This is a genomic window from Deefgea salmonis, from assembly GCF_020531905.1.
Lineage (GTDB): Bacteria > Pseudomonadota > Gammaproteobacteria > Burkholderiales > Chitinibacteraceae > Deefgea > Deefgea salmonis.
Genome location: NZ_JAJAWG010000004.1, coordinates 1 through 115,343, shown reverse-complemented (window position 1 = coordinate 115,343; position 115,343 = coordinate 1). Strand labels below are relative to the sequence as shown.

105 protein-coding genes and 1 tRNA gene (1 of these 106 running past the window's edge) are annotated in these 115,343 nt (G+C 49.1%); 47 read left to right on the top strand and 59 right to left on the bottom strand.

Annotated features, from left to right (window positions below):
- Positions 1 to 75 carry the 5' end (the start) of a flagellar hook-length control protein FliK gene (locus LG219_RS08600; RefSeq protein WP_226764094.1) on the bottom strand. The gene continues 1,089 nt to the left of window position 1, outside the view, so the window shows 75 of its 1,164 coding nt (coding positions 1–75); its start codon is at positions 73 to 75; its stop codon lies off the left edge, out of view.
- Positions 76 to 156: 81 nt separating this feature from the next.
- Between LG219_RS08600 and flhB the strand changes: the two genes are divergently transcribed.
- The 14 genes from flhB (at position 157) to rpmG (ending at position 15,354) form a co-directional block, all read left to right on the top strand.
- A complete protein-coding gene (gene flhB / locus LG219_RS08595) occupies positions 157 to 1,302 on the top strand; it encodes a flagellar biosynthesis protein FlhB (RefSeq protein ID WP_226764093.1) in 1,146 nt (381 codons plus the stop codon).
- A gap of 55 nt (positions 1,303 to 1,357) precedes the next feature.
- Positions 1,358 to 3,427 (top strand): flagellar biosynthesis protein FlhA, encoded by a 2,070-nt coding sequence (flhA, locus tag LG219_RS08590; RefSeq protein WP_226764092.1) that lies wholly within the window; start codon positions 1,358 to 1,360, stop codon positions 3,425 to 3,427.
- A gap of 221 nt (positions 3,428 to 3,648) precedes the next feature.
- A complete protein-coding gene (gene flhF, locus LG219_RS08585; protein ID WP_226764091.1) occupies positions 3,649 to 5,232 on the top strand; it encodes a flagellar biosynthesis GTPase FlhF in 1,584 nt (527 codons plus the stop codon).
- A 36-nt stretch (positions 5,233 to 5,268) separates the two neighbouring features.
- Positions 5,269 to 6,168, top strand: a complete 900-nt coding sequence (locus LG219_RS08580; protein WP_226764090.1) for a MinD/ParA family ATP-binding protein — start codon at positions 5,269 to 5,271, stop codon at positions 6,166 to 6,168.
- On the top strand, positions 6,155 to 7,240 hold the full coding sequence (locus LG219_RS08575; protein WP_226764089.1) for an ABC transporter permease: 1,086 nt from the start codon (positions 6,155 to 6,157) through the stop codon (positions 7,238 to 7,240). The genes LG219_RS08580 and LG219_RS08575 overlap by 14 nt, the downstream gene beginning before the upstream one ends.
- Positions 7,241 to 7,242: 2 nt before the next feature.
- Complete coding sequence (locus tag LG219_RS08570) at positions 7,243 to 8,034, top strand: ABC transporter ATP-binding protein (RefSeq protein WP_226764088.1); 792 nt, start codon at positions 7,243 to 7,245, stop codon at positions 8,032 to 8,034.
- Between the two features lie 3 nt (positions 8,035 to 8,037).
- Complete coding sequence (locus LG219_RS08565) at positions 8,038 to 9,084, top strand: MlaD family protein (RefSeq protein WP_226764087.1); 1,047 nt, start codon at positions 8,038 to 8,040, stop codon at positions 9,082 to 9,084.
- A complete protein-coding gene (locus LG219_RS08560; RefSeq protein ID WP_226764086.1) occupies positions 9,081 to 9,686 on the top strand; it encodes an ABC-type transport auxiliary lipoprotein family protein in 606 nt (201 codons plus the stop codon). Before LG219_RS08565 ends, LG219_RS08560 begins: the two co-directional genes overlap by 4 nt.
- A gap of 38 nt (positions 9,687 to 9,724) precedes the next feature.
- Complete coding sequence (locus LG219_RS08555) at positions 9,725 to 10,465, top strand: RNA polymerase sigma factor FliA (protein ID WP_226764085.1); 741 nt, start codon at positions 9,725 to 9,727, stop codon at positions 10,463 to 10,465.
- Positions 10,465 to 11,208 (top strand): flagellar motor protein, encoded by a 744-nt coding sequence (locus LG219_RS08550; RefSeq protein WP_226764084.1) that lies wholly within the window; start codon positions 10,465 to 10,467, stop codon positions 11,206 to 11,208. Before LG219_RS08555 ends, LG219_RS08550 begins: the two co-directional genes overlap by 1 nt.
- Before the next feature lie 342 nt (positions 11,209 to 11,550).
- Positions 11,551 to 12,291: a lysophospholipid acyltransferase family protein gene (locus tag LG219_RS08545; protein ID WP_226764083.1), complete on the top strand. Its 741-nt coding sequence runs from the start codon at positions 11,551 to 11,553 to the stop codon at positions 12,289 to 12,291.
- Positions 12,292 to 12,396: 105 nt separating this feature from the next.
- Positions 12,397 to 14,796, top strand: coding sequence for a DNA translocase FtsK (locus tag LG219_RS08540; RefSeq protein WP_226764082.1), 2,400 nt, complete (start codon positions 12,397 to 12,399; stop codon positions 14,794 to 14,796).
- 151 nt (positions 14,797 to 14,947) lie between these two features.
- Complete coding sequence (rpmB, locus tag LG219_RS08535; protein WP_173532261.1) at positions 14,948 to 15,181, top strand: 50S ribosomal protein L28; 234 nt, start codon at positions 14,948 to 14,950, stop codon at positions 15,179 to 15,181.
- 17 nt (positions 15,182 to 15,198) lie between these two features.
- Positions 15,199 to 15,354, top strand: coding sequence for a 50S ribosomal protein L33 (gene rpmG / locus LG219_RS08530; protein WP_027469283.1), 156 nt, complete (start codon positions 15,199 to 15,201; stop codon positions 15,352 to 15,354).
- Between the two features lie 171 nt (positions 15,355 to 15,525).
- Here rpmG and LG219_RS08525 read toward each other — a convergent pair whose 3' ends face one another.
- The gene (locus tag LG219_RS08525) at positions 15,526 to 16,428 is read right to left on the bottom strand and encodes a LysR family transcriptional regulator (protein WP_226764081.1); all 903 of its coding nucleotides are present in this window, start codon (positions 16,426 to 16,428) and stop codon (positions 15,526 to 15,528) included.
- Between the two features lie 228 nt (positions 16,429 to 16,656).
- Between LG219_RS08525 and LG219_RS08520 the strand changes: the two genes are divergently transcribed.
- The 5 genes from LG219_RS08520 (at position 16,657) to acs (ending at position 23,424) form a co-directional block, all read left to right on the top strand.
- Entirely contained in the window at positions 16,657 to 16,965 is a 309-nt protein-coding gene (locus LG219_RS08520; protein WP_182075558.1) for a DUF485 domain-containing protein, read from the top strand.
- Positions 16,966 to 17,003: 38 nt separating this feature from the next.
- Positions 17,004 to 18,785 (top strand): cation acetate symporter, encoded by a 1,782-nt coding sequence (locus LG219_RS08515; protein WP_226764184.1) that lies wholly within the window; start codon positions 17,004 to 17,006, stop codon positions 18,783 to 18,785.
- Between the two features lie 67 nt (positions 18,786 to 18,852).
- Positions 18,853 to 20,655, top strand: a complete 1,803-nt coding sequence (locus LG219_RS08510; RefSeq protein ID WP_226764080.1) for a putative nucleotidyltransferase substrate binding domain-containing protein — start codon at positions 18,853 to 18,855, stop codon at positions 20,653 to 20,655.
- A complete protein-coding gene (locus tag LG219_RS08505) occupies positions 20,652 to 21,257 on the top strand; it encodes a 3'-5' exonuclease (RefSeq protein WP_226764079.1) in 606 nt (201 codons plus the stop codon). The genes LG219_RS08510 and LG219_RS08505 overlap by 4 nt, the downstream gene beginning before the upstream one ends.
- Before the next feature lie 196 nt (positions 21,258 to 21,453).
- Positions 21,454 to 23,424, top strand: coding sequence for an acetate--CoA ligase (acs, locus tag LG219_RS08500; protein WP_226764078.1), 1,971 nt, complete (start codon positions 21,454 to 21,456; stop codon positions 23,422 to 23,424).
- A gap of 186 nt (positions 23,425 to 23,610) precedes the next feature.
- Here acs and LG219_RS08495 read toward each other — a convergent pair whose 3' ends face one another.
- Positions 23,611 to 23,853 (bottom strand): PepSY domain-containing protein, encoded by a 243-nt coding sequence (locus LG219_RS08495; RefSeq protein ID WP_226764077.1) that lies wholly within the window; start codon positions 23,851 to 23,853, stop codon positions 23,611 to 23,613.
- A 236-nt stretch (positions 23,854 to 24,089) separates the two neighbouring features.
- On the opposite strand from LG219_RS08495, the gene uvrB reads away from it, so the two are divergent.
- Both uvrB and LG219_RS08485 read left to right on the top strand, forming a co-directional pair.
- The gene (gene uvrB / locus LG219_RS08490) at positions 24,090 to 26,108 is read left to right on the top strand and encodes an excinuclease ABC subunit UvrB (protein ID WP_226764076.1); all 2,019 of its coding nucleotides are present in this window, start codon (positions 24,090 to 24,092) and stop codon (positions 26,106 to 26,108) included.
- Between the two features lie 85 nt (positions 26,109 to 26,193).
- Complete coding sequence (locus tag LG219_RS08485) at positions 26,194 to 26,763, top strand: hypothetical protein (protein ID WP_226764075.1); 570 nt, start codon at positions 26,194 to 26,196, stop codon at positions 26,761 to 26,763.
- Here the strand turns inward: LG219_RS08485 and LG219_RS08480 are convergent.
- The 5 genes from LG219_RS08480 to LG219_RS08460 form a co-directional block, all read right to left on the bottom strand.
- Entirely contained in the window at positions 26,760 to 28,526 is a 1,767-nt protein-coding gene (locus LG219_RS08480) for a response regulator (protein ID WP_226764074.1), read from the bottom strand. The two genes, LG219_RS08485 and LG219_RS08480, sit on opposite strands and share 4 nt — an antisense overlap.
- A gap of 140 nt (positions 28,527 to 28,666) precedes the next feature.
- Positions 28,667 to 30,382: an arginine--tRNA ligase gene (gene argS / locus LG219_RS08475; protein WP_226764073.1), complete on the bottom strand. Its 1,716-nt coding sequence runs from the start codon at positions 30,380 to 30,382 to the stop codon at positions 28,667 to 28,669.
- 634 nt (positions 30,383 to 31,016) lie between these two features.
- A complete protein-coding gene (htpX, locus tag LG219_RS08470; protein ID WP_226764072.1) occupies positions 31,017 to 31,895 on the bottom strand; it encodes a protease HtpX in 879 nt (292 codons plus the stop codon).
- A 277-nt stretch (positions 31,896 to 32,172) separates the two neighbouring features.
- Positions 32,173 to 32,565, bottom strand: a complete 393-nt coding sequence (locus LG219_RS08465; RefSeq protein ID WP_226764071.1) for an HPF/RaiA family ribosome-associated protein — start codon at positions 32,563 to 32,565, stop codon at positions 32,173 to 32,175.
- A 272-nt stretch (positions 32,566 to 32,837) separates the two neighbouring features.
- Complete coding sequence (locus LG219_RS08460; protein WP_226764070.1) at positions 32,838 to 33,116, bottom strand: hypothetical protein; 279 nt, start codon at positions 33,114 to 33,116, stop codon at positions 32,838 to 32,840.
- Between the two features lie 106 nt (positions 33,117 to 33,222).
- On the opposite strand from LG219_RS08460, the gene LG219_RS08455 reads away from it, so the two are divergent.
- On the top strand, positions 33,223 to 34,095 hold the full coding sequence (locus LG219_RS08455; RefSeq protein WP_226764069.1) for a LysR family transcriptional regulator: 873 nt from the start codon (positions 33,223 to 33,225) through the stop codon (positions 34,093 to 34,095).
- 230 nt (positions 34,096 to 34,325) lie between these two features.
- Here the strand turns inward: LG219_RS08455 and LG219_RS08450 are convergent, their stop codons facing one another.
- Positions 34,326 to 34,682, bottom strand: a complete 357-nt coding sequence (locus LG219_RS08450; RefSeq protein WP_226764068.1) for a hypothetical protein — start codon at positions 34,680 to 34,682, stop codon at positions 34,326 to 34,328.
- Between the two features lie 905 nt (positions 34,683 to 35,587).
- On the opposite strand from LG219_RS08450, the gene LG219_RS08445 reads away from it, so the two are divergent.
- The 3 genes from LG219_RS08445 to LG219_RS08435 all read left to right on the top strand — a co-directional run bounded on the left by LG219_RS08445 (position 35,588) and on the right by LG219_RS08435 (position 41,856).
- Entirely contained in the window at positions 35,588 to 36,532 is a 945-nt protein-coding gene (locus LG219_RS08445) for a DegV family protein (RefSeq protein ID WP_226764067.1), read from the top strand.
- Positions 36,533 to 36,926: 394 nt separating this feature from the next.
- Entirely contained in the window at positions 36,927 to 38,564 is a 1,638-nt protein-coding gene (locus tag LG219_RS08440) for a methyl-accepting chemotaxis protein (protein WP_284691634.1), read from the top strand.
- Positions 38,565 to 39,219: 655 nt separating this feature from the next.
- Positions 39,220 to 41,856, top strand: a complete 2,637-nt coding sequence (locus LG219_RS08435; RefSeq protein WP_226764066.1) for a family 20 glycosylhydrolase — start codon at positions 39,220 to 39,222, stop codon at positions 41,854 to 41,856.
- A gap of 101 nt (positions 41,857 to 41,957) precedes the next feature.
- Here LG219_RS08435 and nagZ read toward each other — a convergent pair whose 3' ends face one another.
- From nagZ to mltF, 3 genes are all read right to left on the bottom strand, one after another.
- Positions 41,958 to 43,562 (bottom strand): beta-N-acetylhexosaminidase, encoded by a 1,605-nt coding sequence (nagZ, locus tag LG219_RS08430; RefSeq protein ID WP_226764065.1) that lies wholly within the window; start codon positions 43,560 to 43,562, stop codon positions 41,958 to 41,960.
- A 103-nt stretch (positions 43,563 to 43,665) separates the two neighbouring features.
- Positions 43,666 to 45,054, bottom strand: coding sequence for a glutamate--tRNA ligase (gltX, locus tag LG219_RS08425; RefSeq protein WP_226764064.1), 1,389 nt, complete (start codon positions 45,052 to 45,054; stop codon positions 43,666 to 43,668).
- Between the two features lie 130 nt (positions 45,055 to 45,184).
- Positions 45,185 to 46,657 carry a membrane-bound lytic murein transglycosylase MltF gene (gene mltF / locus LG219_RS08420; protein WP_226764182.1) on the bottom strand — a complete coding sequence of 491 codons (1,473 nt, stop codon included), beginning with the start codon at positions 46,655 to 46,657 and terminating at the stop codon, positions 45,185 to 45,187.
- Between the two features lie 391 nt (positions 46,658 to 47,048).
- Between mltF and LG219_RS08415 the strand changes: the two genes are divergently transcribed.
- A tRNA-Ser gene (locus LG219_RS08415) sits at positions 47,049 to 47,138 on the top strand.
- Between the two features lie 59 nt (positions 47,139 to 47,197).
- Here the strand turns inward: LG219_RS08415 and ulaA are convergent.
- Genes ulaA through LG219_RS08400 form a run of 3 tightly spaced genes read right to left on the bottom strand, consistent with a single transcriptional unit; the run spans position 47,198 to position 49,203 of the window.
- The gene (ulaA, locus tag LG219_RS08410) at positions 47,198 to 48,457 is read right to left on the bottom strand and encodes a PTS ascorbate transporter subunit IIC (RefSeq protein WP_226764063.1); all 1,260 of its coding nucleotides are present in this window, start codon (positions 48,455 to 48,457) and stop codon (positions 47,198 to 47,200) included.
- A 15-nt stretch (positions 48,458 to 48,472) separates the two neighbouring features.
- The gene (locus LG219_RS08405; protein WP_226764062.1) at positions 48,473 to 48,742 is read right to left on the bottom strand and encodes a PTS sugar transporter subunit IIB; all 270 of its coding nucleotides are present in this window, start codon (positions 48,740 to 48,742) and stop codon (positions 48,473 to 48,475) included.
- 11 nt (positions 48,743 to 48,753) lie between these two features.
- A complete protein-coding gene (locus tag LG219_RS08400) occupies positions 48,754 to 49,203 on the bottom strand; it encodes a PTS sugar transporter subunit IIA (protein ID WP_226764061.1) in 450 nt (149 codons plus the stop codon).
- A 305-nt stretch (positions 49,204 to 49,508) separates the two neighbouring features.
- On the opposite strand from LG219_RS08400, the gene LG219_RS08395 reads away from it, so the two are divergent.
- On the top strand, positions 49,509 to 50,543 hold the full coding sequence (locus LG219_RS08395) for a hypothetical protein (RefSeq protein WP_226764060.1): 1,035 nt from the start codon (positions 49,509 to 49,511) through the stop codon (positions 50,541 to 50,543).
- Between the two features lie 2 nt (positions 50,544 to 50,545).
- Here the strand turns inward: LG219_RS08395 and LG219_RS08390 are convergent, their stop codons facing one another.
- The 8 genes from LG219_RS08390 to LG219_RS08355 form a co-directional block, all read right to left on the bottom strand.
- Positions 50,546 to 51,754 (bottom strand): acetate/propionate family kinase, encoded by a 1,209-nt coding sequence (locus LG219_RS08390; protein ID WP_226764059.1) that lies wholly within the window; start codon positions 51,752 to 51,754, stop codon positions 50,546 to 50,548.
- Entirely contained in the window at positions 51,751 to 52,689 is a 939-nt protein-coding gene (locus LG219_RS08385; protein ID WP_226764058.1) for a phosphate acetyltransferase, read from the bottom strand. Before LG219_RS08385 ends, LG219_RS08390 begins: the two co-directional genes overlap by 4 nt.
- 79 nt (positions 52,690 to 52,768) lie before the next feature.
- On the bottom strand, positions 52,769 to 54,991 hold the full coding sequence (locus tag LG219_RS08380; protein WP_226764057.1) for a DUF3141 domain-containing protein: 2,223 nt from the start codon (positions 54,989 to 54,991) through the stop codon (positions 52,769 to 52,771).
- A 139-nt stretch (positions 54,992 to 55,130) separates the two neighbouring features.
- Positions 55,131 to 55,916: an enoyl-ACP reductase FabI gene (gene fabI / locus LG219_RS08375; RefSeq protein WP_226764056.1), complete on the bottom strand. Its 786-nt coding sequence runs from the start codon at positions 55,914 to 55,916 to the stop codon at positions 55,131 to 55,133.
- 344 nt (positions 55,917 to 56,260) lie between these two features.
- A complete protein-coding gene (locus LG219_RS08370; protein WP_226764055.1) occupies positions 56,261 to 56,563 on the bottom strand; it encodes a hypothetical protein in 303 nt (100 codons plus the stop codon).
- Positions 56,564 to 56,653: 90 nt separating this feature from the next.
- Positions 56,654 to 56,911 (bottom strand): hypothetical protein, encoded by a 258-nt coding sequence (locus tag LG219_RS08365; protein WP_226764054.1) that lies wholly within the window; start codon positions 56,909 to 56,911, stop codon positions 56,654 to 56,656.
- Positions 56,908 to 57,741: an aminodeoxychorismate lyase gene (pabC, locus tag LG219_RS08360; RefSeq protein WP_226764053.1), complete on the bottom strand. Its 834-nt coding sequence runs from the start codon at positions 57,739 to 57,741 to the stop codon at positions 56,908 to 56,910. Before pabC ends, LG219_RS08365 begins: the two co-directional genes overlap by 4 nt.
- Positions 57,742 to 57,766: 25 nt before the next feature.
- Entirely contained in the window at positions 57,767 to 59,080 is a 1,314-nt protein-coding gene (locus LG219_RS08355) for an aminodeoxychorismate synthase component I (RefSeq protein ID WP_226764052.1), read from the bottom strand.
- A 49-nt stretch (positions 59,081 to 59,129) separates the two neighbouring features.
- Between LG219_RS08355 and LG219_RS08350 the strand changes: the two genes are divergently transcribed.
- The gene (locus tag LG219_RS08350) at positions 59,130 to 59,654 is read left to right on the top strand and encodes a lipocalin family protein (RefSeq protein WP_226764051.1); all 525 of its coding nucleotides are present in this window, start codon (positions 59,130 to 59,132) and stop codon (positions 59,652 to 59,654) included.
- An 82-nt stretch (positions 59,655 to 59,736) separates the two neighbouring features.
- Here LG219_RS08350 and LG219_RS08345 read toward each other — a convergent pair whose 3' ends face one another.
- The 9 genes from LG219_RS08345 to LG219_RS08305 form a co-directional block, all read right to left on the bottom strand.
- Positions 59,737 to 60,048 carry a hypothetical protein gene (locus LG219_RS08345; RefSeq protein ID WP_226764050.1) on the bottom strand — a complete coding sequence of 104 codons (312 nt, stop codon included), beginning with the start codon at positions 60,046 to 60,048 and terminating at the stop codon, positions 59,737 to 59,739.
- Between the two features lie 211 nt (positions 60,049 to 60,259).
- A complete protein-coding gene (gene fabF / locus LG219_RS08340; protein WP_226764049.1) occupies positions 60,260 to 61,501 on the bottom strand; it encodes a beta-ketoacyl-ACP synthase II in 1,242 nt (413 codons plus the stop codon).
- Between the two features lie 182 nt (positions 61,502 to 61,683).
- Complete coding sequence (gene acpP / locus LG219_RS08335; protein ID WP_173532304.1) at positions 61,684 to 61,923, bottom strand: acyl carrier protein; 240 nt, start codon at positions 61,921 to 61,923, stop codon at positions 61,684 to 61,686.
- A 184-nt stretch (positions 61,924 to 62,107) separates the two neighbouring features.
- Positions 62,108 to 62,851, bottom strand: coding sequence for a 3-oxoacyl-ACP reductase FabG (gene fabG, locus LG219_RS08330; protein ID WP_226764048.1), 744 nt, complete (start codon positions 62,849 to 62,851; stop codon positions 62,108 to 62,110).
- 81 nt (positions 62,852 to 62,932) lie between these two features.
- A complete protein-coding gene (gene fabD, locus LG219_RS08325) occupies positions 62,933 to 63,859 on the bottom strand; it encodes an ACP S-malonyltransferase (protein ID WP_226764047.1) in 927 nt (308 codons plus the stop codon).
- 69 nt (positions 63,860 to 63,928) lie between these two features.
- Positions 63,929 to 64,885 (bottom strand): beta-ketoacyl-ACP synthase III, encoded by a 957-nt coding sequence (locus tag LG219_RS08320; RefSeq protein WP_226764046.1) that lies wholly within the window; start codon positions 64,883 to 64,885, stop codon positions 63,929 to 63,931.
- A gap of 18 nt (positions 64,886 to 64,903) precedes the next feature.
- A complete protein-coding gene (gene plsX / locus LG219_RS08315; protein ID WP_226764045.1) occupies positions 64,904 to 65,944 on the bottom strand; it encodes a phosphate acyltransferase PlsX in 1,041 nt (346 codons plus the stop codon).
- Between the two features lie 121 nt (positions 65,945 to 66,065).
- Entirely contained in the window at positions 66,066 to 66,245 is a 180-nt protein-coding gene (gene rpmF, locus LG219_RS08310) for a 50S ribosomal protein L32 (protein ID WP_173532309.1), read from the bottom strand.
- A 27-nt stretch (positions 66,246 to 66,272) separates the two neighbouring features.
- On the bottom strand, positions 66,273 to 66,770 hold the full coding sequence (locus LG219_RS08305; RefSeq protein WP_226764044.1) for a YceD family protein: 498 nt from the start codon (positions 66,768 to 66,770) through the stop codon (positions 66,273 to 66,275).
- A gap of 94 nt (positions 66,771 to 66,864) precedes the next feature.
- On the opposite strand from LG219_RS08305, the gene LG219_RS08300 reads away from it, so the two are divergent.
- Positions 66,865 to 67,470: a Maf family nucleotide pyrophosphatase gene (locus LG219_RS08300; RefSeq protein WP_226764043.1), complete on the top strand. Its 606-nt coding sequence runs from the start codon at positions 66,865 to 66,867 to the stop codon at positions 67,468 to 67,470.
- Positions 67,471 to 67,578: 108 nt separating this feature from the next.
- Entirely contained in the window at positions 67,579 to 68,286 is a 708-nt protein-coding gene (locus LG219_RS08295; RefSeq protein WP_226764042.1) for an SAM-dependent methyltransferase, read from the top strand.
- Positions 68,287 to 68,335: 49 nt separating this feature from the next.
- Here the strand turns inward: LG219_RS08295 and LG219_RS08290 are convergent, their stop codons facing one another.
- Positions 68,336 to 70,174 carry a diguanylate cyclase domain-containing protein gene (locus LG219_RS08290; RefSeq protein ID WP_226764041.1) on the bottom strand — a complete coding sequence of 613 codons (1,839 nt, stop codon included), beginning with the start codon at positions 70,172 to 70,174 and terminating at the stop codon, positions 68,336 to 68,338.
- A 339-nt stretch (positions 70,175 to 70,513) separates the two neighbouring features.
- Here LG219_RS08290 and LG219_RS08285 point away from each other — a divergent pair, with 339 nt between their 5' ends.
- Positions 70,514 to 71,128 (top strand): hypothetical protein, encoded by a 615-nt coding sequence (locus LG219_RS08285; RefSeq protein WP_226764040.1) that lies wholly within the window; start codon positions 70,514 to 70,516, stop codon positions 71,126 to 71,128.
- A 77-nt stretch (positions 71,129 to 71,205) separates the two neighbouring features.
- On the opposite strand, the gene LG219_RS08280 is transcribed toward LG219_RS08285, so the two are convergent.
- The 3 genes from LG219_RS08280 to LG219_RS08270 all read right to left on the bottom strand — a co-directional run bounded on the left by LG219_RS08280 (position 71,206) and on the right by LG219_RS08270 (position 77,025).
- A complete protein-coding gene (locus tag LG219_RS08280) occupies positions 71,206 to 74,256 on the bottom strand; it encodes an efflux RND transporter permease subunit (RefSeq protein WP_226764039.1) in 3,051 nt (1,016 codons plus the stop codon).
- A gap of 164 nt (positions 74,257 to 74,420) precedes the next feature.
- On the bottom strand, positions 74,421 to 75,545 hold the full coding sequence (locus LG219_RS08275) for an efflux RND transporter periplasmic adaptor subunit (RefSeq protein WP_226764038.1): 1,125 nt from the start codon (positions 75,543 to 75,545) through the stop codon (positions 74,421 to 74,423).
- A 58-nt stretch (positions 75,546 to 75,603) separates the two neighbouring features.
- Positions 75,604 to 77,025: an efflux transporter outer membrane subunit gene (locus LG219_RS08270; protein WP_226764037.1), complete on the bottom strand. Its 1,422-nt coding sequence runs from the start codon at positions 77,023 to 77,025 to the stop codon at positions 75,604 to 75,606.
- Positions 77,026 to 77,177: 152 nt separating this feature from the next.
- Between LG219_RS08270 and LG219_RS08265 the strand changes: the two genes are divergently transcribed.
- Positions 77,178 to 77,795: a TetR/AcrR family transcriptional regulator gene (locus LG219_RS08265; RefSeq protein ID WP_226764036.1), complete on the top strand. Its 618-nt coding sequence runs from the start codon at positions 77,178 to 77,180 to the stop codon at positions 77,793 to 77,795.
- On the opposite strand, the gene LG219_RS08260 is transcribed toward LG219_RS08265, so the two are convergent.
- On the bottom strand, positions 77,792 to 78,235 hold the full coding sequence (locus tag LG219_RS08260; protein WP_226764035.1) for a hypothetical protein: 444 nt from the start codon (positions 78,233 to 78,235) through the stop codon (positions 77,792 to 77,794). The two genes, LG219_RS08265 and LG219_RS08260, sit on opposite strands and share 4 nt — an antisense overlap.
- Before the next feature lie 153 nt (positions 78,236 to 78,388).
- On the opposite strand from LG219_RS08260, the gene LG219_RS08255 reads away from it, so the two are divergent.
- Complete coding sequence (locus LG219_RS08255; protein WP_226764034.1) at positions 78,389 to 79,987, top strand: NAD+ synthase; 1,599 nt, start codon at positions 78,389 to 78,391, stop codon at positions 79,985 to 79,987.
- Between the two features lie 43 nt (positions 79,988 to 80,030).
- Here LG219_RS08255 and tnpC read toward each other — a convergent pair whose 3' ends face one another.
- The 7 genes from tnpC to LG219_RS08220 form a co-directional block, all read right to left on the bottom strand.
- Positions 80,031 to 81,602, bottom strand: a complete 1,572-nt coding sequence (tnpC, locus tag LG219_RS08250; protein ID WP_226764033.1) for an IS66 family transposase — start codon at positions 81,600 to 81,602, stop codon at positions 80,031 to 80,033.
- Between the two features lie 94 nt (positions 81,603 to 81,696).
- Positions 81,697 to 82,038, bottom strand: coding sequence for an IS66 family insertion sequence element accessory protein TnpB (gene tnpB / locus LG219_RS08245; RefSeq protein WP_226764032.1), 342 nt, complete (start codon positions 82,036 to 82,038; stop codon positions 81,697 to 81,699).
- Positions 82,035 to 82,367: an IS66 family insertion sequence element accessory protein TnpA gene (gene tnpA, locus LG219_RS08240; RefSeq protein ID WP_226764031.1), complete on the bottom strand. Its 333-nt coding sequence runs from the start codon at positions 82,365 to 82,367 to the stop codon at positions 82,035 to 82,037. The genes tnpB and tnpA overlap by 4 nt, the downstream gene beginning before the upstream one ends.
- Positions 82,368 to 82,572: 205 nt before the next feature.
- Positions 82,573 to 83,565, bottom strand: a complete 993-nt coding sequence (lipA, locus tag LG219_RS08235; RefSeq protein WP_226764030.1) for a lipoyl synthase — start codon at positions 83,563 to 83,565, stop codon at positions 82,573 to 82,575.
- A 22-nt stretch (positions 83,566 to 83,587) separates the two neighbouring features.
- On the bottom strand, positions 83,588 to 84,223 hold the full coding sequence (lipB, locus tag LG219_RS08230) for a lipoyl(octanoyl) transferase LipB (protein WP_226764181.1): 636 nt from the start codon (positions 84,221 to 84,223) through the stop codon (positions 83,588 to 83,590).
- 9 nt (positions 84,224 to 84,232) lie between these two features.
- The gene (locus LG219_RS08225; protein WP_226764029.1) at positions 84,233 to 84,532 is read right to left on the bottom strand and encodes a YbeD family protein; all 300 of its coding nucleotides are present in this window, start codon (positions 84,530 to 84,532) and stop codon (positions 84,233 to 84,235) included.
- Between the two features lie 5 nt (positions 84,533 to 84,537).
- Entirely contained in the window at positions 84,538 to 85,413 is an 876-nt protein-coding gene (locus LG219_RS08220; protein WP_226764028.1) for a D-amino acid aminotransferase, read from the bottom strand.
- Positions 85,414 to 85,551: 138 nt separating this feature from the next.
- On the opposite strand from LG219_RS08220, the gene LG219_RS08215 reads away from it, so the two are divergent.
- Complete coding sequence (locus LG219_RS08215; RefSeq protein WP_226764027.1) at positions 85,552 to 85,818, top strand: acyl-CoA-binding protein; 267 nt, start codon at positions 85,552 to 85,554, stop codon at positions 85,816 to 85,818.
- 300 nt (positions 85,819 to 86,118) lie between these two features.
- Here the strand turns inward: LG219_RS08215 and LG219_RS08210 are convergent, their stop codons facing one another.
- The 8 genes from LG219_RS08210 to fur all read right to left on the bottom strand — a co-directional run bounded on the left by LG219_RS08210 (position 86,119) and on the right by fur (position 95,392).
- Positions 86,119 to 89,175 (bottom strand): EAL domain-containing protein, encoded by a 3,057-nt coding sequence (locus tag LG219_RS08210; RefSeq protein ID WP_226764026.1) that lies wholly within the window; start codon positions 89,173 to 89,175, stop codon positions 86,119 to 86,121.
- Between the two features lie 271 nt (positions 89,176 to 89,446).
- Complete coding sequence (ettA, locus tag LG219_RS08205; RefSeq protein WP_226764025.1) at positions 89,447 to 91,114, bottom strand: energy-dependent translational throttle protein EttA; 1,668 nt, start codon at positions 91,112 to 91,114, stop codon at positions 89,447 to 89,449.
- Between the two features lie 145 nt (positions 91,115 to 91,259).
- A complete protein-coding gene (locus LG219_RS08200) occupies positions 91,260 to 91,634 on the bottom strand; it encodes a hypothetical protein (protein ID WP_226764024.1) in 375 nt (124 codons plus the stop codon).
- 189 nt (positions 91,635 to 91,823) lie between these two features.
- Entirely contained in the window at positions 91,824 to 92,825 is a 1,002-nt protein-coding gene (locus LG219_RS08195; protein ID WP_226764023.1) for a nucleoid-associated protein, read from the bottom strand.
- Positions 92,826 to 92,873: 48 nt separating this feature from the next.
- Positions 92,874 to 93,374, bottom strand: a complete 501-nt coding sequence (locus tag LG219_RS08190; protein WP_226764022.1) for a hypothetical protein — start codon at positions 93,372 to 93,374, stop codon at positions 92,874 to 92,876.
- Positions 93,375 to 93,506: 132 nt separating this feature from the next.
- Positions 93,507 to 94,235, bottom strand: coding sequence for an arginyltransferase (locus LG219_RS08185; RefSeq protein ID WP_226764021.1), 729 nt, complete (start codon positions 94,233 to 94,235; stop codon positions 93,507 to 93,509).
- An 18-nt stretch (positions 94,236 to 94,253) separates the two neighbouring features.
- Positions 94,254 to 94,946 carry a leucyl/phenylalanyl-tRNA--protein transferase gene (aat, locus tag LG219_RS08180; protein ID WP_226764020.1) on the bottom strand — a complete coding sequence of 231 codons (693 nt, stop codon included), beginning with the start codon at positions 94,944 to 94,946 and terminating at the stop codon, positions 94,254 to 94,256.
- 20 nt (positions 94,947 to 94,966) lie between these two features.
- Positions 94,967 to 95,392 carry a ferric iron uptake transcriptional regulator gene (fur, locus tag LG219_RS08175; protein ID WP_226764019.1) on the bottom strand — a complete coding sequence of 142 codons (426 nt, stop codon included), beginning with the start codon at positions 95,390 to 95,392 and terminating at the stop codon, positions 94,967 to 94,969.
- Between the two features lie 107 nt (positions 95,393 to 95,499).
- Here fur and LG219_RS08170 point away from each other — a divergent pair, with 107 nt between their 5' ends.
- Both LG219_RS08170 and dapB read left to right on the top strand, forming a co-directional pair.
- Entirely contained in the window at positions 95,500 to 95,961 is a 462-nt protein-coding gene (locus tag LG219_RS08170) for an outer membrane protein assembly factor BamE (protein ID WP_226764018.1), read from the top strand.
- Positions 95,962 to 96,765 (top strand): 4-hydroxy-tetrahydrodipicolinate reductase, encoded by an 804-nt coding sequence (gene dapB / locus LG219_RS08165; RefSeq protein ID WP_226764180.1) that lies wholly within the window; start codon positions 95,962 to 95,964, stop codon positions 96,763 to 96,765.
- A gap of 824 nt (positions 96,766 to 97,589) precedes the next feature.
- On the opposite strand, the gene LG219_RS08160 is transcribed toward dapB, so the two are convergent.
- Positions 97,590 to 98,756 carry a BaiN/RdsA family NAD(P)/FAD-dependent oxidoreductase gene (locus LG219_RS08160; protein WP_226764017.1) on the bottom strand — a complete coding sequence of 389 codons (1,167 nt, stop codon included), beginning with the start codon at positions 98,754 to 98,756 and terminating at the stop codon, positions 97,590 to 97,592.
- A 149-nt stretch (positions 98,757 to 98,905) separates the two neighbouring features.
- On the opposite strand from LG219_RS08160, the gene LG219_RS08155 reads away from it, so the two are divergent.
- On the top strand, positions 98,906 to 99,703 hold the full coding sequence (locus tag LG219_RS08155) for a Cof-type HAD-IIB family hydrolase (protein ID WP_182076843.1): 798 nt from the start codon (positions 98,906 to 98,908) through the stop codon (positions 99,701 to 99,703).
- A 94-nt stretch (positions 99,704 to 99,797) separates the two neighbouring features.
- Here the strand turns inward: LG219_RS08155 and LG219_RS08150 are convergent, their stop codons facing one another.
- Positions 99,798 to 100,445 carry a carbonic anhydrase gene (locus LG219_RS08150; RefSeq protein ID WP_173531829.1) on the bottom strand — a complete coding sequence of 216 codons (648 nt, stop codon included), beginning with the start codon at positions 100,443 to 100,445 and terminating at the stop codon, positions 99,798 to 99,800.
- A gap of 257 nt (positions 100,446 to 100,702) precedes the next feature.
- Here LG219_RS08150 and LG219_RS08145 point away from each other — a divergent pair, with 257 nt between their 5' ends.
- The 5 genes from LG219_RS08145 to LG219_RS08125 all read left to right on the top strand — a co-directional run bounded on the left by LG219_RS08145 (position 100,703) and on the right by LG219_RS08125 (position 105,861).
- Positions 100,703 to 101,254 (top strand): cytochrome b, encoded by a 552-nt coding sequence (locus tag LG219_RS08145; protein ID WP_173531830.1) that lies wholly within the window; start codon positions 100,703 to 100,705, stop codon positions 101,252 to 101,254.
- 23 nt (positions 101,255 to 101,277) lie between these two features.
- A complete protein-coding gene (locus LG219_RS08140; protein ID WP_226764016.1) occupies positions 101,278 to 101,832 on the top strand; it encodes a YceI family protein in 555 nt (184 codons plus the stop codon).
- Between the two features lie 106 nt (positions 101,833 to 101,938).
- Entirely contained in the window at positions 101,939 to 102,502 is a 564-nt protein-coding gene (locus tag LG219_RS08135) for a YceI family protein (RefSeq protein WP_226764015.1), read from the top strand.
- Between the two features lie 294 nt (positions 102,503 to 102,796).
- Positions 102,797 to 104,269, top strand: a complete 1,473-nt coding sequence (locus tag LG219_RS08130; RefSeq protein ID WP_226764014.1) for a hypothetical protein — start codon at positions 102,797 to 102,799, stop codon at positions 104,267 to 104,269.
- Entirely contained in the window at positions 104,266 to 105,861 is a 1,596-nt protein-coding gene (locus tag LG219_RS08125; protein ID WP_173531834.1) for a GGDEF domain-containing protein, read from the top strand. Before LG219_RS08130 ends, LG219_RS08125 begins: the two co-directional genes overlap by 4 nt.
- A 23-nt stretch (positions 105,862 to 105,884) precedes the next feature.
- Here LG219_RS08125 and LG219_RS08120 read toward each other — a convergent pair whose 3' ends face one another.
- Positions 105,885 to 106,805, bottom strand: a complete 921-nt coding sequence (locus tag LG219_RS08120) for a LysR family transcriptional regulator (RefSeq protein ID WP_226764013.1) — start codon at positions 106,803 to 106,805, stop codon at positions 105,885 to 105,887.
- Positions 106,806 to 106,913: 108 nt separating this feature from the next.
- Between LG219_RS08120 and LG219_RS08115 the strand changes: the two genes are divergently transcribed.
- The gene (locus LG219_RS08115) at positions 106,914 to 107,612 is read left to right on the top strand and encodes a pirin family protein (RefSeq protein ID WP_226764012.1); all 699 of its coding nucleotides are present in this window, start codon (positions 106,914 to 106,916) and stop codon (positions 107,610 to 107,612) included.
- A 56-nt stretch (positions 107,613 to 107,668) separates the two neighbouring features.
- Here LG219_RS08115 and LG219_RS08110 read toward each other — a convergent pair whose 3' ends face one another.
- The 4 genes from LG219_RS08110 to LG219_RS08095 are packed head-to-tail and all read right to left on the bottom strand — an operon-like array spanning position 107,669 to position 112,003.
- Complete coding sequence (locus LG219_RS08110; protein ID WP_226764011.1) at positions 107,669 to 108,706, bottom strand: ABC transporter permease; 1,038 nt, start codon at positions 108,704 to 108,706, stop codon at positions 107,669 to 107,671.
- Complete coding sequence (locus LG219_RS08105) at positions 108,703 to 109,770, bottom strand: ABC transporter permease subunit (protein ID WP_226764010.1); 1,068 nt, start codon at positions 109,768 to 109,770, stop codon at positions 108,703 to 108,705. The genes LG219_RS08110 and LG219_RS08105 overlap by 4 nt, the downstream gene beginning before the upstream one ends.
- Positions 109,771 to 109,801: 31 nt before the next feature.
- Positions 109,802 to 110,179 carry a VOC family protein gene (locus LG219_RS08100; RefSeq protein ID WP_173531839.1) on the bottom strand — a complete coding sequence of 126 codons (378 nt, stop codon included), beginning with the start codon at positions 110,177 to 110,179 and terminating at the stop codon, positions 109,802 to 109,804.
- 36 nt (positions 110,180 to 110,215) lie between these two features.
- Entirely contained in the window at positions 110,216 to 112,003 is a 1,788-nt protein-coding gene (locus tag LG219_RS08095) for an extracellular solute-binding protein (RefSeq protein ID WP_226764009.1), read from the bottom strand.
- 95 nt (positions 112,004 to 112,098) lie between these two features.
- Between LG219_RS08095 and tsaB the strand changes: the two genes are divergently transcribed.
- The 4 genes from tsaB (at position 112,099) to LG219_RS08075 (ending at position 115,239) form a co-directional block, all read left to right on the top strand.
- Entirely contained in the window at positions 112,099 to 112,779 is a 681-nt protein-coding gene (tsaB, locus tag LG219_RS08090; RefSeq protein WP_226764008.1) for a tRNA (adenosine(37)-N6)-threonylcarbamoyltransferase complex dimerization subunit type 1 TsaB, read from the top strand.
- Positions 112,779 to 113,222, top strand: coding sequence for a ribosomal protein S18-alanine N-acetyltransferase (rimI, locus tag LG219_RS08085; protein ID WP_226764007.1), 444 nt, complete (start codon positions 112,779 to 112,781; stop codon positions 113,220 to 113,222). Before tsaB ends, rimI begins: the two co-directional genes overlap by 1 nt.
- On the top strand, positions 113,219 to 114,085 hold the full coding sequence (locus tag LG219_RS08080) for a uracil-DNA glycosylase (RefSeq protein ID WP_226764006.1): 867 nt from the start codon (positions 113,219 to 113,221) through the stop codon (positions 114,083 to 114,085). The genes rimI and LG219_RS08080 overlap by 4 nt, the downstream gene beginning before the upstream one ends.
- A gap of 116 nt (positions 114,086 to 114,201) precedes the next feature.
- Positions 114,202 to 115,239 (top strand): YeiH family protein, encoded by a 1,038-nt coding sequence (locus LG219_RS08075; protein WP_226764005.1) that lies wholly within the window; start codon positions 114,202 to 114,204, stop codon positions 115,237 to 115,239.
- The last annotated feature ends 104 nt before the right edge of the window (positions 115,240 to 115,343 follow it).

Genomic DNA, 115,343 nt, shown 5'->3' with positions numbered 1-115,343 from the left:
ACGCGCAGTGCGCGACTCAACGGCACGACTGACAGGCGCTTGAACTTGCACTGGCACAGCTGAAGTTGTTGCCATAATTACACCCAATAAGAAGACTTTGCCTAGTAATAAGCAAAGACAATGCCAGCCGCTTAAAACTGCAGGTAAACTGGCGCTATGGCAGAAGATTCAGACCTAGAAAAAACCGAACCGGCCTCCCCCAAGCGCATTGAAGATGCGCGAAAAAAAGGGCAAGTGCCGCGTTCACACGAGCTCACCACTTTTGCCACCCTCATGGCAGGATTGGTTGCGGTGTTTACGCTCGCGCCGGATATATTTCATTCCATTCGCGAAATCATGATCGACAACCTCAGCTTTGATCGCACTGATTTAGTTAGTGCTAAGCAAATGCCTGAGGCCTTAATGGCCGCAATGCGCATCGCGTTGCTTGCCTTACTGCCTATCTTTGCCGCCTGCGCTTTGGTCGCCATCATGGTGCCGATTGCCATTGGTGGCTGGGTTTTTAGCACCGAAGCGCTCGGCCCCAACTTTGAAAAACTCAGTCCAATCGCCGGTATTGGCCGGATATTTTCGGTGCGTACCATTATTGAAACGCTCAAAACGATTTTAAAGTCAGGATTAATCGGTGGCATTGCTGGCTGGATTTTATGGGACGAAAAAGAGCAATTTATGAGTTTGATTGCCATGCCACCGGATGTTGGTTTTTTTATGCTGTGGCAAATGCTCAAATACACCCTCTTGATGACGGTCAGCGGCATGGCGCTCATTGTGCTAATTGATGTGCCGTATCAGCTTTGGGATTATTACAAAGGCCTCAGAATGACCAAGGAGGACGTTCGCCAAGAAAGTAAAGAATCGGAAGGTGATCCACATGTCAAGGCGCGCATTCGCCAATTACAAAGAGAAGCGGCGCGCAAACGCATGATGGCCGAGATCCCCAAGGCTAATGTCGTAGTGACCAACCCCACGCACTATGCGGTGGCGATTCAATACGACGAAGCCATGCGCGCGCCCAAAGTGGTGGCCAAAGGCTCTTTTTTATTGGCTGAACGCATTATTGAATTGGCCAAGGAGCACAAAGTCACCGTTGTACGCACGCCACCTTTTGCCCGCGCGCTGTATCACCACGCCCAATTGGGCGAAGAAATTCCCGCTGCGTTGTATACTGCCGCTGCTGAGGTTTTAGCTTACATCTACCAGCTCAATCAATATCAAAAAGAAGGCGGCTTCGCGCCGACACTCAATACCAATTTACCCGTTCCTGCCGAACTCGACCCTGAAGCAGAAAATCAGGGTATATAACTGCAAGCAATATATTACATAATGTTCATTAAAATACATACACTAGGTATATTAGATGTGGCGTAGCAAACTTACTGCGTTGGCCATGCCAGCAATGGTGTTAATGGTGTTGGGCATGATGATTTTGCCCTTGCCGCCGGCGGTGCTCGACTTCTTTTTTACTTTTAATATTGCGCTATCGATCATCGTGTTGATGGTCAGCTTATATACCCATAAACCACTCGAATTCTCTAGCTTTCCGACCGTGCTCTTGATGACGACGCTACTGCGTTTGTCGCTCAATGTCGCATCGACCAAACTGGTACTCACCGAAGGTCATGCTGGCGGTGATGCCGCCGGTAAGGTTATTGAATCTTTTGGTCACGTACTGATTGGCGACAATATCGCCGTCGGGATTGTCGCCTTTGTGATACTGACGATTATTAACTTTGTCGTCATTACCAAAGGCGCTGGGCGAATTGCCGAGGTGTCAGCGCGCTTCACCTTAGATGCCATGCCCGGGAAACAAATGGCAATTGATGCCGATTTGAATGCCGGTTTGATTGGCGAAGAAGAAGCGCGCACGCGACGCGCGCAGATTTCTGATGAGGCCAATTTCTTCGGCTCGATGGATGGTGCCAGTAAGTTCGTCCGGGGTGACGCCGTCGCCGGTATTTTAGTGATGGTGATTAACCTGATTGGTGGCTTACTCGTTGGCATGTTGCAGCATGACATGCCGTTTGCCGATGCGGCCAAAACCTACACCCTACTCACCATCGGTGACGGTTTGGTAGCCCAAGTCCCTGCGCTGATTATTTCGGTGGCCGCCGGTATCGTCGTTTCTCGGGTCGGCACTGACCAAGACTTATCCGATCAAATTTTAGGCCAATTATTTGCTCGCCCGCAGGTGCTGTATGTCACTGCTGGGGTTTTGGGCATTCTGGGTATCATTCCGGGCATGCCGCATATTGCATTTTTAATGATGGCCGCACTGGCTGGTGGCTTAGCTTGGTTTGCCGAACAAAATATCCTCAAGGCCGCAACAGCCACCGCCACCGGCGGCGCACTGCCAGCAGGCGCAACCCCTCCGCCACCGACGGATGCGCCATTACAAGAAGTCAGCTGGAATGATGTGCAAACCGTCGATCCGGTTGGGCTCGAAGTCGGTTATCGGCTGATTCCTTTGGTCGATCGCAATCAAGATGGTGAGCTATTGCGCCGGATTCGCGGGATTAGAAAAAAAATCGCCCAAGAATTGGGATTTTTAGTACCGGCAGTGCATATTCGCGACAATCTCGAACTGCGCCCCAACCAATACCGAATTCAACTCAAAGGCGTCGACGTTGGCGCTGGCGAAGCGTTTGTTGGGCAATGGCTGGCGATTAATCCGGGCAATGCCGCTGGCACTTTGCCTGGCGCAGCCACCACCGATCCGACGTTTGGTCTGCCTGCCACTTGGGTGGACGCCAGCTTACGCGATCAAGCGCAAGCCATGGGCTACACCGTGGTCGATGCGTCGACCGTCATCGGCACGCATATCTCGAATATGTTGCAATCGAACGCCGCTGAATTACTCGGCCGTGAAGAAACCCAAGCGCTGGTCGATCACTTTGCCAAAGAATCGCCCAAGTTGATTGAAGAGCTGGTTCCCAAGGTGGTGCCGATTGGTACGTTGCAAAAAATATTGCAAGCGCTACTGGAGGACGGACTGCATATTCGCGATTTACGCACCATCATCGAAACGCTCAGCGAGCACATTGTACGAACCGCCGATATCGACGAATTAACCTCGGCAGTGCGGGTCGCATTAGGGCGCTCGATTGTTCATCAATTATTTGCTGGAGAACAAGAGCTCCAAGTTGTCGCATTAGAACCACAACTAGAAAGCATTTTACTCTCCGCCGCCAGTGGCAAATCGCAAGGTGGCCTCGAGCCCGGCCTTGCCGAGCGCTTACTGCAACAAGCCGCCGCTATGACCGAACAGCTGGAAATGCAAGGCATTAATCCCGTTTTAATCACCCCCGCCCAGTTAAGGCCGATGTTATCGCGGTTTTTACGCCGTTCAATTCCCGGATTACGCGTCATCGCGCATACCGAGATTCCAGATAACAAAACTTTACGCATCATTAATGTCTTAGGCGCTTAAAACGGCGGAGCATCCCCCGCATAATCGCCAACAATCCTTTGCCTTGATGACGCGATTCAATTGTGCAGAAGTACAGGAACAGTGATAATCATGACTCGATACCTTTCTGGCACACACTTAAGGCCCAATAAAACTGGGGCCATTCTGGGTTGTGAGTTGATCGTTTAAGGCTGATTTTATGGATGCAATTTAAAGCGGGAACGCGGTGATCATAGTTTTATATGCTGGTTAAAAAATTTTTTGGTGCGACCACCCGTGATGCGCTACGCCAAGTTCGTGATGAACTCGGGCCAGATGCATTGATTCTGTCCAACCGGCAAGTGGCCGGTGGCGGCATCGAAATCATGGCCGTTGCCGACGCGGACGTTGCGGCACTCACCAGCGTTCAGACCGTTGCAGCCGCGCCCAAACCGGCAACGCGTGCGGCGCAAAATGGCGCACGTTTAATGAGTTCCGCGCAGCAAACGCCCGTTGCTCCACATATTTCCAAAGCTTTAGCCCGCTCGTACGCCATTCCTGACGATGAGCAAGAGCCAACGCTCGACGATGTGCCTTATGAAATCCCCTCTGTATTGCGCAGTAATCGCGCGCCAAAAACCAGCGCCGCACTACGTGCCGAAACTAGCAATGAAGTCCCTTTCACCGATTACATCAACCGCCCTGAAGCCGCAGCTCAAGCCCCACAGCGACCTGAAACCAAGTCACGGCCACGCGAGTCCGAATTAAATACCGAAGCAGAACGTCGCCCGATACCACCGCGTCGCCCGGCGATGGCCGAAAAACCGCTGCCCACTTTTAGTTTTGATGATGCCAGCCCCAAAAACGCCGCCCCTGCTGTTGATCAAGCGGCGATGCAAGATATTGCGCGTGAGATTCGCATGCTTCGCGGCTTATTAGAGAGCCAAATGGCAGGCATGGCGTGGGGCGAATTATCCAAACACGCCCCTGAAAAGTTAGAAATTTTGCGCCAATTACTCGGCGCTGGCTTTTGCGCCGCACTTTCGCGTCAGCTCATTGATAAAATGCCAGCCGCGATGAGTTTAGATACCGGCATGAAATGGGTTAAAGCCGCGCTCACCCATAATTTACCCACCGTCAGCGCCAAAGACGACATCGTTGAACGTGGTGGGGTGTATGCCTTAATCGGCCCAACTGGCGTTGGCAAAACCACCACCGTTGCCAAGCTGGCGGCGCGTTGTGCGCTCACCTACGGGCCACAATCGGTCGCCTTATTGACCACCGACAGCTACCGAATTGGCGCGCACGATCAACTGCGAATTTATGGCCGAATTTTGGGCGTGCCGGTGCACGAAGTTAAAGATGAAACCGATTTACAACTCACGCTCGGCGAACTCACCGATCGACATTTAGTGCTGATCGACACCGTGGGCATGGGCCAGCGCGATCAACGCATCGGTGAGCAATTGGCGATGTTTGGGCACGATAATGTCGGCACGGTGTTGTTATTGTCAGCCAATGCCCAAGCCAGTACGCTCGATGATGTGGCTCGGCGCTATAAAAACAGCCATTTAGTCGGCTGCATTTTAACCAAGCTCGATGAAACCATGGCGCTCGGTGGCTGCCTGGACGTGGCGATTCGGCATAAATTGCCACTGCACTTTGTGACCAATGGCCAGCGTGTGCCGGAAGACCTGCATCGGGCGAATTTGGCCTATCTGGTGGATCGCGCCTTTCGCAATCAACAAGAAAATAGCGTCTTTCAATTGCATAAAGACGAATACCCACTGTTTATGAGCACGCAAGATATTCCAACCGATTTTAGCCTTGCCACTTCACCACGATGAGTGTGCTTTTAAGTCATTTCCCAGTAGGACCACATTGTGCCTAAACGCTGGCCAGACCAAGCCGCAGGGCTACGGCAACTGGTCGCTACGCCCAGCTGCCGAACCATTAGTTTATCGGGTGGCCGTGGCGATGCCGGCACCACCAGTTTGGTCATGAATTTAGCTGCTGCCTTGGCCGAAAGACAAAGGCAAGTCGTGGTATTGGATGAATTTACTGGCCTACACAATATGGCGCACCGCTTGCATTTAACGCCGGGCGTTGAGCTTGAGCAGGTATTACGCCGTGAAGCGCGCTTAATCGACACCTTAATCGAGAGCCAATATGGCTTTGCGATTTTACCGATTGCCGCGCCAGCGCACTTATTGGCTCAGCTCAACGACAACGAGCAACGCGGATTGGCGAATGAGTTTGCGCAACTGACCGAATCGCTGGATTATCTACTGCTCGACACGCGCCCAGCGGTGGCCCAAGGCGTGCCGAGTCTATCGCTCGCCGCGGATGATGTGGTCATCGTGCTATCGAATCGCGCCGAATCCCTCACCGATGCCTATGCCACCATTAAGCAATTGGCAACCGAATATGCGCGGCGTGATTTTCGAGTACTGGTCAATCGTGTCGCCAGTTTAGGTGAAGCCATGACTTTATTTGACCGGGTTCGCGCAGTAGCCCAGCAATATTTGGGGGAAGAAATTCAACTCAAATTGATTGGTTATGTGCCTGAAGATGAATGGCTCAACCGCGCCACGCGCCTTGGTCGGCCTGTGCTAGAGGCTTTTCCTGACGCGGAGGCCAGCGCGGCGATTCGCCAGTTGGCCGATGCCTTATTACGCTGGGCTCCGCCGCGCCAAGCGCAAGGCAATATGGCCAGCTTTATTTATCGTTTAATCGAATCATCGCGCTTACTCGCCAATCGAATCGATCATGCCGCTTACTGAAGCCCAATTACGCCCCACAACCGCCACTCACTTTGAGCTTGGCGGCGATTTAACCTTAGCGACCAGCAGCGCGCTATGGCTGCGCATTCAGCAACAGCAATGGGCAGAGACGGAGATTGACGCCAGTGCCGTGCAAAGTATCGATGGCGCGGGGGCGGCGTTATTATTTGAATTACAGCAGCGCGGCGCACGCATTTTAGCCCTACCCGCGCAAGGACAGCGGCTACTCAATGCGCTGTCTCCTGAGTTGCCATTATTAAAACCCACGCCCCAACCCGCCCAGCACCTGATCACCCGATTCGGTTCGCGCGTGCGCGCCGCCAATGCCAATTTTTATTTGCAAATTAGCTTTCTTGGCGCCATCTGCGCTGCGTTATGGCAGAGTCTGCACGCACTAAGGCGCTTTCGCTGGCGCGAATTTGGTTTGCAGTGCGAGCTCGTCGGCGCGAATGCCGTGCCGATTATTACTTTAATCTCTATCTTATTTGGCGTGATCCTCGCGTTTCAATCGGCGATTCCAATGCGGCAATTTGGCGCTGAACTGTATGTCGCCAATTTGCTCGGGCTGTCATTAATTCGTGAACTCGGGCCGTTAATTACTGCGATTTTATTGGCTGGCCGCACTGGCGCGGCTTTTGCCGCTGAACTGGGCACGATGAAGGTCAACGAAGAAATCAATGCGCTGGTCACTTTTGGTTTTGACCCCATTCGATTTTTAGTCTTGCCGCGGTTATTGGCCGGCGTATTAATGGCCCCACTACTGACCTTATTTGCCGAAGTCGTCGGTCTCTTTGGCGGCGCTTTAGTGATGAAAGGCTTTGGGATTCCGTTTGCCACCTATTATTCGCAAATCGCCGGGCAAGTGAACTTAATCGATTTGCTATCGGGCCTGAGTAAAGCGGCGATTTTTGGCTTTATTGTCGCCGCCGTCGGTTGCTATCGCGGCCTTGCCGCCGGCAATGGCGCAAGTGCCGTCGGCGCAGCAACCACCCAAGCGGTGGTACAAATCTTGGTGTTATTGGTCGTCGCCGATGGTTTATTTGCCGTGGTGGCTTACCACATGGGTTGGTAATAATGAGCGCCTTAATTGAAGTGCAAGGCTTAACGTGTGGTTATGGCAACAGAACTATTTTAAAAGACGTCTCCTTCAGCATTGAGCGCGGTGAAGTGGTGGCGATTTTAGGCGGATCAGGTTGTGGTAAATCCACCTTGCTCAAGCACCTGATCGGCCTTTATTCGCCACAAGCTGGCAGTATACGGATAGCAGGTAATGAGCTGGTGGGCACAATTGGCGAGGGCCGCGAGGCAATACTGCGTCATCTTGGCGCGATGTTTCAAGCTGGCGCTTTATTTGGCTCAATGAGCGTACTCGACAATGTGATGCTGCCTTTGCAAAGCTTTAGCCAACTTGACGCGCCAGCAATCGAAATCATTGCTCGTCTTAAATTACGCTTGGTTGGACTAGAAGCCTTTGCTGACTATGCCCCCGCCGAGCTTTCGGGTGGGATGCAAAAACGCGCTGCGATTGCGCGGGCGATGGCGCTGGAGCCGGAAATATTATTTTTAGACGAGCCTTCTGCTGGTTTAGATCCGCTCACCTCGGCCGAGTTGGATGCACTGATTCGCCGCATTGCCGAAACCCAGCACGTTACCTGTGTGTTAGTAAGCCATGAATTGGCCAGTATTCATGCCATTGCCGATCGCGCCATTATGTTAGATCGATCCACACAAGGCATTATCGCCATTGATACCCCACAGGCACTGGCACAATCGAGTGATGAACGCGTCAATCGCTTTTTTAACCGTGGCCAACTTCGTCTCGTGCCGCACAATTGCGCCGCCAGCGAGCCAACCTTGCAAGGCTAAACCATGGAACAAAGATCTAATTTTCGCTTAGGCTTATTTATTCTCGTCGCCATTACCCTCGCCGCCGGACTGATGATTGCACTCGGTAGCGGCAAATGGTTTCGCCAGCAATTCATGCTAGAGACCTACTTTAATGAGTCGGTACAAGGCTTAGATATTGGCTCTAAAGTACGCTATCGCGGCGTGGTCGTAGGAGAAATCAGCGCGATTACTTTTACTTACGCCCGCTACCAACAAGCACTGCCCAGCGCACAGCGCTATCAATACGTTTTAATCGAGTCGCGTTTAAATACCGAAATGATGAGTGGCAAAGGTTTTCCTGCGCCAACGCAAGCCACCCTTGACGCGGAGATCGCCAAGGGTTTACGCGTTAAAATCGCCCCGCAAGGCGTTACTGGCACCAGTTATTTAGAAATCGACTACATGGGTGCCAATGCCGGCCGGCCCTTGCCGATTGCTTGGACGCCAGAACAACTGTATATCCCGTCCAGCCCCAGCACCGTCAATCAAATCGTCACCGCTACACAAAACTTAATCGCCAAAATGCAGCATGTCGATATTGAACAAACCATGGCCAGACTCGATCAATTGCTGCTCACCGCAGAGCAAAAACTCGCACCACTGCCTTTACTGAGCATGAGCGAAAAAATGAATACCGTTTTAGATCACGTCGGCCAATTGCCGTTGGCCAGCATGGCCAAAGAAACCCAAGCCTTACTGCTTGAAGCACGGCAAACTAATCAAGCGTTACAAGAAATTCTAACGCAACCTGGTTGGCGCAGTGCGCCAGCCGATTTAGCCATTGCCGCCGAAAGCGCTAAAAAAATCGCCACCGACCCGCAAATTGCCAGCACATTGCAACGGATTGACCGGGTTAGCCAACGGCTCGATCGTCTGAGCAGCCATCGCGAAACCGATGTAGACGCCTTGATTGAACAACTCAGTAGCGCCAGTTTGAGCCTGCAACAATTACTCAACAAAGCCGAGCAACAGCCTAGCCAGTTGTTATTCTCTAACCCGCCGCCAGTCTATACGCCGCCAAAACCATGAAAACCATCCTGACTCTTTGCTGTATCAGCGTCTTATTATTCGGCTGCAGCAGCACCAAGCCGCCGCGTAAGGATTTTTTACTGTCGACTTTGCCAGCTAGCCAATCCAGCCCTGCGCGCTCAGCAACGCCGCATTTTAACGGCAGTTTGCAAGTTCAAGATTTGCGTGCGCCCTTGCCCTACCGCAGCACCTCGTTGATTTATCGTGAAAGCGCGCAGCGCTTTGTCCTTGACCCCTACAACGGTTTTCTCGCGCCGCCGGCCCAGCAAGTGAGCGACCTGAGCCGCGAAGCCTTGGCCGCCAGTGGCTTATTTACTGCCGTGTTACCAGCAGGCAGTAGCCTGATGCCAAACTGGCGCTTAGAGGGTGAATTACAAAAGATATATGTCGATGTAACCAACCCTGCGCAGCCCAGAGTGACCCTCAGCGTGCGTTATGCCTTAAGCCAAATCGAGCACAATACACCGCGTATTTTTGAGTTTACGCAAACCGAAGCCATCGTTGACGCCAGCCCCGAGCAAGCTGTGATTGGCTTTAATCGCGCTTTAAACACTATTTTATTGCAACTAGAATCGTCGCTGCTTACCGTAAACACACCGTAGTGAGCTACACTAAGCAAGACGCCACTTAATTGAATGCCATGTCAGCCCATCGCGCGCTCTCTCTTTATCGTCGCACCCAAAATAGCAGCGAAGATCTTCGTGTTGAAAAGCACGCGCCTTTGGTGCGCAAAATCGCCTATCACATGATGAGCCGGCTGCCGGCCAGCGTTGACGTTGACGATTTAATTCAAGTCGGTTTAATTGGCTTAATGGAAGCTGCGCGCAATTTTGACCCCGATGCGGGTGTGCAATTTGAAACCTTTGCCAGTCAACGCATTCGCGGCGCCATGCTCGATGAATTACGCAACGCCGATTGGTTACCACGCCAAGCGCGGCGCAATATGCGTGAAATCGAACGCGCGACCGTGCAATTAGAGCAAGTTTTAGGCCGCGCGGCCTTAGAGTCTGAAATCGCGCAAAAAATGAATCTGCCGCTCAGTGAATATCAAGACATGCTTGGCGACGCGCGCGGCCATCAGCTATTGCATTATGAAGATTTCGAACAAGATGGCGACAATGATCCGCTCGATCAATATGCCGCCGACACACACCAGAATCCAGCGCAAGTACTCACCGACGCTCATTTTCGCGCGCAACTCATTGCGGGTATTGGCTTGTTGCCGGAACGAGAAAAACTGTTGATGGCGCTGTATTACGACGAAGAACTCAATTTAAAAGAAATCGGCGCGGTACTCGGCGTTTCAGAATCACGCGTTTGCCAGCTGCATAGCCAGGCGATTGCCCGCCTGCGCGGCAAATTAAAGGATTGGCTGAGCTAATGGATAAAATCAGCGTATTTGGCGTTATTTTAGGGCTTGTTGCTATTATTCTGGGCCAATGGTTAGAGGGCGGCCATATCAGCTCATTACTGCAATTTACCGCCTTTTTGATTGTCATGGGCGGCACGGTGGGTGCGGTGATGCTGCAAACGCAAATGCGCCACTTTATTGCTGGCATTAAAATGTTGCGCTGGATTTTTTTCCCTCCGGCAATGGATTTCAAAAAACTACTCGCCACCCTAGTCAATTGGGCAACACAAGCGCGGCGCGGTGGTTTGCTGGCATTAGAAGCATTTTTTAATAGCGAAAAAGATCCCTTTGTGCGCCGTGGTTTACAAATGGTCGTCGATGGTGCCGAGCCCGAAACCATCCGCCGGGCGATGGAGCTTGATATTGACGCTTACGAAGATCAAGCGCGCGCCGCGGCTAAAATCTGGGAAGCGGCGGGTGGTTATTCTCCGACGTTTGGCATTTTAGGTGCCGTTTTGGGGCTGATTCATGTGATGGAAAATCTATCTGATCCGTCCAAATTAGGCGCCGGCATTGCAGTGGCTTTTGTGGCAACGATTTATGGCGTTGGCGCCGCCAATATGTTTTTCTTACCCGTGGCCAATAAATTAAAGCACTATATTTTGCTCGAAGTGCGACGCCGCGAAATGGTCGCCGAAGGGCTGGTCACCATCGCCAATGGTGAAAATCCCCGTTTGCTAGAGAATAAACTTGCTGGTTTCTTGCATCACTAAGCCACACATGACGAGGCTCTATTGACGTTTGGTTTGCCGAGAAAATCGATCTAGCGCGGCGCAAACCCAAACATTAGTAGACCCTAGGTATATCACTCCAAGCTTTAATAAAAAAGGGCCACATAGACATACCCATAGATACTAATGGTTTATGTGCCTACGGCATGAGTCATGTACTACGGCCATTCGTGACGAGCGCGGTATGCTATCCATACAAAATCTGAATATCACCCATCAATATCAGTCAGCAATTCAATATTGCACTGAGCCAAGCAGCGTTGTTTTTTCTTCTTACCTTACTATCGCCTATAGTTAAAACCGAATATTGACTTAAGGTATGCCATGCTTTGGCTGATTCGCGTCCTCATACGCAGCATTGCAGTATTGGATTTACTGCTGTTTACATTGCTGATGCTGTTGCTTGCCGCGTTACCACACGCCCTCATTCACGCCATTTATCCGCGTTTATTTCAAGCATGGTGCCGCTGCTTTGTTCGCGCCTTAGGTGTGCAATTGCGCTTACATCAGCACGCGCCCTTGCCAGCACAATATATTTTAATCGCCAATCATCCATCGGCACTCGAAGACGTGGGCATTCCGGCCTTATTTAAGGTGCGCAGCTTGGCCAAAATCGAAGTTCGTGATTGGTTTTTAGTGGGCAAAATTGCCATAGCGGCAGGTACTTTATTTGTACGCCGAGAAGACAAAGCCTCACGGCAAGCGGCTTTGGCTGAGCTGATTGCAGCCGTCAACGCCGGTGACAATATCGCGATCTTTCCCGAAGGCGGATGTCACGGCCGGCTATTGGCAGAGCGCTTTCAGTTTGGCGCTTTTGCAGTTGCCTTCGCCACCAACACGCCGATTGTGCCGGTGTTTTTACATCATGAAGCGCAAATCAGCTTTGAATGGCATGCTAATGAAAGCCTGTTGCAAAAAATATTCGCCATTTTTACCAGTCCCAATCCTGTCGTGCACTACCATGTTTTTCCGGCACTGTACCCTGCTGACTTTGAGAATAAAGAAATCTTTTGTGAAACCAGTTATCAACATTACCTAACTTGGCAGAAAAGATATTTAATTTAAATGTTTCAATTGTGATGATTGCCATCACAATGCGATTCATTTACACACCGCAAAGCGCAAGCTTGCCCTTATAATCGCCATAGATTCTCGTTCCTTGATATATATATGCCCTTATTTCGCAAGAAAAACGTCGCCAATGTCTCGACCCGTGCCGCCTTACCGCCAGGCATGGCGAATTTACTGCGCGAGTCATGGTGGTTAATTTTAGTCGTTTTACTCGCCTACTTAGTCCTCGTACTGTCGAGCTACCATCAAGCCGATCCAGGTTGGTCGCACAGCGCCACTGAAGCCAAAATTTATAATCGTGGCGGCAGTTTGGGCGCTTGGCTATCCGATGTGCTGCTGTATACCTTTGGTTTTTCGGCTTGGTGGTGGACGGTGTTTTGCTTGGCCGCCATTTTATGGGGCTATCGCCGTATTGATCGCGTCGCCGAATCGTCACGCCCCGTGGTTTTTTTAGCCTGCAGCGGTTTTTGCCTGATGCTCATCGCCAGTAGCGCTTTTGAAGCTTTGCGACTGCATTCTTTAAGCGCCCCGCTGCCTTATGTTCCCGGTGGCATGTTGGGCTTAACGGTAGCCAGTTGGATGACGCTTAGCCTTGGCTTTAGTGGTGCCACCTTATTTTTAATTACCCTCTTTGGTTTTGGCGTTTCATTATTTACTGGGCTGTCTTGGTTCAATGTGATGGAAAACATCGGCACGGTCGCTGAAAATAGTTTTTTCAACGCACTCAATGCCATCCAAGCCGCTAAAGATCGACGCATCGGCCGCGAAACAAAAAAAGCCCGTGATGAGCAAGTGGTTGCCGCCAAACAAAAGCAAGCCGGTAAAGAGCCGCTGATGATTGAACCCGCGCAACTAGATATCCCAATTGCACGCCAAGTCGAAAAGCGCATTGTGAGAGAAAAGAAAGAACAAGAAAAACAACAAGCCGAAGTGGCCAAGCAAGCTGCACAGCCTTTGTTATTTGCTGAAGATGATTTGCCGCCGGCCCCGATCAAACGCGCCAATGTCAGCAACAAAACCGATGAATCACTCCCCGCGCTGGGCTTACTCGCTCCCGCATTGCAATCGCAAGAAACCATTAGCAAAGAAACGCTGGAATTTACGTCGAGGCTGATTGAACGCAAATTGGCCGATTTTAATGTCGAGGTTAAAATTGTCGCCGCTTACCCTGGCCCAGTGATTACCCGCTATGAAATCGAGCCTGCCGTTGGCGTGAAAGGCTCGCAAATTGTGAATTTAATGAAAGATTTGGCGCGGGCACTGGGCTTGGTCTCCATTCGTGTAGTGGAAACCATTCCCGGCAAAACCTATATGGGCTTGGAACTCCCCAACCCGACGCGGCAAATGATTCGTCTTTCCGAGATTTTATCTAGCGAGCCGTATCACGATATGAGTAGCAAACTGACGATTGCGCTCGGTAAAGACATTACTGGCAAACCGATTGTCACCGATCTAGGTAAGGCGCCGCATATGTTGGTGGCAGGAACGACCGGCTCAGGGAAATCGGTCGGCGTGAATGCGATGATTTTGTCCTTGGTCTACAAAGCCACGCCAGACGAAGTGCGCTTTATTATGATCGACCCCAAAATGCTGGAGTTATCCATCTACGAAGGCATTCCGCATTTACTCGCGCCAGTCGTTACCGATATGAAGCTTGCCGCCAATGCACTCAATTGGTGTGTTGCGGAAATGGAAAAACGTTACCGCCTACTCAGCGCGATGGGCGTGCGTAATCTTGCGGGTTACAATCAAAAGATCAAAGACGCCGAAAAAGCCGGTAAACACCTCACCAATCCATTTAGCCTCACCCCGGACGATCCTGAGCGGCTAGAACATTTACCTTTTATTGTCGTTGTCGTTGATGAATTTGCCGATTTAATGATGGTCGCCGGTAAAAAAATTGAGGAACTCATCGCCCGCTTAGCGCAAAAAGCCCGTGCCGCAGGGATACATTTAATTTTGGCGACCCAGCGCCCGTCCGTCGACGTGATTACCGGTTTAATCAAGGCCAATATTCCAACGCGATTGGCGTTTCAAGTTTCAAGTAAAATCGATAGCCGAACCATTTTGGATCAAATGGGCGCCGAAGCCTTGCTCGGGCAAGGTGATATGTTATTTTTACCACCGGGCTCTGGCTATCCACTCCGAATTCACGGTGCATTTGTTGCCGATGATGAAGTCCATCATGTGGTTGATTACCTAAAATCTTTAGGTGAACCCAATTATATTGATGGCATTTTAAACGGCGGCTTTGATGCTGAATCCGCCGCAGGCAGTAGCGGGAATGCCGATGCTGGCGAAGCGGATGCGCTGTATGATGAGGCGGTGGCTTTTGTACTTAAAAGCCGCCGCGCATCGATTTCATCGGTACAGCGGCAACTGCGTATTGGTTACAATCGCGCAGCGCGCTTGATTGAGCAAATGGAAAGTGTCGGATTAGTCAGTTCTATGGAAACAAATGGCAACCGGACTGTACTTGCGCCACCAATCAGTGAATAATGTCGCCTGAGCATTTTCGCGATGCATTATGTTGTAAATCAGTCACTTCAGCGACTAAAGTCTGGAGTTTTTTTATTAATGGACTTGAATCGAATCTTCACTTTGTGATATAAACGTGGACTTTTCCAGTTCCGAACGTCAGGACAGAATCATGGCACGAGTATGTGTAGTCACGGGCAAAGGCCCAATGACAGGGAATAACGTTTCCCACGCCAATAACAGAACTAAACGCCGCTTCCTACCGAACCTGCAATCCCGCCGGTTTTGGGTTGAGAGCGAAAACTGCTTTATCCGCTTGCGCGTTTCGACCGCAGCTCTGCGCACCATTGATAAGAACGGCATCGATGTGGTTTTGGCAGATCTGCGCGCGCGCGGCGAACTGTAAGCTAAGGACTATAAATCATGCGTGATAAAATCAAGCTAGAATCTTCTGCTGGTACAGGTCATTTCTACACCACGACCAAGAACAAACGTACCATGCCAGAAAAAATGGAAATCAAGAAGTTCGATCCTGTTGTTCGTAAACATGTGATCTACAAAGAAACTAAACTGAAGTAATTCAGTGCAGTGACGCCATACTCGAGAACCCCGCTATCCTTAGCGGGGTTTTTGTTATTTTCCACATCAACAATCGCGCTCAACTCAGCCATGCCTATCGCCACAAACTAAAAACAACTCAAGGTATACGCTCAAAGAGCAATATTTACCTAGTTCACAGACCAATACCTACTATTGACCAAAACATTCTGATTCTTCCTGCCATGTCGTACGCAAGGCTTTAATCAGCATGTCGATCATCGGGTCGTTCTCTCGATCACTCGAATAAATAAACTGCAACAAAGCCCGCGTCGCCACTTCCCCATTACGCCACAATACAATCGAGCCATCAGCGGCATAACGATGCGCGGTGCGCTCAGCCAAAATCGCAATCCCTACCCCGGATTTAATCAATTCAAGCAGCGTAGCCTCTTCATCAAATTCACCGACTAATTTCGGGGCGATATTTTGACTGCGCCACAGCTCTTGGGAAATATCGGCCAGACTGGTAAATTGCGATAAACCCAACCACAAAGCCGAGCCTAAGGTTTTCCAATCTGCATCTTGTAAATACGCCATCGATGGCGGCAATGCCACACAAAAGCCAATCTCACTCAATGGCACAGTGTTGACATTTTGGTACGGGTTTCGACCCAAATAAAACCCAGCATCGAGCATTTTTTTGCGTACTTCGTTCAAGATACCCACCGAGATCCCATGCGTGGTTTGCACGGTCAATAAAGGATAGCTTTCACGCAATTGCGCCAACCAAGGGCCCAGTTTTAAACGCCCTGGTACGCCTATTGTGCCAATTCTGACTTTACCTTTGGGTTCATTTTGCAACGCTTTAGCCCGATAAAGCAGACTGCGGGCTTGAGATAAAATCTGCTGAGCATCCGGCAGAATTAATTTTCCCGCCTCTGTCAGTTGCACGCCGCCGGGATAACGCTCAAACAGTGCGACACCAAATTCTTCTTCCAACGCCTTAATCTGTGCCGTGACTGCCGGCTGGGATAAATGCAGCAATTCAGCGGCTTGCGTAAGATGCCCCTGCTGCGCCACGGTAACAAATGTGCGAAGTTGATAGATTTCCATCCGCCGATTATCACCTATTCCTTGCCTTTTTGTGAACTAAGAATGCTCGACATGTAGCTTTAAAATCAGCAATTACACACAAATTAGTAAGGTATACGCAATGCAACATAAGTCGAACTGATTTAGAGCATCAAAAAATGCAATTAGCTTAAATTGCCCACTCTCACATAAATTAGCGCCACAACACCCATCTGGGTTTGACGATTGATTTATCCGAGGAGGCAACGCATGCAAGATCATACGATTGAACGCATTCAGCAGAACCCCAAATTTCAAGAGTTGGTGCGAAAAAAGTCCAGCCTCTCTTGGCTACTGTCTTTTGTAATGCTGGCGATTTATTACGGCTTTATTCTGGTGGTGGCTTTTTCGCCCGCCACGCTAGGACAATCGCTCTCCGGCGGCGTAACCACGATTGGTATTCCCATTGGCGTGTTAATTATTTTATCGGCGTTTGTCATTACCGGTATTTATGTACGTCGAGCCAATACTGAATTCGACCAACTGACCCGCGAAGTCGTTGAGGACGCGAAAAAATGATCAAATCAAATTTACAACGCCTGTCTCTCGCTAGCTTGATGCTCGCCAACAGCCTACCGACTTGGGCCGCAGGTGCCATTGAAGGTGCAGTTGAAAAACGCCACGATCTCAACATCCCTGCGATTGTGATGTTCTTGATTTTCGTCGCCTTTACCCTCGCCATTACCTACTGGGCAGCACGGCGCACTAAATCGGCCAAAGACTTCTACGCTGCTGGCGGCGGGATTAGTGGCTTTCAAAATGGCCTAGCGATTGCCGGTGACTATATGTCAGCCGCGTCTTTCCTCGGTATTTCTGCGATGGTGTTTGGTGTTGGCTACGACGGTTTGATTTACTCCATCGGTTTTTTGGTCGGCTGGCCTTTAATTACCTTCCTGATTGCCGAGCGTCTACGCAACTTGGGTAAATACACCTTTGCCGACGTGGCTTCGTATCGGCTATCGCAAACGCCAGTGCGTATTTTTGCAGCAACGGGCACTTTGGTTGTGGTGGCACTGTATTTGATTGCACAAATGGTCGGCGCGGGTAAATTGATTCAAGTGTTGTTTGGCTTGGATTACACCTATGCGGTAGTTTTGGTTGGCGTGTTAATGATTATGTACGTGACGTTCGGCGGGATGTTAGCGACGACTTGGGTACAAATTATTAAGGCGATTTTGCTACTGTCTGGCGCATCGTTCATGGCTTTTATGGTGATGAAGCACGTCGGTTTCAGTTTTGAAAACCTATTTGCGCAGGCTGTTGCCGTCAAACACGCGGGCGCCGAAGCCTTAGCACTCAAAGCCAATGTGGCTGCTGAGGCCGCTAAAATTGCCATCGCCAGCAATGCACCGAATGCATCGGCCGCTGTCGCCAGCGCTGCTGCAGCCTCCAAAGCCGCAGTCACTGCGGCTCACGCCAACATCATGGCACCCGGTGGTTTGGTTTCAAATCCAATCGATGCGATTTCACTCGGTATGGCCTTAATGTTTGGTACTGCAGGTTTGCCACACATCTTGATGCGTTTCTTTACTGTATCGAACGCCAAAGAAGCGCGTAAATCGGTGTTTTATGCCACCGGCTTTATCGGCTACTTCTACATTTTGACCTTTATTATCGGCTTTGGTGCGATTGTGCTGTTGTCGGGCGATGCGGGGATGAAATTTAAAGAAGTCTCTGGCGCCTTGATTGGTGGCTCGAATATGGCAGCGATTCACTTGGCTGATGCGGTCGGTGGCGATTACTTCCTTGGCTTTATCTCAGCCGTGGCGTTTGCAACCATTCTGGCTGTGGTAGCCGGTTTGACCTTGTCGGGCGCATCTGCGGTATCGCATGATATTTACGCCTCGGTCATCAAAAAAGGCAAAGCCAATGAAGCCGATGAAATTCGCGTTTCAAAAATCACCACCATCGGTCTTGGCGTATTGGCGATGTTCTTGGGAATTGCCTTTGAAAAGCAAAACATCGCTTTCATGGTCGGTCTAGCGTTCTCGATTGCGGCATCGGCTAACTTCCCAGTGCTGTTCTTGTCGATGTTCTGGAAAAACTTGACCACACGTGGTGCTGTGGTCGGTGGTTTTGTTGGTTTGATTACGGCCTTAACGCTGATTATCCTCGGCCCATCGGTTTGGGTTGAAGTGCTAGGTCACGACAAAGGCAGCGAATGGTTCCCGTACAAAAATCCAACCATCTTCTCGATGACGCTGGCCTTCATCACGATCTGGCTGGTTTCTGTTCTCGATACCAGCAAGCAAGCGGCAGAAGAACGCGCTAAATTCTTGCCACAATTTATCCGCTCTATGACAGGTATTGGCGCAGAAGGCGCAACTGATAAGCATTAAGAGCAGATACATCGCAACACGCCCTACTCGCTTCGCGATGTAGGGCGTTTTTGATGCTAGGTACACTATGTCGACGCTATTTGAGTTTTCTGCACTCCCTTATCGCAGCCTAAAGCCCAGTGAACGCGAACGCTTTGAAAACGCGCTCGATCTTCAATACTTTGCCAGTGGCCACACCGTTATTGCGGCTGGCGCACCGCACCATGCGCTGCTGATTTTAAACAAAGGACTGATTGCTGAAGAAGAAAACGGTGAAGTTTTAACCGTCTACAGCGAACAAGAAACCATCAATAGTAAAGCCTTACTCAATGAAACAGCCCAACAGCAATGGGTGGCCATTGATGACAGCCTAGTATTTAGTATTCCACGCGAATTAATTTTAGAGCTGATCCGTAGCAACCCACAGTTTGGCGCGTATTTTTATCAAGATATTGCCGTACGAATGACCGCCTTAGCGCAGCAAACCCCCGAAGAAAATGAATTACAAGCCTTGCTACTGGCCCCGGTGACGGCCGCTTATATCCATCCAGTCCAATGGCTGAGTGCCGATGCCAGTATTCTGGATGCCGCCCAACGTATGCAAAGCGCGCACTGCACGGCGGTGCTGATTAAAAACGCCGAACAGATTGGCATCTTTACTCAACGTGATTTACGCGACTTTGTGATCCGCGAATTACCCGCACGCAGCACCGCCATCGCCAACTATGCCCACTATCGTTTGCATAGCGTGGCCGACGACGAGCCCATCCATGCTGCCATGCTGTTAATGGCCAAGCACACCATTAGTCGGGTGATTGTGCGCCGTGCAGATGGCGCACTTGGGATTTTAGAGCAAGTCGACTTGTTGGCTTTTCTCACGCAGCATTCACACTTAATTCAAAGTCAAATCGAGCGCGCAGTGTCGATGGATGAATTGGCACAAGCGTGGTCGCACGTCGATAAACTGATCCGCCAGCAACAGCGCCAAGGCGTCAAAGTCACACTGATTGCCGATACGCTGCGTGAACTGCACCGCAAATTACTGGCCAAAACATGGCAACTGCTCGCGCCAGCAGAAGTCAGCGCCAATGTTTGTTTGCTGTGCCTGGGTTCAGAAGGTCGTGGTGAGCAAATTTTACCCAACGATCAAGACAATGCTTTGATTATCGCCGACGGCTTTGAACACCCCGATTTAGCCGCGATTTGTGCCGCATTTAATCAAGCACTGATTCGCTTTGGCTACCCGGCCTGCCCAGGCAAAATCATGGTTAACAATCCATATTGGCGACGCACTGAAAGCGAATTTAAAATCTTACTGGATGAATGGCAGGTGCAAACGCATCGCGAAAACATGCTGCATCTGGCCATTTGGCTCGACGCCTATCCGGTGTATGGCAATAAAGCGTTGTTTGCTCGGCTGCGCGATTATTTTTATCAAGATCTGGTCGAAAACGACAGTTTATTAGCGCACTTTGCTTTGCCGATTGAACAATTTGATACGCCACTGGGGTTTTTCTCTCAGCTACGCAGTAAAGGCGGCTTACTCGATTTAAAAAAAGGCGGCATTTTCACTTTAGTGCACGGTATACGCAGCTTGGCCTTGAAAGCAAAGGTCTCCGAGCGCAATACCTACCGCAGAATTGAAATGCTCAAACAAAAAGACATCCTCTCGCCAACATTAGCCAGCGATCTTCGAGAATCGCTCGCCTATTTGCAAAGCCTGCAATTGAAATATGGCTTAATCAAAGCACAGCAAGGCAAATTACTCGACTACGGTATTGAACTAGCTCAACTCACTACACTCGAGCGCGACTTACTCAAAGACACGCTCGCGGTAGTGAAACGCTTTAAACAAAGCATTGCCCATCAATTTAAATTGAATACCTTATGATCCAAACATTTAAATCTTGGCAAGCACGGCGGCAACTACGCGATCCACAGTTTCAATTTTTATTTGCCAAACCCGCGCCCAATGAATGGGTCAGTATTGATTGTGAAACCACCAGCCTCAATCCGAAGCAGGCTGAAATTTTATCCATTGCAGCGGTGATTATTCGCGGCAATACGATTTTAAAGTCCAGCAGCCAGCAATGGCTCGTCAAACCCAGTGGCGCGATTGATCCCAAAACAATCCCAATTCATGGCTTGCGCGCGCAAGACGTAGCCCATGGTTTAACGCTGCACGATGCGCTCACGCAATTGCTGTATTTCATCGGTAGTCGCCCGATTGTGGGCTATTACCTTGAATTTGATTTGGCGGTTATCAATCGACAACTCAAGCCTTGGTTGGGCATCGCGCTACCCAATCGAGCGATTGAGGTTTCTGGTTTGTATTACGACAAAAAAGTCAGCGCCTACCGCCCTGATGTCGATTTAAGCTTAGACAGCATGCTGACTGAATTAGATATACCCCGTTTAGCGCGCCACGACCCACTCAACGACGCAATCACTGCGGCGCTGATGTTCTTAAAACTCAAAGGCCAACACAATTGACTCACTTTCCCGCTGCTGGATGCCAAGCTATTGGCGAAATCAGAGACGAAAAAACCAAGTAATTCAATTCATTGCCCTGCACATCAGCCTGACTGATTTGCTACATCAAAAAAGACAATTAGCTTTCAGTACTGTAATCCCATAAATTTGATTTCAGATTATTTTCAATTCAGTGTCTTGCCTAAGGGGTTCACTCATGAGTGGTATCGATTCAGTCTTAAAAGAAAACCGTTTATTCCAACCCTCTGATGAATTTCGCACCAATGCGACGGTCTCAGGAATCGAAGGCTACAACGCGTTGTGCGACAAAGCGACTGCCGACTATGAAGGCTTTTGGGCTGATTTAGCACGCAATCTACTGAGCTGGAAAAAACCTTTTACCCAAATTTTAAATCAAGACAATCCACCGTTTTTTAAATGGTTTGAAGATGGCTTGATGAATGTGTCGTACAACTGCCTTGATCGTCATTTAGAAAGCAAAGCCAATAAAGTGGCGATTATTTTTGAAGCCGACGATGGCTCGGTGACTCGCGTGACTTACCGCGAGCTATATCACCGTGTTTGCCAATTTGCCAACGGTCTAAAAAGCCTGGGCGTAGTCAAAGGTGATCGCGTTGTCATTTACATGCCGCATACCGTAGAGGCGATTATTGCCATGCAAGCTTGCGCCCGTATCGGCGCGATTCACTCGGTGGTATTTGGTGGATTTTCGGCTGGCGCATTGCGCGATCGTATTCAAGACGCAGAAGCCAAATTGGTCATTACTGCGAATGAATCCATCCGTGGCGGCAAACCAACGCCATTGAAATCAATGGTCGATGAGGCTCTGGGTCTCGGTGGCTGCGATACAGTGACTAAAGTTGTGGTATTCCAACGCACCAGCAATAAACCAGAACACTGGAATACCGAGCGCAATGTGTGGTGGCACAAACTGGTGCAAGACCAAGCCGATGTGTGCGAGCCAGAATGGGTTGAATCTGAACACCCACTGTTTATTCTTTACACCTCAGGCTCAACCGGTAAGCCAAAAGGCGTGCAGCACTCATCAGCGGGTTACCTGCTCGGCACGCAAGTGACGATGAAATGGGTGTTCGATTACAAAGAAACCGACGTTTACTGGTGCACGGCCGACGTGGGCTGGATTACGGGTCACAGCTATATCGCCTACGGCCCACTGGGCATTGGCGCAACACAAGTGGTGTTTGAAGGTGTACCGACTTATCCAGATGCATCACGCTTCTGGCAAATGATTGAAAAACACGAAGTCACCACCTTCTACACCGCGCCAACAGCGATTCGCTCATTGATTAAACTCGGTGGCGATTTGCCAAAACAATATGATCTTTCATCACTGCGTCTGTTGGGCACCGTCGGTGAGCCGATCAATCCCGATGCATGGATGTGGTACTTTGAGACCATCGGTGGTGGCCGTTGCCCTATCGTTGATACTTGGTGGCAAACCGAAACCGGCTGCAATATGATTGCACCGTTGCCAGGCGCAGTCGCAACCAAACCGGGCTCTTGCACCTTACCCATTCCAGGCATTATGGCCGATATCGTCGATGAATCGGGCGCACCAGTCACAGCAGGTAAAGGTGGCTTCTTGGTGATTAGTAAGCCATGGCCATCGATGGTACGTAATATTTGGGGTGATTCTGAGCGTTTTGCCAAAACGTATTTCCCCGAAGACTACAACGGTAAATTGTATCTCGCTGGCGATTCAGCGCATTACGACGAAAACGGCTATATCTGGATCATGGGCCGCATTGACGACGTGCTGAACGTTTCTGGTCACCGCCTTGGCACCATGGAAATTGAATCGGCACTCGCCGCCAATCCATTGGTCGCTGAAGCGGCCGTGGTGGGTAAACCGCACGATATTAAAGGCGAAGCCGTGGTGGCGTATGTGGTGCTCAAAGGTCAACGCCCAGAAGGCGACGACGCCAAACGCATCGCTAAAGAGCTACGTGAATGGGTAGCGCATGAAATCGGCAAGATCGCGCAACCGGACGAAATTCGTTTCGGCGACAATCTACCGAAAACCCGCTCAGGTAAAATCATGCGCCGTCTGTTGCGCGATATCGCCAAAGGCCAAGAAATTACTGCGGATACTTCAACCCTAGAAAACCCTGCGATTCTTGAGCAATTGCGTCAAAGCGCCATTTAATCCAACATTAATCGAAAATTAATCGATTCACTTGATGCGCGTAGATCACCCCGTCCTTGTGGCGGGGTTTTATTTTGCCCTCACATTGACTCTGCAAGCATCAATCAGCAAAAAAGTCGAAGCGATTGATTTCGCTTCGACTTTTGATGTCGTTATCATGCCGAATAATGCAGCCAGATTAGCCGATTAATGCACTGCGCCGCTGGCCTCATCGACAAAAACCGTCCGTACTTCACCGGAAGTGCTCAGCACTTTGACTCGCCAAACAGTTTTATCGCCCTCGATAAATTTCTCTGCTGACATCACTCGAGCACCATTGGCTTTTTTCTGCGCCGCAGCCGCAGCCTCATCACGGCTCACCGCCGCCAATACCGAAGTCGCCATCAGCAGGCTGGCCATACACAACACAAATTTAACGCGCTTTTTCATGATGGGTTCCTTTCACTGATTTCTATTGTACCGCCATCGCGCAAGGAATAAATGTGAGTCTCCCTACAAATGACAAGGCAATAAGTCGCAATGGATTGGCGCCAGCCAAAACCAAGCCATACCAGAGCGCAAGTCAGCGCCAAAAATGAAGCATTGCCAGCAAAATTTGGATTCTAACTTGAGCCCTAAGCCACATCAGCCCACAATGTAGCGTCTTGCTCGATATCAGGTTCGCCATGTTTGTTGAATACCCCAATTCGCCGTATAAGTTATTTCAGCCATTCCCGCCTGCGGGCGATCAACCCAAAGCCATCGAACAACTGATCGAAGGCTTGGACGATGGGCTCAAATACCAAACTTTACTCGGCGTAACGGGCTCAGGTAAAACCTTTACTATGGCGAACGTGATTGCGCGTACTGGGCGGCCAGCGATTATTATGGCGCCCAATAAAACCCTCGCCGCCCAGCTGTATTCCGAAATGCGCGAGTTTTTCCCCGAAAACGCCGTCGAATATTTCGTCTCGTATTACGACTACTATCAGCCCGAAGCCTATGTACCCAGCCGCGATCTGTTTATCGAAAAAGACAGCGCGATTAACGAGCATATCGAGCAAATGCGGCTGTCGGCCACCAAGGCAATGCTCGAGCGCCCCGATTGTATTATCGTTGCCACCGTGTCGGCGATTTACGGGATTGGCGATCCATCCGATTATCACGCGATGATTTTACATTTGTCTGAAGGCGAAAAAATCGGCCAACGCGACATCATCAAACGCCTCACCACCATGCAGTACGACCGCAATGAGATTGAATTTGCCCGTGGGCATTTTCGCGTGCGCGGCGATGTGATTGATATTTTCCCTGCAGAGAGCGCCGATTTGGCGGTACGCATCTCGATGTTCGACGATGAAATCGAGCGCATCAGCCTGTTCGACCCGCTTACCGGTCACGTCAAGCAACGCATGGGACGCTTCACTGTATTCCCTTCCAGCCATTACGTTACCCCGCGCGAAAAAGTACTGGTGGCGATTGAAACCATTAAAGAAGAGCTGCGTGATCGCTTGGCGTTTTATTACCAAGAACACAAACTAGTTGAAGCGCAGCGGCTTGAACAACGCACGCGTTTTGATTTAGAAATGCTCGGTGAAATGGGCTTTTGCAAAGGCATTGAGAATTACTCGCGGCATTTTTCTGGCAAACCGGCGGGCTCTGCGCCACCGACTTTACTCGACTATCTGCCTAAAGATGGCTTGATGATTTTGGACGAAAGCCATGTGATGATCGGCCAAATTGGCGCGATGTATAAGGGCGATCGTTCACGCAAAGAAAACCTGGTTGATTACGGCTTTCGCATGCCGTCGGCATTGGATAATCGTCCGCTCAAATTCGAAGAATTCGAGCGCTTAATGCCGCAAACGATTTTTGTTTCCGCCACGCCAGCGGCGTATGAAGCCGAACATCAAGGCCAAGTGGTCGAGCAACTGGTGCGGCCAACCGGACTGGTTGACCCGCTGATTGAAGTACGCCCGGTGGGCACGCAAGTTGACGATTTACTGTCGGAAATCAATCTGCGCACGGCGATTGGCGAGCGGGTTTTGGTCACCACACTGACTAAAAAAATGTCGGAGCAACTGACAGAATATCTGGCCGAACATGGCGTTAAAGTGCGTTATTTGCACTCGGATATTGATACCGTGGAGCGCGTTGAAATCTTACGCGATTTGCGGCTGGGCGTGTTTGATGTGCTGATCGGGATTAACTTATTGCGTGAAGGTTTGGATATTCCAGAAGTATCCTTAGTGGCGATTTTGGATGCCGATAAAGAAGGCTTTTTGCGTAGCGAGCGCAGCTTGATTCAAACCATCGGCCGCGCGGCGCGAAATCTAAACGGTAAAGCGATTTTATACGGCGATCGGATCACCAATTCAATGGAAAAAGCCATTGGCGAAACACAGCGCCGCCGCGAAAAACAAATCGCCTACAACCTCGAACACGGCATCACCCCGCGCGGCGTAGTCAAACGCATTAAGGACATTATCGACGGGGTGTACAACGCCGAAGAAGCGGTCGCCGCCAGATTGGAAGAGAAAAAAACCCGTATTGTGGCCGAAATGGATCAAAAGCAATTGGCAAAAGAGCTCAAACGCTTAGAAAAAGATATGCTCAAAGCCGCACAGAATTTGGAATTTGAAAAAGCGGCGCAATTACGTGATGAACTGAAACAACTTCGCGAACGCGCTTTTGGTCACGATTAGGGTCGGTTGACGTTAGGTTTACCAGCCGCGTTGGTGCGGCGGAAAACCAAATAGCAACCAACCATAGGGTATCTCTCTCTACTTCATGAAAACAATCAGCCAGCTAGCAATACCCCTACTCATCATGACACTCGCTGGCATCGCTTCAGCGCAAACAGCAGATAATCAGCTCAATTCGGGCGCTTTTGGCGAACAGACGCCGAATTTTTTGCAAGCGATGAATACCGAGCAAGCGTGGAAAACTTGGATCGTGACGCCGGTACTCACCCGCCATTTTAATCGGCAAGCGGTGATTGACGATAATCTGAATGAACACAATCCCGGTCTAGGCATTGAGCGCAGCAATGGGCGCTGGCATTGGATGCTCGGCGCTTACCGCAACTCCATTCGGCAAACATCGGTCTACGCTCAGCTCGGCTGGACGCCATTGCAATGGCAGTTTAGCGACGCCGGCAATCTCTCGGTCGGCGCTGCCGCTGGCTTATTAACCGGCTATCACAATACCGAAAAAGGTTATCCCATTGTGCCTGCTGGCGGCTTTTTAGCCTCGTTGGAAACGCCTTACCATTTTGGGGTGAACTTATTTATTGTTCCCACGGTTAAAACGTTTCAAGTCGAAGGCTTTGTTGCGCTGCAAATTAAAGCGCATTTTTAATCGGTTATCGCTGCCGACATCACCCATTTACGCAACACCTTGTCGAGCATTTCGGGCTTGAGTGGTTTGGCTAAAAAGTCATCCATCCCCGCTTCAAAGCAGCGCACGCGGTCTTCTTGCATTGCATTGGCGGTCACCGCAATAATCGGCAAGCGCGGTTGGATCTGCTGCAGTTCTTGCTGACGAATCCGCCGCGTCGCTTCAAGCCCATCCATTTCGGGCATTTGCATATCCATCAACACCACATCCACCGCTTGGCGCGCCAAAATCTCCAGCACCCATTGGCCGTTTTCCGCGCTGATCACGGTATGGCCTTGTTTTTCTAATAAGCGCGTTGCCACCAAACGATTGGTTGGATTGTCTTCCGCCAATAACACCTGCAATGGACGGATGGCTTCGAGTGGCGGTGGTGTTTCAATCACCACTTCGCTGGCTGGCGCATAAGGCCAATGCAAATCAAAACTAAACGTCATACCCGCATTCACATTGGCGCGAGCCATTAACTCGCCCCCCATGCCTCGCACCAAGCGCCGCGCAATGGTTAAGCCCAAACCCGTGCCGCCATAAGCTCGTGTTGACGAGCCATCGGCTTGAACAAAAGCGTCAAAAATAAACGGCAGTTGCGCCGCAGCAATACCAATACCGCTATCTATCACGGCAATTTGAACACGGCAATGAGCCGCATCGTGCTGAGTACGCACCTGCAAAGTGACCTCACCTTGCTCGGTAAACTTCAGCGCATTCCCCAATAAATTAACCAAAACCTGTCGCAAGCGCAGCGCATCGCCCAATAGCGTTAAATCAGCGTCACCTTGAAAATCCAAGTGCAACAACAAGCCTTGGCTTTTAGCGCGCAGGCAAAACATTTGCTCAATTTCGGCCAGCACCCGCGGTAAATGCACCGCTTGCGCCACAATCTCTAAGCGATTGGCTTCAATTTTAGAGAGATCCAACACGTCATTGACCAACGCCAATAACAAATCGGCCGACTGATTAATCACATCGACTTTTTCTTGTTGCAGCGGCGTTAACGGGGTTTGCGCCAATAAATGCGCCATCCCGACAATGCCATTCATCGGCGTGCGAATTTCATGGCTCACATTGGCGATAAATTCAGTCTTGGCGCGATTAGCTTGCTCGGCTTGATTACGCGCGACCGCCAAATCTTCTGCCAAGCGCGTTTGCGCTAATTCCAGCTCTAAACTTTCAACAATGGTGTCGCGATAATTTGCGGCACTTTTAAGTAAAGTGATAAACAAAAACACAAACATAATCCCCAGCGTCATATTCATCGACGTTGGATCAAATAATGCATTGAGCCAAATCGGCAGCGTCATAAAAAACGCATAAATCCGCATCGCATTGAGCATGGGCGACAGCACCGGCATCGAGCCGACCGTCAGCCCAGAAAAAATCAACGCCGTTAACACCGACAATACAATCGGGCTAGACAGCATTAAATACGTGCCACCGATCGCCCATAGCACGCTGGTGATGGCCACACCCTGCAAATGAATTTTTTGCCAATAAGCATCATCGCGCTGCGCCGCATGCTGTCGATAGCGGCGAAACACCGACAAACGATACAGCGCAAAAACGCAAACACACAGCCACCACAACAGTAAAAAACCCTGTGAATGCGTATCAAAATGCAAAGCCAATAAAGCAGTGGCGGCAACCATGCCAGCAAACTGTCCGCCGATCGCTCCGCGATAACTTAAGGCCGTAATGCGCTGCACTACCACGGCATCTTTTAAATTCATGCTGACAACCACGCAAAGGTTTAACAATAAAAAAGCGGCCGAGTAAGGGGCCGCTTCTGGGTATTCTCTCAAATTACAAAACAAATTGTAAGTTTATTGCAATTTAAGTCGCAATTTGTGCCACTGTCATGGCGCTGCAATTACATGGCTTCTAATACTTTAATCCCAAGTAAATTCAAACCCGCTGCCAACACCTTGGCGGTTAAATCACATACTTTCAGACGCGATGCATTGGTCACGCCATCTTGATTGACTGGGCAGTTTTCATAAAAACGCGAGAACATCGTCGCCACGCTATACAAATATGCGCACAACAAATGCGGCTGGCTGTCTTTAGCCACCGCATGCACCACATCGCTAAAGCGCGCTAATTCCAACGCCAAGGCGTGCTCAGCCGGCTCGGTCAACACAATCGCCGCGTTTTGGTCGTAATCAGTCACTTTGCGGAAAATACTCTTCACTCGGGTATACGCATATTGCAGATACGGCGCGGTATTGCCCTCAAAGCTGAGCATTGAGTTCCAGTTAAAGATGTAATCGGTGGTGCGGCTTTTCGACAAATCGGCGTATTTCAATGCACCGATGCCGACTGCATTGGCGATATCGCGGCGGGTGGCTTCATCCAAGTTTGGATTTTTTTCCGACACCAAATCAAACGCACGTTGCTGCGCTTCGTCGAGTAAATCGACTAATTTCACCACATCGCCCGAGCGGGTTTTAAACGGCTTGCCGTCTTCGCCCATCATCGTGCCAAAAGCAATATGCTCTAACGACACCGAGTCTGGCGCAAAGTGCGCTTTTTTGGCGATGGTAAACAATTGCTGGAAATGCAGCGCTTGGCGCGCGTCGACCACGTACAAGCAACGGTCGATTTTTAGCTCACGAACTCGGAAACGGATCGCGCCCAAATCGGTGGTTGAATATAAAAACCCACCGTCTTTCTTTTGAATAATACTGGCTTGCGGCTCGCCGTCTTTGTTTTTGAATTCATCCAAAAACACCACTTGCGCGCCTTCGCTCTCCACCAGCAAACCTTGCTGACGCAATTCATCGACGATAATCGGCAAATCAGCGTTATAAAAACTCTCGCCGCGTACATCGCCATCATCAAGCAACACATTGAGTTTTTGGTAAACGGCGTTGCAATGCGATAAGGACACTGCAACAAAGCGCGCCCACAATGCCCGCACTTGCTCATCGCCCCCTTGCAGTTTCACCACATAATCCCGCGCGGTATTGGCAAAGGTTTCGTCTTCATCAAAACGCGCTTTAGCGCGGCGATAAAAACCCTCTAGATCTTTGAGCGCGATATCGGCATTGCCTTGTTGCTGCTGCTCGATCAAAAACGCCACCAACATCCCAAACTGCGTACCCCAATCACCCACGTGATTTTGCCGCGTTACATGCATGCCAACGTAGGCTTGCACCCGCGCCAAAGCGTCGCCAATAATCGTCGAGCGCAAATGGCCGACGTGCATTTCTTTGGCCAAATTCACTGATGAATATTCAACCATCACGTGCTGCGCAGGGTTTTGCTCAACGCCAAGATGCGCGTCTTGCAGCGCGCTCGCCACGCGATCCGCCAAAAACGCATTGTCCAATTTGATATTAATAAAACCCGGGCCGGCGATTTCGAGCGAGCTGGCGATGCCCGCCAAATCTACCGCATCAATGATTTTTTGCGCTAACTCACGTGGATTAAGCTTGAGCACTTTGGCTGCGCCCATCACCCCGTTCATTTGATAATCGCCAAACTCAGGTCGGCTGGCGGCTTGCACCAAGGGCTGTGCATCAGGCGCACCGACCGCAACCAAGGCCGCCGCAAAGCGAGCATTTAATAAAGGTAATAAAGACACAGGCAGCTCCGAAAAAAACCAACGCCGCACCAATGCTGCGACGTAAAAAATGAATTACCCGCAATTCTACGGGTGGGGGGCAAGACGGGCAAACCGAAAACCATATTTTAATACCAAGTCGATCAATTAATTTACCCAGCACCAGCGTGAGCGCTCAGCCAGCAATACCAAAAAGCCGCTGATGTTGAAAAATTACCCCATAAAAACTCAGCAGCACCTGCCCACTAGCAACGATACAAATCAGCCACATTGCGCGAATAAAAAACCATAAAAAACGCCGACTTGAAGTCGGCGTTTTGATGTATTGCGCTGTAGCTCATATTTAATATGGCTTACATTCAAATACCCATTAGCGCATAGCAATGTTCAGATTTGGTGTTGATACTGTGCCGCGCTCGTCGAGCTGGGGCTTAAAGCCCCGTCCAAGCGCACCGAGTGCGGAAGAGAGACAAACGGTTTTATCGTTTGGCTCACGACAATCGAGGGCACAGCGGAGCTGGGCGCGCTCGGGTCGCCTTTCTTTGCTTACTTTCTTTGGCGACGCAAAGAAAGTAAGTCCCCGTCGCGGATTGCGACTGTAAAGCAATGTGCCGCAGGCACTTAAAAAACGATCAACATGTAATCTGAACAACGCCTAGCGCATAGCTTGCAAGGCGGCGATGCGATCTTCCATCGGCGGATGCGAGCTGAACATCGCTGACCATCCTGCTTTATCGGCAATACCTGATGACGCCATATTGCTTGGCAAGGCATTAGGCTCCATGCCACCTAGGCGGCGCAAGGCATCGACCATTGGTGCTGATTCACCCAATAATTGGGCCGCACCCGCATCAGCGCGAAACTCGCGTTGGCGCGAGAAATACATCACGATCACGCTGGCCAAAATCCCAAACACGATATCGCACACCACCACGGTAATGTAATACCCCATACCTGGGCCCGATGATTCTTCGTTATCGCGCTTTAAGAACGAGTCAACCAAATAGCCAACCACGCGCGCCAAGAAGAATACAAAAGTATTCACCACGCCTTGGATCAAGGTCAGCGTCACCATATCGCCGTTTTTAACGTGGGCGACTTCGTGCGCCAGCACCGCTTCGATTTCACGATGCGTCATGCTGTACAGCAAGCCCGTTGACACGGCAACGAGCGAATTGTTTTTACTCGGACCGGTGGCAAAGGCATTCGGTTCACCTTCATAAATCGCCACTTCAGGCATGGCGATCTGGGCGCGCTGCGCCAGTTTGGCAACGGTATCAAACAGCCATTGCTCATCGGCATTGCGTGGCTGGGCGATAATTTGGGCGCCAGTACTCCACTTGGCCATGGTTTTGGACATGGCCAGCGAAATAAACGCCCCACCAAAACCCATTACCGCAGCAAACATCAGCAACATCGGCAAATTCAAGCCGTTGGCGCTCATAAAGCGATTTAAACCAAAAATATTTACAAAAATACCTAAGACCACCATGATGGCAATATTGGTACCAATCAGTAATAGCGTTCTTTTCATCCATTATCTCCTGTGTTGTTTGGCGCTTGGAGTCATCCGAATCGCAATTAGTTCCTTGCGCTTGGCTGTACGGGCAAAATAGTAAACCGTTATCGCGGCACTCAATACAACCATCAGTACTAAAATTAAACTCATTGATCTTCCTTTATTGGCAAAACTTCATCGGCAATTCAGCTGAATCCAATCAACATCGCTAGCCATGCTGGCCAATCCAATCCAGCCAATTTTTCCCGCGCGGGAAGTCATCTCACTTCCCGCGATTCAGCTATGGATGGATTTAGGCTGGCGTTGCCAACAAATGGTTGGCTTCTTCGGCATACTGCATTTCAGTGGCGAGTAATTTTCGGCTCGCCACGCTACGGGTTATTTTTTGTCGTTTAGCATTTAAGCGCTGCAGGGTTTGCGCTGCGCGATGAATCGCTCGATCTACCACCGCGCGTAAATCACTGCCCCGCTCGTGCACAATCACCGATTCATGGCCCGGCAAGATGAGTTTCACTTGCACCGATTTATCATCGCCCCCTTTAGGGCCATTTTCATCGCTTAAGCGCACGGTAATTGCGCCAATTCGGCTTAAGGTTCGATCTAGCGCGAGGCGTAAACGATGCAAAATATAGCTGTGCATCGTGTTATCAATCGAAAGCTTGTGAGTCAAAATAAGTGGTCGCATTGCTCGATCTCCAGCGGGTTAGTCCAAACTCAATATCTACCCAATCGCACTGTCAGATCATGCGACAGCCATGTGAATCACTTCACGATGCTGCTGTGCGCTAGCTGCAGCGAATGAGGTAGTGCATTCACCTTAACGTATATTTTCTATCGACAAAATCAGAGCATAACTGATTAACCTTCAACTTTTCTCGATACAATTACCCGTAAAATAAATCGAACTAAGTCGAAAATAACGACTCAAAGACCACCTGAATCGATGATTTATTCGATCTAGTCCGATTCCCGCCATAAGCGATTTTTACATTGCCGGCACATGATCTGCCGCCGCCAATCGGTGTATTGCAAGACCCCCAAATCCAAATGCTCGGCCGAGCCGCAATGGCAGCACAGCGTTTGTTCGCCGCGCACGCATTGCGGATGCTGTTGCCGATATTGCGTCAATGTCGGCAGGCGCTCCCAATCTGTTTGCGCGGCTGGGTTGTAGATCACGTAATACCAAAACAGCGCCGCCAGTAAGACAACGGTCACGATGCCCAATCCAGTCAACATAGTTTTCTCTTGTATCGCTTTATGATGTTGTAATTTTAAACTAGCTTTACAGATTCCAACATCAGGCTTACATTGCGACATCATCAGTTTTTATCGACGCACGCGTATGCATGATTTATTAAATTACCGGCATTTGTATTATTTTTGGGTGGTGAGCCAAGAAGGCAGTATTAGTGCCGCTGCGCGTAAACTTGAGATGACGCCGCAAACCATTAGCAGCCAATTGGCGCGCCTTGAAGCGCAAATGGGTAAGTCGCTATTTACCCAAGTGGGTCGGCAGTTGGAATTGACTGAGGCCGCACGCACCGTGCTGCCGTTTGCCGATCAGATTTTTATGCTTGGCGAACAATTGCAACAAACCTTGGCCAGCGATAGCACGCCTAGGCAGCGCTTTAATATTGGGGTGGCCGATGCGCTGCCCAAAACCGTTGCCCAACAGCTTTTGGCCAAAGCGCATAACCCGCACACGCGGCTGTGCTGTATCGAAGGTTCACCCGATGAACTGATGGCCAAACTGGCCTTGCACCAGCTGGATGTGGTGCTGGCCGATCGCCCTGCAACGCAAGGCGCACTCCGCTTAGAAAGCCAGCTACTAGCGCAATGTCCGGTGATGATTTTAGCCAGCCCAACGCTGGCCGCACGGTATGGCGAGGCGTTTCCGGCCAGCCTAAATGGCGCGCCGATGCTGCTACCCACTCGCGATAGCACGCTGAGAATTCAATTGGATTTATGGTTTTCGGCGCAGCAAATTGTACCCGACATTGTCGGAGAATTTGCCGATAGCGCCTTGATGCAAGCGTTTGGTATAGCGGGTATTGGCCTCTACCCCTCTCCCATCATTACGCCTGAGGCAATACCCAGTGAGCAATTACAAACACTCGGGCATCTGAACGGTCTATTTACCGATTACTACGCCATTTATGTAGCCAAAAAAATCAATCATCCGGCATTAGATCAATTGCTATCAGCGGCGAAATAATTGGCCTCAATCAGCTAAGTCGGCCTGAATCACCGCCAGCGAGCATAAAAAAACACCGTTTTTCCTCATCAGATGGAAAAATACACGGTGTTTTTAGCCTTATAAGTGCCACGCGCCCGGTCTATCTGCGCATATCCAGCCGCATCCAGCCTTGATGCGATGCAAAAATCGCACCAGCGCCGCTGACAACCCCATGTCAACATGGCTCGAAGCGCTGCTGACCTTGGGTATTATTTTTTAGTTTTTTTCTTGGCGGGCGCTTTACTGACGGCCTTAGCGGAACGCTGAACTGATTTTTTATCGCTAATCTGACTGCTTTTTTTCCGTTTAGCTTGGCTTACCTTGGTTGACGATTGAGCTGGCGCAGCCTTTGCAATAGAACGCGAGGATGGATGACGCGATTTTTTCGCTTGATTGCCGCTCTGGCTACGCACTGAACGAGCGGCTGGTGCGGCTGGGGCTTTACTCACCGCAGCTTTGCGCACAATCGGCACTGCTGCTGCTGGGGTATCAAAAGGCAAAGGCGCATCTTCTGCCCATGCCGCGCTGGCCAATACCACAGCAACTATTCCTAATATTTTTCGCAAAACGTCAATTCCTCATCGTCCAAACCTTACAACCGCGCCCATGCGCTGCACGGCATTATAAACGAGGCCGAATAAAATTTCGCAGTACTTTCCCACAACAAGTGCGTCCTGTCAGAGCCATAAAAATTAGTTGCGCCAGCGCCTTCAACGCCCCGCAAGCAACGTCAGCACCGTAATCAATCAGCACACGGCATTAAGCCCCTGCGCTAAGTCGATTAACGTTGGGTTGATCAACCGCGCTGACATCAAGCAAGACATGAAGCGCGCAGCATCAGGCCAATGCCTGCATCCAGTCAGAAGCGGCCACCACCGACAAGGCCATCGCAGCAAATCACACCCTGCTTGATCGCCGCCGGCGCACACCAAACTCTGCGCGCTCAACGCCACTGGCCTCAACAACAGCCAGTCCAAGCCAATCGGTAAATAGATTCAAAATATTGCGTGGCAATTAGATTCAAATATTGCGTGGCAATTAGGCTACAGCCATCCCTCGGCCTGTATTGCCATATTTTGCCAACACCCCGACCTGTCACCCGAGCGCGACCTTCGTCAATCGCTCAACCATGAAGCAAACTAAAAAATAAACCGGGTATTGCCAGCTAGGCATGATTTGCAATGCAGTTGATTGCTATACCACCACGATAAAACAGAACAACCCACTCCAACATCGACGATATTTTTTTCATGCCTGCGCCATTGAGCAGCGGCTTCGCACAAGTAAAATTACTTAATTCTGACTAAAAATTTAAAATAATCGGGATTATCCCTATTAAAAATCGTCAGAATTCAGTGCTAACTTATATTCGCATATCATAATATGTCAGCTTCACCACGGCAAAAGCACGCGGTGTCCAGCACAACACCGCATCAGACGGTGACCAATCCACACTCTTGGAGAGAACACGATGCGAGTCGGCTTAGTAACAGACTCTTGCTGCGATTTACCGCGCGAATTTTTAGATCAACATCAAATCGTCATCTTGCCAATCACCATTCAAGGCAACGATGGCCAGTTTATTGACCACCGCGACCCCGTCGCGACCCGCAGTTTTTATCGCCGCCAAGCCGCAGCCGGCACCTCGGATTTTGAATCTAAGCCCTTCTCGGTCGAGCAAATTCGTGAATTATTCATGACCCGACTGATCTTGGAATTTGACTCGGTGTTTTGCCTGACTGTCATGCAATCGCGTAGCCAAATTTTTAATCACTGCAACCAAGCCGCTCGGCGCATCCTGACCGAATACCGACCGATCCGCGAAGCGGCCAATCTAAGCAAACCGTTTGCCGTGCGTGTGTTTGATAGCGCCAATCTCTTTTGCGGCCAAGGGCTGATCGTCGCCGAAACTGCGCGCTTAATCAGCGAACAAGCCAGCCGCTCGACCATCACCCACCACATCAATCGGCTCAGCCAAAGTGTACAAAGCTTTTTAATGCCGGCTGATCTAGGCCAACTGCGCCACCAAGCACGCCGCAAAGGCGATAAAAGCGTTGGATTTTTATCCTATGCCTTTGGTAGCGCGCTCGACATCAAACCGGTGATCCGTGCCTATCGTGGCGAAACTAGCCCTGTGGCGCGCATTCATGGTTTTCAAACCGGTGTTGAAAAACTATTTACCATGGCCGAAGAGCACATCGAGCAAGGCTTGGTTGCCAAAACCATTTGCGTCAGTTACGGCGGCGATCCGCACATCATCAGCGATATGGCAGCATATCAACAATTACAACGCGCCTGTGCGCACGCCAAGGTGCAATTATTGCTTTGCGAAATGAGTACCACCGCCGGCGTGAACATCGGCGCTGGCGGTCTGGCCATTGCCTTTGCTGCCGAAACCGAAGCCGTGCTCAATTAGCTCGGAGGGGGATTAAGCATCAAAATAAACGCCGTCGTCTCTCCAGCCTCACCTTCCCCCATCAAGGAGAAGGGAATCTGGCGGCGCAGCGCTGGCTAATCCACACGCAAACCACGCGCGATCTGAATCACGATATTTAACAGCAGGTATTGCTTGGCAAGCCAATTAAATAATGCATTACCAAGCAATACCCTACATATTGTAATAAGCAACGCAATAAATCCATCATCTGCATCGTCATTGCTAGCGCGCAAGACTCACCATCAATTACACCTAATCCCAGTATTTTCCCGTATCACGCAACAGTAATCAGTAAGAAATTGCAAGCTCAAGCGCGTATCCGCACAATAGCCAAAACATCAGAAAACAATAATATTGTTACAGGGGATACACCATGGCTCAAGCTACGCCTTTCTCACTCCGCGCGCGCTTACTCTTTGCCGCAGCGATCACCGTCATGACGTTTATCTTGCTGGTCTGCGTAATGCTGCTGCAATTACGCGGTGAAATGCTCAATGATCGTAAAGACAAAATCCGCAATTTAGCCGAATCGGCGCAATCGATTGTGGCGCATTATGAAGCCCTCAGCCGCCAAGGAAAAATGGATCAAGCCAGCGCCCAAGCGGCGGCATTACTGGCGGTGAAGGCGATTCGCTATGATGGCAAAGAATATTTCTGGATCAACGACACCAGCCCCACCATGCTGATGCATCCACTCAAACCCGAGCTTGATGGCAAAAATCTCAGCAATAGCAAAGACCCCAATGGCAAAGCGCTGTTTGTTGAAATGGCCAATGTAGTTCGCAGCCAAGGCGCAGGCTTTGTGGAGTACCAATGGTCCAAAACCGCCAACAACCCGCCGGTGGATAAAATTTCCTACGTCATTGGCTTTCAGCCTTGGGGTTGGGTGATTGGTACTGGGGTTTATTTGGATGATGTCCAGGATAATTTCATGTCGGCATTGCACATATTATTGCCAATCAGTCTGATCAGTTTGGCGCTCATTTGTTATGTTTTATGGGCACTTGGGGGCTATTTATTTCGCTTACTCGGTGGCGAACCGCAATTGGCGGTTGATCTGGCCCGCAATGTGGCGCAAGGCCAATTGCAGCAAACTATCGCTTGTGATCCTCGATACCCCAACAGCTTAATCACCGCAATGCGCGATATGCAGCAAGCCCTGCGTAGCGTCATTGGTGAAGTGCATGCCAGCGCCGCGCAAATCGACAGTGCCGCCAATCATTTAGGGCAAAACTCCAGCGATGTGGCGCTGCGCGCCCAACAACAAAGCGAATCGGCGGCGTCAATGGCGGCGGCGGTAGAAGAAATGTCAGTTTCGATCGACCATGTCACCGCCAATACCGACGAAGCCAGCGAGCTGGCGCGCCAAGCGGGCCAGCAATCAACTCGCGGCGCCCAAGTGATTCATAGCGCCACCAGTGAAGTGCATAAAATCGCCAATTTGGTTAAAGATTCATCGAGCAAAATCGAAGAGCTCGGCCGGCAATCGCAAGAAATCTCATCGATTGTCAGCACCATTAAAGACATTGCCGATCAGACTAATTTATTGGCGCTCAACGCGGCGATTGAAGCGGCACGTGCTGGCGAGCAAGGCCGTGGTTTTGCTGTCGTTGCCGATGAAGTGCGTAAACTGGCCGAGCGCACCAGCCAGTCCACCGTGGAAATCGCCAAAATGGTCGGCCAAATTCAAACCGGCACCCGCGAAGCGATTACCCAAATGGAAAGTGGCGTCGTGCAAGCCAATACCGGCGTTGCCTTTGCCAATGAAGCCGGCGTTGCGATTGATGAGATTCGCCAAGGCGCTGACCAAGTTCGTGAAGTGGTCGACAGCATTAGCAGCGCAATTCGCGAACAAAGCGTCGCCACCACCGAGATTGCCCGCAGTGTCGAGCAAATCGCGCAAATGGCCGAAGCCAGCGCGCTCGACGTGCAATCGAACGCCCATGCCGCCAAAGATTTGCAAAACCTCTCAAGCCGACTCAGCCAAGCGGTACAACAATTCAAACTCTAAACATGCGCATGCACCTCGCCGCATCAACCAGATCGGCGAGGCTAGGGTTGTTGACGTTTGGTTTTTCGCCGCGCTCGAGCGATTTTAGCGGCGCATCAAGGCGTAGTCAGCGATGCATCGCCATCCGATGTGCGCTTGCTACAACACTGCGGCGCGGCGAAAGATAGCGTCGCACAAACTGCCCGCTGCGATCTGGATTGAATTAAAAATCACCACATTGAATATTCCATATCAATAATTAAGCATTTTAATTTCATTCATACCACATTATTTAAAATATATAAAAATATCAATTTGCAGCTTTATAACGAGATAGACTATTAAATTAACGTTCGTCAGTAGGCCTTCTTGATATACAACAAAGCTTGCCGAGTTAATGACCTACCACTGATTACAAATCACTTCATCTCCGCGTTTTGCATCGCGTATATCGCAGAAACCGTCAATTGAATAGGTAATTATCACCATTGAGCAATGGCTATTAATTTTTGCCAAAGCAACCTTACAATAGAGATTCACACAAAAAAATAATAAAAATTCAATGAATTCAACTCAATAAGCCATAGCTTACTACGAGATTTTAATTGCTTTCGTTGTTCTTGGTTTGTTGTTTGCTTCATCAAAATTTTATTAATCAGTTTTAAATGGAATCGATATGCAACCTCAAGTCAAAGTCATTTCAGTACTCGTCGGCGCTTTATTTTCAGGTCTGTCTTTTGCAAGTCCTAGCGCAGAAACTTTAGCCAAACAATTACAAATTCATGTCGAAATTAAAGGCGCAGAAGCTGAAAATACCTGCCAGCAACTCGGTGCCGATTGGGCCACTTGCTACCGCTCTACCATTACATTGAGTAATACCGGCAAAACATTAAGCGATAAAGATTTCTCTATTCTTATTCCTTCACCACGAAGAATTTTAAGTGTGGTTGGCGATCAATTTAAAATTGAACACATCACCGGTGATTTAAACCGTTTAACACCAACCGATCAATTTGCAGGGATTGCTGCCGGCAAAAGCATCCAAATTAATTTAATCAGTGAATATTGGCACGTCAGTGATTTTGATACCTTCCCACGCTGGATGGTGAGCGCCAATGGCCAAACCAAAACCATCAAAAACACCGATACCGAAGACGTTACCCAATTTGCCACTCCGCTGACCACCGCCCAAGGCAAACGCGCCAGCTCAGATGAAAATCTAATTTTAGATAGCCTAAAACGCTATGACGTTTACACCGCTAAAATCGATGCGGCAGCGGCCAAAGATCGAATTATTCCAGCGCCGATTGAACAAAAAATTATCAAAGCAAATAGCGTTTCAATCAAAAACGGTTTGTTCTTAAATCAGGTTCCTGCTGATAGCAAAGACGTTTTTGCCCAATCACTCAAAAAATATAAACTCCTCGCTAAAAATAAAGACCAAGCTTTGCTAGTCAATATTGCGATTGATCCAAAACAAATCCAATTGGCTGAAGCAAAAAAAGACGGCGGTTATACTTTAATTATTAAAGATGGCATCGCCCAGGTTTATGGTTTTGATGCTGCTGGCGCAATGAATGGTTTTAATTCATTACTATCGCTGATCGATATTCAATCGAAAGACAATCTTTCTGAGATGGTGGTCAATGATGCACCGCGCTACGAATATCGTGGCATGATGCTCGACACGGCACGTAACTTTAAATCCAAACAGCATGTATTGAGTTTAATTGACCAAATGAGCCAATTAAAATTAAACAAACTGCATTTGCATTTGAGTGATGATGAAGGCTGGCGTTTACAAATCAATGGCTTGGATGAATTAACCAGTGTTGGCGCACAGCGCGGTTTGAATTCAAGCAATGAACAAACTCAATTATTGCCGCAATTGGGCCATGGTACTGAAGCACAAAAATCCGATGGTTTTTATACTCGCGCTGATTTTATTGAAATCTTAAAATACGCTAAAGCGCGCAATATTGAAGTGATTCCAGAAATCGACATGCCCGGCCACTCCCGTGCCGCCGTCGTTTCAATGGAAGCGCGCTACAATAATCTAATGAAAGCCGGCAATAAAAAAGCTGCCGAACAATATCGTTTATTAGATCCAAGCGATACATCGCAAGTGACCACGGTTCAGTTTTATGACAAAAAAGGCTTTATGAATGTCTGCCTGCCATCATCAAAAGACTTTGCGAAAAAAGTCATTGCTGAAGTCAATGCGATGTATACCGAAGCCGGTCTGAAATTAAGCACTTGGCATTATGGCGGTGATGAAGCGAAAAACATTATGCTTGGCGGTGGTTATGCCAGCGCAGCAGATGCAAAACCGGGCCAAGGCATTATTGATAAAAAAGCACAAAATTTCCCTTATGAGAAATCACCCGCTTGCCAAGCTTTGGTTAAAAACGGCACTGTCGGTTCATTTGATGAATTAACCACGTGGTTTGGTAAAGAGATTAATAAAGAGCTCGTTCCACACAAAATTAATTCATTCCAAAGCTGGCAAGATGGTTTGTCGCATTTAAAGAGTGCCAGCGAAATGACGGTTAAACCAACCGTTAACGTTTGGGATACTTTATTCTGGGGTGGTACTGAGGTTGTTTCTCAATTTAATCAAAAAGGATTTGATATTGTTTTATCTAATCCAGATTATTTATACCTCGATATGCCCAATGAAATTGATCCTGCAGAACGTGGCTATTACTGGGCAGCGCGGGCTAATCCATTGAAAAAGATCTTCTCTTTTGCGCCAGGTAATTTAGCGCAAAACGCTGAAACCAGCGTAGATCGCGATGGTAAGGCAATGAGCATTACTTCACCGGCCACCGCACCAAGCATTAAAGGGATTTCGGGTCATTTATGGTCAGAAACGCAAAGAACCGATGCGCAGGCTGAATATATGATGTATCCACGTATCTTTGCCATTGCCGAACGCGCTTGGAATAAACCAAGCTGGGAGAACTTTAAAGCCAACACGGTTTATTCGAGCGAAAGCAAACATGTGGATAAACAAGCACTCGATAATGATTACAATCATTTCGTGAATGCCGTTGGCGCGCGTGGTTTAGAAAAACTCGATGCGCATCACATTCAATATCGTTTGCCAAAAGTCGGCGCGAAAATCATCAATGGCGTGTTAAATGCCAATACTGAAATTCCAAATGTGCAAATTCAGTATTCAAACGATGGCAAGCAATGGTTGGTTTACGATGCCAATAAAAAACCAGCGGTGACGGGCAGCGTTTGGGTCAGAACCAGCAACTCTGATCAGAAAAAACCACGTTTTGGTCAAGTCTCTAAAGTGCAATAAACTGCAACTAACAAAAAACGCCCGCAAGGGCGTTTTTTTTCGGCCGAACAAATAGTCTCCGCAATCTGGTGGAATGCACTGCATTTATTCCCCCCGTACTTTTACTCCAAGTCGCCCAATAATTTTTTCGCCATCAGCGCCAATACGGCTGGGCGATTGCTGCAGGCAGCAATGCGCGTTTTGGCTTGTGGGGCGATATCGATGTCATACGGATTACGTCCGGCGATCAGTAGTAATTTGTCGGCGGCAATTTGGCGGATTAATTCACTTTGCCGCGCAAAGCGAGTGGCGTTATAGCTTTGAAAAATCACTTGCGGTGCGCTTGCTTGTGCAGCGATCACTTGCGCCCATTCGCTATCGTTCACCTGCGGAGAAATAATGATTTCGCTGACATCAACGCCCGCCGCTTGCAGCAAGGGCAATAACGTCCCGCGTGCGCTGCGTGAGGCGCCGAGTGCAACTTCGTCAATCTCGGTGCGCTGCATTAATTCAACCGTGATCAGTAAGGTGGTAGCGTGTTGATCCAGTGGCAAACCGTGCATTTCAATCGCTTGCGCTTGCACTTGCTGCGCTAATGCCATCGCGGCAGGCGCTTGCAACTGCGCTGGCGGCTGCACTAGATCCCGCCATTGCGTCATTGCCTTGGATTTTTTAAGCAGGGTAATTCGATCTAAGCTTTGCTGTATCTGATCTACATTGACATACCCCGTCTCTACGGCTTTAAGTAAAGCCTCGACGGCCGCCACTTGGCGTGAATAAGTATGCGACACCAAAGCGATATCAGCCCCGGCCGCAATCGCTTGCACTGCGCCTTGTACGCTACCAGCAGCGCCCGGGCAATCGCTGACCCGTGGGCGCGCGGCAATCGCATCCATTTCAAGGCAGTCGGTAATAATCAGTCCGCCAAAGTCCAGCTGTTGGCGTAGCAAACCTGTGAGCACTTTGCGTGATAAGGTCGCTGGCAAGGTGGTATCGGGCTCAATGGCCGCAAACACTACGTGTGCGGTCATCACCGCATCCACCCCAGCAGCAATCGCCGCCTTAAATGGCACCAGTTCAACGGCGTTTAAGCGCGCTAAATCATGTGCCACTAGCGGTAAGGCGTAGTGTGAATCGGTGGCGGTATCGCCATGACCGGGAAAATGTTTCGCCGTCGCCGCAATACCCGCAGCATGAATACCGCGCAATGCCGCTAAACCATATTGCGTGACCGTTGCAGCGTCTTCACCAAATGAGCGAATGCCAATCACCGGATTAGCGCGATTATTATTAATGTCTAAGCAAGGGGCAAAATTAATATTGATGCCCATTTGCCGCAATTCATCGGCAGCAATTTGGTGTAATGCTTGGCAGGCCTCTATTGCATTAGCTTGCTGGGCTGGGCTGCTCGCTGCGCGAGCGTAGGCCATCGCCGAAGGGATTGGGGTCACGCCCTCTTCAATGCGCATCACCATTCCGCCTTCTTGATCAATCCCAATCAACAGCGGCAAATCGCTGACCTCTGCATTAATCATTTGCAATTGCTGGCATAGCGCGGCAACTTGCGCTGGCGTATCGATATTGCGGCGAAACAAAATCACCCCGCCGATGCGCTGCTGGCGAATTAGATTTTCAATCTCTGGATTCACCACCAAACCATCAAAACCGACCATCAGTAATTGGCCGATTTGTTCCTGTAATTGAGCATGCGAAACAGCAATAGACATAAACATCCTTTGGCAATCGGCCTATGGCGATTGTTCAATCAGCAAAAAAAAAGGCCAAGATCGGCTTGGCCTTTTAACACTCAGTTAGCAAATCTGTTCGAGTTTAAGCCACTAAACGACGCAACACTTCTTCGCGACCAATCAAGGCCAATACCGCGTCCACCGATGGCGTATTGGTGATGCCACACACTTTGGCACGAATTGGCATGCCCACTTGCGGCATTTTTACGCCTTGTTGCTTGACGAACTCTTTAATCAACGCGCCCAAACTTGGCGCGTCCCACGTTTCTAGCGCAGCAGCCGCTTCGGCGAATAACTTCAGGCGTTCTTCATCATCTGGCGTGAGGTGCTTATCGGCGATGTCTTGTGTTGGCGTTAAGGCGCTATAGAAATACGCCGCTTGATCGGCCATTTCAACTAGGGTTTGGCAACGATCTTTTAGCAGCGCACACACGTCAGCGAGCGCTGGGCCGCCTTCGATGGCAACGCCTTTATCGGCCATAAAGCCAGCAACGCGCGCCGCAAGTTGCGCTGGGTCTGCCGCTTTAATGTATTGCGCATTAGTCCACAGCAATTTATCGCGATCCATCCGGCTTGGGCTACCGCTCACGCCTTTTAAATCAAACCATTCAACAAATTGCGTTAACGAGAAAATTTCATCGTCGCCATGACCCCAACCCAGACGCGCCAAATAATTGAGCAGCGCTTCAGGCAAAATACCTTGCTTGTCGTAATCAACCACCGACACCGCATCGCGGCGCTTCGACAATTTAACGCCCTGATCGTTATGAATCATCGGTAAATGGGCAAACAAAGGCACCGTGGCGTCGAGCGCTTGGTAAATCACAATTTGCCGTGGGGTATTGTTCACATGGTCGTCACCGCGAATAACGTGGGTAATTTGCATATCCCAATCGTCAACCACCACGCAAAAATTATACGTCGGCGTGCCATCAGGGCGCGCCAAGATCAAATCATCGAGTTCATCATGGCTGATTTCGATCCGACCTTTCACTTGGTCGTACCACACCACGGAGCCGCCCATTGGGGTTTTAAACCGCACCACGGGGGTGATGTCACTTGGAATCGCTGGCAAGGTTTTGCCAGTTTCTGGTCGCCAAGCTCGGTTGTAGCGGGGTTTTTCACCTCGGCTTTCGGCGTCAGTGCGTTGCGCTTCGAGCTCTTCTTTACTGCAATAGCAGTAATAAGCATGACCAGAATCGAGTAAATGCTGAATCACCGCTTTGTAGCGATCCATTCTTTGCATTTGATAAAACGGGCCTTCGTCGTAATCCAAACCCACCCAATGCATGCCATCCATAATGGCAGCAACCGATTCTGGCGTTGAGCGTTCTAGATCGGTGTCTTCAATCCGCAAAACAAATTGACCACCGTGTTTTTTGGCAAAAGCCCAAGAAAACAGCGCAGTGCGAACACCGCCAATGTGTAACAGGCCAGTTGGAGAAGGGGCAAAACGAGTGCGAACTTTCATGGGCGCAGATCCGGCGAAAAGCAAAAATACTATTGTACCGGAAATGCGCGGCAATACAGCCCCAAGCCATCTTTCAAAAGCCACACGGAAAACTGAATTTTTTTGAAATTAAATACTAAACAACGCTAAATTATAAGGCAGCAACTTGACGCGGTTTGGCCTGACTCAGCTTGCTATTGATATCTAAAGTCAGATTACCTGGATTATCGACCATCACCGTCGTTGAATATTCTGGTGCTGTAATTTTGCTTGGTTTTTCAAAACGCACCAAAATATCGTAATAGGTTTTCAGCCTTTCAACATAAATCACCGGCGCACCGCCGCGCGCATAACCGTATTTTAGGGTACTAAAATGTTCGGCTTTACGTAGCAAAGGCAAAATGCCTTTTAGATCAGTCCAGCTATCTGGATTTTTATCTAAACGCTGCGCTAAGGTGCGTGCATCCTCAACATGGCCCAAGCCAATATTATAAGCGGCCAAGGCTTGCCAAGTGCGATCGGGTTCTGGCACATGCTCAGGAATGCCTTTACGCATCAGCTGCACATAGCGCGCGCCGCCCAAAATACTCTGCTGTGGATCAAGACGATTTACGCCGAGTAAAGACGCGGTGTCGTTGGTCAGCATCATAATGCCGCGCACACCGGTTGGCGAGATTGAGGCGTTGTCCCAATGCGATTCTTGGTAAGCTAAAGCCGCCAATAAGCGCCAATCAATGCCGGTTTCAGCTTCAGCTTTTAAGAAGGTCGCTTTAAATTGCGGCAAAGTCGATTTAATTCGCCCGAGATAAGTCAAGGCATCCACCGGATCAACGCGATTAATATGGCCGTAGTAACGGTCTTGCAAACGGCCTAATGAACCATCGGCCATCGCTTGACGGAAAAACGCCGACACCATCGTCGACAGTTGGTTATCACCTTCCAGCATCGCCCACGATAATTGCTGAGCACTATCGCCAAACGACTTGGAGATCGCCACATTGGGATAATAATTCTGCGCAATATCGGCCGCATGCGAATCCACCACGGCGTAATCGAGTTTGCCGGACGCAACCGACTCAATCAAATCTTCGTTATCGACTTGATCAACAGTGTTCCAAAGTAAATTTGGAAATTTGATTTTATGTTGCTGGAGTGACGCGGTGTATTGCGGCAAGGTACTGAGCGTGCCTTGCCCTTGTTCGATCTGACGCAAAACATTGCTTTCATTGCGCGCTGCGGGATAAACCAAAACCGGCTTCACCGTTTGATAGCCAGGGCCAAACACCAAGCCCTCACCATCAATATCGCGGTGCACCCCCACGGCCAAATGCGCTTCTTTACGCTTTAAACGCTGCACCACTTCGCCATACGTCGCGGCCATAATAAAGCGAACTTTTAAGCCCTGCGCCTCGGCAAAACGGGTGACTAAATCGTATTCAATCCCCGCATAACGCCCTTCGGCATCCACGTATAAAGTGGTTGGACCATTTTGTACCAGCACGGTCAATTCTTTTGACTCCGCCCATGGTAATACACGTTGCGCTGGTGACGAAAGGTTGCCACAGCCCAAAAGTAAACACGCTGAGAGCGCAGTTAAGAATCTCTTCATGCCTAGCCTGTTGATCGTTAAGTTGGACGCATTGTGCCAAAATATTTGAAAAACAACAAATTATTCAAGCACATCTGTGAAATATACCTGCAAGTCAGCGCCAAGAAAAACGTCGCCAAGCAGCGTCAACACAAGCGATGCGTAAAAAAATACCACGTAATCACCAACTCGATCATCGCGACGCTTTTTTTCGCTTTTGCGCCAAAATCGTCACCGGTCGACGTCAAAAAAACACCGCGCCAAGCAAAAACCAGCTGATTTTTTTCGCCGGCCACTGATTTTCACCTCGATTAAAAGCTACAAAATTTGCAGTGCAACATTAAGCCATTTTGAACGCGAACTTCGCGCAAAAAAAATGCCCAACTTGGCAAATTGGGCCACACGGCGTAAACTGCGCCCTCTTGTTGGAGAGGTGGCAGAGTGGTTGAATGTACCTGACTCGAAATCAGGCGTAGTAGCGATACTATCGGGGGTTCGAATCCCCCTCTCTCCTCCAAGCCCAATACAAAAAGCCCTGATGACATCATCAGGGCTTTTTTCATGCTCAATACTTGCTTAATGAGTAATAAACATAAACCCTGTCAGCAATAGCCCCACCACACCAAAATCAGTATCGCCAAAAGTAGTACCGGCAAAACCCAATGCGCCTAAACTACCCAATAACAAGGCCGGTAAGAAACTAATCAACAGACCATTGATAAACGAGCCGACGATTGCGCCACGCAGTCCACCGGTGGCATTACCATAAACGCCTGCCGTTGCGCCGGTAAAAAAATGCGGAATCAAGCCCGGAACAATCACCGCCAAACCGATGGCTGGGGTGATAAACATCGCCAACAAGCCGCCGATAAAGCTAAACAAGAAACCAATCACCACTGCATTCGGGGCAAACGGGAAGATCGCTGGGCAATCGAGTGCCGGTTTAGCATTCGGAATCAATTTATCCGAAATGCCTTTAAAGGCAGGTACGATTTCCGAGATCAATAAACGCACCCCTGCCAAGATGATGTATACGCCTGCAGAGAAGGTCAGTGCTTGCTTAAAGCCATATACTATGAAGTTTACGCCGCCCGATAAATTTTGCTCGATGTAATCACTGCCAGCGGCCATTGAAACAACAAAGAATAACACCGCCATAGTTAAGGCCATTGAAATCGAGGTATCACGCAAAAAACGCAATGAATCAGGGACTTTAATGTCTTCGGTCGAGCGACCATTTTTGCCCACCAATACGCCAATCCAACCGGCCGCCAAATAACCAAATGAACCGAAATGCCCCAAGGCAAAGTTGTCGCTCCCAGTGACTTTGCGCGTTAAAGGTTGCAGCAAGGCCGGCATCACCACCATCAAGCAGCCCAATAATGCACCACCAAATAACACCACACTCCAGCTGCTATAACCGCCGGTGCTGAGCACCGCCACAATCAAACACGCCATAAATAAGGTGTGATGACCGGTTAAAAAGATGTATTTAAGTGGCGTAAAACGCGCCAACAACAAATTAAACACCATCCCCAGAATCATCACATAGGCGGTTTGCGAGCCGACTTCTTTTAATGCCAGCGCGGTAATGCCTTCATTATTCGGAATCGTGCCCTTTAATCCATAGGCGTGATCAAAGACTTGGCGAAATACATCGAGCGAACCAATTAAGATTTGCGCGCCCGCGCCTAAAATCACAAAACCCAGAATAGTTTTAATCGTTCCGCCAATCACATCCGAGATTTTGGCTTTTTGCAGCAATAAGCCCGACAAGGCAAAAATACCAATTAAAATTGCGGGATCAGATAAAACATCGAGTAGAAATTTAATCATCAGCTTGGCCTAGATTTATTGATTGAGTTTTAATTCAAGCGCGGCGCGCACTTCGGCTTTATCCATAATATTGCGCACCCCGGCTAATTGGCGGCTGCCATCATCGAGCTGACTCATGATTTCGTGCGAACCGACAAATAAATCGGCCACTTCACTTTTTGCCGAAAATAAATCGGTATGGCCCACTTCAGCGATTACACCCATGTCTTTAAGGACTGAATTCACCGTCATTTCCAACATCATGCTGCTACCCAAACCATTGCCACAGACGATCATAATTTTCATGGTGATGCTCCTTAATTTGAAACGCTATTAATTAATGCCAATACGGCATCCACAGAATCGGCAGCGGCTAAAGCCGCAAATTTTTCTTCATCCATAATTAAATCGGCAAGTTGTTTTAAAGCGCGCTGATGGCTGCGGCTATCAATGGCCGAAAATGCAAATAGCATTCTGGCTTGTTCATCGGGCTCGCTACCAAAGGCCACCGGCTCAGTGAGTTTTAATAAAGACATCCCCATCGCTAATGCGCCGGCCTCTGGCCGGGCATGGGGAATCGCAATATCAGGAGCAATCACAATATAAGGGCCCAATTCAATGACATTAGCAATAATGGCATCGATATACGCCGGCTCAATTGTTCCTCGTACTAATAATGGCGCGCATGATTCACGAACTGCCGTTTGCCAATCTGGGCATGAAGTTTTAAATACAATGCTATCGGGGGTTAAAATTTCATTCAACATACGGCACTCCTCGGTCAAGTCATTCAGCAAAATTCAATGACTTCATGCTACGCCCAATGAAAATGAATAAAACCAACAAAATACCCATAATTAACAATTTTAATCCAAAGGCATATTAGCAATTTAAGATATATAAATAAATCCATAAAAAAATAAATCAACTTAATTTACATGGACTTAATACCAATACATAAAAAATTTATGCGTACATAATCGATTTATTTCTTTAGTGCATAATTATTCATTGGAGCATAAAAATTTCCAATCCAAACCCATGGCACTATCCGCGCCAATCGCTTGCGAGCATGCTATTTCAACTCTGGGAAAACGATCTGGCAGACTGCATCACCCTGATGGCCGTCCGCGCTGGAGGCAAAAGCCATTTTTTACAAAATGACCTCATGCCATGGCTAGAAAAACAAGGCTGGCGCACTCAGTATTTTTCTTGCTCCCAAGTACCGAGTAAGTTTCTTGAACTGCGCCTACGCGAAACACTGACCGATTTTGCGATGAATGAGCATTGGCTAAGTCATCAATTGCAAAACCTAATGCGTAAAAATCCAGCCAAAGAATCGGCCAGCTCGATGGCCGCTTTATTTGCTCAGTTGCATAGCCAGAAAAAACCAGTGGCACTGTTAATTGATGATGCCGATTTACTGCTGCAAAAAGAACGCGGCATCGTCTTGCTGGAAGAAATCTTCCACGCTATGCCGCCGCACGGTCAGTTCATTAAGGTCATTTTTACCTGCCAGCAACGACACCACGCCGCGTATCCAAGCTTGCTCGCCCAGCATAGCGCCGGCCTCTCACTCCCCGAAATGGGCGATGGCTATATCGATCACTTACTCAATCTATATAAGCAGCTAACGCAAAACATCGGCAAATCAAGCGCCATGAGCGACAACTATGCGGGGATTACTTGGGGACAAATTGATCGCGCCAGCATCATGCCAGCCTTTGAAAAACTACAGCGCTCACCTGCAGCCATGCGCGCCATGATTGAAGAATTGGTGCTCGATCCAGTGAAATCACTGCCAGAAGTATTAGCGCGGCAATTGCAGCGGCAACAGCAAGTCAGTATTGCGGCACTGGGTTGGGAAGATTTAGCGCGTTTAGACCGATTATTATTGCTGGGAATTGCCGAAGGTCGGCAGCAATTTTATGAGCTGAAATACCGACTTTGGCTTGCAGAACAAACGGGGAGCCCAGAGATCAGCGCTTCGCAAATTCAAAGCAGCTTTAAAAAAATGCAAAGAAATCGGGTGATTGCGCAATTGGCGAATCAATGGCAAATCATTGATCCGCAATTGAGCAAACTATTGCGCCGCAATCCCCCATAAACTCAGTCAATCCGTGCTGACGCCGCATTGGCGCGAGTGCGGTGTAAAATCTGCTGGGTGTGTTGGGCAATCATCCATTCTTCTTGCGTCGGAATCTGCCATGCACTGACCGCGCTGTCTGCGCGGCTAATCCGTGCCGCACCCGCCTGATTGGCGGCCTCATCCAAATCGAGCCCCAGCCAAGCCGCGGCTTGGCAAACACGCTGCCGAATCAGCGGTGCATGCTCGCCAATGCCGGCGGTAAAGACCAAAGCATCGACGCCGCCCATGGTGGCGACCAAAGCGCCCAATTCGCGCGCAATCCGATACACAAATAAATCCACCGCAAACTTGGCCTGAGGATCATCGGAATCGAGCAAGGTGCGCATATCATTTGATACCCCAGAAACCCCCAATAAACCCGACTGTTGATACAGCAGTTTTTCGATGGCGCGCACGTCCATTTTTAATTCATCCATCAGATAGAGCACCACGCCGGGATCTAAATTACCGCAGCGCGTTCCCATCGGCAGGCCATCAACGGCAGTAAAACCCATAGTACTAGCCACGCTTTGTCCGTCTTGAATCGCGCACATGCTCGCGCCATTGCCTAAATGCAGCACCACCACGCGGCGTGCTTGGGCAGCGTACTGTGGCAGCACTTTCGTAATATATTCATAAGACAAGCCATGAAAACCATAGCGCCGCACGCCCAACTCAGTGATCTGCCGTGGCAGCGCAAAGGTTTGTTCTACCGCCGCTTGGGTGCAATGAAACGCCGTATCAAAACAAGCCACTTGCAGTAAATCAGCACGCTGCGCCAGTAAGATTGAAATCGGCTTTAGATTGTGCGGTTGGTGCAATGGCGCCAGCGCAATAAGGCGAGTTAAATCTTGCACAATCGCCGCATTGAGTGCCACCGGCGCGGTATAAGTCATTCCGCCATGCACCACCCGATGCCCCACCGCCACTAAATGATGCTCACCCAATTGCTCGCGCAAAAAGTCTGCCAAATGCGCTAATGCCCCTTCGTGGCCGAGTGCTTCACCATCAAGCCATTGTTTTTCGCCGATTAAAGCGCCCAGCGCGTCTTTGACTTTAAAGCGCGCCTCGGTATAAAGGCCTTCAAGTTGTCCTGTGAGCCACACATTAAGCGCATCGTCTTGCGCTAGAAACAGCGAAAACTTAAGGCTAGAAGAGCCAGCGTTCAACACTAAAATGGCTTCGCTCATACGGCCACCGCTTGTTTTAAATTCAGCCGCTGCGATTCGGCCACCAAAGCGGCCACCGCGCAAGACGCCAAGCGCGTCATTAAAGAATCGGCGCGACTGGTCAAAATAATCGGCACGCGTGCGCCAAGCACGATGCCAGCGGCATCGGCTCCCGCCATAAAGGTCAGGCTTTTGGCGAGCATATTGCCCGACTCCAAATCTGGCGCGACCAAAATATCGGCCATGCCCGCCACCGGAGAATCGATTTTTTTGATTTGCGCCGCTTGTAGATTGATCGCATTATCCAGCGCCAATGGCCCATCTAAAATCGCGCCAGTGATTTGCTGACGATCGGCCATTTTGCACAATGCCGCCGCTTCAACCGTTGACGGAATATCGGGGTTCACGGTTTCCATTGCCGATAAAATCGCCACTTTGGGCGCGTTAAACCCCAAGGCATGCGCCAAATCAATGGCGTTTTGTACGATGTGCACTTTGTCTTTGAGCGTTGGCAAGATATTAATCGCCGCGTCGGTAATGATGATAACGCGATCTAAACTCGGTACATCCATAATAAATGCATGGCTAATTCGCCTTGCAGTACGCAAGCCCGTTGCAGTACGCACCACCGCCGCCATCAGCTCATCGGTATGCAAACTGCCTTTCATCAGCATGCTGGCCTTACCTTGATGCACCAATTGCACTGCCATTTCGGCCGCCGCTTGGCTATGCGGCGTGTCGATCAGCGTAAAGCCCGAGATATCCAATTTAAACTCAGCGGCAACCGCCGCAATTTTGCCCCTCGGGCCAACTAAAATCGGCAGCAAAATCCCGGCTTCAGCGGCCTCGACCGCGCCACGCAGCGAGCTCTCATCGCAAGGATGCACCACCGCAGTGGCCACGGGGCTGAGTGCCTGACAGCGTGTGATCAAATTTTGATATTTTTCATGCGCCATATTGGGTCTCTAGAATCGATTGATCTTGGATTGAGCTGCGGTATTGGGCCAACCAGACCCAAACCGCCAAGCACATGGTTTATTGCAGTGAATGCTGCGGCGTTTTTTCTGCCACAAACAGCGCTTCAATCTCATGTAAGCGTGCCGTCGCTACCGCGCTCATCTCTCCTGCGGCCCCTGCGATGCGCCGAATCACTTCCAATGCCGCCTGCCTTTTGGCTAAATCCGCAGGCAACATGTCGACCATCGTCGCCAAAGCGCGATCTGGGTCTAAGCGCAATGAAAAATACTGTTCACGCAGCTGCTGCTTAAACTCAGACAATGGCAGCGCCTCATTTTGCGAGCGAATTAAGCGCAAAGCATTAAATGCCCGCTCATCGACGCCATCCCCCGCCATGCCGATATACAGCAAGGCGCGAATCACCGCCTCGCGCAAACCGCCTTCGGCCATATTGGCGTTAAAGTAGGCAATGCGCTGCTGGATAAAAGCGTGGCGCTCTGGCGTTATGGCTGGCATCGCCGGGCAAGATGCCGCAGTAATGCCCAGCATTTGCTGCAATATCGGCGAGCCATAAATCGAGATAAACAGTTGTTCCATCGCCCGATCGCGCTGATCTCGGTATAAATTGAGCCCGTTCATCATCTGCTCTGAGTAGCCATTTTGCCATTTTAACAATGGATTATCTGCAGCCACCGGTAGGCGATGCTGGCGAACCCACTCTGCGCATTGCGGCAAAATCGACATCATTGGATTTTGATGCGAAAACACCGATGCTGGCGCAAGCGCCGCAGACCATGATTTAAAGCACTGGTTTAATGGGGTATTGACCGCTAATCTAACCCACGGTTGAACCCAGCGCCGATACCCCTCTAAATTGATTTCTGACACGCGCGCCACCGTCGCAAAGCGCAATGCGTCATCTTGATTAGGCTGAACAATCTGGCAAATATCGGCCAAAGTACGCGGCTCAAAACGCACAATCCAGTCGCCTTCAACCCATTCTGGATTAACCACCTCGGCGGTTTTGGGCGTGAGTACCGCTTCATACAAACCCGGCGGCAACACATCAATCAAATCAATATTGCTGGCAAATTCTTGATGCTCTTTTTTCGCCACGCTGCCCGAGACAAAAATACCTAAATGCCCCACATGGTCGTGCACCGCATACACAATGGTTTGCCCACACAGCCGCAACTCGTCATCACTGGCATACACATCACTAATCCAGCCCAGCGCCTGCGGCGGCGGGGTAATGTTGTCACCTTTCGAGCAAAAACAAATAATCGGCGAATGAATATTGCGTAAATCAATTTGCTCGCCAGCTTGCGTCACAATCTGCCCGCTTGAAAGGCGATTGCCGATAAACAGTTGATCAACAATCCATTGAATTTCTTCGCCATTTAAATTGACATGCCCACCCCACCATTTTTCAAACTCTAAAAAGCGCGCACCGCCATGATCGATATTGGACCAAATATCATAATTTTTGCCCCACAAGGTATTGGCCGGATTGAGGTTTTCAAAATTCTTCACCAAGTTACCGCCATCAAAAATACCATTACCTAAATCGCTAGTGAGTGCGGTGATCCAACTACCACCGCTCAAGCCGCCGGTATAGCGCATTGGGTTTTCACCCTCAACGCCCGCCCAATACGACAGCGGTGCGCCAGGCACAATCACCGGACCACACAATTCAGGCCGCGTCGCCGCCAACATCATCACCGCCCAACCCGCTTGGCAATTGCCGATAATGCACGGTTTGCCTTCGGCATCAGGGTGTAGCTCGATGACTTTTTCAAGAAATTTAGCCTCAGCATGCATAATGTCTTCTATCGTTTGCCCAGGCATCGGGTCGGGCGTAAAGCCAACAAAATAACAAGGATGCCCCGCCGCCATCGCCACGCCAATTTCACTATCGGCTTTAAAACCACCGATGCCCGGACCATGACCGGCCCGAGGATCGACCACCACAAAGGGGCGTTTTTTAGGGTCAAGCACCTGCGTCGCCAACGGCTGAATGCGCACCAATAAATAATTGACCGCCTTGCTAAAGGTGCGCGCATCCAACACCAATTCCGCCTCAAAACTCAGCACATGCGGCACGGTTTTGGCCTGCTGTGCTTGGTTTTGCTCGCTGCGCTGACGCATCAAATCTGCAAACAACACCATGCGCTGCATCGCATCGAGGCAATATTCAAGCCAAGGATTTTGGGCGCAACCCAGTGGCGACGCTGGCGTGGTCGGCTTGCTCACGCGACTGAGCGAACGAGGATGGGAACTCTGACTAGCAACTTTTGACATTTCACGACTCCACAATGGCGGTCACCTTTTACCAGTGACTCAAACGGCAATTTGAAAATTTTCCCCAACATATCGTATTCGGCATGGCCATCAACACCGGCGATTTCAAACCGAACGGACGATGCGGTCGTTTTTTTACTCAAGCCATGATATGCACACCGCCATCGACATAAATCGTCTCGCCGGTGAGGCGACGGGCGTAAGGCGTTGCCAGATAAGCGCAGGTATAACCCACATCCATAATGTCAACCAACTCGCCCACTGGCGCGCGTTCAGCGGCTTCGTTGAGCAGTAAATCAAAGTCTTTCAAGCCAGAAGCGGCGCGGGTTTTCAATGGCCCGGGAGAAATCGAGTGCACTCGAATCCCTTTGGGGCCCAATTCATACGCCAAATAACGGCATGACGCCTCAAGTGCAGCCTTTACTGGGCCCATCACGTTATAATTGGGCACAACTTTGCACGCGCCATGGTAGGTCATGGCAAATATCGTGCCGCCATCGGTCATCAAAGGCGCGGCCAATTTGGCCATTCGAATCAAAGAATGCACCGAAATATCCATCGCCAGCGCAAAACCATCCGCCGAGCAATCGAGTAAACCACCTTGGATGTCTTCTTTTTTGGCCGAAGCAATCGAATGCACCAAGATGTCGATCTTGCCCCATTCTTTTTCGATCCGCGCAAACAAAGCTTCTAATTCACCAGGTTTGGAGACATCTAAAGGCGCAAAAATCGAAGCGCCAAGGGCTTGCGCCAGTGGCTCAACATGCGGTTTGGCTTTGTCATTTAAATAAGTGATCGCCACATCCGCGCCAACGGCGCGAAAAGCCTGCGCGCAACCATAGGCAATCGAGTCTTCGTTAGCGACGCCCACCACCAGCGCCTTATAACCAGCCAAAATAGGAGTCGGGTTTTCGATCGTCATCATGGGGTTTTCCGTTGAGTTGAGAGGGTCTGTTGCACTGATCGCAGCGGCGATTTTACGCCTCAACATATTACGCCAAAGTTTCAAATAAATAACAAACAAAGAAACTAATACCAAAATTAGCACTACCTCACGCCGAGCAGCAGCGATAGGCCGATTAAACCGCGTGCAACAATCAACGCGCGCAAAAAAATACCGCCCTACTTTGGCGGTATTTTTTCGATGTCGCATGGAGACCACGAACACCATCGACGGCCTTGCCGGTGCGGTAGTCCAATGAAAAACAGCCCCAAGTTTTGGAGCTATTGTGGCTCGTTACGGCGTGACTTCGCGTTGATTGGCATGGATTATTTTTTAAACGCGGCCTCTGTTCTGACCGAGGCATCATAGCTCCAGATAGGCGTGTCAGCGCCGATAAGCTCATCATGAATCTGTTGAATCACAAACAACTCATGCGCCACCTGGGGTGTAAAGCCTTCTCGATCACCGCGCGAGTCAAATAAGAGCTCGTTCAAAAAATGCGCTAATTGCGGACTCCCCCACAGCAGCGTGATTTTTTCGATGATGCGCGGATATTGCTCGATCAATAAGTGCGGCAAGTTATGCTCGCCAACATATTGGGCCAACTGGGCTTGCAGTTTGCTATCCATTGCGATGCTCCCAAAGCGGATCTATTTCAGCTATAGACCAGCGCTTGGCAATCAGCAAAAGACGCGGTGTAACCGCGATACTGCGCCGACTTACGGCAAGGCTTTTTTACTGCAGTATTTAGCAAAATCCGCTTGTAAAATTTGCTGCTTATCTTTCATTTTTTGCACATCATACGGTCGATTACTACCACCCAAACGGCGCTGAATTAGCCGATGCTCTTGATTGATTTTGGCGCAACGCTGCGCCTCAAGCGCGCGTAATTTATCCGGATCACCTTGGTAATATTCTTGTGCAGACGCCAAACTAGCAAGCCATAACACGCTACTGAACAAAACAAACTTCATCATGCAGATTGATTTCCAATGAATAGTAATGACGAGGTAGCTCGTTGGCCCAGCCGCGCAGCGATCTCGCCAGAAAGAAGCGGCCACGATTGCTCACCCATTTGCCGCACGGGCACGCAAGCGGCCAAACTATTACACACAAATACCGCCTCAGCGGCATACAGTTGAGACAGACTGATTTTGCGCTCAACAATGGGTATATCATCGCAAGCTATATCATTCAATAGGATAGAACGACATACCCCCGATACACCGGATTCATTTAATATGGGCGTGCACCAGACGCCATCGATCAAAGCAAACACATTGCTCATCACGCCTTCCACCACCCAGCCATCCCGATCAAGCATCACGCCATCAAACACCGCCGGATCGGACCATTCTTGCCGTGCCAACACGTTTTCTAAGCGATTGAGATGTTTTATCCCCGCCAACGCCGGTTGCCAGCTGGCCCGAGTCGCACATAAAACCAGCTTAGCGCCCGCAAGATATAAACTCGCACCATACGCTGGCAACGCCGCCAATTGCACAATTCGATTGGGCTTGATATCGGCCGGCAGCGCATAACCGCGCGCCGATTCTCCGCGTGTGATGATGATTTTTAAGCTGTGATCCGAGGGTGCAAGTTGGGCGATATCGGCCAATAGCGTCGCCTCACTGGGCGCAGTAATCCCAATGCGTGCGCAGTCATGGACTAATTTAGCGTATTGCTGCGGCCAAAATTCCAACTGCCCCGCACGCACTTTCAGTGTGCGAAATACACCGTCACCAAACTGAATCGCCCGATCGCTCAAATTCAAGTTGTCCGCCAAAACGCCATTGACTAACCGCATTGTGATCTTCCTGCTGGCAACGCCATCATCCCGCTACACCGAGGGCGCGCAATAAACCACGCGCTTTATGCCGCGTTTCTTGCAATTCACGCTCGGCATCTGAATCGGCCACAATGCCGGCGCCAGCGCGGAAATACAGCTGGTCGGCGCGTTGCACAAAAGTACGAATTAAAATATTGCTGTCCATACTGCCATCGCGATTGATGTAGCCCAAGCTGCCGGTGTAAGCCAAGCGGGGCCGATCTTCGAGCTCGCGAATAATTTGCATGCAGCGCACTTTGGGGCAGCCGGTAATGGTGCCGCCCGGAAACAAGGCACGCAGCACGTCGGCGCTATTGAGGCCAGATCGCAATACCGCGCGGATATTCGATTCAATGTGATGCACAAAAGAATACGTCGCCACCGCCATTAATTCATCGACGTGCACCGTGCCCGGCACGGCGATTCGCCCCAAATCATTGCGCTCCAAATCGACCAACATAATGTGTTCGGCGCGCTCTTTGGGGGTGTTTAATAATCGTTGTTTGAGTTGTTCGTCTTCGATTGGATCGCTCGATCGGGCAAAGGTCCCCGCAATCGGCCGCGTTTGTACAATGCCGTCTTTGACTTGCACCAAGCGCTCAGGCGATGAGCTGATGATTTGCCCAACGTCGCCCAAATCTAAATACGCTGAAAACGGTGCGGGATTGGCGGTGCGTAATGCCGCATAAACGTCAGTCGCCTGACCTTGCGCCAAAGTGACATCCCAGCCGCGCGATAAATTCACCTGAAACACATCGCCATCAACAATATATTGCTTGGCGCGCTCAGCGCCGGCGATAAACTGCTGCGGCTCATCCTCCGAAATTGCTGCCACCACCACCGCTTGCGGCTGCCACACCGGCGCTTGCGCAAGCAAAGCTTGCAGTTGCGCTAAATCATGCTCGGTTTCAGCCAGTAAAGTCGCCACTTGCGTTTCACGGTGCAGCAATACCGCAGCGGGGCAACGAATTAAAGCACCCAAAGGAAAATCAGCATACTGACCTAGGGTACGACTCGCTACGCTAGGCTCAAAAATCTCTAGCAGCTCATACCCTGCATAAAAAAACCAGCCACCATGAAATGGCCACTCAGACTCTATGGTTGGCCCTTGTGGTAACGCGGCTAAATCACGCACCAAAGCCGCACCTTCATCGGCGCCATAGCAGCGGATTTCGCTCGGCAAGGCAAATAAAATATCCCAACCTTGCGTTTGCGATGATTGCAATAGCGCGGGAAAATGCGCACGAGAATGCGCCAACAAACCGGCTAAATCCGGAGCTTGTGGCAATCTATGGGTAAAATAGTTAAATTCTGACATGGCGCTATTGTAACAAGAGCCCAGCCCACTCACACCATCGAGAACCCTGATGCCAAAACTTTTACTGATATTTTTATGCAGCTTGTTCGGTAGCGCCTACGCCGAAACCGCCCCGGTACGCAGTGTGCCGCAACTGGATGTGGCGCGTTATCTGGGCACTTGGCATGAAATCGCCCGCTTTCCGATGTATTTTCAAAATCAATGCGTCGGTGAGGTGACGGCCAATTACACGCTACAAGACAATGGCGATATCCAAGTGATTAACCGCTGCCGCATCGCCAATGGCGAGTTTGACCAAGCCAAAGGGCGCGCCCAAGTCGTCGCCAACAGCGGCAACGCCCAATTAAAAGTGAGCTTTTTTTGGCCGTTTAAGAGCGATTATTGGGTGATTGGCCTTGATCCAGATTATCGCTGGGCGGTTGTTGGTAATCCTAATCGCAAATATTTATGGATTTTATCGCGTACGCCGACCTTGAGCCCTGCCGACTTGGCGCTGGCCAAAGCCAGTGCTGCCGCGCAAGGCTATTCACTCCAGCAACTCATTCCAAGTGATCCAGCCAGCGTGCGGCCATAAAAAAATCACCGCGCTGATGCCGCGGCGGTGGTGGTTGATTCGCCAGTCAAAAACTGGTAATAGCGATCTTTGAGTGAATATTTTATTTGTAATAGGCGCGGCGAATTTCACGTTTCGCTTCGCGCTTTTCTTGGCGCACTTCGCGATGGGCTTTGCGTGTGGCTTGACGTACTTCACGTCGCCCTTCACGAATCGCTTGGCGACGCTCGTATGGATTGCGGGCATTATAATAATTCCGTGTCGCTTCGCGTCGTTCGCTCATCACTTCACGCGCGCCGTTTATTTTGGCTTGGCGAACTTCACGCGCACCTTCACGCATCGCGTCACCGACACTATTGGCCATGGCGCCAGCACTCGAAATCACGAGTAGCGCAGCAAGTAAAAAACGTTTCATGATGAATTCCTTCAATCTATTTAAGCCAGTGAGTGCGGTATGCACTGTCGATGTCGCCATCTTAAAAGCCTCGTCCTGATAGCAATAGGCTTTGTGCAATTGTTCACACGCAGTTTGCATCACATGGTGGAGGGCATCAGCAATCCGTTTGATGTGTCGGCGCAGCAAAAAAAAAACCACCCGAAGGTGGCTTACATTGAGCAGATGCAATTTAAACTTTCTTAAACACCAGCGTACCGTTGGTGCCGCCAAAGCCAAATGAATTGGAAATCGCCACTTCAATTTTCATATCACGCGCGGTATTGGCGCAATAATCAAGATCGCAACCGGATTCAAAATCTTGCTCATGCAAGTTAATCGTTGGTGGCGACACTTGATGATGCAAGGCCAAGATCGAGTAAATCGCTTCAACACCACCCGCGCCGCCCAATAAATGGCCAGTCATTGATTTGGTTGAGTTAACGACTAATTTCTTCGCATGATCACCAAAAGCAATCTTCAAGGCATTGGTTTCATTGGCATCACCTAGCGGTGTCGACGTACCATGGGCATTGACGTATTGCACTTGATCTGGATTCACACCCGCATCACGCAATGCATTGGCAACGCCACGCGCTGGGCCTTCGGCACTCGGTGCGGTGATGTGATGCGCGTCCGAGCTCATGCCAAAACCAACCAGTTCGGCATAAATGGTTGCGCCACGCTTTTTGGCGTGCTCGTACTCTTCGAGCACCAAGACGCCAGCGCCCTCACCCATCACGAAGCCATCACGGCCTTTGTCCCAAGGACGTGACGCGGTTTTTGGATCGTCATTGCGCGTTGATAACGCTTTCATTGCGCCAAAGCCACCGATGGCCATTTTGCAAATGGTGCCTTCAGCACCACCCGCGACCATCACATCCGCGTCGCCGTATTGAATAATCCGCGCGGCATCACCGATGCTATGGGCACCGGTGGTGCACGCTGATACGATGCCATAACTCGGGCCTTGATAGCCTTTCATAATGGAAACGTGGCCAGCGATCATATTGATCAATGAGCCGGGGATAAAGAACGGACCGATTTTACGCGTGCCGCCTTCAAGATAGGCCGCATTGGTTTGCTCAATCAGTTGCAAGCCACCAATCCCCGAACCGATATTCACACCAACGCGGGTTTTATCCAAATCGCTCACATCATCCAAGCCCGCGTCGTTAATCGCTTGCATGGCAGCGGCGATACCGTAATGAATGAAATCATCCATCCGGCGTGCGTCTTTCGGGCTCACGTACTGACTGATATCAAAATCTTTTACTTGGCCGGCGATACGGCAGCCCATATCGCTCGGGTCAAACCGGGTGATTAAATCAATACCGGATTGACCAGCAAGCAGGTTGGCCCAGCCAGTGGCAACATCATTGCCAACTGGGGAAACTTGGCCCAAGCCGGTGACAACTACTCTGCGTTTAGACACGGGGTGACTCCGCTTAAAACCGGACTGTGCCGGTTGCGCCATAAATCAATTCAAGAGCGTGTTTTAAAACTATGCCGTGCCTAGCCTTAAAACACGATCTTAAACACTGCTTCATCGCGCTAAATATGAAAAAACCCCCGCGACGACACTGTAGTGCCGCAGCGGAGGTTGGATGTTCCTTCTTACTTGCTCAAATGAGCGCTGACGTAGTCAACTGCTTGCTGAACAGTAGTGATCTTTTCTGCATCTTCGTCAGGGATTTCGCACTCAAATTCTTCTTCAAGCGCCATAACGAGTTCAACGGTGTCGAGAGAGTCGGCGCCGAGGTCGTTTACGAATGATGAATCAATCTTAACGTCAGTTTCTGGCACGCCCAGTTGCTCAGCAACAATCTTCTTCACGCGCTGTTCGATGTTTTCCATGGATTTATCCCAAGCCTATTAAAAAGCAAATTTCGAAAAAAACGTCCGCATTCTACCAAAAAAATGGCGAAGCAAACAGTTTGGTGATGTTTTATTGCAAAAATACCTGCAATTCACATCGTTAATAAAGACTACAAAAATAGGTCAATCTAGCAAAATGCAGTATCGCTGCTATTTTACTCGATTAATTCATAAACATGCCACCATTCACATGAATGGTATTGCCTGTAATGTAACCGGCTTTATCTGATGCCAAAAATCCAACCGCATCAGCGATGTCTTTTGGATCGCCCAAACGGCCCAGTGCAATATTCGCAACGAGGTGGGCTTTTTGCTCATCAGGTAAATTGCGGGTCATATCGGTATCAATAAAGCCCGGTGCGACGGCATTCACCGTTACACCACGACTACCGATTTCTTTGGCCAGCGATTTGGTAAAACCAAATAACGCTGCTTTGGCTGCCGAGTAATTGGTTTGACCGGCATTACCCGTTGCCCCCACCACCGACGCAATATTGATAATTCGTCCCCAACGCGCCTTCATCATACCGCGCATGACGGCTTTGGATAATTTGTAAACTGGCTTCAGATTGGTATCCATAATGGCATCCCATTCTTCGTCCTTCATGCGCATCAATAAGTTATCTCGGGTAATTCCGGCGTTATTGACCAAAATCGTAATCGGGCCATATGTTTTTTCAATTTGTGCCACGATGGCTTCACAAGCGCCCTCTTCAGTGACTTGCAAACGTAAGCCAGAACCGGCTGCACCTGCAGCTTGTAGATAATCGGCAATCGCTGTTGCGCCTGAATCGCTGGTGGCCGTACCAATGACGGTTGCGCCTTGCGCGGCCAGCTCTAAAGCAATTGCTTGGCCGATTCCGCGTGAAGCGCCAGTGACTAGCGCAACTTTACCTTGCAAACTCATTCCTCACCCCTAATCTAGGTATACATTGCTAAGGCATAGCCACAAATGCATTGTGGCATATACCCATATGAAATCAGCGAATTAAACCACTGATTTTAATTGATCCATACTGGCTGCGTCGACCAAAGCAACGCCTTGCACGTCACTCGAAATACGCTTAGTTAAACCGGCCAGCACTTTGCCCGGACCACATTCAGCGACAACCGTCACGCCATCAGCGGCCATTTTTTGAATGGTTTGAACCCAGCGTACAGGCTGATACAACTGGCGAACTAAAGCGTCACGGATCTGCTCGGCATTGTTATACGCGGCAACGTCAGCATTGTGCAAGACAGGGACGATGGGTGTATGAATTTCGACCACAGCCAATTTAGCGGCCAATTTTTCTGCCGCAGGTTTCATCAAGTCGCAGTGCGACGGCACCGAAACCGACAACAACATCGCACGTTTCGCGCCACGCGCTTTACAGCCTTCGCATGCGCGCTCGACCGCCGCTTTGCTACCGGCAATCACCACTTGACCTGGTGAATTAAAGTTCACCGCCTGCACCACATCGCCCTGCGCGGCTTCGGCGCAAGCCTCAATAATTAATTCATCACTCAAGCCCAATACGGCAGCCATTGCGCCCGTCCCCACTGGAACGGCTTCTTGCATTGCTTCTGCGCGTAAACGCACCAGTTGCAAAGCATCGCCAAAACTCAAGGCTTCGGCAGCCACCAAAGCGGTATATTCACCCAAACTATGCCCAGCCATCACCGCAGGCATAGCGCCACCTTGCGACTGCCATGCACGCCACACGGCAACACCGGCGGTCAACATCAATGGCTGCGTATTCACCGTGGCATTGATCGCTTCGAGGGGCCCCACATTGGCCATCTCCCATAAATCAAAGCCCAATACGCTGGATGCTTCGTCAAATGTGGCCTTAACAACAGCCAAGTCAGCCCAACCGCTCATCATGCCGATCGATTGCGAACCTTGACCTGGAAATACGAATGCAAATGACATTTTTAACCCCTTTCAAATCGTCCGACAGTAAAACGGCGCATCAAAGCGCCGTTTTACTGTCGATCAAAATCAATACTTAACCAACGCCGAGCCCCATGCAAAGCCACCACCAATCCCTTCCATCAATAGGGTTTGGCCGCGTTGAATCTTGCCACTGCGAACGCCCGCATCCAGCGCCAATGGAATCGACGCCGCCGAGGTATTGCCGTGCATATCCACCGTAACAATGACGTTATCCATCGACATGTGCAGATGTTTTGCCGTTGATTCGATAATACGAATATTGGCCTGATGGGGTACTAGCCAGTCCACATCACTTTTTTGTAAACCGGCTTTCGCTAAAGTACTTTCAGCGACTTCGGCCAAAGCTTTAACGGCGAATTTAAACACCGCATTGCCTTCCATATACACATAAGGATCACCGACTAACTCGCCTTGTTTTGGGCGGGCATCGGTTTTTAAAATGCCACTATAACGGCCATCCGCATGCAATTGGGTGGCTAAAATACCCGGCTCTTCTGATGCTTTAAGCACCACGGCACCGGCGCCATCACCAAACAAAATGCATGTGCCACGATCATCCCAATTAATGAGATTGGTGACGGTTTCTGCGCCAACCACAACCGCGCATTTGGCTGCGCCGCTTTTGACAAATTGGTCTGCAGTACTCAGGGCATAAATAAACCCTGCACACACCGCTTGTATATCAAAGGCAGGGAAACCATGCACCCCGAGTTTGTTTTGCAAAGTACACGCCGTTGACGGAAAAATACTATCGGGTGTGGTGGTGGCGACGATCAATAAATCGATTTCGCTCTTATCCACACCCGCCGCTTCCAGTGCACGTTCAACGGCAATCAATGCCAAATCTGAAGTGCGCTGATCTTCTGCGGCAATATGGCGCTGACGAATACCTGTACGTGAAACAATCCACTCATCGGTGGTATCGACACGTTGTGCCAACTCGGCATTAGTAAGAATTTTTTCTGGCAAATAAGAGCCAGTACCTGCAATACGGGAATACATGAACACCTCTGAATTAGATCAAGCCTCGGCAGCCTCTACCGCGGCGTTGAGATGCAGCAACTCTTGTTGCACCTGCTCTGTAATGCGCTGAATCATGCCGGAGCGCGCTTCCTCAACGGCTTGAGCCAAGGCCCAGTAAAACGCAATTTCATCCGCACCGCCATGGCTTTTTACCACAATGCCACGTAAGCCCAAGAATGATGCGCCATTAAAACGACGTGGATCTAAACGCTTTTTAAAGCGATTCATTAATGGCAAAGCCAGTAATGCCACGCAACGCGTCAGAATATTACGGGTAAATTCTTCTTTCAAGAAGGTGGTAATCATTTTGATTAAACCTTCAGACGTTTTCAGCGCCACATTGCCGGTAAAACCATCGCAAGCGACCACATCGACCGTACCGCGATAAATATCATCGCCTTCGATATTGCCTTGAAAATTTAGGCGTGTTTTGCGAATCATTTCAGCCGCTTCTTTTACGGCTTCATTCCCTTTGATGTCTTCTGAGCCAATATTCAACAAACCCACGGTGGGTGCATCTACATGCTTGAGCGCTGAAAACATCGCCGAGCCCATAATGGCAAATTGCGTCAGCTGCAAAGGCGTTGAATCCACATTAGCCCCCAAATCGAGCATCGCGGTTTGCCCTTTCATTGTGGGCATCAGCTTTGCAATCGCAGGTCGGTCGATCCCTGGAATGGTTTTTAATACAAACCGAGCCGTCGCCATCAAAGCGCCGGTATTACCCGCTGAAACACAAGCATTGGCTTGGCCAGATTTAACCAAATTAATGGCGACACGCATTGATGAATCTTTTTTATTTTTCATTGCCGATTGCGGCGACTCATCCATCGTCACCACTTCGGTGGCGGCATGAATACGCAAACGCGTATCGGTGGCGGCGTGCTGTGCGGCCAATTCTGCGGCAATCACCTCCGTCAAACCGACTAAAACAATATTGACGTCAGGATTATCTCGCAAAAAACGTAATGCAGCGGGCACCGTAACATGGGCACCATGATCGCCACCCATAGCATCGACTGCGACAGTAATATCCATTCAAACACCTAAAATGACGAACGGCGCAAGCGAGTTATTCTCAGAGAGACACTCACTTGCGCCGTAAAGCTAGCCAGCATGGCTAAAAATAACCCGCATAGCTAAAACAGCAAGGCGACGATTATTCGCCCTTAGCTTTGATCACACGACGGCCATTGTAAAAGCCGTTTGGAGAAATGTGGTGCGGGCGATGAACTTCACCAGTTGCAGCATCTACAGACAAAGCTGGTGCTGACAAGAAGTCATGAGCGCGGTGCATGCCACGTTTCGAAGGTGATTTTTTATTTTGCTGAACTGCCATGTGAAATACTCCTAATAACTCAGTTGTTTATTCCGCTTTCCTGGTTTTCAACTGAGCCAGGACTGCAAACGGATTCGGTTTTTTACTCGCCAATTTGGCCAGTGCATCGTCACCACCACACACATCGTGTACTGGTGCCACTGGTAAAGCGAGTAACAATTCGTCTTCGACCAGTGCTTCAATATCCAGCTCCGGATCGATCAAAATGCCATCAAGGTCTTCATCGATGGCTTCCGCTTCATCGATTTCTTCCTCAGTAGCAAACTGGGTCAACACGGTTTCGTCATGAATTGACCAAGGCATGCCCGATAGGCAGCGCTGGCAAATCAGTTGCAAATCGCCTTTTACTTCTAAATAAAGCCAAGGGCGTTGCGTACGATCATCTACGCCACTTTCGATATGCCAAGCGATTTCGCCTGATGTATCGGCCAACAGGTCACTCAAACGTGAGAGCTGCGTAAGTGGGATAGAACCTTTTAGTTCTCGACCTTCTTGCGCAAATTCCGCGCTATGAATCACCGTCATGGGGTTGCCGCGTAGAACCGGAAACCGCGCATGATATAATCTCCTACTATCCTCTGTCAAAGTATTTTGCGCTTTTAAGCACGGTGAAATTCATATGCGAACCACTTCTACCTTCTGCGAGCCACGCCAACTGGTTCTGGCGTCTACATCGCTGTATCGAAAAGAACTTTTAGAACGGCTAGGTCTACCGTTTATCACAGCAGCCCCCAATCTGGACGAATCGCCACTGATGGGGGAGACTGCGGCACAAACCAGCGAGCGTTTGGCGATTGCCAAAGCGAAAGTGCTTGCCGATCAGTTCCCCAATAGTCTGATTATTGGTTCTGACCAAGTCGCTTTACTCAATGGCGTGCAATTGGGAAAACCGGGCACCCATGAACGCGCCGTCGCACAATTGGCCGCCATGCGTGGGCAAAGCATTGCGTTTCATACTGCGCTCTGCCTTTACAATACGGCGACCCAACAAGTGCAAAGCCATGTCGACATCACCACGGTGACCCTGCGCGATTACAGCGACGCACAAATTGAAACCTATTTACGCCGTGAGCAACCTTACAATTGTGCTGGCAGCGCCAAAACCGAAGGTCTCGGGATTGTGATGATTGCCGCCATTCACAGCACCGATCCGGCGGCGATTATTGGTTTACCCTTGATTGAGTTGATTAATATGCTCAATCAAGAAGCGTATCCAATATTGTAATTCATGCCATCAATTTATAATGGGTATAGCCATCAAGCTCTTTTAAATTAAAGTCTAGACAGATATACCCACAAAAAACCCACAACACACCTTATTTGGACAAGCACCATGACAGGCACTTTATATTTAATTCCTGCGCCAATGGGCGGCGATACCGTGAGCGATATTTTACCGGTCGATGTGATCGAAACCGCCAAGCGACTCACCCATTTTGTCGTTGAAAATGCCAAAACAACGCGGGCGCATTTAAAAATGCTCGGCACGCCACATGAGCTACGTAGCCTGAGCATGAGCGAATTGTCTGAGCACACCAAAGACCACGAAGTGGCGGCTCTGCTTCAGCCCTTGCTCGATGGATTTGATGTGGGCTTAATGTCCGAAGCAGGCTGCCCTGGCGTTGCCGACCCCGGTGCGCGTTTGGTGCATCTCGCCCATCAGCGTGGCATCAAGGTCGTCCCCTTAGTCGGGCCATCATCGTTGCTAATGGCCTTAATGGCCTCGGGGGCCAATGGACAGAAATTTCGCTTTAATGGTTACTTGCCTTCTGATGCCGCAGGCCGAGTACAAGCAATTCGTCAACTCGAAGCGAGCTCAAGCAAAGAAGGTCAAGCCGAGCTGTTTATTGAGACCCCTTATCGCAATGGGGCGCTATTTCAAGCCTTGCGCGACAACCTCAAAGCCAATACCCGGCTCACTGTTGCTTGCGACATTAGCCTACCAAGCCAAGACATCGTGACCTTAGAAGTCAGTCAATGGAAGAAAAAAGCCGAGCCGCAAATCCACAAGCGCCCGACTGTTTTTATTATTCAAGCTTAAATCGCAGCGGAGATGCACCGGCGGGGCTCGATAAACAACCAGTACGCCATTAATGCGCCGACGTAACGGCTTGCATCGCCGAATCATAAAACAAAGCGGTATTTCTTCCCGCCGCTTTGGCTTGATACATCGCGGCGTCGGCGTGCTTGAGTAAATCATCCATTGAGACTTGTTCCGCCAAAAACAAAGCCACACCAATACTGGGCGTACTCAGATGGGTATGCCCAGACAAATCATACGGCTGGCGCAAGCGCTCCAAAATTTTGTTTGCCACCGTTTGCGCTTGCTCAACAGCCAGCGCTGGCACGTCGCTTAAAGACTCCAGCAAGACCACAAACTCATCGCCGCCCAAACGCGCCACGCTGTCATTTTCTCGCACGCAAGACAATAAGCGCTCGGATACTTGCTGCAGCAATAAATCGCCCATGTGGTGGCCATAATTGTCATTCAAATATTTAAAATGATCGAGATCGAGAAACATCAACGCACCATGTAAGCCACTGCGCGCTGAAGTCAACATGGCTTTTTTAATTCGATCCATTAATAAACGCCGATTAGGCAAACCGGTTAAAGCATCAAAAAAAGCCAAGCGATGAATTTCTTCTCGGCGCTGATGATCTAAGGTGTTGTCGCTGACTAAACCAATAAAAATGGCTTGTCCGGCGCGGAAAATTTTGGACACCGACAAACGCATCGGAAACAAACTGCCATCTTTACGCAAGCCTTCCACCTCACGTGGTACGCCGACAATACTGGCAGAACCCGTCGATTGGTGGCGCGATAAGTAGTCATCATGCTGGCCGGCAAACGGCTCTGGCATCAACATTGAGACATTTTTAAACAACACTTCTTCCGTTGAATAACCAAAGATACGGCTCGCTGCTGAATTAAAACTTTCTATTCGACCGGTAATATCAATGGTAATCACCCCATCGGCCATATTGTCGAGAATGGTTTGCGTATGCTGCACCGACTCTTGCAAAATCATTTTGTCTGCAGCCAACTGTTTTTCGGCTAACTCGTGCTCAATCACCAAGCCCACTAAATAAGCGCCGCGCTTAATCGCTTGCAATTCCTTCGCCGTCGGCGAGCAAGGATAGCGGTGATAGTTGGCAAAAGTGCCCAAAACACGGCCCTTGGTCGACAAGATAGGAATTGACCAGCAAGAGCGTAAATCGTGCGACAAAGCCAAATCGGCAAAATGCTGCCACAAAGGATCGTTCGCAATATCAGCCACAATCGTATCTTGTCCGGTATACGCCGCAGTGCCACAAGAGCCAATATTTGGACCAATTTCCACACCATGAATCGCTTGGCAATACGCCTCGGGCAAGCTTGGCGCAATGGTATGCAATAAGTGCCGGCCTTCTGGATCAAGCAATAAAATTGAGCACAAAACGCCCGGAAAATTCGATTCAAAACTATGCACAAACTGCGTTAATAACTGCGTAAATGGCACATCAGCGGCCTGCATTTCAAGCAGTTTTAATTCAGTATCGATTTGCAGCTGAAATTGCTTTTGCTCTGAAATATCCAAAATTGAACCAACGATATATAAAGGCTGACCCGCATCATCAGTAATGGTTTTTTGAATGACGTAGTCAGTTTGATACCGACCCCGCTGGCTATTCCAGCGCATTTCTTCATGCGTAGCTATGGTTTCATCGGCGTGAGCCAGCGGTGTTTGTGCTGCAATTTGCGCCTTAGATTCATGCACGCAGCGCCCATTGGCTTTGTACGCGGTAGGCTCAGTGCTGGCGTTTTGGTAAGCGGTATTGCTCAATACAATATGGCCATGCGCATTTTTAACAAAGCACTGCAGCGGTAGCGCATCCAAAAATTCGCGAAAAAAATCAAAGTCATTGGGTCTTAACGGGTTTAAGGCCATTTCAATCATCTACCTAGCAATAAAATCTAACACACCATCGCATCCACCCAAGATCAAGCTCGGTTTCAATGGCGTTGGCCTCAAAATATCATGCACCTGCAAGCTCGAAAGACAGCGTTTTAATTTTCACTATGCTTTCATAAAAACACAAAATTTGTAAAACAAACGTCAACAGACCCTAGATAAATTCAAACAAAGATGACAACAACAAAACAATTTATGAAACAAGCATTAAACGAAAACTAACCGTCTACCCCCAAAAAGTAAACATTTCACTACGCGTTTGGCGCTAGTTGTCGATATAAAACACAGATTGTGTCTTTATTAAGGAGATTCATTATGTCCATCAGCGTCTCGAATCAGAGCAGCATCCCGCCGCTAACTGGGCGTTTGCAGCCGCAGCCTAACAAAAGCACTCGCGATGAATCGAATCTAGAAAATTCACAAGAAACAGTGAGTCTAAATACCAGTGGCAATGCATCACTCACCTACAGCAAACCGCGCGCACTCCCCGAAAACTTGGCTGCGATGCTGGACGAATCCAATCGTAAAGTCGATGAGTTAATGAGCTTGATTCGGCCACTCATTGAGGGGCAAGGTTTGAATTTAGCCAAAGTGGCGCGTGGCGAACAAACACTGACTGTCGATCAAGCAACGATTGATAAAGCCAAAGCGGATTTGGGTGAAGACGGTGAATTTGGTGTTAAAAAAGTCGCCGAGCGGATTTTAAGCTTTGCCAAATTTGCCATGGGCGACGACCCCGCCAAATTGCAAAAAATTCGCGATGCGGTTGAGTTAGGCTTCACCCAAGCCAAAGCCATATTAGGTGGCAGCTTGCCGGACATTAGCCAACAAACCCACGACACCATCATGGCTGAATTTGATCGCTGGCAACAAGAAGGCATTCCGAGTGGCGCAACTGTTGGCCTTGGTGCTAAACCAGCTCAAACTTAAATTGTGTTCAGACTACGTTGCTAGGGTCTCAACATAAAAAAACGGCGCAATGCGCCGTTTTTTTATGTGATCGAGATTTAATGCTGCACTTTTTTACGCTTGCGGCTGAGCCATTGCACAAAATCATCGACAAAAGTAAACACCACCGGAATCACCAGCAAACTCAAAAAGGTTGAGGTAATTAAGCCGCCGATAACGGCAATCGCCATCGGCGCACGAAAACTCGAATCGACGCCCCAACCCATCGCAATCGGCAACATCCCTGCACCCATCGCAATCGTGGTCATCACAATCGGCCGCGCGCGTTTACGCCCCGCATCCATCAAGGCATCAAAGCGCGCCATCCCTTCTCGACGGGCAACAATGGCGTATTCAACCAATAAAATCGAATTTTTAGTCGCGACCCCCATCAACATAATCAGGCCAATTAAAGTTGGCATTGAAAACGAGCTGTGGGTCAGCAATAGCGCCACAAATGCACCACCAATCGATAAAGGCAGCGCGGCTAAAATTGTCACCGGCTGCATAAAATCACGGAATAACAGCACCAGCACCATATAAATACACAACACCCCTGTGAGCATCGCCAAACCAAAGCTGGCAAACAGTTTTTTCATTTCTTCCGCGTCACCAAACACCGCTCGAGTGACCCCAGCCGGCAGGTTTTTTAAGCTCGGCAACTGATCGGCCTCAGCGCTGGCTTCGCCTAAAGTTCGGCCATTGAGCTCAACGTCAAAAATCACATTGCGCGCTCTATCGTAGCGGCTAATCACACTCGGACCGCTACCAATCTCAATCGTTGCCACTTGCCCGAGCATCACGTTCCCCTGCGTTGACGGCACACGCAAACGCTTGATTTGCTCAAGATCACTGCGAAATGAATCGGGTAAACGCACCACAATCGGTATTTGTCGCTCAGGTAGATTGAGCTTGGCCAAGGCGGTATCAAAGTCGCCGACCGTCGCCACCCGAATCGTGTCGGCAATCGCCAGCGCAGTCACCCCCATCTCGGCCGCTTTACTCATATCAGGGCGGATAATTAATTCAGGTCGAACCAAACTGGCGCTCGATGTAACCGCACCTACGCCACTTAAAGTGCGTAAGTCTTGCTCCACCGCTTTAGCGGCCACGGCCAAAGCCTCAGGATCATCGGACTTAATAATCATTTGTAGCTTTTCACCATTTTGCCCTAGGCCGACCGTGACTCTCGCGCCCGGAATCACCCGTAATGCCTCGCGTAATTCTTGCTCCAGCACGGTTTTTTTCGCCCGCTCGGCGCGGGCCACCAAGGTCAAGGTTAAGCTGGCTTTATTCACGCCGCTACTGCCGCCCGCAAAGGGATCAGACCCCGCCTTGCCATCGCCCACTGCGGTATAAATTCGGGTAATAAACGGCAATGGCGCTAAGATTTTTCGCGCTTGATCGGCGGCGGCATAGGTTTCATTTAACGTTGCGCCGGGCGGTAATTCGATTTTGACCAAGGTTTGCGAGCGATCATCCGGCGGAACAAAACCGGTTGGCAATAATGGCACCAAAGCTAAAGAGGCAATAAAAAATACAATCGAGCAAATCGCCGTGACTTTACGATGTCGCAAGCACCACGCCGCGCAGCGCAGATACGCCAACTTTAAACGCCCTTCTTGCTCGGCATGCGGCATCGGTTTAAGTAAATACGCTGCCATCATGGGCGTTAATAAACGCGCAACCACTAAGGATGCCATCACCGCTAGCGCAGCAGTCCAGCCAAAGGGTTTAAAGAACTTCCCCGGAATGCCACTCATAAACGCGGTCGGTAAAAACACCGCCACCAAAGCAAAGGTGGTCGCCACCACCGCTAAGCCAATTTCATCGGCCGCTTCCATCGCCGCTTGATAGGGCGATTTACCCATCCGCAAATGGCGCACAATGTTTTCAATTTCAACAATCGCATCGTCAACCAAAATCCCCACCACCAAGGCCAGCGACAATAAGGTGACGGTATTGAGGGTAAAGCCGAATAAATACATGCCGATAAACGTCGGCAAAATCGATAAGGGCAAGGCTGCGGCCGACACTAAAGTGGCGCGCCAATCGCGCAAAAAGAACCATACGACAATCACCGCCAGCAAAGCGCCTTCGTACAACAAGCCCATCGAGCCATCAAACTCGTCCTGCACGGGGGCTGCCATATCATAAGCAGGCTTGAGCACCAAAGCCGGATGCTCAAGCTGTAATTGCGCGAGGGCTTTTTTGACTGCGGCGGCCACTTCGGTTTCACTGGCGCCGCGGGCACGGGTGATTTCAAAGCCGACCACCGGCTGACCATCAAGCTGGGCGATAGAACGGCGCTCGGCAATGGTGTCGTGAATGCTGGCGATTTGATCGAGCCGAATCCGGCGGCCGTCCGGCAATGTCAGCTCGGTTTGTGCCAACTCGGCCGCCGTCGTGGCCGCGACAATGGTGCGTAAAGCCTGCTCTGAGCCACCTAAATCCGCGCGGCCACCAGAAGCGTCTTTTTGCGTTCGCGCCAATTGCCGTGAAATATCGCTACTACTTACGCCAAGCGCAGCCATGCGCGCTGGATCGAGCTCAATTTGCACTTGCCGCGTGACCCCGCCAACGCGCGCAACTTTACCCACGCCAGGAATCGATCGAATCACCCGGGTAATTTTATTGTCGACCAACCAAGATAGCTGCTCTTCATCGAGCTGCGGATCGGCAACGGTATACACCAGAAACGGCACGCCAGAAAACTCAACCTTACCAATAATCGGATCTTTTAAATCGGCAGGTAAATCACTACGCACATTGGAAACCGCGTCTCGCACATCGTCAACCGCTTCATTAATGGGCTTTTCCAGCTCAAACTCGATGGTCATGCCGACCACGCCATCGCTGATATTGCTGTATACGTGCTTCACGCCTTGCAAGGCTGAGACTGAGTTTTCTAACTTTCGCGCCACCTCAGTTTCCAGCTGCGCGGGTGCCGCGCCCTCCAGTACCGCAGTTACCGTCACCATCGGCAATTCGATATCGGGAAAGTCTTGCACCTTCATTTGGCTAAATGACCATAAGCCCCCCAAAGAGAGCAGCACAAACAGCATAATGGCCGGTATCGGATTTTTAATCGACCAAGCAGAAAAATTCATTGCGTATCCCTGGGTATATCAACGAAGAGCTATAAAATAAAAGTATAGAAGCCAATACCCAAGTTAAACTCAAGTAACAAGCGAGGCTTTCCAATGGCTAAGCTCAGATCACGCCAAGGATGACTTGGCGATGACGACGATGGATTGAGGCGCAAACCATCCGCTTATTTAACCACCCGCACCACGTCACCATCGGCCAAAAAGCCGGCGCCGCTGGCCACCACCGCCGTCGTCGGCGCGAGCCCCTCGACTTCCATCATCCCGTTTGCTTGGCGACCGAGCTTCACCCGAACTTGCTTCACTTTATTGTCGGTTTGCAACACAAACACATTGGCAAAACCATCACGCAATAAAATGGCACTGCCTGGCAGCGCCAATGCTTTACTTTTACCCAGTGCGATCTGACCTTTGGCAAACATGCCGGGCTTGGCCGCAACTAAAGGATCGCCGTCGGGTTTCAAATCAACAAACACCAACACATTGCGGGTTTTTAGATCGACTGTTGGCGCAATATTTCTCACCGTTCCGACTACTGTTTTGCCGGTTGGCAAGCCCAACGACACGCTTTGTCCGGGCTGTATTTTGGCGCTTTCAGCCGCCGTCACCTCGGCCTGCCATTCCAAGCGGCCTTGCCGTACTAAACGAAACAACTCTTGCCCCGGCTGGCTGACCGCCCCCAAGCTGGCGCTACGTGCTGAAATCACGCCATCATCGGGCGCCACAATGCGCGTTTGCGCTAAGCGAACCTGAGCACTAGCCAATTGAGCTTTAGCCGATTGCACTCGCGCCTTGGCCATCATTTCTTTAGTAAACGCTTCGGTTTTTTGCTGCTCTGACATGGCGCCGGTATTGCCCAGTTGCCGCACCCGATTGGCATTTTGCTGGGCTTCGCCTAAAGCGGCCTCAGTTTCCGCTAGCGCCGCTTTGGCTTGAGCGACTTCGGCCTGAATCGTTGCATCATTGTATCGAGCCAGTACTTGGCCTTTTTTCACTTGATCACCAATGGCGGCATTGAGCTGAGTTAAGCGTAAGCCGCCCATTTCAGTGCCGATGGATGACTCTTGCCATGGCAAAATATTGCCATTGGCGGTCATTGTTTGCGCCCACTCCATCGATTTGGGCTGAATCATCCGCACCGTCAATACCGGTTTACTGCCCACGGTTTTTGGCGCGGATGAATCAGCACGTACCATTGCTGCGGTCAAAGTCAACGCCGCGAGCACGGCCAATACGCTGATACTCAATACCATGCCACGTCGCACTGGGAATCGCTTTAATACATCCTTCATTACCCTACTCCAGTATAAGTTCGTACTCATTATCTAGATTGACCTTGCAAGCAATACCCTACTTAGCAGCAACTTCATCGCCAATACCGTCCACCGGCCATTGCCCGCCAACGGCTTTGTACAGCCCAATCCATAACGACAATTGATCCCGCTGCAACGCCATTTGCTTCACTTGCGAGCCCAGTAAAAAACGCCGTGAGACTTCCAAATCCAATAAGCTGGCACTACCGGCTTGCCACATCGCATTGCTGGCGTCTTGTTGCTGCTGATATCCCGCCACCGATCGCTGCATGGCGGCAATGCGGCGTTGATTGCCATTCAGTTGCAGCAAAATTTGCTCAACTTCACGCACCGCAAACCGCACCTTTTGCTGATACGCGGCCAGCGCCTGATCGTAGCGGGCCACCGCGGCGGCTTCTTCCGACTTTAAGCGGCCAGCGTTAAAAATAGGCAGTTTTAATGTCGGGCCAAACGACCACGCATTGCCATTAATCGACAGACTGCCAACGTCTTGCTGACCCAAACTAATCACGCCGAGCAAGCTCAGTGAGGGCAATTGCGCCACTTTGCTAATCCCAACTTCGGCCGCCGCCATATTGACGTTTTCTGCGGCAACACGAATGTCGTAGCGTTGCGTAATCACATTCGCTGGCACAGCATGAATCGCAAAACCCACCGGCTGCGGCAAGCGCGCTGCGCCTTGCTCAAGCTGCGCGTTCACTTGTTGCGCCGACCAGCCGGTTAAAGCCACTAAAGCTTGTCGGGCCATGCCAATGCCTTCTTGCGTTTCGACCCATTGCGCCAAAGCATCGGCGCTACTGGCATCGAGCAAAGCCACGTCCACTGGGCTAGCAAGACCGACTTGTTCTTTTTCCTGCGTTAATTGCAAACTCTGATTTCGCGACTTTAAATCCTGCGCCACAATCTCAGCCAAAGCTTGATAAGCGCGTAATGCTACATAGGCATTGGCGACTTCGGCGGCCACGGTCGCTCGGGCATCTTGCCATTCGATGGTTTTGGCCGACAAATTGGCCAGCAGGTTTTTTTCTGCCGTGCGCACACCGCCCCATAGATCGATCTCCCAGCTGGCATCGAGTCCAACGCTACCAACATTCATGGGCTGTGCAGGCGCAATCATCGTGTTTTGACTGCGCGAGCCACTCGCAGTTGCGCCCACAGTCGGCCATAAATAAGCTTTCGTGGCATAGGCTTTAGCGCGCGCTTCCCGAATCCGCGCTTCGGCCAATTCCAAAGTTGGATTGGCTTGTTGCGCGGCATTCAGTAAGGTGTTGAGCACTGGATCTTGCCAAGATTGCCACCACACTTGCTGCTCGGCGAGGTGTGTTGCCATCGGCAATGGCGTCTGCCAAACCGTTTCTTTTGGCACTAGCTGCGCCAATTGCGGCTGCGGCAAGCTCACCGCACAGCCACCAACGGTGCCAAGCAAACAAAGTAATAGCCAATTTAATCGATGACGCATACGGGTCGCAATTCCCCAAAGTCAGAGTGAAGCGCATTTCAACGACAAATGCATGAATGGGCGGTTTAAATCGCTGGAGAGACGGCGAAGAAATGCTAAACTGACCGAACGGTTCGGTCAATGACCAATGAATATTTATTTTGGATATCGATATGCCAAGCAACAATGACAAGATGAACTCGGCCAAACGCCAGCAAATTCTGGATGGCGCTCGGCGCGTTTTTATTGAATTGGGTTTTGCCCACAGCAGCGTAGAAAAAATCGCCAAAGCGGCCGGCGTTGCCAAAGGCACGATTTATAATTATTTCGACAGCAAAGAAGCGCTGTTTGTCGCCTTAATTGCGGGCGAATGCGCCGGCGAAACGCAATTGCCAACGCTGGCCCAATTACGAGATGCACCGATTGAAGCGGTATTAGCGCGCTTTGCAAAGCAATGGCTCAGTAGCCTATTGCAAGAAGAGCAAGCCGCATTATTTCGGATTGTATTGGCAGAGGTGATGCAGTTTCCGGCGCTGGGACAACTGATCGAATCATCAGGTCCAGCGCAGGTGGTGCAACTACTGAGCGATTATTTGGCGCAACTGAACCAAGATGAAATACTGCAGATCGATGACGCGAGATTAGCCGCGGAACAATTATTGGCGCTCAGTGATGCCGGCATTATTCGCCAAATGCAACTCTCAGTACGCAACCCGAGCTCGGTTCAGATCGAGCAACACGTGATTAGCGCCGTCACCGTCTTTTTACGCGCCTACCGCAAAGCCAATTAAGCAGCAGCTAAGCGCTGCATCAGTTGTTCGGCATTGGGGTCGTCCACCAGCACCAGCCTCACCTTATTAAACGCCGTGGCGGCTTCTTCGGGATATTTGCCATACGATACGACACTGGCGTGTCGCCATCCTGCTGCAGTGAGCGCCTGCTTGGCAAATTTACTCCCCTCAACACTGCCACCACCCAATTGCAATAAGGCTTGTTCAATCAACACATGTGGAAATGGATTGCGCGATAAGGTATTAAAATGCGTTGGAAATACTTCATCAAATGGCATAATTTGCTCGCTCAAACAAAGGAAGAATGCACTGCATGCTGCACCGACTGCATCCGCTAAGTCACTCTCTTCTTTCATTTTTTTAGTGTTTTGCTTATCAAATAGCAAGTAATCACTGACAAAAAAAACAATCTGCCAAGCATAAATGAATAAGGCCAGCACGACGATTTAAAGCCTATTCAATCACGGCCAATGCACGGCTAATTTTGTCGATGGCAATAAATACCCGCCATACGCCGCAATACCACGTCAATTTGCGCCCACACCGGCCAGCATCCCGCTAAAATAGCGTTTTTACCTCGCCCACGATCGCTCATGAAAATCGCCCTTGCTCAAATCAACCCTATTGTTGGTGATATTGATGGCAACACCGAGCTTATTTTTGCTGCGGCTCGCGAAGCTGCGGCGGCTGGTGCTGATATTTTACTCACCCCAGAACTGGCCCTCACTGGCTATCCACCGGAAGATTTATTGCTGCGTCCGGCTTTTTTACAGCAATGTCGCGAAAAAATTGCGCGTTTCATTGATGAGCTTGACGGCATTACCTTGGTACTTGGCTACCCATCGGTGAGCGGGGACGAAATTTTTAACTCAGCGTGCGTCATTCGGGATGGCAACTTCCTCGGTCGTTACGACAAATTACTCTTACCAAATAATGCCGTTTTTGATGAAGTGCGTTACTTCACCCCAGGCTGTGTGCCTTTGGTCTTTGAACAAAATGGCGTGCAAGTCGGCATCGCCATTTGCGAAGACTTGTGGGATACCGAGCCGGCCGCTGCCGCCAAAGATGAAGGCGCCGAGGTGTTATTGGTGCTCAATGCGTCCCCTTTTCACCAAGCCAAACAAAGCACGCGCCGCGAAATTGCCCAGCAACGCGTGGAAGAAAATGATTTAGCGCTGGTGTATTGCAATTTGGTTGGTGGCCAAGACGAGCTGGTGTTTGATGGCCACTCCTTTGCGCTGAATAAATCCGGCGAATTGGCTTTGCAATTGCCGGCGTATCGCAGCCAAATCGGCTATTGCGATTTTATTGATGGCGACCTCCAAACCGCATCGATTGCGCTTGATGAGTCCATTGAAGCCAGTATTTACGGCGCTTTGGTACTGGGCGTGCAAGATTACATTGGCAAAAATCGCTTCCCCGGTGTGCTACTTGGTCTCTCGGGTGGGATTGATTCGGCGCTTACTTTGGCAATTGCGGTAGATGCACTAGGCGCAGATCGAGTCCACGCGGTGATGATGCCGTCGCGCTATACCGCCGATATTTCGGTGAACGATTCACGCGAAATGATTGAAATCCTTGGCTGCCAATATTCAGAAATCGAAATTTGGCCGATGTATGAAAGCATGATGGCCGGATTAAAAGACGAATTTGCCGGCACTGAAATGGACGCCACCGAAGAGAACTTGCAAAGCCGTATTAGGGGTATGCTCTTGATGGCCATGTCAAATAAGGGCGGCAAGCTGGTACTCACCACGGGTAATAAATCAGAAATGACCACCGGCTATGCCACCTTGTATGGCGATATGGCCGGCGGCTTTGCGGTATTAAAAGACGTCGCCAAAACGCTGGTGTATCGCTTATCTCTGTGGCGTAATTCGCAAGGGGTGGTGATTCCTGAGCGCATTATTACTCGCCCTCCTTCCGCTGAATTACGTCCCGACCAAAAAGACCAAGACAGCTTGCCTGAATACGCCGTGCTTGATGCGATTTTAGCGGCGTATGTCGAAGAAAACCTCAGCATCGCCGACATTATTGCGAAAGGCTATCCCGAGGCGGATGTGAATAAGGTGGTGCGTTTACTCAAAATCAACGAATACAAACGCCGCCAAGCGCCTGTTGGTCCACGCATTACTCAGCGCTCGTTTGGTAAAGATTGGCGAATGCCAATTACCCAGCGTTTTACGCGTTAAATCGTTTTTTCGTAAGCGCTCAGCCGCTCCACCACTTTGAAGCTTATTTTTCTGTTAGCGCTCGTAGCGGTAGTAATTCGTCGATGCGGCTGTTCGGCCAAGTGGGGAGTTTTTCTAGGGTGTCGGTGAGCCAGGCCATCGGGTCTAGGTCGTTGAGTTTGGCGGTGCCCAGCAGCGTTTGAATCGCGGCAGCGCGTTGGCCGGCACGTTCACTGCCCGCAAATAACCAGTTCTTTTTGCCAATCGCAATCGGCCGAATACTGTTTTCGACCGGATTGTTATCGATTGGCGCGATGCCGCTGTGGGCGTAGCGTTCAAGCGCGGCCCAGCGCCGTTGGCTGTAAATGATCGCTTTGGCCAGGGCGCTATTGGGCGCAACTTTGCTGCCAGTTTCATCCAACCAAATCTTGAATTCGAGCAGTTTAGGTTGCGCTGCTTGCTGCCGTAGCGCTCGGCGTTGTTCGGGGTTTAAATCTTTGGCCTGCGCTTCCAGCGCATACAGTTCGCCAATTCGGCGCAATGCCTCAAACGCCACGGCGCTACCGTTGGCCTGATGCAATTCGAAGAATTTGCGTCGTGCGTGCGCCCAACAGCCCAGCTCAATCACGCCGGTTTTGAACAGCGCTTTGTAGCCGCCGTAATCGTCGACCATCAGTTGACCTTGCCAATCGGCGAGGAAATCGCGGACGTGTTGACCCGAGCGACCGCCTTGATAATCAAACAAAATGATCGGCGCACTGCCACTCAAAGGCGTGTTGCGATACGCCCATAAATACGCGGTTTTGGTTTTGCCTTTGCCCGGATCAAGCTGCTTGACCGGCGTTTCATCGGCATGCAGCACCGTTTCGCCTTTCAGTCGTTCACGCAATCGATCCGCCAGCGGCTGCAACCACCAGCCGACGGTGCCGACCCAACTGGCCAGCGTGCTTTCTGCTAACGGCACTTCGCTGCGTTCAGCGATTTTTCGTAGCCGATACAGCGGTAAATGATCGACGTATTTGCTGACCATCACCCAAGCTAAAGTCGCAGCAGTGGGTAAACCACCGTTGATGATCGCCGCCGGAATCGGCGCGGCGGTCATCGTTTGGCAGCTGCGGCAAGCGTATTGCGGGCGAATGTGGCGCAGCACGCTAAATACCGCCGGTTGCACATGCAGTTGCTCGCTAATGTCTTCACCGACTTTAACCAAACCCTGACCACATTGGCCGCAGGTGCACGACTCAGGTTCATGAACCATATCGGTACGCGGTAAATGCGCCGGTAAGGCTTGGCGACCTGCGCGAATGCGTGGCGTTTTGTTGCTGACTTCGGGGGTGTTGTTGGCTTGCTCGGCGGCAAGTTTAGCTTCCAGCGCGGCCATATCGGCATCGAGCGCTTCTTCAAATAAATCCCGCTGCTCGCTACTCATCACTTCGGTCTTGGCGCCATAACGCATGCGGCGCAGATAGGCCAATTCCATCGTTAGCGCTTCGATGGTTTGCGTTTTATTTTGGATGTCGGAGACGTATTGTTTGAGTTGTTGATCTTGCTGGGTGAGTAACTCAGACTGCGCCAAAATCGCCGCGCGGACTGCGGCGGGTAGGTTTGAATTGGCGAGTTCTTGAGCGAGGTCCATGTGTTGATTTTACAGGGTATTGCCCTACAAATCATATTTTTCATGTTATATAGGGCAATACTGCGACAACTGTTTTATCCATCCTCATCGTGAATTAGTAGACGTATTCTGCTAGCGGTGGCGGCGCGAGTCGTTGCCAATCGACACCGCTCACCAACCATTGCCACTGCGCCGCATCCAGCGTAAACACTGCATCGCCCGATTGTGGCCAAATAAATCGACCGTGATGCAAACGCCGTTGCGCCAACCACACGCCAGAGCGATCCCACAGCAACACTTTGAGGCGATTGCTGCGCTGATTGCGAAAGGCATACGCCGCACCCTCGACGGGTGAACGCTGCAAACTGGCGTGAATCTTGGCCGACAAACCCTCGATACCGAGGCGCATATCGACCGGTTCGACGACCAATTGCAGCGAAGTGAATGGCGGCATCATGCCAAACCGCGCAATAAAGACGCGACCCAAGCCGGATCGGTCGCCGCAGGCAAAGTCAGGGTTACGCCGGAGGGGAAATTCAACTGCAACTGCACCGCAACGGGTGCGGGCCATTGTGCGGGCACGATGCTTGAAGCCGATGGTTTCGGGGCGATCTGCGGTTCGGTGATTGCAGCTGAAGATGCGTCGGCAGATTCGAGGCGGCTACGGCGCAGCCAACTGGAAAAAGTAGTGCGTTTAAGCTGGTGCACTCGGACAAACTCGGCTTGAGTTAAACCACTAGCCTGCCAACGTTGCACCCATTGCAAAGCATCAATCCACCGTCCCATGGTGCGCTCCCAAAAATCAAAAGCGCAGCATGCCTGAATTAAAACGACAATTGAGGTGGAACGGCTGAGCCCTTACAATTTACCTCTAGGTAAGGCTGAGCCCTTACCTTGTTACCGAGTAAAACAAAAATGCCCCGATTGATTCGGGGCATTTTTGTTGGATACACAATCGTATTTGGCATTCAGGACTTCGAAGCGTTAACGACTAAACTCCTGCGCCATGCGCTTGCTCATCAGCGTGGTAGCTAGATCGAACCATTGCGCCTACTGCCGCATGTTTAAAGCCTAATTCATAGGCGTGTTTTTCAAAGACTTTGAATTGATCTGGATGCACATAACGCAGCACCGGCAAGTGACCGTTGGATGGCTGCAGGTACTGACCGATGGTAATCATATCAATATTATGCGCGCGCATATCGGCCATCACTTGGAACACCTCTTCATCAGTCTCACCCAAGCCGACCATAATGCCCGACTTGGTGCTGACTGCTGGATAAAGGCGTTTGAATTCTTTGAGCAAGTCTAATGAATGCTGGTAATCCGAGCCCGGGCGCGCTTGCTTATACAGGCGCGGCGCGGTTTCTAAATTATGATTCATCACATCAGGCAAAGCGTCTTTGAAGGTTTCCAGCGCCAATTCAACCCGGCCACGAAAATCGGGAACCAGCACTTCGATTTGCGTTTCTGGGCTCAATTGACGGGTGGTTTGAATACACTCCGCAAAATGCGCGGCACCACCGTCGCGTAAATCATCCCGATCAACCGAGGTAATGACCACATATTTGAGCTTTAATGCCGCAATCGTTTCGCCCAAGTGACGCGGTTCATTCTCATCGAGCGGATTCGGTCGGCCATGGCCCACATCACAGAACGGGCAGCGCCGCGTACAGATGTCGCCCATGATCATAAAGGTGGCGGTGCCTTTACCAAAACACTCACCAATATTGGGGCAAGTTGCTTCTTCACAGACCGTATGCAGTTTTTGCTCACGCAAAATCTGTTTGATTTCATAAAAGCGGCTGTTATGACTGGCCGCTTGCACGCGAATCCATTCGGGCTTTTTGATTTTGGTTTCAAGCTGAACGATTTTAATCGGAATACGGGCCGTTTTCGCTTCACCCTTTAACTTAACACCGACTTCTTTACTTGCCGGTTTGCTGGTGGGCACGCTGGCCCCTTCTTTGATTTGATCTGTCATATCGTCCGAATTACCGTACTTTTTATGCGGGTAATTGCTTGATTTGTTGAAGAATTTTGTCGGCCATTTTACCGAACAAATCTGCGGGTGTCTTGTTAATCCCCATATCGAGCATGCGCGTGACTTGCAAGCCTTGATAGCCACAAGGATTAATTTGCTGAAATGGCGCTAAATCCATGCTGACATTCAATGCCAAGCCATGATAACAACAGCCATTTTTAATCCGCAAACCCAAGCTGGCAATTTTAGCTTCAAAATCAAAACCCTCACGGTGCAGCATCACATACACGCCCGGCGCATCCACTTTGCCATAGGCGGTAATGCCCTCATCAGCAAGCACCGCAATCACGCTGTTTTCAAGCAAGCGCACTAAATCGCGCACGCCCAACTTATGCCGTCGCAAATCGAGCAATAAATACGCAATCAACTGCCCCGGACCATGATAGGTGACCTGTCCACCCCGATCGATCTGCACGATCGGAATCGCGCTTTGGCTCAAAATATGCTCAGGTTTACCCGCTAAGCCTTGAGTAAATACCGGCGGATGCTCCAGCAACCACAATTCATCAGGCGTGCTAGCTCCGCGTTGACTGGTAAATGCCTGCATCGCCTCAAAGGTCGGCAAATAATCGACTTGCCCTAACTGTTTTACAATCAAATCTGGCACTTAAAGCACCATACGAACCATATGATGCGCGCGTAAAGCGGCGTCAAGCGCGTGTACTTGCTCAACATTTTCAAAGGTAATCATCAACGTTAAAGCATGGTAATTGCCACTGGTTGACGCGCGATGCTCAATTTGGTCTTCTACAAAATCAGCGATCAATCCTTGCGTGACTTGGACAATTTCTTTGACAAATTCAGCATGGCTAATGCTTTTATGACTCACTACTTTCACAGGAATTAAGACCGGAAATGTGACTAAATCTTCTAGTTTCTGACTCGGTACATCTGTAAAACCTACCATTATGCTTACTCCTGTCCACGGTGCATCACCGTCATTTTAAAATCTTGGTACAAACCATACATGGTTTTATATATGGGGCCAACTTGGCCATTTCCTACTGCTTGCCCATCCAAATTCACGATGGCGAGAATTTCTTTCGATGAAGACGTCAACCAAACTTCATCCGCTTCACGCAGCATCTGTGCCGTAACTCGCTCGAGCTGGAGTGGCAAAGCATGCTGGCGAGCCAGCTCTAAAATCACGTCATAGGTGATTCCTGTGAGCATTAAATTTGACGGCGCTGGCGTATAAATTACCGCGTCTTTAACGATAAAAATATTGCTCGCAGCACCTTCAAGCATAACGCCATCGCGCAATAAAATCGCCTCGGCAACGCCCGCATCCACTGCTTCTTGCTTGGCCAGTACATTAGCCAATAAAGAAATGGCCTTGATATTACAACGCTGCCAGCGAAGATCATCGCAGGTGATCGCACTGACGCCAGATTCAATGGCCTGCGCTGGTGGCGGCTCAAGGGGATCGGCAAACATCAATACCGTCGGCGTGGCTTGTAGCGGAAAAGCATGCTGGCGCGGATACGCGGGACCGCGCGATACTTGTAAATAAATCGATTGATCGACAAACGTTTGCGCTTGGATGAGGGTCTGAATATGCTCACGCCACGCTGGCCTCGAATACGGGTTTTCAATGCTAACTTGGGCCAAATTATGAGCTAGCCGCGCCAAATGCTCATCCAAGCGAAAAGCAACCCGCTGATAAACCGGAATCATTTCATAAACGCCGTCACCCAATAAAAAACCTCGATCCATAACCGAGATTTTTAACTCAGCCAACGGCGCAAATTGACCATTTAAAAAAGCAATTTTATGCGGTATTTGCATGGCAGATCCTATCAAATAAAGCGCCGTTACGACACTGCGTCGCAATGTGGCGCAATTGATTCGTAGGGCTTGGAGAGATTTGTATTCTCAGTCTATACTCAGCAGTATTTTCAAACAAACGTTTCATAAGGTGGATCCATGAGCGACTTAGCTGCCCGTTTCAAAACCGCACAAGATGAAGTAGTGAATCTTAATGATGCCCCCGACGTTCAAACCAAGTTACGCCTTTACGCGCTGTATAAGCAAGGCAGCGAAGGCGACGTCAGCGGCAATCGTCCTTCTGCCATTCAATTTGTTGCGCAAGCTAAATACGATGCATGGGCCAAATTAATTGGCACCAGCAATGACAGCGCAATGCAGATGTATATTGCGCTAGTGGACGAATTAAAAGCCAAAGACGAATAAACCCCCAGGGGGTATTACTAGGGTCTGTTGACGTTTGGTTTGCGGATCGCGTTTGTGCTGATTTTGGCCTGAAACAAGGCGAAAGACGCGTGGCATAGTCATTCTATGCAAGCGTTTTTCAACGCAGTGTCAGGCTGACTTGATTTCAAAAAGCCGCAGCCAAACCCTAGGGGCTGGGCGCTTTTCGCGGCATATCTGCGTTATTTCATGCTCGAATAACGGGTTATTGGTCGCATAAAATGCCTTGATCTGCCGCGAAAATCGCGTAAGCAGCGACTGAAAACCAAACGTCAACAGGCCCTAGAGGCTTAAACCCTTTTTTTGTATTTGCATGGTTTCAAATTGCGCGGCAGTGATGGGTTGGCTAAATAAATAGCCTTGAATCGAATCCGTTCCTGCCGAGCGCAAAAATGCCAATTGCGCCTCGGTCTCGACCCCTTCAGCCAACACCGACATGCCTAGCGTTTTGCCCAAACCGATGATCGCCATCACAATCGCCGCATCATTCGGATCTGAACTAATATCACTGACAAAGCTTTGATCGACTTTTAATTTATCAAATGCAAAACGCTTTAAATACGCCAAGCTGGAATAACCGGTCCCAAAATCATCCAAAGACAATTTAACGCCCAGCCGTTTAATGCCCTGCAACGTGAGCATCACCTGCTCCACTTCTTGCATCATGACCGACTCAGTCACTTCAATTTCGAGATATTGAGCGGCCAACCCTGATTGATCCAGTGCAGTTTGAATCAGTTGCAATAAATTGGCCTGATGCAATTGCATCGGCGACATATTGATGGCGATGGTAATTGGGGCCAATCCCGCACGTTGCCACTGGGCAGCAAGACGACACGCCTCGAGCATCACCCAATTACCAATCGGTAAAATCATCCGTGACTCTTCAGCAATCGGAATAAATTTGACCGGCGAAACCAAGCCTTTCTCTGGATGATGCCAACGAATTAAGGCCTCTGCGCCAATAATTAGCCCAGTTTCTAGGCTGACTTGAGGCTGGAAATACAATTCAAATTCATTATTTTCTAGCGCATTGCGCATGCTGGTTTCTAAAATCAATCGCTCCGAAGCCCGCGCATTCATATCGGCAGTAAAGTATTGATAATTATTGCGACCATTGGTTTTGGCCTGATACATTGCCACATCGGCATTTTTAATTAACACATCAGGATCATGCCCATCATCTGGAAAAACACTAATCCCAATCGACGTCGACGTTGCAAAGTTACCCGCTTCTAAAGTAAAGGATTGCTGAAACGACGACAAAATTCGATCAGCCACATCACCGGCAATCAGCGGATTAGGTAGATCGGCCAAGACTAAAACAAATTCATCACCACCGAGGCGAGATAAAATGTCTTGCTTACCGACAATTTGCCTTAAACGCGTCGCCAATTGCGACAGCACCATATCACCGGCAGAATGGCCCAAAGAATCATTAATGGTTTTAAAGCGATCTAAATCTAAAAATAACACCGCGAGTTTTCGATTATATTTTTCAGCACTGGCCAAGGCCAAACGCAGCTCATCACGCAATAAATTACGATTTGCTAAACCGGTAACACTATCAAAATTGGCCAATTCAGTAATTCGATCTTGCGCTTCTTTACGTTCAGTAATATCAGTCATGGTGCCAATTAAACGACTGGGTTTACCGCGTGAATCAAAATCAACAAATTTGCCTCGGGTTTGAAACCAACGAAATTCACCGCGTTTAATTTTTCGACGAAAATCAACCGCAAATTGCGCCGAATGTCCGGCGTAATAGTCTCGATAAGCCGAAACAGCTTGCTCTTTATCAATGGGATGTAATTGTTCTTTCCATTTATCAAAAGTCTCAACCAATTCACCTGGTTCATACCCTAATAAACGATCATATTCTGGGCTGGTAATCGCGGTTCGACGGCCATCTAATGGCATATCAAATAAACCCGTACTCGATGCCTCTAAAGCCAAACGCAATTGCTGTTCAGATTTAACGATTGCTTCTTCTTGCATTCGCCGCTCCGAAATATCTCGCACCACAGCACAGTTATATTCTTGGCCTTTAAATAAAATGTAATTGGAATGCACTTCACACGGAAATGATTCTCCAGTGCGGGTTTTCAAACAAATCTCGTCAAATAAATGTCGATGTTGACGTAATAAATTCCAAAATTTAGGCCAACTATCGGGTTTAAAATCTGGATTAATATCTCGGAAACGCATGGCCAATAAATCATGCTCGGCATAGCCAAATCGATGGCAGGTTGTGGCATTCACATAGCGAATATGCCCCGCCGGATCAAGCCAAATGGCCATATCAGCACCATTTTCAATGGCGACTTTAGTTAAATATAAATCAGCCTCAGTTCTTTCTAATCGCGTTAATTGTCGCAATACATAAATGAGTAAAGCGGATCCGGCCAAAAGCAAGGTGAACGCAATTCCCAGTGTGATATATGTTTCTCGCCACCAAGTGGCTAGCACGGCATCTCGATCAATACCAATTGAAACGCCCAATGGCCAGCCAACAACCCGGTGCCAGCCATAAATTTTTGCAGCTTGATCTAAAGAATGACTTTCATAAAAAATGCCCTTCTCGGTACCACTAGATACACGTTCAAAGAAATTTTGATGCGATATATCCCGCCCGACTTCACCGGCTAAAAAAGGATAGCGTGCCAAAGAAATACCGTCATCACGAAATAATCGAATCACGATATCTTTGTTATTGGCCATTGAATTATAAAACTTTTGAAAATAATCCGGATTGAGTCCCGCAACAATAACGCCTGAAAAATTATTTTTGCTATCCAAAATAGCGGTTACAAATGGAATCACATCGTGCTGGATGATTGGGTCGCTTTGCTGCTCGGCGATATAATATCGCGCTTGTGGACGTGACCTTGCCACACGGAAAAATTGTGCGTTTGCGACATTGATTTTTGCAATCGGATGTTTCACGCTGGAAGCGGCTAATTCGCCGGTGTCCCAGGCAAAAGCCAGACTACTTAATTGCGGATATCGAACCACAACCCGCTGTAGATAGGCATGCAAGCACGCGGGGTCCTTTACGGCGACGCAAGATTGAAAGACCGCATCTTGCTCAATGGCCGACAAAGCAAACATGGTCGATTCCATCGTGCGACCAACATGTTCTTCAAACGCACGGGTGAGCAATAGCATTTCTTGCTCGGCTTTAGCGAGCGCCGCTTGATAGCTGCGCCAAATCGAAATACCCTGTATGACTAAGGTGGCAACAAAAACACAAATAAACAAAGCCACCAGAACATGACGAATTCGCCCTAAAGAATCTCTTGATTCTGCTTGCTCTGAATTAGAAAGGGTATTGGTCACGCAGTCTTTCTCGATGAAATAAATAAAGTGAAACCTCAGTAGCGTAAGATTGTGCTTTATTCTGAATATAAAAACATCTATTACCCATCAGTCATGGTTTTTTAGTCATGAATTACTACGATATTCTTTGTTTCAAATAAAACCTGCCGCAAAATACTGAATACTTGCAAAAAGTACCTCGGTGGTTTCAACACCTAGATTGAACATGGGTGATTTGAAAGCAAAAAAAAAACAAGGAAGGGATCACCCTTCCTTGTTTTAAGCAATGCAATTAACGTGTAATTGGCTTATAGCGAATTCGTTTTGGTTTTGCGCCTTCTTCACCTAAGCGTTTTTTCTTATCCGCTTCATATTCTTGATAATTACCATCAAAGAAATTCCATTGCGAATTGCCTTCCGCCGCCAAGATATGCGTTGCAATCCGGTCAAGGAACCAACGATCATGCGAAATAACAAACACAGTACCGGCAAATTCAAGCAATGCATCTTCTAGCGCACGCAATGTTTCGACGTCCAAATCATTCGATGGCTCATCCAGCAGTAATACATTGCCGCCTTTGAGTAGCGTTTTAGCCAAATGCAAACGACCACGCTCACCACCGGATAGATTACCAACTAATTTAGCTTGATCGCCGCCTTTAAAATTAAAGCGTCCTAAGTAGGCGCGACTGCTCATCTCAAACTTGCCGACGCTGATCACATCATGGCCATTTGAAACGTCTTGAAATACCGTTTTGTCGTTCTCTAAACCTTCGCGACTTTGTTCGACAAACGCCATTTGCACGGTTTGACCGATTTCAACTTCACCGCTATCGGGCGCTTCCTTGCCAGCAATCATCTTAAATAAGGTGGATTTACCCGCGCCGTTAGGCCCGATAATGCCGACAATCGCACCCGCTGGTACGTTAAAGCTTAAATCATCAATCAATAAGCGCTCACCAAAGGCTTTGCTGACCCCTTTAAACTCAATCACCTTTTCGCCCAAACGCTCCGCAACTGGGATAAAGATTTCTTGGGTTTCGTTGCGTTTTTGATGCTCAAAGCTAGAGAGCTCTTCAAAGCGCGCAATACGGGCTTTTGATTTAGCTTGACGCCCTTTCGGATTTTGACGAACCCATTCCAATTCTTTGTTTAAGGCTTTTTGACGTGCCGACTCTTGCGATTCTTCTAACTTGAGACGCTCTTCTTTCTTTTGCAACCAAGTCGAATAATTGCCTTCCCAAGGAATACCATGCCCACGGTCTAGCTCCAAAATCCACTCAGCGGCGTTATCCAAGAAGTAGCGATCATGCGTTACGGCAACCACGGTACCTGGGAAGCGCACCAAAAATTGCTCTAACCATTCAACCGATTCAGCATCCAAGTGATTGGTTGGCTCGTCGAGCAGCAACATATCTGGCTTAGACAGCAGCAATTTACACAAAGCAACGCGGCGCTTTTCACCACCAGACAATTGGCCAACGATCGCATCCCATTCTGGCAAACGCAGTGCATCGGCAGCGATTTCAAGTTGCAACTCTAAATTATCGCCAGCACCCGCAGAAATAATCGCTTCTAAACGACCTTGTTCTTCGGCTAAGGCATCAAAATCAGCGCCTTCTTCGGCGTAAGCGACATAAACCGCTTCCAATTTGGCTTGCGCTTCAAAGACTTCGCCGAGGCCACTTTCAACTTCTTGGCGCACGGTATTTTCAGCATTCAATTCTGGTTCTTGCGCTAAATAACCAATTTTGATGTTGGGTAAATGCTGAACTTCACCTTCAAATTCTTTTTCAACCCCTGCCATAATTTTCAGAACAGTCGATTTACCCGAACCATTCAGGCCCAGCAAACCAATCTTTGCGCCGGGGAAAAAAGACAATGAAATATCTTTAATAATCTGACGTTTTGGCGGAACAATCTTGCTCACTCGGAGCATAGACATTACATATTGAGCCATGAGTAACCTATAAAAAGTCGGAAATATAATAGGGCTAGAGTTTACCAGCCCCAGTCCATGCCGCGCTATCTTTCATATTGGTCCAGTCATTGCCCATTGTGATGCATCAGGCCTGTATTGCTCGGTGGCCTTTACTTTAAATGGCTCAGCAAGCAATACCCGAACCATTCAATGCGGTGCGCGCCCATGCCATGACTTGAGTGCCATTGAACGCATTGGCTAGCTTGATCGATCGTGGCGCAAAATTAAAATCAATCTCTTGTGCCGGATTCGCGAGGCGATGCGTCATTTGCGCAATGTGAGTAATCATGCCTTGTCCATCACTGACGATATACAGCCCGATAAAACGCTGCGCCATCGGGCGTACTGCGGCGGGCAATTGGGCAATATGCCGAGCGGACAAGAGTTGCGCCGAGCCACGCCAAGCCGGCTGCACCCATGCTTCAAGCAGCACTAACGGGATACGTAAAGTTTGTTGCTGCAAAAAGGCATGGTCAGAGAGACGAAAACGAATTGACATGACGGCGACTCCATATAGAACGTACGTTCACAATACTAGAGTGCGACCATCATCGCAAGCCAAAAAAGAACGTTTGTTCTATAAAACAACGCTCAAATAGACACCCTCGATGGATGTTATTTTACCCTTTGGGGTATACATCACCAACGCTTGTACAGCAAAGCGGAGCAGGCAATACCCCGTTGTTGTTTATTGTTCTAATAAGGCTTTTTTGAGTTTGTCTGGGATATTTGACAGCACCAGCGTATCGCTGTGTTTGTCGTAAATTACTGCCCCCGAGCGCAAGCTGGCGCGATCAAACTCCAGCTTCCATTCTGGCGCAGCGGCTTTAAAGCGCATCAGTGGCTTAATCGCTCGGCGATCCGGAACAAAACCATCAACGAGCCCAAGGTCGTCATGCTGTAGTGCGTCCTGTAATGCCTGTGGCGCATCCGGGTAAATTTGGCTGGCGACCTCGGCTAAGTTCACTTCGCCCTGCTCATTGCCCATTTCATCGAGTAAATTGTGTGCGCGCTGAAACACTTCGTCACGATCTTGTGCGCTGAGGGCCTGCTGCTCGACAAATTGTTCCAGCCCTTTAACTAGCTTTTGGGTTTCTTTAAGCGGCGTCACCATATCGTTACAGCCTAAGAACAATTTGAAATACGCCGCCACATCACCGCGCCCGCGCAAAAAGCTCACATAACGCTCACCACCGGCTTGCCATACGCCCAAATCAATTCGCCCTGCAACGCGCAAATGATCCATATCCAAGTGAATGCTGTCTTCAAGGTGCAGATCAGCATTCACGGCCGTGCCAATCACTTCCCCCACTAAGGCAAAAAAGAGAAAGTCCATCTCGCTATTGCTAACGTGCGCCATCAACACATAGCCGCCGCTGGCCTCAGCCTCTTGCTCGGCACGCACTTGCAACTGCGCGATCGCCTGCTGAGAAAACCCAAGAAAATCCGCATCGTCCACGTAGCGACGCACCAAGGCCGGCATCGGAGATTCGTGCTCGTCCTCTTCAAACTTGCCAAAGCCTTTGCCATTGCGACTGCCATACAATTGGCATAGATGGTCGACCAAACGCTGCGCCGCACTATTGACGGGCATTTCAGCCGAGCTCAATGCCACTCGCGCCGGGCCATTGGGCTCTTTATGTAATTGATGAATGATTAAATGCTGGAGGGTATTGGGTGAGGTCGACATGCAAGAATCCTTAAATCAGATTCCCCATTATCCCACCGAATGCAGTGACTAGATATCGCGAGCCATCGTTTCATGCTCAAAGGTCGTACTGCTTTGCAACTGAATCAGTACTTGGCAGCAGTCATCAATATGGGCGTTACCTAGCATGCGCATCGCACCATAGCTAATTCCAGCCGCGATGGCTGAGCCTAAAAACGGCACAAATTTCGCCGCTTGCTTACTCGCCAGTCGAACCCCCACACGTTTGAATGCCAAGAGCAGTAATTCTTTTGACAAATACTTACCAATTAAACTCGAGCTCAGCGAACTGACAATCACAAAAACGCGCTGTTTTAACTGCGGATTAAGCTGATTAATTTGCGCCGCACTTAAGCCAAATTTTTGATTAATCTGCTCCACCATCCGCGACATAATCGCCACGTCGGCACCAACATCGAGCCCCGGAATCGGCACCATGGCAATCGCACCCGACACCATCGATTGCTTGGCCACCATGCTGCGGCATTCAACCCGAAGCTGTTCGATTTCAGACAAAGTCATCGCTTGCATTGTGGGCCTTTGTTAAATATTCATTGACCGATAGACTCAACAAAAATCGAAGAGTTCCAAGTTGCCACCCAATTCAATTTACAATATTTAAGCAGGTATTCATTTCTAAGCTATATCAATAAACGTATAGAACTAAATACCCTTCAATAGCTGCCATTTACCATTGAGCAAACCCTCAATCGGTCGATATTGGGTTTTGTATTCCATTTTGCGGCAATCTTTAATCCAATAGCCCAAATACACGTATTGCAAGCCCAACTGCTTAGCTAAGCCAATTTGCCACAACACATTAAAAACCCCCAAGCTACGCGCCGGCAGGTCAGGATCAAAAAAGGTATACACCGACGAAAGTCCATCATCGAGTTGATCAATCAAACTGACCATCACGACCACGCCATTTTCGGTAAATTCAGCCAAAAAACTCGCCACCTGGCTTTTTAAAATAAAGCCACGGTATTGCTCATGCCCGTCTTGATCCATGCCGCCGCCGCTATGCCGCGATTGCTGGTAGCGTTGGTATAACAAAAAATGCTCTTCGCGAAACTCAAGTTTCATAATCCGCACCTTGAGCGACTCATTGTGCTTTAAAGCACGGCGCTGACTACGGCTGGCAACAAAATCCAGCACCGGCAAACGCACGGCAACGCAGGCTTGGCAATGATCACACCACGGTCGATACACAAATGACCCGCTCCGACGAAAACCTTGCTGCACTAATTGGCTATAAGCCCCAGTGGAAATCAACTCAGAAGGCACCGCGACCTGTGAACGAGCGGCCTGATCTTCTAAGTAACTACAAGGATATGGGGCGGTGGCATAGAACTGTAATTGAACTGTATGCTTACGAAATGTATCGTTCATGCGACACCTATAGACAAGCTAATTGGTATGGGAATATGACCATGGCCCAAGTCGATCAGGCTGGGCAAGTTGAACTTCTAGCTTAGCAATAAATTCATCACGAGCAATCTCTCTGGCTCCAAATCGCGCCAAATGTTCAGTATGCATTTGACAATCAATCATGACAAAACCCGCAGCAGCCAGCCATTGCACCGCATGCACAAAAGCGATTTTTGACGCGTCCGAACGACGCGCAAACATTGATTCGCCGTAAAACATTTTGCCAATGGCCACGCCATACAAACCGCCCACCAGCTCATCATCCATCCAACACTCAAAACTGTGTGCAAGCCCTTGTTGATGCAATGCGCTATATGCAGCCAACATCTCATCACTAATCCATGTTGCAGCAACGCCGGCTCGCGGGGCTGCACAGCCTTGCATCACCGCACTAAACGCCGTGTCAAACGTCACGCGATACGGACGCTGACGCACTACTTTGCGTAGTGATTTCGGAATAATCAGCTCATTGCTAAATAAGACCATGCGTGGATCAGGACTCCACCACAAAATAGGCTCATTGGGCATAAACCACGGAAAAATACCCTGCCGATACGCCATTAAAATGCGTTCTGACGACAAGTCGCCCCCCGCCGCCAATAAACCACTGGGCTCTTTGAGCGCCTGCGTCAACGGCGGAAAAGGCGAATGATGATCTAACCACGGGATCATAGTAAGGTGATCACAAAAAACTATTTCTTGGCTTTAATTTGGCAAGGATTACAAATGCCATAGATATACATTTCGTGATCTTGAATTTCAAAACCATGCTTAAGTGCAATGGCATCTTGGCGTGCTTCGATTTCTGGATCAAAAAATTCTTCAACCGCGCCGCATTTAACACAAACCAAATGATCGTGATGCTCTTCTTGCTTTAATTCAAAGACGGCCTTGCCTGTTTCAAAGTGATGTCGCTCCAAAATCCCCGCCTGCTCAAATTGAGTCAATACGCGATATACCGTCGCCAAGCCAACATCAATTTCTTCAACCAATAGCATGCGATAAACATCTTCGGCAGTCAGATGGCGCGCGCCACTGGTTTCAAACAGATTCAAGATCTTTAATCTTGGCCCTGTCGCCTTCAAACCCATGCCTTTTAATTCAGCCGCTTTGCTCATTGTTCTACCCTTCTTTGTTCCCCAGTCGTGCGGGAGTTACACAATCCGGTTATGATATAGCGTTTCCCGGTGACGCGCACCGGCATCCACGAGCGAATCAAACCAAGATGAAGGCCAGACTACTAACCGCATTTGTGACCGGCAGCTTATTATTAAGTGGCTGCAGCGTGGTCAATTTTATCACCCCTTATAAACTAGATATTCCGCAGGGCAATGAAATCACCGCCAAGCAAGTTGCCTTGCTACGAGTGGGAATGACTCGCTCGCAAGTTCGTTTTGCGCTTGGCACCCCCCTACTCACCGATCCATTTCATAAAGATCGCTGGGATTATATTTACCGGGATAGCCGAGGCGGAAAAGTCAAAGAGGCAAAAAACTTTGTTGTTTTCTTTAATGAAAATAGCCTAGTGCGCTGGGACGGTGATTACCTACCCGACCCTAAAGCTGAACCGGCAGAAAAAACACAGCCACTCCCCCCTAGCAATGATAATTTATTGATGCCGATCGATCCGAGCAATCCAGATTCAAAAATCATCGAAGTGAAACCGCTAATGAATGAAGGGTTTTAAATTATGACGATTAAAATCGCCATTGCCGGCAGTAGCGGCCGCATGGGCCGCATGCTCATTGAAGCAGTACAAGCTGCTGATGATGTGATACTGAGCGTCGCCCTTGATCGAGCCGGCAGCGAAGCCGTTGGCCAAGATGCTTGTGCGCACATAGGAAAAAATTGTGGGGTTTTAATTACCGATCAATTATCTGCATTGCAAAATGCGGATATTCTAATTGATTTTACCCGTCCAGAAGGCACGCTGGAACACCTGATTGTTTGCCAGCAATACGGCGTTAAAATGATTATTGGCACCACCGGTTTCGATGAAGCAGGTCGTGCTGCGCTCGAGGCGGCAAGCCAAAAAATCGCCATCGTTTCTGCGTACAATATGAGTATTGGCGTCAATCTAGTATTTAAATTACTTGAGATTGCTGCTGGTGCACTGAGCCATGGCTACGACGCAGAAATTGTAGAAATGCATCACAAACATAAAGTTGATGCGCCTTCAGGCACAGCCATTGCAATGGGGCAAGCCATTGCCAAAGCATGGGATCAGTCACTCAACGAGATTGCAGTGTGGTCTAGAGAAGGAATCACAGGCCCACGTGAGGATGGCAAAATCGGTTTTGCAACGCTACGCGGTGGCGATGTGATTGGCGACCATACAGTCGTTTTTGCCGGAGAAGGCGAGCGCATCGAGATCACTCACAAAGCCAGCAACCGCACTATTTATGCTCAAGGCAGCCTACGTGCTGCTCGATTTTTACAGCATAAAGCAACTGGCCTTTACGACATGCAAGAAGTATTAGGCTTAAAATAGCCAGTGGCGCTTGACCATCAGAATGATAAATAAAAATACAATCATTGATTTTTACACGCCGGCGAAAACTATTTATTTGATTTATGTAAGTTTTTTCTATTTAAACAATAGAAAAACCATAGCCAGTCAGACTGAATATTCGCACTAATTTAAGAGTCAAGCACAAAAAAACGAGGCATTAAGCCTCGTTTTTTATATTACAAAAACATTGATCAAAAAATAACAACCAACTACTTTATAAAACAACAAACTTCAACTCATAAAAAGTGCTTAATCATTAAAACAAATGACACAAGTATAAAGATCAACCTGCACGTTTTAAAAAAAAGTATCAATCGGTTAAAACAAAGTAACGGTTTATCAATGGAGTATCAGATCCACACTCCGCAAAGTGAAGCAACTCAATCACTATTTTCATGCTAAAAAAATACTGCACTACGGCAATGATCATAATAATGATCAGAAATCGCATCAACTAGCCAAGGTTGAGTAAACTAAAAACATCGGAATCAATCAAATATGACCTCCTTTGCTACAGTTCAACTACGAAAAACCAGTGCAATACAAAGAACATCGAAATGTAATTACATTTCTGTTGAAAGCGGTTAGTTCGATTGCTTTCAAATTTGAAATACGAAACTAAATATTAAAGCCACTATGGGCAAAGACCAAAAGATTGATCTTAATTAGCATTAAATGCTAGGCACCAAACACACGACACTGGAATCAATCAAATATTGCCCCCTTATCTACGGTTTAGTAAAGATCAGCAACAAGACCACCATTAATGACTGCTGTTTTGTTGCTGTAGTATTACTCTAATCCTAAATATTCATTCCTGCAACATATCCTGATGACCAAGCCCATTGAAAATTGTAACCACCTAACCAACCAGTGACATCAACAACCTCGCCAATGAAATATAAACCCGGGATTTCCCGCACCATCATCGATTTTGATAGCAACTGATCTGTATCGACACCACCGCGTGTCACCTCGGCTTTTTTATATCCCAAACTGCCCGATGGCTTAATGTGCCATTGGTGAAGCTCAGATTCTAATCGTTGCAGCTCTTTACTAGAGTATTGCTTGAGCGGCCTTATTTCACCATATTTAGCAAGCCATACCCCTACAAATCGTTTTGGTAATACATCAGCTAAAACGGTCGACAACAAGGCATCTCGATTGGCCGTTCTTAAAAAATCAGCCAAGTCCAAATCTGGAATTAAGTCAATTTCGAGCGTTTTTCCCGCTTGCCAAAAGCTAGATATTTGCAAGATAGCCGGACCAGAAAGACCTTTATGCGTCAATAAAATCGACTCGCGAAATGATGTATTTTCACAACTCACCACAACATTTTCTAATGCAACACCGGCCAATTCAGCCCATAAATCTTCGGCTTGAAAGGTCAAAGGCACCAATGCGGCGGCCAAGGGCTGTAAATTGAGCCCAAATTGCTTCGCCACTTCGTAGCCAAAGGCCGTCGCGCCAATTTGTGGGATGGATAAGCCGCCCGTCGCAATCACTAAGGCGTCGCTAAGCCAGACTTCGGTCGCTGTTGTGACTTGAAACTGCCCCTCCACTTGTGCCACCGCAATGACTTCGGTGCCCATACGCCAAATCACATCGCCCAAATTCACTTCCGCTTTGAGCATCTCAATAATGCCTTGTGAGTTTTGATCACAAAACAATTGCCCTAAGGTTTTTTCATGGTAAGTTAAGCCGTGCTTATCCAATAAAGCCATAAAATCAAACTGCGTAAATTGCTTCAGCGCCGACTTTACAAAATGCGGATTATTCGAGAGATAACACTCTGGCCGAACATTCAGATTGGTAAAGTTGCAACGTCCACCGCCAGAAATTCTAATTTTTTCGGCCAATTTTTCACTGTGATCCATCAAGACCACCTTACGACCACGCAGGCCAGCGGTGGCCGCGCACATCAGACCTGCAGCGCCTGCGCCGATCACAATGACATCCGTTTTATTCATCAAAACCGTCCTTATATTTAACCCCAATTGTACCGCTTTCATCCCCCCCTCACCGCTAAAGCTGAACCCCAATGGCATTATTACTGACGCACTCATTCACTTTGCGGCGTAAAATTACAGCACACTGATAAATCCCTAGGATTGAACCCATGCAAAAAATGATTGTTTCTGACTTGGATGGTACTTTGCTTGACCACGAACACAAAGTCGATGCGTTCACTGCAGCTACATTCCAAGCACTTGCTCAGCAAGGGGTGCACCTTGCAATTGCCACAGGGCGTCATTTTTTAGATGTACAAGGTATTCGAGAAACGCTCGGCGTGAAGGCGCACTTAATTACCTCCAATGGTGCACGCGTTCATGACCCTGAAAACAATGAGATTTTTGCAGAAAACCTAGATCCAGAGCTCGCACGTGCTTTAATGCAGCCCGAGTTTTCTCATGGCTCATTACTCAATGCCTATGTGGATGCCGGCTGGTTAGTGGAACGGGAATGCCCTGAATTAGTGGGGGTGTATTACAAGGACTCGGGATTTGGCTACCAAGTGACCGATTTGAAACACCACAACGGCGAAGATATCGCCAAAATTTTATACATTGGCGATCATGCCACGCTCACCGCCATTGAAAGCAAAATTATCGATCGATTTGGCGACCAAATTTATATTACTTTTTCTGCCGATGATTGCTTAGAAGTGATGGCGCCGACCGTATCCAAAGGCCACGCTTTGACTGCAGTCTTAGCTCGTCTCTCGATTGATGCCGAACACTGCTACGCCTTTGGTGATGGTCAAAATGACATTCAGCTGCTTGCGGTGGCTGGTCATCCTTTTGTAATGGGCAATGCCAGCCCCAAACTCAAAGCGGCCCACCCCAATGCGCCAGTCATTGGAAGTAATGATGAACATGGCGTAGCGCAGCAATTAAGACAGATTTTTAAGCTTTAAATTAACGCAAAAAAATAGCCCCACATATTCAAATGGCTTTGAGCAACTCAACGACTGACCGCTAGGCAGAGCGTTGAGTCACTCAAAGCCATTTTTATTCCTTTAACGACGTCACCAAAGCTTGAAACGAATTTTTTTCTTGATCAAAATCGTATAAAGCACCGCGTAAAATATCAAAATACCAACCAATTAAACTCAACGATCCTTCTTGAACTCGGCGAGCAATAAACGGAAAGCTCATCAAATTATCCAAAGAAACAATAATGGCGGCCATCTCACACGCACGAATTTGTCGATCGGGTGATTTATGCGCTAATTCACGTTTGACTTGATCTCGCGCGGCCTCAGCGATCCTCACCCAACGACCAATAAAATTAGCCTCGGTTTTGGGCTCACTCGCTTCCATCAACGCTTGAATACCACCACAACCAGAATGGCCAAGCACGATAATTTTACTGACTTCTAAATGCTCAACGGCGTATTCAATCGCCGATGAAACCCCGTGAAAAGCACCATCAATTTCATACGGCGGCACTAAATTGGCCACATTGCGAACAATAAATAAATCCCCAGGATTGCAATCGGTTAACAATGCAGGGTCAACGCGTGAATCAGAACAGCCAATCAATAATGTTTTTGGATTTTGGCCTGATTGCAACTCGGCAAATAAATCCCGGTGCTCACCAAAATATTTATGTTGGAAGCGGCGAAATCCGCCAATAAACTTTTCAATCTCTTCCACTTGAAATCCCCTATTGCTATTTTGATTTTCGCGCAATTCTACTGGTTTTCCGCAGGGTGTGCGTATTCAAGCGTATTCGATTGTGAAGTAACAAAAAGTCATCGTATATTAACTCGTGTTTACAGCGCCCTAATGCAGCATGCCACTTAAGTTCAAAATATTTGAACAAAACACACAAGTATTTACGCTATTCGTAAAGATCGTGAACGCTTATGATGCCTACACAATTCAGAAATACTGAATAAGGAACAATCAAAATGAAACATTCAGCGCCCAAAAATTATGATCATCTGCAAATCAGCCTACATTGGCTGATGGCACTACTGATCATTGCGGGATTTATTTTGGCATGGGTTTTTGACGATATGCCCTTATCGCCAGATAAATTTAAAATGATCAACTGGCACAAATGGACGGGTATCACCGTACTCGGCCTATTTTTCGTGCGCTTTGGCTACAAACTCCTCAGGGGTACCCCTGTCGTCGATCCGGAGTTACCGGCAATTCAGCGCAAACTCGCCCTAGGCGTCCACCATTTACTGTATTTTCTGATGTTTTTATTGCCTGTGGTCGGCTGGTTAATGAGCTCCGCTAAAGGTTTTTCCGTTGTCTACTTTGGCGTATTCAAACTACCCGATTTAATCGCAAAAAATGAACAAATCGGCAATTGGCTCGTCTCAGCCCATGAGTTAATCGCTTACACATTATTAGCGCTGATCGTACTGCACGTCGCTGGGGCGATTAAACATCAGCTCATTGATAAAGACGGTACCTTGGCGCGAATGCTGCCTTTTTTAAATCACAAATAAATCATTCAACACTGGAGAGCACGATGTTCCGTTCCTTGATTGCCGCAAGCTTATTACTGATTGGCAGCCATGCCATCGCTGCACAAAGTTTAAATACGGCTAAAAGTCAGCTGAACTTTACTTTTAAGCAAATGAACACCCCAGTTGACGGTAATTTTAAAAACTTCACCGCCAAAATTAATTTTAATCCTGCCAAACCAGAAACCGCCAAAGCGGAAATCATCGTCGATTTAGCCAGTATTGATGTCGGTGGCCCTGACGGTAATGGCGAAGCCAAGAAAAAAGCTTGGTTTGATATTGCGAGTAATCCCAAAGCGACATTTACTGCGACCAGTGTGAAAGCACTGGGTGGCGGCCAATTTGAAACTAAAGGCAAACTCATGATCAAAGGGGTTAGCCACGATGTCGCCGGCAAAATGACCGCTAAAACCGTTGGCAATGACTTATTACTTGAAGGCAGCATTCCGGTGCTGCGCCTGCAATACAAAATTGGTGACGGCGTTTGGGCCGACACCGGCACAGTGGCCGACGAAGTCATTGTGAAATACAAACTGCTGCTCACAGGCAAAGCAGATTAATCCATAGCGCCGTTAGAAACAGTATGCTCGCAGCGACTTCATCGCAGATCTTAGCGAGCATACAATTTTGTACCTCTCTATCGACTTACCCACTGGAGTTTTAACCATGCATCAATTCATTCGCTCGGCTCTTTTTGTCTCTCTGGCTGCAACTGCCTTTGCCGCACCCGAGGTCTATACCATTGATCCATCGCACACCCTCCCCACTTTTGAAGTGAAACATCTGGGTTATTCAACACAACGCGGCTCATTTGATAAAACCAGTGGCAGCATCACGCTGGATCTGGCGGCCAAAAAAGGTTCCACCGAGATCACCATCGACACCTCTAGCCTACGCTCAGGCTGGGAAAAACGTGATGCGCATTTAAAAGGCGAAGATTTCTTTAATACCGCAAAATTTCCAACCATGACGTTTAAAAGCAACGATTTTAAATTTGCTGGTGATCAGTTAGTCAGTGTGGTCGGTCAATTGACTTTATTAGGCGTGAGCAAACCCGTTACATTAAAAGTGACTGACTTCAAATGCAGCCCACACCCGATGAGCAAAAAACCAACCTGCGGCGCGGATGCAATCGCAACCATTAAACGCAGTGAATTTGGCATGAGCGCCTATGTCCCTGCAGTCAGCGACGAAGTGACTTTACGCATTCAAGTAGAAGCAAGCCAATAAGCATCAAACCGCCAGCAATGGCGGTTTTCTCCCCAATGAACGCTTGAAGTGCATAAGCTAAGCGATCGAGCTTGGCTTATGCACTTCAGGCGCAAAATCAATACGTCAATCACGCCGCAAAAGCAGTAAAACGATAAAACCGTCTTATCAATCATCTGTATTTAAATGCGCTGAATTTGCGATTAAATTATTTATAAATACAAGAATGTAGTGCAAATCAGTTACACTACAAGCCATCACTTCATCAATATATTAAATCGGATTTAATTTCGATTTTTAAAGAAATAAATCGTCATGATGGCTGAGAATATTTTATCTATTGATCTGCAATTGTTAGCACTCAAACAACAAACCCCAGTCACCTCCAAAGCGTTGCTGCAACAAGCGCAATTGATTCAAACTTGCGCCCAAGCTATTGAATATCAGCACGGCATTGCTGAAGCGATTTTATTGCAAGCTCAATTTCATTGGGCTGATATGGATTTTGCTGCGGCCAAACAGGCCATACGCCAAGCTTTGCACTATGCCAAAAAAAATCAAGCCGACGATTTATTAGCTGAAGGGTATCACCTTTCAGCCCTCATTCACGTTGCAGAATCAAGCTATACCCATGCTTTAAGCGCATGGTACAAATGCCTTAAATTACTCCGCACTTTACGCATTGAATCATTACAAATTGAAGTACTCATCGGCTTAGGCAATTTATGGGCGCTCGATTTGCAATACGAAAAATCGCAAGCGGCACTCAATGAAGCATTAACTCGCGCCAATCAAATTAACGATGCGCAATTGGCCGCCAAAGCGGCGATTTGTTTAAGTCGAGAACATTTAAAACAAGGCTTGTTTGAAGATGCATTAATTAGTCTGTCACAAGCCGATCGCCATGTGAGTAAATATACCAATCCCACATGGTATGCCGAAATCTATAATTACCGCGCTCGGGTGTGGTTATCACTTAAACTGACCGATCAAGCGCATGCTGAGTGCCTTCAGGCATGGCAACAAATTGCCGAACACGACAATCTCGCTTGGGCCCAATGCCTCACGCAAGTGAGTTTGGCGCAAGTCGCATTGGCTCAAAATATGGATCCAAGCCCATCACTCAATCACGCCAGCGCACTGGCGGAGCATTTTAATTTGTATGCGTTTTTAAGCCAAATTGCTTTAATCCGTTCGCAATATGCCGAAAAACAAGAGCACTGGGATGATGCTTTAAATCACTTTAAAACACATCGACAATTAGAATTAGGCGCGCTCGCCCAACAACAACAATACGGCCTACATAATTTTAATTCATTGCCATTAATGCAATTGGCACAAAAAATAGAAAAAGAGCAGCAATTACTTAAAAATACAATTGAAGTCAAAAAAAATGACGATTTCAATAAAGTAGTTATTCGTCATTTTTGGCTGGCCCAGTTACAACAACTCATCAGCGACGAAACTGCCGTCGGCTTAATTTTTGTTCGTTTTAGCTTGGCCCAAAATAGCCACAACCATCAACAACGGCTTTTTTTACTCTCGGCCCTTTGTAGCGAGCACACTGTGCTTTGCCATTACGCCGATGGGGTCTACGCCCTACTCACGCCAGCAATCAGCAACGCTGACTTATTGCAAACACAACATCATCTTGATCGAATTTTGCAATTACTACCGTGGGAAACAACCCCGGCACGCACAGCGGCGATGCGCGCTCAAGCGCCTCATACGCTCAAGGATATCCTGACTCAAATCGAGGCCAAGCTTTTTTCGGATGCTGCCCTATGAACCACGCCACCTTATTTAGCCGCCAGCTGCAACAAATCAGCCACAATTTAGAGCAACATGCGCCACTACCGGCTTTGGCCTTGATTCATGAAATGAATAGCGCCAATCCTCGCGTCAATCCTAAGCAAAAAATTGCCCTGTTACTACTCAAAGCTCAAGCAGAAACTGAATTAGGCCAAAGCCATGCCTTAAGCAATACGCTCAATGAAGCCTTGGGTTTATCACAAGGCGCCGACTTGGCTTTAGAGCGCTTACAAATTATGAATCAGCTTGCTGATCAAATGTACACGATGGGCAACTATCGGCAATCGATTCAATTGTGGCTCAGTTGCATTGAACTCGGGTTGGAGCTTGGCGACACCACCACCGCAATCTCCGCCTTTATTTCTATTGGCGGTATTTTTAATGCCGCCGATGAGCATGAGCGCGCCTACAAGCTGCATCTGCAAGCCCTGCAATATTGTCGCAATATTGCCACCCCTTATATTTACTGCACAATTCGACTGTATCTAGCTGCAGATGCCATGTGGCTTAAGCGCCCTGCAGATACCCTCAGATTGCTTGATGAAGCCGACCCGATTATCCAGCAACATCAATTTCATCATGAACTCGCTGAATCCTATCTTTGGCGCGCACAAGCATTATTGCAACTCAATCAAAACGACGAGGCCATTCGCTACCTAAATCAAGCGTTAGCCTACGCCGAAAAAACACACCACTTCTGGGCCCAAATCAAATGCGGACATCAACTGGGTTTGGTCTACACCCAACAACAGCGTTATGCCGACGCGGAACAATCTCTACTTGAAGCGCAGGCCATCGCCAAAGACAGTGAATTTATGCAATTACTGCGGGATTGTTTATTGGCACTTTCAACACTCTATGAACAAATGGGACAAGCCAAACAGGCCTTATTGGCTTTGCAAGCAGCACACGATTTAGAACATGGTCTCGCCAAACGCGCGCCGATTTTAGAATTAGAACCGCGCATTCTCAAGCAATTGGCCTTACTAGAAACCCGCTTTAGTCTGGAAATTAGCCGCCAAGAAAACCGCCAACTCATCGAAGTCCAAGCCCAGCAAAGCCAAAAGCTCGATCAATTACGCACCGAAGTCGAGCAAGACCCACTCACCAAACTCGCCAATCGTCGTTGGCTCGACACCCATTTGCCACAGCAATTACGCAGCATTAGCGAGCAAGAACCATTGTCGATTTTATTATTGGACTTAGACCACTTTAAAAAAATCAACGACGACTTTTCGCATTTAATCGGTGATGAAGTCTTACGGGAATTGGGTTTTATTTTGCAACGAGCTTGCCGTGATGTCGACACCCCGGTGCGCTATGGCGGTGAGGAATTTTTATTGTCGTTGCGCGGCTTAAATTTATTTTCGGCGGCCAAAGTTGCTGAACGTATTCGCCACCAAGTAGAAAAACATCGATGGCCAGCCAGTTTAGGTCATCGCGCCGTGACCATCAGCATTGGCGTAGCGCAAGCGCATCAAGGTGACAGCCTGAGTAGCTTAATTGAGCGTGCCGACCAAGCGCTGTATTGTGCTAAAAGTTTAGGCCGTAATCGGGTTGAGCTTTAATCACCAAGGGTGCATGAACAGTATTAATTCAAACCGCGTGCTAGCCATTGTTTAATGCTGGTGTCTTGCATCAAGAAATCAAGCCACCATTTCAGCGCATGTCCGACATTATTATTTTGCCAAGCAAAACACATTCGAATCGGCGGGCTCACCTCGGCCACCGCTTTGGCAACCAAGCGGCCATCGGCGAGCGGTGCGGCGGCCAGTGCCACCGGCAAATAACCACACCCCAGCCCGGCAATGTGCGCGCTCACTTTATGCTGCATACTGGGCACGCGTAAAGTTTGCTGTCCTGACAATAAACCGATCGTATACGGCAATAAATGATGCGAAGAATCGGGGACCACAATCGCCCGATATTGCTGAATCATGCTCGCGGCCAGTGGCTCACTCACGCCAGCTAAAGGATGACTCGGCGCAACGGCAAACACGCTATTGAGTTCACCCAACACATGACTTGATTGCGTTGCCGAATGATTACCCAAATGGCTAATGGCACCAATGACTAAATCAGCGCGGCGCTCTTGCAATGCTTCCCACGAACCACCTAACGATTCTTCAATAAAACGCAAGCGAGTTCCTGATTGCAACGTATCAAATTGGGCAATCATCGGCCAAATTAAATCAAACGGCAGCACAGTATCCACCGCAATCACCAGCTCGGTTTCCCACCCGGTCGCCACGCGCTTAATTCGGCATTCAAGCTCACCGGCGGCCAATAATAAGTGCCGCCCTTCAGTGAGTAGCTCAAGCCCTGCTGGCGTTAATTGCGCGCGATGACCGCTGCGATCGAAAATCTCAACGCCCAAATCATCTTCTAATTTTCGCACCATATAGGTCACTGCCGAGGGCACGCGATGCACTTCAGCGGCGGCCGCCGCAAAACTGCCTCGCCGCGCAATGGCATCGAGGATTTCTAAGGCTTCGATCGAAAGACGTAGCATAGTCTTATTCCAAAATTTTGAATGATATCGTGCTATTTTTTTGCTATCACTGCAGCAAACCTAAGCATATTATGGCATACATCATTCAAAATTAATGAAGGGTTTAATATGATTACCTTAAGAAAAGCCACTGAACGCGGGCATGCCAACCATGGTTGGCTCGACTCGAATTTTAGTTTTTCCTTTGCCGAATATTACGACCCAGCGCATATGCATTATGGCGCACTACGCGTGATTAACGATGATCGAATTGCACCGGGCATGGGCTTTGGCATGCATCCACATCAAGACATGGAAATTATTACCTATGTGTTATCTGGGGGTATTGCCCACAAAGACAGTATGGGCAATGGCTCGGTGATTTTACCCGGTAATGTACAAAGAATGAGCGCCGGCACAGGGCTGCGCCATAGCGAATACAACCCCAGTAACGACACTGAAACGCATTTATTACAAATCTGGATTTTGCCGGCACAAAAAGGCGGCGCACCGTCTTATGAGGAAAAAACCTTTAGCGACGCGGATAAACGTGGCCAATTACGCCTGATCGCCAGCCCAACAGGTGAAGCCGGCTCGGTGACCATTTTGCAAGATGTGAAGTTGTATGCTGGTTTGTTTGACGGCGCTGAATACGCCGAAATGCCGATCTTAGCCGGTCGAAAACTCTATGTTCATGTTGCCAAGGGGCAGGTTCAAATCAATGGCTTAGCCCTCGACGCGGGCGATGCCATTATGCTCAAACAAGAAGACGCGCTCAAAATCCAAAATGGTCACGCTGCTGAAGTCTTAGTTTTTGATGTGTTTTAATCCACTCCACGAGTCACCACAAAAAGCTTAGGTTTGGCTTTTTGTGGTGACAGGCCTTAGCCAACCTTGCTGCGCGGATCAAGTGCTTGCCGTAGGCCTTCACCAATAAATACCAGCAGCAACATCAAGCTTAGCAACACGGCAAAGGTCGACATCGAAATCCACCACGCATCTAAATTGGCCTTCCCTTGTGCCAACAATTCACCGAGCGAGGCGGTTTGTTGGCCCACGCCAAGCCCCAGAAAATCTAAACTGGTCAGCGCCAAAATCGCCGCCCCCATTCGAAACGGCAAAAATGCCAGCACTGGCGTTAAGCTGTTGGGTAACACATGGCGACGAATAATTTGCCAATCGCTCAAGCCCATACTGCGCGCCGCCAGTACGTACTCTCGATTGCGATGACGTAAAAACTCTGCGCGCGTGTAATCGGCCAAACCCATCCACCCCAATAGCGTCATCAAAATCAGCAATAAGCTCAAACTGGGCGCAAAAATCGCTGTAAAAATAATTAATAAATACAGCTCAGGCAATGCGGCCCAAATTTCAGAAACCCGCTGGCCAAATAAATCAACACGCCCGCCAAAATAGCCCTGAATCCCGCCAATCACCACACCAAGCACCGAGCCAGTTAACGTCAATGCCAGCGCAAATAACGCCGAAGTGCGAAAGCCATACAATAATCGCGCCAATAAATCACGCCCCTTATCGTCCGTTCCGAGCAAATTGTCGGGCGACGGCGGCGCTGGATTGGGCGCACTGGCAAAATAATTGAGCGTATCCGCGGCATAGCGATTTGGCGGAAAGATCGCCCAATTACCGTCGCTAGCCAATTGCTGCTGCATAAATGGATCGAGATAATCGCTTGGCGTCGGAAAATCGCCACCAAAAGTGGTTTCTGGATAGGTTTTAAACAGCGGGAAATACAGTTGCTGCTGATAACGCACCACGTAGGGCTTGTCGTTAGACACCAGCTCAGCCAGCAAACTGATGCCCAATAAAACCCCCAATAACCATAAACTGACCAAGGCACGTCGTTGCGATTTAAACCGTCCCCATGCTCGTGCCCATGGTCCTACTGAATGCAGCTCGCTCATGTGCTTGCCCCCACCGCACCAAACTGCACGCGAGGATCAACGACCACATACGCAATATCCGACAGCAAGCGCCCCAACAAACCCAATAAAGTAAAGAAATACAGCGTTCCTAAGACCACCGGATAATCGCGACGAATCACTGATTCGTAAGCCAACAAACCCAAACCATCGAGAGAAAACAATGTTTCAATCAATAAGCTACCAGTAAAAAAAGCGCCAATAATGGCCCCTGGCAAGCCCACCACCAAGGGCAACGCGGCATTGCGTAAAATGTGTCGCCAAAAAATCCGTCGCTCAGTCAAGCCCTTGGCCCGCGCTGTGGTGACATACTGCTGATGAATTTCCTCTAGAAAACTATTTTTGGTCAGCATCGTTAAGCTAGCAAATCCCGCCACCACCAACGCCGTCACCGGCAAAGCCAAATGCCAGAAAAAATCCATCAGCTGCGCCGACCAAGACATCGTCGCAAAATCATCGGAGGTTAAGCCACGCAACGGAAACACCGCCCAAAATGAGCCGCCACCAAATAACACCAATAACACCACCCCCAACACAAACGATGGAATCGCATACCCCACCATCAGCATCACCGTGGTCACTGCATCAAAACGCGAGCCATGACGCAGCGCTTTGGCCACGCCCAGCGGCACCGCAATCAAATACGTCAGCAGTAAACTGCTAATCCCCAAGCTCATCGACACCGGCAATTTATCCCAAATCAATTGCGTGACACTGGCGTGACGAAACCAACTGTCGCCCAGATTAAACGTCGCGTAGTTTTTTAGCATTTGCCAAAATCGCACCGGCGCCGGTTGATCAAAACCATATTGCGCCTTAATTTGGCTCAGTTGCTCTTCGCTTAAGCCCCGCGCCGCCTGATAACTGCTTGACGACCCTACCGAGGTATTGCCCGCTGCTTCAGCAGCACCGCGCCCTTTAAGTTGATACACCATCTGCTCCACCGGCCCACCGGGAACAAATTGAATCACGACAAAACTCACCAACAACACACCCAGCAAGGTGGGGATCATTAGCAGTAAACGTTTGAGGATGTATTGCAGCATTCGCTCTAGCCTTTAACTAATTCAATACACATCAAAGCGGCGTATTGATCACTGCTTCAATCCGATAACCATCAGGATCAATCAAAAATGCTGCGTAATAATACGCGCCATATTGAGGCCGTAATCCAGCAGCGCCATTACATAGACCGCCAACTTTAAGCGCAGCATGATAAAACTGGTCCACAGCACTTCGCGACGGCGCAGCAAATGCCAAATGAAATCCGCCCCTAGGCGGCACGAGATCGGGACAAAGCTTGATACAAAAAAGATCTTTGCCATCGATCAAACCATAACCTATTGCGGAATCATCTTCGAAAACGCGACGAAAGCCCAAAGCAGACAGCGCCGCATCATAAAATAGTCCAGATAAGTTTAAATCCTTAACGCCAAAAGAAAGATGATGCAGCATGCATTAAAACCTTACTCATCGAAAAACCAATTAAGCCTACGGCGACTTCTGCCACCACGTCGCCAACATCCAATCCCCCGCCTGATAATACAGCGGCATCGTTTTGGGCATCGCAAAACGGTCACGCCATGCGGCGCGGTGGGTGGCGCTATACCAATGCGGGATAATGTAATGCCCAGCGAGTAAGGCGCGATCAAGTGCGTGGACGGCGGTGATTTGCTGTTGGCGATTGGGGGCCTGCAACACATGCTCAATCAAGCGATCAATCGCGGGGCTTTTTAAGCCAATCACATTGCTGCTACCCTTGGTGTCGGCAGCTTGACTACCGTAATAATCGAGAAGCTCTTGGCCAGGGCTTTGTACATTCGGAAAGCGCAACACCACCATATCAAAGTCAAAATCATCGAGTCGGCGTTGGTATAAAGCAAAATCAATATCACGCTGTTTAACAACAATACCCAGCTTGGCTAAATTGCGCGCCAACGGCGGAAATACGCGCCCCATGGGGCCGCCATCATCTAACAGCTCAAATTCAAAAGGCTCGCCACGCGCATTACGCAATGCACCATCGCGGTATTGCCAACCCGCTTGTTTTAATAATTCGCGCGCTTGCCTGAGGTTTTGTCGTAATGAATTGGGCGGATCGGTATTGGGGGGCGCCGCGAGCGTAGTCAACGTTGCGGCGGGCAATTGCGATTGCAGTGGTCTTAATAGTTGTAATTCTTGCGCGGTTGGCGCGCCGCTGGCGGCAAGTTCGCTATTGGCATAAAAGCTATTAAGTCGTTGATATTGGCGGTAAAACAATTGGCGATTTAACCATTCAAAATCAAGCGCTAAGCCCAAGGCTTGCCGCACGCGAAGATCGGCAAACAGCGGACGGCGCAGGTTCATCACATAGCCTTGCATGCCGCTGCTATTGTGGTGACGCAATTCGCTTTTTTTAATTTCTCCTGAGCGAAACTTAGGCCCTTGATATTGCCGCGCCCAATTTCGCGCACCATATTCGGTGATGAAATCAAATTCACCGGCTTTAAATGCCTCAAGTTTGGCGGTTTCATCTTGGTAATAGCGATAGGTAATTTGATCAAAATTATATTGCCCACGTCGGGTTGGCTGATTGTTGCCCCAGTAATCACTGCGCCGTTGATAACCAATCGACTGGCCGAGCTTGTAGTCTTTAATCTGATACGGCCCACTGCTAATCGGCGGTTCTAGGGCAATTTTATCCAACGTTTTACCGGTGCCCCATTGCTGAGAAAAAACCGGCAGCGTGCCGACGATTTGCGGCAATTCGCGATTGGCGGTTTTAAAGCGATACACAATGGTTTGCGAATCAAGCACATCAACGCCCGCCACGTCGCGCAATTGCGATGCATATTGCGGCGCGGCCAAGCGACTATTGAGAACGGTAAAACTGTGTTTGACATCAGCAGCCGTCACCTTTGCGCCATTATTAAAGCGCGCGGCAGGATTTAAAACGAACGTCACCGATAAGCCATCCTTGGCCACTTTGATGTCTTTGGCCAATAGCCCATATATGGTGGCGGTTTCATCCCAACTCATCACCCCGAGCGACTCAAACATGAGCGCCCCTAAGCCCGCTGCCGATGTACCTTTAATAATAAAAGGATTAAATGAATCAAAACTATTGCGCCGATCAGGATTGGGCAAAATAATCGCGCCGCCTTTTGGCGCGGCAGGATTCACATAATCAAACGCAGTAAAACCAGCGGCATATTTGGGCGCATCGCCAAGCGAAATCGCATGCTCAGCGTAAGCTGGCAGCAGATATAAAGACAGTAGTAGCAGTAGGTAAGATTTCATTTGTCCATGATAAGCCAGACTCGGTCAATCGGCAGCAATCGCCACGCAGTTGGCGTGTTAGAATCACACTTCATTCTTTGTCACCTGCGTCTACCATGCCTTTTTTAGCGATTGAAGCCTCATCTGAATATTTGTCTTTTGCCATCAATACCCCAAGCGGCATCGTTTCGCGCGAATGGCTGGCAGGACAAAAACAAAGTGAAGTTACGCTACCGTATTTACAGACTTTTTTGAATGAATGCGGTCTAACCATGCGCGATATCGAAGGCATTGCTTATCCAAGTGGCCCCGGTTCATTTACCGGCTTACGGATTGGCTGTGGCATTACTCAAGGATTAGCATTTGCGCGAAATATACCTGTAGTGGGTATATCTACCCTACTGGCTATTGCTCAGGCTTCTGGCGCAATACGGGTAGTAAGTTGTCTAGATGCCCGCATGAACCAAGTTTACTTTTCTGCCTTTGAAAATCGCAACGGCCAATGGCATACCGTCATTGATGCCTTAGTGTGTAATCCTGAAGACGTGCCTCTGCCTGATGGTGATGGCTACACTGGGGTCGGCAATGGTTTTAGTGCGTATCAAGCGGCGCTCGACGCGCGTTTAGGCACAAAAATCAGTACCGTAAAACCAGATCTTTATCCGCATGCCACCCAATTACTTACGCTGGCTTTGCCACATTTTGCCGCTGGTGAAGGGCTTGCTGCCGATCAAGCGCAATTGGTGTATTTGCGTGACAAAGTAGCGTTAAAAACCCATGAACGGGTGCAAAAATAATGCTAAAACGGCTGACTGAAGCCGATCTTCCTGCCTTACTGGCCATTGATAGCGCAACCAATCCACATCCTTGGACAGCTCTGCAATGGCGAGATTCGCTCAACCATCATCAATGCGATGGGCTGTGGCAACAGGACGAATTAATTGGTTTTAGCGTTTGCATGATCACTTTGGACGAGGCGGAATTGCTACTCATCGCCATTGCACCCCAATGGCAGCGTCAACAAAGAGCAAGCCAGCTGCTCGCAGCATTACAAAAACAATTATTGCAACAAGACGTCGTCACACTGTTTTTAGAAGTTCGAGAGTCCAATACAGCAGCACGCACACTATATGCCAAGCAAGATTTTACGCAATCCGGTCGACGCAAGGGGTATTACCCTACAAACGAAGGTAGAGAAGATGCACTGCTCTATACCCTGCATTTGGAGGACAAGGCATGAATCGCCGCGCACTCATCCTTAATGAGCTAGGGCTGAATCCGCAATGGATTCGCCACGCTGTTTTACAAACGCTGAGCACTCAGGTGACAGCGGCGCCCGCAGAATTAAGTCCAATTGAAGTTGTCGCACCCGCCCACCTCACCGCAGCGCCGCAGCCTACTCCGACCGAGCCTGTCACTATCCAACGTGAACGCAAATCGACTAAAGCTGCAGCAGCGCATCGTTTGTTACAACAAAACCGTGAGGCGGCCGACCCCAACAACAAGACCTTATCGAGCGAAGAAATACGCCATATCGATGCGCGTAGCGAACGAATTGCCGAGCTGAGCTGGGAAGAACTCCGCGTTGAGATTGCGGGTTGCACCGCTTGTCCACGCAGTCAGCAACGCCAGCAAGCCGTTTTTGCGACCGGCGCCATTGAAGCAAAATTATTGATTGTCAGTGATGCGCCCAGCAAAGTTGAAGAACAACATAATTTAGCCATCTTTGGTCCTTCACAACGCATGCTCAATCAAATGCTCGTGAGTTTGGGCGAAGAGCAACTCCAAAACTCTTTGATTACGAACGCCGTTAAATGCCATGGTTCACGTAATCCGAATACCGAAGAAATAAAAGCCTGCGCACCTTTACTGCAACGTCAAATTGCATTACTTAAACCCACCGCAATTCTTGCAATAGGCCAATCTGCCGCTGAAAGCGTGCTCAATACCTCTGCCCCCATTCGCGAATTACGCCAGCTCAATCAGCAATGCCAAAATATTCCAACCATCGTGACCTATCACCCGAGCTATTTACAAAGAAACGTTCACGACAAAGCCAAAACTTGGCAAGATCTATTGCGCTTAAAAAAAATATTTCAATAGCCTCACAATCAAAAACGCCAGCTCGCTGGCGTTTTTTTTACCCATTTTTTTGGATTTAAAATCTGCATTTATTTCTATAATGAAAAATCATACATAAATTAAAAGTGAGATTCGATATGAGTCACATCGATAAAAAAAATCTGATTCTTGGCCTCGCGCTAACCGGTAGTATTGCCATTGCTTCGATTGCTTTAGGTGAAACTCATTTAATGCAGCAATGGGGATTTTCAGCTTTATTACTTGCAATTGTCATTGGCATTGTATTAGGCAATAGTATTTTTCCGCGCTTCGCATCTCATTGCGGTGATGGCGTTCAATTTGCTAAAAGTGATTTATTGCGCTGGGGTATTATTCTTTATGGCTTCAGGATTACATTCCAACAAATCGCCGATGTTGGCGTAATGGGCATATTAGTTGATGCGCTCGTTTTAACGACCACCTTTATGCTGGCCTATATTGTAGGCACTCGATGGCTGCAATTAGATCAGCACACTAGTATTTTAATTGGTGCGGGTAGTGCGATTTGCGGTGCTGCAGCAGTACTTGCAACTGAACCCATCCTCAAAGCGCAATCATCAAAAGTCGCCGTGGCTGTTTCTACCGTGGTGATCTTTGGTACGATCACCATTTTTTTATATCCGAGTTTATTTTATCTTAATCAAAAAATAGGGCCGATTTTATCCGCAAATGATTTTGGTGTATTTACGGGCGCAACAATTCATGAGGTCGCTCAAGTCGTTGCTGCCAGCAAAGAAATGGGCGACGACATTGCAGCAACAGCAATGATTAGCAAAATGATCCGCGTTATGATGCTGGCGCCATTTTTAGTTATTCTTTCAATGTGGCTCGCCAAAAGCCACGACACACACCATGCTCAGCGAGGAAAAATAACCATCCCATGGTTTGCGCTTATTTTTATCCTCGTCGCAGGATTTAATTCATTGCATTTACTCTCAAACAGCATCATTGAGATATTACTTACTCTAGACACGATTCTATTAGCAATGGCAATGGCGGCACTCGGCCTTCATACGCATGTAAGTGCAATTCGCCAGGCAGGATTAAAACCTATGCTACTTGCGGGCTTGTTATTTTTATATCTTCTATTCGGCGGCGCATTTATTACGATGCTTGCACGAATAATATTATCTTAATTAAATTTCACGAACAGCAAAAAGCCCGACTCTTTCGAATCGGGCTTTCTGGTATGGGGAGTCTGGCAATGACCTACTTTCACACGGGCAATCCGCACTATCAT

Coding starts and splice junctions, on each gene's coding strand:
- LG219_RS08225 (WP_226764029.1), bottom strand. CDS start 84,532: ATGGTAGGTTTTACAGATGTACCGAGTCAGAAACTAGAAGATTTAGTC.
- LG219_RS08280 (WP_226764039.1), bottom strand. CDS start 74,256: ATGAATTTTTCTGCTTGGTCGATTAAAAATCCGATACCGGCCATTATG.
- LG219_RS08095 (WP_226764009.1), bottom strand. CDS start 112,003: ATGAAATCTTACCTACTGCTACTACTGTCTTTATATCTGCTGCCAGCT.
- LG219_RS08520 (WP_182075558.1), top strand. CDS start 16,657: ATGCAAGATCATACGATTGAACGCATTCAGCAGAACCCCAAATTTCAA.
- LG219_RS08105 (WP_226764010.1), bottom strand. CDS start 109,770: ATGCTGCAATACATCCTCAAACGTTTACTGCTAATGATCCCCACCTTG.
- LG219_RS08350 (WP_226764051.1), top strand. CDS start 59,130: ATGCCAAAACTTTTACTGATATTTTTATGCAGCTTGTTCGGTAGCGCC.
- fabG (WP_226764048.1), bottom strand. CDS start 62,851: ATGAGTTTGCAAGGTAAAGTTGCGCTAGTCACTGGCGCTTCACGCGGA.
- uvrB (WP_226764076.1), top strand. CDS start 24,090: ATGTTTGTTGAATACCCCAATTCGCCGTATAAGTTATTTCAGCCATTC.
- gltX (WP_226764064.1), bottom strand. CDS start 45,054: ATGAAAGTTCGCACTCGTTTTGCCCCTTCTCCAACTGGCCTGTTACAC.
- LG219_RS08440 (WP_284691634.1), top strand. CDS start 36,927: ATGGCTCAAGCTACGCCTTTCTCACTCCGCGCGCGCTTACTCTTTGCC.
- LG219_RS08465 (WP_226764071.1), bottom strand. CDS start 32,565: ATGCGACCACTTATTTTGACTCACAAGCTTTCGATTGATAACACGATG.
- acs (WP_226764078.1), top strand. CDS start 21,454: ATGAGTGGTATCGATTCAGTCTTAAAAGAAAACCGTTTATTCCAACCC.
- fabI (WP_226764056.1), bottom strand. CDS start 55,916: ATGATGACGATCGAAAACCCGACTCCTATTTTGGCTGGTTATAAGGCG.
- LG219_RS08155 (WP_182076843.1), top strand. CDS start 98,906: ATGCAAAAAATGATTGTTTCTGACTTGGATGGTACTTTGCTTGACCAC.
- LG219_RS08120 (WP_226764013.1), bottom strand. CDS start 106,805: ATGCTACGTCTTTCGATCGAAGCCTTAGAAATCCTCGATGCCATTGCG.
- LG219_RS08525 (WP_226764081.1), bottom strand. CDS start 16,428: ATGGAAATCTATCAACTTCGCACATTTGTTACCGTGGCGCAGCAGGGG.
- htpX (WP_226764072.1), bottom strand. CDS start 31,895: ATGAAAAGAACGCTATTACTGATTGGTACCAATATTGCCATCATGGTG.
- LG219_RS08100 (WP_173531839.1), bottom strand. CDS start 110,179: ATGCTGCATCATCTTTCTTTTGGCGTTAAGGATTTAAACTTATCTGGA.
- LG219_RS08200 (WP_226764024.1), bottom strand. CDS start 91,634: ATGTCAATTCGTTTTCGTCTCTCTGACCATGCCTTTTTGCAGCAACAA.
- acpP (WP_173532304.1), bottom strand. CDS start 61,923: ATGGAAAACATCGAACAGCGCGTGAAGAAGATTGTTGCTGAGCAACTG.
- LG219_RS08080 (WP_226764006.1), top strand. CDS start 113,219: ATGAATCGCCGCGCACTCATCCTTAATGAGCTAGGGCTGAATCCGCAA.
- ulaA (WP_226764063.1), bottom strand. CDS start 48,457: ATGATTAAATTTCTACTCGATGTTTTATCTGATCCCGCAATTTTAATT.
- LG219_RS08365 (WP_226764054.1), bottom strand. CDS start 56,911: ATGATGAAGTTTGTTTTGTTCAGTAGCGTGTTATGGCTTGCTAGTTTG.
- LG219_RS08160 (WP_226764017.1), bottom strand. CDS start 98,756: ATGAATAAAACGGATGTCATTGTGATCGGCGCAGGCGCTGCAGGTCTG.
- LG219_RS08140 (WP_226764016.1), top strand. CDS start 101,278: ATGTTCCGTTCCTTGATTGCCGCAAGCTTATTACTGATTGGCAGCCAT.
- LG219_RS08285 (WP_226764040.1), top strand. CDS start 70,514: ATGTCCATCAGCGTCTCGAATCAGAGCAGCATCCCGCCGCTAACTGGG.
- LG219_RS08445 (WP_226764067.1), top strand. CDS start 35,588: ATGCGAGTCGGCTTAGTAACAGACTCTTGCTGCGATTTACCGCGCGAA.
- LG219_RS08270 (WP_226764037.1), bottom strand. CDS start 77,025: ATGCGTCATCGATTAAATTGGCTATTACTTTGTTTGCTTGGCACCGTT.
- LG219_RS08190 (WP_226764022.1), bottom strand. CDS start 93,374: ATGCAAGCGATGACTTTGTCTGAAATCGAACAGCTTCGGGTTGAATGC.
- LG219_RS08565 (WP_226764087.1), top strand. CDS start 8,038: ATGGAACAAAGATCTAATTTTCGCTTAGGCTTATTTATTCTCGTCGCC.
- LG219_RS08290 (WP_226764041.1), bottom strand. CDS start 70,174: ATGGCCTTAAACCCGTTAAGACCCAATGACTTTGATTTTTTTCGCGAA.
- LG219_RS08555 (WP_226764085.1), top strand. CDS start 9,725: ATGTCAGCCCATCGCGCGCTCTCTCTTTATCGTCGCACCCAAAATAGC.
- LG219_RS08400 (WP_226764061.1), bottom strand. CDS start 49,203: ATGTTGAATGAAATTTTAACCCCCGATAGCATTGTATTTAAAACTTCA.
- lipA (WP_226764030.1), bottom strand. CDS start 83,565: ATGACAGATCAAATCAAAGAAGGGGCCAGCGTGCCCACCAGCAAACCG.
- fabD (WP_226764047.1), bottom strand. CDS start 63,859: ATGTCATTTGCATTCGTATTTCCAGGTCAAGGTTCGCAATCGATCGGC.
- LG219_RS08495 (WP_226764077.1), bottom strand. CDS start 23,853: ATGAAAAAGCGCGTTAAATTTGTGTTGTGTATGGCCAGCCTGCTGATG.
- LG219_RS08510 (WP_226764080.1), top strand. CDS start 18,853: ATGTCGACGCTATTTGAGTTTTCTGCACTCCCTTATCGCAGCCTAAAG.
- fur (WP_226764019.1), bottom strand. CDS start 95,392: ATGAGCAAAGCGGCTGAATTAAAAGGCATGGGTTTGAAGGCGACAGGG.
- LG219_RS08540 (WP_226764082.1), top strand. CDS start 12,397: ATGCCCTTATTTCGCAAGAAAAACGTCGCCAATGTCTCGACCCGTGCC.
- LG219_RS08125 (WP_173531834.1), top strand. CDS start 104,266: ATGAACCACGCCACCTTATTTAGCCGCCAGCTGCAACAAATCAGCCAC.
- LG219_RS08185 (WP_226764021.1), bottom strand. CDS start 94,235: ATGAACGATACATTTCGTAAGCATACAGTTCAATTACAGTTCTATGCC.
- LG219_RS08130 (WP_226764014.1), top strand. CDS start 102,797: ATGATGGCTGAGAATATTTTATCTATTGATCTGCAATTGTTAGCACTC.
- LG219_RS08255 (WP_226764034.1), top strand. CDS start 78,389: ATGAAAATCGCCCTTGCTCAAATCAACCCTATTGTTGGTGATATTGAT.
- LG219_RS08395 (WP_226764060.1), top strand. CDS start 49,509: ATGCTATTTCAACTCTGGGAAAACGATCTGGCAGACTGCATCACCCTG.
- LG219_RS08545 (WP_226764083.1), top strand. CDS start 11,551: ATGCTTTGGCTGATTCGCGTCCTCATACGCAGCATTGCAGTATTGGAT.
- tnpC (WP_226764033.1), bottom strand. CDS start 81,602: ATGGACCTCGCTCAAGAACTCGCCAATTCAAACCTACCCGCCGCAGTC.
- LG219_RS08355 (WP_226764052.1), bottom strand. CDS start 59,080: ATGTCAGAATTTAACTATTTTACCCATAGATTGCCACAAGCTCCGGAT.
- flhA (WP_226764092.1), top strand. CDS start 1,358: ATGTGGCGTAGCAAACTTACTGCGTTGGCCATGCCAGCAATGGTGTTA.
- LG219_RS08115 (WP_226764012.1), top strand. CDS start 106,914: ATGATTACCTTAAGAAAAGCCACTGAACGCGGGCATGCCAACCATGGT.
- pabC (WP_226764053.1), bottom strand. CDS start 57,741: ATGCGGTTAGTCAATGGCGTTTTGGCGGACAACTTGAATTTGAGCGAT.
- ettA (WP_226764025.1), bottom strand. CDS start 91,114: ATGGCTCAATATGTAATGTCTATGCTCCGAGTGAGCAAGATTGTTCCG.
- LG219_RS08170 (WP_226764018.1), top strand. CDS start 95,500: ATGAAGGCCAGACTACTAACCGCATTTGTGACCGGCAGCTTATTATTA.
- plsX (WP_226764045.1), bottom strand. CDS start 65,944: ATGGATATTACTGTCGCAGTCGATGCTATGGGTGGCGATCATGGTGCC.
- LG219_RS08110 (WP_226764011.1), bottom strand. CDS start 108,706: ATGAGCGAGCTGCATTCAGTAGGACCATGGGCACGAGCATGGGGACGG.
- LG219_RS08345 (WP_226764050.1), bottom strand. CDS start 60,048: ATGAAACGTTTTTTACTTGCTGCGCTACTCGTGATTTCGAGTGCTGGC.
- LG219_RS08075 (WP_226764005.1), top strand. CDS start 114,202: ATGAGTCACATCGATAAAAAAAATCTGATTCTTGGCCTCGCGCTAACC.
- LG219_RS08405 (WP_226764062.1), bottom strand. CDS start 48,742: ATGAAAATTATGATCGTCTGTGGCAATGGTTTGGGTAGCAGCATGATG.
- LG219_RS08300 (WP_226764043.1), top strand. CDS start 66,865: ATGCGAACCACTTCTACCTTCTGCGAGCCACGCCAACTGGTTCTGGCG.
- LG219_RS08485 (WP_226764075.1), top strand. CDS start 26,194: ATGAAAACAATCAGCCAGCTAGCAATACCCCTACTCATCATGACACTC.
- tnpB (WP_226764032.1), bottom strand. CDS start 82,038: ATGATGCCGCCATTCACTTCGCTGCAATTGGTCGTCGAACCGGTCGAT.
- LG219_RS08435 (WP_226764066.1), top strand. CDS start 39,220: ATGCAACCTCAAGTCAAAGTCATTTCAGTACTCGTCGGCGCTTTATTT.
- nagZ (WP_226764065.1), bottom strand. CDS start 43,562: ATGTCTATTGCTGTTTCGCATGCTCAATTACAGGAACAAATCGGCCAA.
- LG219_RS08135 (WP_226764015.1), top strand. CDS start 101,939: ATGCATCAATTCATTCGCTCGGCTCTTTTTGTCTCTCTGGCTGCAACT.
- LG219_RS08560 (WP_226764086.1), top strand. CDS start 9,081: ATGAAAACCATCCTGACTCTTTGCTGTATCAGCGTCTTATTATTCGGC.
- LG219_RS08145 (WP_173531830.1), top strand. CDS start 100,703: ATGAAACATTCAGCGCCCAAAAATTATGATCATCTGCAAATCAGCCTA.
- flhF (WP_226764091.1), top strand. CDS start 3,649: ATGCTGGTTAAAAAATTTTTTGGTGCGACCACCCGTGATGCGCTACGC.
- LG219_RS08195 (WP_226764023.1), bottom strand. CDS start 92,825: ATGTCGACCTCACCCAATACCCTCCAGCATTTAATCATTCATCAATTA.
- LG219_RS08305 (WP_226764044.1), bottom strand. CDS start 66,770: ATGACGGTGATTCATAGCGCGGAATTTGCGCAAGAAGGTCGAGAACTA.
- LG219_RS08550 (WP_226764084.1), top strand. CDS start 10,465: ATGGATAAAATCAGCGTATTTGGCGTTATTTTAGGGCTTGTTGCTATT.
- LG219_RS08515 (WP_226764184.1), top strand. CDS start 17,004: ATGCTCGCCAACAGCCTACCGACTTGGGCCGCAGGTGCCATTGAAGGT.
- LG219_RS08575 (WP_226764089.1), top strand. CDS start 6,155: ATGCCGCTTACTGAAGCCCAATTACGCCCCACAACCGCCACTCACTTT.
- LG219_RS08215 (WP_226764027.1), top strand. CDS start 85,552: ATGAGCGACTTAGCTGCCCGTTTCAAAACCGCACAAGATGAAGTAGTG.
- LG219_RS08390 (WP_226764059.1), bottom strand. CDS start 51,754: ATGAGCGAAGCCATTTTAGTGTTGAACGCTGGCTCTTCTAGCCTTAAG.
- tnpA (WP_226764031.1), bottom strand. CDS start 82,367: ATGGGACGGTGGATTGATGCTTTGCAATGGGTGCAACGTTGGCAGGCT.
- LG219_RS08460 (WP_226764070.1), bottom strand. CDS start 33,116: ATGTTGACTGGATTGGGCATCGTGACCGTTGTCTTACTGGCGGCGCTG.
- LG219_RS08320 (WP_226764046.1), bottom strand. CDS start 64,885: ATGTATTCCCGTATTGCAGGTACTGGCTCTTATTTGCCAGAAAAAATT.
- flhB (WP_226764093.1), top strand. CDS start 157: ATGGCAGAAGATTCAGACCTAGAAAAAACCGAACCGGCCTCCCCCAAG.
- LG219_RS08455 (WP_226764069.1), top strand. CDS start 33,223: ATGCATGATTTATTAAATTACCGGCATTTGTATTATTTTTGGGTGGTG.
- LG219_RS08370 (WP_226764055.1), bottom strand. CDS start 56,563: ATGGATAGCAAACTGCAAGCCCAGTTGGCCCAATATGTTGGCGAGCAT.
- rimI (WP_226764007.1), top strand. CDS start 112,779: ATGCTAAAACGGCTGACTGAAGCCGATCTTCCTGCCTTACTGGCCATT.
- LG219_RS08220 (WP_226764028.1), bottom strand. CDS start 85,413: ATGCAAATACCGCATAAAATTGCTTTTTTAAATGGTCAATTTGCGCCG.
- LG219_RS08505 (WP_226764079.1), top strand. CDS start 20,652: ATGATCCAAACATTTAAATCTTGGCAAGCACGGCGGCAACTACGCGAT.
- LG219_RS08275 (WP_226764038.1), bottom strand. CDS start 75,545: ATGAAGGATGTATTAAAGCGATTCCCAGTGCGACGTGGCATGGTATTG.
- tsaB (WP_226764008.1), top strand. CDS start 112,099: ATGCCTTTTTTAGCGATTGAAGCCTCATCTGAATATTTGTCTTTTGCC.
- LG219_RS08265 (WP_226764036.1), top strand. CDS start 77,178: ATGCCAAGCAACAATGACAAGATGAACTCGGCCAAACGCCAGCAAATT.
- rpmF (WP_173532309.1), bottom strand. CDS start 66,245: ATGGCAGTTCAGCAAAATAAAAAATCACCTTCGAAACGTGGCATGCAC.
- LG219_RS08380 (WP_226764057.1), bottom strand. CDS start 54,991: ATGTCAAAAGTTGCTAGTCAGAGTTCCCATCCTCGTTCGCTCAGTCGC.
- rpmB (WP_173532261.1), top strand. CDS start 14,948: ATGGCACGAGTATGTGTAGTCACGGGCAAAGGCCCAATGACAGGGAAT.
- LG219_RS08570 (WP_226764088.1), top strand. CDS start 7,243: ATGAGCGCCTTAATTGAAGTGCAAGGCTTAACGTGTGGTTATGGCAAC.
- aat (WP_226764020.1), bottom strand. CDS start 94,946: ATGATCCCGTGGTTAGATCATCATTCGCCTTTTCCGCCGTTGACGCAG.
- LG219_RS08385 (WP_226764058.1), bottom strand. CDS start 52,689: ATGGCGCATGAAAAATATCAAAATTTGATCACACGCTGTCAGGCACTC.
- rpmG (WP_027469283.1), top strand. CDS start 15,199: ATGCGTGATAAAATCAAGCTAGAATCTTCTGCTGGTACAGGTCATTTC.
- LG219_RS08295 (WP_226764042.1), top strand. CDS start 67,579: ATGACAGGCACTTTATATTTAATTCCTGCGCCAATGGGCGGCGATACC.
- LG219_RS08480 (WP_226764074.1), bottom strand. CDS start 28,526: ATGAATTTAAAAGATGCCGTGGTAGTGCAGCGCATTACGGCCTTAAGT.